The following is a 112,832-nucleotide window of genomic DNA, read 5'->3' as shown; positions in this document are numbered from 1 at the left end:
TGGCGCTGCCCGGCAGCGCTGTGTGCCGGTCGGCGGCGATCAGCTTCGCGTGCAGGACACCCGAGGAACCGGCCCGATGCCAGACATGTACTTGGCCGGGAAGGCGCCCCATGCCCCATGCGTCACTTGGGGCCGTCAGTTGTGCTCCCGTAGCGCGGCAGGCCCTGTGTGGAGATCGTCCAGTCGCCGATGGTGACGTCCTCGTCGTAGACGAAGTCCTTGCGGGCCGCGTAGCGGGGGCCGTCGGGGGTGGGATGGATGTCGGACAGTACGGCGCCCTCGCCCGTGTGTGGATCGAAGATCGCGTAGACAGGGATGCCGATGAGGGGGTAGTCGCGCATCTTGCTCACCCAGTCGTTGTCCGGGTTGGAGCGGGAGACGACCTCGATGGCGGCGATCAGGGCGCGAGGGTCGAAGGAGCCCGGCACGTCCATGTCCGTCCAGGCGATCACCATCAGGTCGGGTCGGCGCATGATGCCCTCGACCTCGTCCTCGACGTCGGGCTCGCCGGTGTGGGCCACCAGCTCTTCCGGCATCACCTTTTCGAGGCGCTTCCGGAGGTGCGCGGTGGTCAGCTCGTGCGGACCGACGGGCGCCATCATGTCGTGAACGATCCCTTCCCGGGTGACTTCGAACTTCCCGGGCACCGTGTCGTCCGTGGACCGAACGAAGTCGCGCATGGCCCGGTACCGGTGGGAGGCGCCCTGCTGCGCGTTCTCCGAGGCGATGGTCATGGCGTTCGCTCCTCGTCTGGGCCCAGGGGCAAGGATCGTCGCCTTCATGCTATGTGCCCCCCGGGTCATCGGACCGGCAGTCGCGGCAGCGGCCGGGGGCTGGGGCGCGGAAGGGGCGGTCGCAGCCGTCGCAGGTCTGGAAGGGGTGCCTGGGTTCCGGGAGCGGCGGGGCCGGGGGCCGGTACGGGGGCAGGGGCGGTAGCTGTGCGGTCAGGCGGTGGGCCAGGAAGGCGGCCGGGCGGATCAGGGGTTCCAGGGGCAGGTCATCGGACAGGGCACGGCTCACTGCTGCGGGGGTGAGGTCGCGTTCCAGCCAGGCGGCGACACCGGGGGCGAGGTGTTCGGCGTCGGTGGCGGAGAGGAGAAGGCGGGGGTCGCGGCGGCGGAGGCCGGCGAGGACGTCGACGGCCGCCTGGAGGAGGCCGGGGGCGGTGCACGCGGGCTGGGGTACGGCGGGGAGGCGCTTGCGTGGAGGTGGCTTGTCCGGGGCTGGGCGTCGGGCGGGCCTGGGGGAGGCGTCGGTCCCGGTGGTCCGGTGTCCGGGCCTGTTGCAGGAGACCGTGCGGGTGACGACCCGGCCGGTGGGGAGGCGTTCACGGCTGCGGCGCAGGTAGCCGTGGGTTTCGAGTTCGCGCAGGGCGGCGGCGATACGGGTGGGGCCCTCGGGGAAGCGGTTGGCGAGGGTCTTGATGTCGACGGCGGTGCCCGGTCGCACGGACTGGATGTAGCAACCGAGCCCGATGGCGAGCAGCGACAGGTGCTCGTGCTGGGCGAGGTGGTTGCCGATCACCGTGAAGTTCTCGGTGTGGCGGGCGTTGTCGTGGACCACGCCGGAAACAGGCCGCGCGTGAGGGTGGTTCTTGCCCGGGAAACGGGACTCGGCGGGCGCGGGCGCGCTAGGGTTTTGGGTATCCATCCGGAAGGGTTCGCTTCCTCGGTGGTCAGGCCCTCGCAGGGATCGCTACTCCCGGCGGGGGCCGTCGCATGTCTGGGGTCGTGCTCTGTCGCGCTGAGCGTAAGGCAAGCAACCGGTGCCGAATCCAGTCCAGTTGGGCATATTCACTCGGCGGAGTGAGTTTGCCCGGCCGGGAGGGAGGGGTGGGGCTTGGTGGGGTTGTTTCTCCCCAGTGGTCCTTACTTAGGGAGCGCAGGTCGGACCGGGTTACGGGCCGTCAGGCTTCGGTGATCCCGTGCAGAAAAAGCGAGTTCGGCCGAGAGCGCGTGGGGACGGGCCGGATGTGCTTACCGTGGAGAGTGACGGCTCTGTTGCTCACGGTGACTTCGGCCGGAACCAGGCGGCGGGACTACGAAGGGGCGCGCATGTCGGTCGACGGCGAGGTACGGCGGCTCAGGACCGAGGCGGACGAGCCGGGGTGGGAGGTGGATCCGGACGACGAGTGGGGCGTGGCCGTCGTCGCCACCGTGGGACGGCAGTTGAAGCTGCGGCGCGAGGCGAAGGGGATGCGGGCCGCGGACTTCGGGGACGCGGTGGGGTACGGCGAGGACCTGGTCTACAAGATCGAGAGCGGGCAACGGATCCCCAGGCCCGAGTATCTCGACAAGGCGGACGTGGTCTTGGACGCGGGCGGGCTGCTCTCGGCGATGAAGGCGGACGTGGAGAAGGTCCGATACCCGAAGAAGGTACGGGCCTTGGCGGAGATGGAGGCCAAGGCGGTCGAGATCGGGGTGTACGAGTGCAACATCATCGCCGGGTTGTTGCAGACGCCGGGCCACGCGCGATCCGTGATCGCGGCGGCGCAACCGCCGTACTCGCCGGACGATGTGGAGCGCATGGTGGCGGCACGCGTGTCCCGGCAGTCTGTCTTCGAACGCGATCCGGCACCGGCGCTCAGCTTCGTCCTGGAAGAAGCAGCGCTACGGCGTCCCATCGGAGGCACAATGGTGTGGCACCGCCAGCTCGAACGGCTGCTGGAGGTAGCCCGGTTGCACAACGTCGTGCTCCAGGTGATGCCGATGAACTGTGACACCCATTCAGGTCTGGACGGGCGCATCGAACTGCTGAAGTTCGCGGACGGTACGGCGGTGGGCCGCTCCGACGGTGCGTTCAACGGTCGGCCGACCCACGATCCCAAGCGCCTGCGCATCCTTGAGTTGCGGTATGGCACTATCCGGGCTCAGGCACTCTCGCCCCGGGAGTCACTGGCCTTCATCGAGCAGCTGCTGGGAGAAACATGATCCGCAAGAGCCCTGTCGGGGACGCCTCCGAACTGGCGTGGTTCAAGAGCAGTCACAGCGGCGGCAACGACGGCAACTCCTGCGTCGAGATCGCCGCTTCCCCCGCCACTGTCCACGTCCGTGACTCCAAGTACCGGCACGCCGGCCCCCGCCTCGCGATGGGGCCGCGGGCGTGGGCCGACTTCGTGGCGTATGCGTCGGCTAGTCCAGGCGGGGAAACAGGATCGCGCCCTTGGTGATCGGTGTGCCGGCGGGGAGGCGGCCCCAGGTGGCTGCCTCCTGGACGCGTTGCTCGGAGAGTGCGCCGAGGGCTGCCTCGGCTCCCAGGGAGTCCCAGAGCTTCCGGGAGGTGTCCGGCATGACCGGGTGGAGGAGGACGGCGATCGCGCGGAGCGACTCCGCCGCCGTGTAGAGGATCGTGGCGAGGCGGGCCCGGCCCTCGGGCGACTCGTCCTTCGCGATCTTCCACGGCTGCTGTTCCGAGAGGTAGCCGTTGACCTGCCTGACGAAGTCGAAGACGGTCAGGATGCCGCCCTGGAAGTCGAGATCGCCGCCGATGCGGCGGTCGGCCTCGGTGACCGTCCGGGCCAGGGAGGCGTGCAGGGCCTTCTCGGCGGGGCCGTCGGCCGTGGACGGGGGCAGGACGCCGTCGAAGTACTTGCCGACCATGGCCGCCACCCGGGAGGCGAGGTTGCCGTAGCCGTTGGCGAGCTCGCTGGTGTAGCGGGCGGAGAAGTCCTCCCAGGAGAACGAGCCGTCCTGGCCGAAGGCGATCGCGCGCAGGAAGTACCAGCGGTAGGCGTCCACGCCGAAGTGCGAGGTCAGGTCCTGCGGCTTGATGCCGGTCAGGTTGGACTTCGACATCTTCTCGCCGCCGACCATCAGCCAGCCGTTCGCGGCGATCCTCCTGGGCAGCGGCAGCCCCTGCGCCATCAGCATCGCGGGCCAGATCACCGCGTGGAAGCGGAGGATGTCCTTGCCGACCAGGTGCACGTCGGCGGGGAACGTCGCCTCGAACTTCTCCCGGTTCTCGTTGTAGCCGACCGCCGTGGCGTAGTTCAGCAGCGCGTCCACCCACACGTAGATCACGTGCTTCGGGTCCCAGGGCACCGGGACGCCCCAGTCGAAGGTCGAGCGGGAGATCGAGAGGTCCTGGAGCCCTTGCCGGACGAAGTTCACGACCTCGTTGCGCGCGGACTCGGGCTGGATGAAGCCGGGGTCTGCCTCGTAGTGCGCGAGGAGCCGCTCCCCGTACTCGCTCAGCTTGAAGAAGTAGTTCTCCTCGCTGAGGATCTCGACGGGCCTGCGGTGGATCGGGCAGAGCTGCTGACCGGCGAACTCGCCTTCGCCGTCGAGGAGTTCGCCGGGGAGTTTGTACTCCTCGCAGCCGACGCAGTACGGCCCCTCGTAGCCGCCTTTGTAGATCTCGCCCCGGTCGTACAGGTCCTGCACGAACTCCTGGACGCGGTCGGTGTGCCGCTGCTGCGTGGTGCGGATGAAGTCGTCGTTCGCGATCTCCAGGTGCTCCCACAGGGGGCGCCAGGACTCGTCGACGAGCTTGTCCGCCCACTGCCGCGGGCTGACGCCGTTCGCCTCGGCGGTGCGCAGGATCTTCTGGCCGTGCTCGTCCGTGCCGGTCAGGAACCACACCCGCTCGCCGCGCTGGCGGTGCCAGCGGGCGAGCACGTCACCGGCGACGGTGGTGTAGGCGTGGCCGAGGTGCGGGGCGTCGTTGACGTAGTAGATCGGGGTGGTGACGTAGTACGTCCTGGACGCGCGGGCCGGCGTCCCCGGCCCGGACTCGTGGCGCGCCCCCGACTCCGTCATGCCTCCTGGCCTCCGAAGCGCTCCTTGTACGCGTCGAGGTCGTCGTCCGTGAGCTTGGCGAAGAGGACCGGCGGGACCGTGAAGGGCGTGCCGGCCGGGACGGAGGCGAGGGCACGGGCCTCGTCCGCGGTGACCCAGGTCGCCGTGTCGTCGGCCAGCGCGAACGCCTGGCGCATGGCGGCCGACGTGGACGGGATGAACGGCTCGGAGACCACCGCGTAGAGGTGGATCAAGTTCATCGCCGTGCGCAGGGTGAGGGCCGCGCCGTCCTGGTCGGTCTTGATCTCCAGCCAGGGGGCCTTCTCCTCCAGGTAGGAGTTGCCCGCGGACCACAGCGCGCGCAGGGCGGCGGCGGCCTTGCGGAACTGGAGGGCCTCCATCTGGGACTCGTACTCGGCGAGGAGTTCGGCGATCTGCGTGCCGAGCTTCGCCTCCGCCTCGCCCGCCTCGCGGCCCGCCGGGACCTCGTCCCCGAAGCGCTTCTTCGAGAAGGACAGGACGCGGTTGACGAAGTTGCCGAGGGTGTCGGCCAGGTCCTTGTTCACCGTGGCCGTGAAGTGCTCCCAGGTGAAGGAGGAGTCGTCCGACTCGGGGGCGTTGGCGATGAGGAAGTAACGCCAGTAGTCGGCCGGGAGGATCTCCAGGGCCTGGTCGGTGAAGACGCCGCGCTTCTGGGAGGTGGAGAACTTCCCGCCGTAGTACGTCAGCCAGTTGAAGGCCTTGACGTAGTCGACCTTCTTCCACGGCTCGCGCACGCCCAGCTCGGTGGCGGGGAACATCACCGTGTGGAAGGGGACGTTGTCCTTCGCCATGAACTCCGTGTAGCGGACGGGGTTCTCGCCGGCGTCCGCCTCGTACCACCACGACTTCCAGTCGCGGACCTCGCCGTCGGGGGCCTGGTCCGCCCACTCCTTCGTCGCGCCGATGTACTCGATCGGGGCGTCGAACCAGACGTAGAAGACCTTGCCCTCGGCCGCGAGCTCCGGCCAGGTGTCGGCCGGGACCGGGACGCCCCAGTCCAGGTCACGGGTGATCGCACGGTCGTGCAGGCCCTCGTTCAGCCACTTGCGGGCGATGGAGGAGGCCAGCTGCGGCCAGTCGTCCTCGTGGCGGGAGACCCACTCCTCGACCTCGTGCTGGAGCTTCGACTGGAGCAGGAACAGGTGCTTGGTCTCGCGGACCTCCAGGTCCGTCGAGCCCGAGATCGCCGAGCGCGGGTCGAGGAGGTCCGTCGGGTCGAGGACCCGGGTGCAGTTCTCGCACTGGTCGCCGCGGGCCTTGTCGTAGCCGCAGTGGGGGCAGGTGCCCTCGACGTAGCGGTCCGGGAGGAAACGGCCGTCCGTCGGGCTGTACACCTGGCGGATCGCCCGCTCCTCGATGAAGCCGTTCTCCTGGAGGCGGCGGGCGAAGTGCTGGGTGATCTCGACGTTCTGCGGGGAGGAGCTCCGGCCGAAGTAGTCGAACGCGAGTGCGAAACCGTCGTAGACGGCCTTCTGGGCGTCGTGCGCCTGCGCGCAGAACTCGTCCACCGGCAGGCCCTGCTCCTTGGCCGCGAGCTCGGCGGGGGTGCCGTGCTCGTCCGTCGCGCAGATGTAGAGGACGTCGTGGCCGCGCTGGCGGAGGTACCGGGAGTACACGTCCGCCGGGAGCATGGACCCCACCATGTTGCCCAGGTGCTTGATCCCGTTGATGTACGGAAGGGCGCTGGTGATGAGGTGTCGAGCCATCTCGGGCTGCTCCCAGGTTGCTATGTACGGAACCTTGAAATCGTAGCCGACATGGGTGTGCCGCCCGCTTCTTGTTTTACGCATTGAGAGGTGCGCGGTGAGAAGCGGGCGGCGGGGTGGGGTTGTGCGCGGTGGGTGCGCGGTGGGTCAGGGGCGCCAGGTGGCCAGTACGCCCTCGTAGAGCTCGGTGTCCGTGAGCTCCAGGGGGGTGGGGCCGGCGTGGAAGAACGACGTGTTGTCGGTCTTCAGCTTGCGGAGGTAGTCGAAGGCCTTGTTGTCGTGCTCGCCGAAGGCGACGAAGGAGAAGAAGAGGGTGGGGTGGTTCTTCGCGGCGTCGGTGAGGGACTGGGTGGCGGGGGTCTTGGCGTCGGGGGCGCCGTCGGTCTGGAAGACGACGAGGGCGGGGACGCCGGTGGGCTTGCCGTGCTTCTCGTGGTGGGCCACGACGGCTTCGACGGCGGCGTGGTAGCTGGTACGGCCCATGCGGCCGAGGCCGGCGTGGAGGTCGTCGACCTTGTTCTCGGGGTCGGTGAGGGTGAGGTCGGCGGTGCCGTCGAGCTCGGTGGAGAAGAAGACGACGTGGACGGACTTGCCTTCGGCGAGGTGGGCTGCGAGGGCGAGGGTCTGGTCGGCCAGGGCCTGTACTGAGCCGTCCTTGTAATACGCGCGCATGGACGCGGAGCGGTCCAGGACGAGGTAGATGTCGGCGCGGGTGTCGGAGAGGTTCAGTTTCTCGAGGGTGGCTGTGGCTGCGGTGTGGGCGGTGGTGAGGTGGGCTGGGATGGACGTCTGCACGTCCTCGTCTTCGGCCGATGTGTTCCCACCCGCACCGCCCGTGCGGGTTGCGTTGTCGGGTGCGGGCGCCTCGGCGGCGGGCTTGGGCGGGGTTGCGGCCTCGGCGGTCGCCTTGGCGGCGGGCTTGGGCGGCGTTGCGGCCTCGGCGGGCGCCTTGGCGGCGGGCTTGGGCGGGGTTGCGGCCTCGGCGGTCGCCTTGGCGGCGGGCTTGGGCGGCGTTGCGGCCTCGGCTTCGCCTTCGGCCGAGTCGTTCCCACCCGCACCACCCGTGCGGGATTCGTTGTCGGGTGCGGGTGGCCCCTGTGGGGCCGGCTCGCCGTCGGCGTCCGCGGGTGCGGGCGTCTCAGCGGCGGGCGCGGTGGCCTCGGCTGCCGGTTCCGTCTCGGGCTCCGGTTCCGGGGTCGCCGTCTCGGCGGTGGTCGGCTCGGGCTCGGGCTCCACAGCCGTCGGCTCGGGCACCTCCGCAGCTGCGGGCTCGGACGCCTCGACCGTCGTCGCCTCAGCCTCAGCCTCAGCCGCCTCCGGCTCAGGATCTGCCGTCACCGGCTCAGCCTCGGCCCCAGCCGGCTCGGTCACCTCTGCCGTCGCCGTCGGTTCGTCGGTCGTCGTCGGCTCGGGCGCCTCCGCTGCCGCCGGCTCAGCTTCTGCCGTCGCCGGCTCGGGCACCTCCGCCGTCACCGGCTCAGAGACCTCCGCCGCCTTCGGCTCGGACTCCTTCGCAGCCACCGGCTCAACCTCAGCCGTCACCGGCTCAGAGACCTCCGCCGCCTTCGGCTCGGACTCCTTCGCAGCCACCGGCTCAACCTCAGCCGTCACCGGCTCAGGCACCTCGGCCGCCGTCGGCTCGGGCGCCTCCGCAACTGCGGGCTCGGACGCCTCGTCGGTCGTCGACTCAGGCTCCTTCGCAGCCACCGGCTCAGCCTCGGCCGCCGCCGACTCGGGTGCCTTCGCCGTCACCGGCTCGGCCTCCGCCGCCACCGGCTCAGCCTGCGCAGCCGCCAGCTCCGCTTCCGCCGTCGCCGGCTCAGCCTGCGCAGCCCCCGGCTCCTCGGCCGACGGCGTCGGGGAGTCCGCCTGCTTCGGGACTGTCACGTTGTTGAAGGCTGCTGCGACCAGGTCGTGTTCGTCCGTCGTCGGGGTGCGGGGTTCGGGGACCTGAGCCGCGGGTGTGGGGGTGGGTGTGGGCTCCGTGAGGGGTTCTTGCGTCGGTGCTCCTTGTGAAGGAATCCGTTCCGCACCCTCTGCCTCGGCGGCACGTTCCTTGCGTGACCGGCCGAACGCGTTCCGCAGGAGGTTGAGAATGCCCATATGCGCAACCCTTCACTGAGTTGAAGCCCGTCAATCCCTGGCCAGGACGGACACGTAAGGTTAGCGGCCCCTGGTGGTGATCTTGGGTAGGGGTGAGCAGGCGCGGAGCGGGCGTGTCAATGCCGCCTCGGCTTCGTCTCAACACCTCTGCGGATTCCGGGGATTCACCTTTCGTTCACCCAGCGTCAGCGCTTCCGCACGGACGCACCCCTACCGTCACGCTCACACCACGGGCACGCAAGGGGAGAGTAAAGGTGCGCAAGCTGCTGCCGCTGATCGGAACGCCGTCCCATTCGCACAACGGCGGACGTTCCGCCATGACCTGCCGTTTCCGGTGTGGTGACGCCTGCTTCCAGGAGGTGCCCAACACCAGCGGCAACGAGTACGTCGGCGACGTCATCGCGGGGGCGCTGAGCCGTCGGTCGATGATGCGCGCCGCCGCCGTCGTCACCGTCGCGGGCGCCGCCGGTGCCGCGGGCGTCGCGGGGGCGCCGTCCGCCGATGCCGCCGTCGCCGAGGGCAAGGAGAAGGAGAAGAAACCCAAATCCGGGAAAGCTGCTCGCGGGCTTCGCTACAGCTCCGTCGCGCCGAACACCGTCGACGCCGTCGTCGTCCCGGACGGGTACCGGCAGAACGTCGTGATCCGCTGGGGTGAGCCCATCCTGCGCGGTGCGCCCGCCTTCGACTCGGAGAAGCAGACCGCGACGGCGCAGGCCGGGCAGTTCGGGTACAACTGCGACTTCCTCGCGCTGCTGCCGCTGCACGGTGAGCGGGGCCGGCAACTGCTCGTCGCCAACCACGAGTACACCGACGAGATCCTCATGTTCCGCGGCTACGACGCCGCGAACCCGACCCGTGAGCAGGTCGAGATCGCCTGGGCCGCCCACGGGCTGTCCGCCGTCGTGGTCGAGGAGGACCGGTGCACCGGCCGGCTCGCCGCCGTCCCCCGGCACCCGCTCAACCGCCGCGTCACCGCCACCACCGAGTTCCGGATCACCGGCCCCGCCGCCGGGTCCGCGCTGCTGAAGACCTCCGCCGACCCGACGGGCACCAAGGCCCTCGGCACGCTCAACAACTGCTCCGGCGGCACCACGCCCTGGGGCACCACGCTCCACGGCGAGGAGAACTTCAACCAGTACTTCGCCAACAGCAGCCGCGCCACCGACAAGCGGTACGGCATCGGCACCGGGGCCACCGAGCGCAAGTGGGAACGGTTCGACAAGCGCTTCGACGTCGCCCAGGAGCCGAACGAGGTCCACCGGTTCGGCTACGTGGTCGAGTTCGACCCGTACGACCCGTCCTCGACGCCCCGCAAGCACACCGCGCTCGGCCGCTTCAAGCACGAGGCCGCGACGATCCGGCTCACGGACGACCAGCGGCCCGTCGTGTACTCCGGGGACGACGAACGGTTCGACTACTTCTACAAGTTCGTCAGCAGCAAGCGGATGCGCAAGGGCGGCTCGCGCGCCGTGCGCGAGCACAACCTGTCGCTGCTCGACGAGGGGACGCTGTACGTCGCCAGGCTGACCGGCGACTCCCCCGCGATCGAGATCGACGGCACGGGGAAGCTGCCGGCCGACGGGGAGTTCGACGGCAGCGGCGAGTGGATCCCGCTGGCCACCGCGACCGCCGAGGGCGCCGTCTCGCACGTGGACGGGATGACGGCGGAGGAGGTCTTCGTCTTCACCCGGCTCGCCGGGGACAAGGTGGGCGCGACGAAGATGGACCGGCCCGAGGACATCGAGCCGAGCCCGGTGAGCGGCAAGGTGTACGTCGCGCTGACCAACAACAGCAACCGCGGCGTCGGGGCCAACGCCAAGGCGGACGAGGCCAATCCGCGCAACGCCAACAAGCACGGGCACGTGCTGGAGCTGACCGAGCGGCGCAACCGCGCGGAGTCCACGCGGTTCGCCTGGTCACTGTTCCTCGTCGCCGGCGACCCGGAGGACCCGGCCACGTACTTCGCCGGGTTCCCGAAGGACGCCGTCAGCCCGATCTCCTGCCCGGACAACGTCGCCTTCGACCCGCACGGCAACCTGTGGATCTCCACGGACGGGGCGCAGTTGGGGTCGCACGACGGGCTGTTCGGGGTCGCGACCAAGGGCTCGCGGCGGGGGGAGCTGAAGCAGTTCCTGACCGTGCCGAACGGGGCCGAGACATGCGGGCCGATCATTCAGGAGCGGCGGGTCGTGGTGGCCGTGCAGCACCCCGGTGAGCTGGACGGGGCGTCGGTCGAGAACCCCAAGAGCGTCTGGCCGGACGGGGCGGGGAAGATCGTGCGGCCGTCGGTGGTGGCGGTCTGGCGGGCGGACGGGGAGGACGTGGGCGTGTAGGGGGCGCTCACCGGCTAGCGGCGGGCGTGCAGGGTCACGTCCGCCAGGAGGGCTCTGTGGTCCGTGTCCGGGAGGTCCAGGAAGCGGGTGCGGGCGGCGGAGAAGTGGGGGGAGAGGAGGACGTGGTCGATCTGGGTGCCCAGGACGGGGGTGGTCGAGGTCGGCCAGGAGGGCTCCCGTGAGGCGCCGGTCAGGCGGGTCGCGTCGCGCAGGCCGGTGTCGAGGACGCGGCGGAAGGCCGCGTGGTCCTGGGAGGCGTTGAAGTCGCCGGCCAGGATGAGCGGGCCGTCGTCGACGTGGGCGGCGGCGAAGTCGCGGAGGCGGTCCAGTTCGCGTTTCCAGTCCCGTACCCGGACGGTCGTCGGCGGCATGGGGTGCGCCAGTTGGAGGCGTACGGGCCGGCCGCCGACGTCGGCCACGGCGCTGGGCATGCCCATGGTGGCGGGCACGCCGGGGGCGGCCGTCAGGGGGTAGCGGCTGAGGATGACCGAGCCGGTGGAGGAGCCGCCCTCCACGGCCTCGCGGTACGGGTGGCTGTCGCCCAGTTCCCGTTTCACCGCCGCTTGGCAGACGTACTCGCACTCCGCCACGAACACCACGTCCGGCTTCTCGTGGCGGACGGCGGCGATCAGCGGCTCGGTCGCCCAGCCGAACTCGACGTTGGACGTCAGCACCCGCAGCCGCGCCACCGCCGGCCCGTCGGGGTCCCCGCTTCCGCCGCCCTCGCCGTACGGCTGGACGAACCAGGCGAGCAGGCCCAGCAGGACCGTGCCCCACACCAGCCCCGCCCACCAGCGGGCGAGGAGGGTCAGCAGCAGGGCCGCGCCGGTGGGCACGAGCAGCCACGGCAGGAAGGCGAGCAGTTGCGGCACGGGGGTGATCGCGTCGGTGTCGGCGGCCCGGCAGCCGACGACCACGCTCACCCCGGCGAGCAGCAGCCCCGCCGCCCAGTGGGCCGACAGCCGTATCCGGAGCCTTCGTCGGGACGTCTCGGCGGTGCTGTCGGGCGGACTCGTCGTCGGTCGCCGGACGGACTGGTCGGTCACGGCGTCGAGCCTACGAGCCGACGGCGTCCCCCCGCACCTGTGCCGGCTGCTGCCGGGGCGGCGGCGCGGGGGGCGTCCGGCGCCGGCGGGTGCGCTGGGCGAGCCAGGTGGCCGCCGCCGCTGTCAGACCCAGCGTCAGGAGCAGCCAGGACGCCGTGCGCAGGGTGGCGGTGAGGGCGTCGTAGACGGCGGCCGCGGCGGGGCGGTGGGCATGGTCGGGGAGGTCGGCGAGGGTGAGGTGGCGGCCGATGAGGACCGCGAGGCCGAGGAAGGCCCCGCCCAGGGCCGTGCCGAGGGCGGTCGCCGTGAGCGCGCGGCGGCGGCAGGCGGCCAGGGCGATGCCGGCGGCGGCGAGGACGACGGCCGACAGCGGCAGCCAGAAGGCGGCGACGTCGAGCACGTGGTAGCCCTTCCGCAGCGTGACCAGCTCATGTGCCGGGAGCAGTGCCACCCGGGCGTGCGTGACGGGGATCCGGTCGGCGAACGGGGCCCGCTCGGCGGCCAGTTGGCGTTTGATGCCGACGACCACGGGGGCCAGGTCGACGGTGACGTCGTCGGCGCGGTCGTCGCGCAGCGCCGCCATGACGGCCTGGTGCGCGGCCTCGTTGCCCGCGTCCCACGCGGTGGAGAAGGCGCGGGTGTGGGTGAAGGAGCGCACGGCGTCGTGCACGAAGGGCTTCACCTCGGGGTGCAGCGGGCTGCGGCCGAGGGCCGCCTCGCGCAGGATGCCGTCGCCGACCGTCTCCGCGACCGCGTCGCGGACGGCCGGGTCCGAGGCCAGGGGCGCCATGGTGGTGACGTAGCGCCGGGTGTCGGTGAGGTCGTGGGCGGCCCAGACGGCCAGCGCGCCGCAGGGCAGCAGGAGGCAGGACAGGGCGATCAGGACGGCCGAGGCGGCGGTCCGCAGGCGGCGGGCCACGGCGTCGGCGCGGGTGCGAGCGCCGGCGGCGCCGGTGCCGTTTCCGGTGCCCGAGCCCCTGCCCGTGCCGGTTCCGGTGATGGTCGAGGCCACGATTCCACCCCCGTTTCCAGGCGGTTCCGGTAGGTCTCCGGAGCTTTCCGGCGGATGCCCGGAGCTTCCGGTAGGTCTCCAGGCAAGAGCGCGCGAGCGCGGGGCGCGAGCGGGGTACGGCCACCTGGGTGGCGGGCGGTGGCGGGCGGTGGCGGGCGGTGGCGGTGCGGCCGTCGGGGCTTCCGGTGGAGGGTTCACCCGAACGGGTGTCTCATGGATCTGGGGGGATCCGGGGGCGAAGCCTCGTCGGGCGGCGGGAGCGGATCCTGCCCGTCCGGTGAGTGGAGGGATGAGGGAACGCGTGGGCCCCGGCGGAACCCGCCGGGGCCCACGTGCGTGTCAGCCGATGTGGTGGCCCTCCGCGTCCTCGTGCGTGTAGTAGCGGTAGAACAGCACCGCGAAGAAGCCCGCCGCGACCGCGAGCGAGACGCCCGCGGAGTACAGCACGCTGCAACCGGCCTGGTTGACCAGGAAGCCCATCGCGCAGCCGGCGAACGCCGCCCACAGCAGCGCGTGCACCTCGCGCCGCATGCGCGAGGCGAGAGCGCGGACGCCGGCGTACAGCGCGATGAACACGATGGCCGTCACGAAGCCGAACAGGATGTTCCAGCCGGTGATCGGCCCGCCGCTGCGCTGGTTGGCGGCGGCCCAGTAGCCGTAGACGAGCCCGATCGAGACGGGCACCGCCCACTTGGCGATCAGATGGGTGCGCGCGCCGAAGACGTCGGGCAGGGCGGTGGTGCCGGTGCCGGTCCCGGGCCCGATGGGCGTGCGGGGCATGCCCGACGCGGGTGCCGCATGAGCCATGAGAGCTCTCCTCTCTCTCCGCCCCCGGTTTCCAGGGCACACCTGGGTGGGGTGCGGTGGCAAGTCGGCTGCGCGGGAAGGGCTTCGGGCGGGTGCCCGGATGCGAGCGGGTCCGGCGCGTGTTTCGCTGAAGCGGTGAGCGACCGCGGGCCTCAGGGGCCGCTCGATGGCGGCCCGCGGGCCCGGCGTCGGGATCTCCTCCAGCGCCACCAGTTGCTGCGGATCCGGGGACGCAGCGTGACCTGGCTCGTGCCGCTGCTCACCCTCGTCGTCATCGCCTTCGTCGACTACAACACCACCGGCGAGTTCCGGATCGTCTCCTGGTGCGTGTTCGTCGCCGCGATCGCCGCCGCGCTGTGCGGGGTGTGGACGACGGCGCTGTTCGCGGTGCTCGCGCTGCTCACCTACCTCGGCGCGGACGCCGCCTGGCCGGGGCAGTACCGGGCGGGGCCGGCCGACTTCGTGCTCGTCCTCGTCGGCGGCGTCCTGTCCGTGCTCGCCGCCTCGGTGCGGGTGCGCGGGGAGCGGCGGATGCTGCACATGCGGCACATCGCCGAGACCACCCGCCGCACGGTGCTGCGGCCCCTGCCGCCCGGCTGGGGCGGCCTCGACCACGCCGAGGTCTATCTCGCCGCCGACGCCGACGCCCGCGTGGGCGGCGACTTCTACGACATCCAGCCCGGCCCGCACGGCACCCGCGTCCTCCTCGGCGACGTGCAGGGCAAGGGGCTGGGCGCGGTGGAGGCGGCGGCCGCGCTGCTGGGGACGTTCCGGGAGGCCGGGTACCACGAGCCGGAACTCGCGACCGTCGCCGACCGGCTGGAGACCCGGATGCGGCGTCATCGCGGCCACACCGTCGCCCTCGGCCGCGACGACGGCGACCGCTTCGCCACCGCCGTGCTGCTGGGCTTCCCCGAGGGCGAGGAGGGGGTCGTGGACGTCGTCGACTTCGGGCACGAGCCGCCGCTCGCGGTCGGGCCGGGCGGGGTGCGGATCCTGCCGCTGGCGGAGGGGCTTCCGCTCGGCCTCGCCGAGCTGACCGCGGACGGGCCGCCGCCGGTGCTGCGCACCGCGCTCGCGCCCGAGGAGACGCTGCTGCTGGTCACGGACGGGGTCACCGAGGCCCGGGACGGGGGCGGCGCGTTCTATCCGCTCGCCGAGGATCTCGCCGGCGCGCTCGCCCGCGATCCGCGCACCGCGGATCCCGGCCGCCTGGTCGCCCTCGTCCGGGACCGGACGCTGCGCCACTGCAAGGGGAGGCTCGCCGACGACACGACGGTGTTCGCGGTGCGGCGGGGGTGGGGGCGGGGGAGGGAGTAGTCGGTGGTGGGGTGGGGGCGGTGGTGGGCTGGGGATGGGTGGGGGTCGGTGGGGGCGACGAACGCCCCGTACGGGGACGTTTGCTGTCCTGAGGCCCTTCTTTGCAGGCGCAGCGGTTACCGTGCTGACGTACGTGATCGACAGGGGAGGGACCATGCCCGGAGCCGTGCTGCTGCTCGCGGCCTCGCCGGTGGGCAAGGGGCGTCTGGTGGACGCGGCCTCCGTGCTTCCCGTGCTCGCGGCCGTGCCGCCGGCCGTGCTGGCCGGCACCGAGACCGCGAACGTCGTCGAGCTCGCCGATCCGCTGGAGCCGCAGGCCGTCCTCACCCGGCTGCGGGCGGCGGCGGCCTCGCCGGGGCCGTTGACGCTGTTCCTCACCGGGCAGCTCCAGCTCGACCGGCGTCAGCGGCTGCCCCATCTCGCGCTGGCCCGGACGACGCCGGCGACCGTGCGGTACACGGCGTTCCCCTGGCACTGGTTCCGTGAGGAGCTGCGGCTGCGGGCGGCCGGGACGACGACGGTCGTGCTCGATCTGCACGCGGACGCGGAGAGCTGGGCGTGGCTGCGGGGCAACGCGCTGGACTGCGGGCCGGCGGTCGCCGTGCACGGGCGGGTGGCCCCGCCGCCCGGCCGACGGAGGGTGGCCGTGCCGTCGTACATGAGGGCGGTGGCCACGGTGTTGCGGAGCGGGGAGCGGCCGGCGTTGGAGCGGCTGCACCAGATGGCGCTGGCCCGGATCGCGGGGGAGGGGGAGGTGGGGGATCTCGTGCTGTCCGGGGTTTCGGGCGTCTCCGGTGCCTTCGGTGTTTCTGGTGTCTCCGGTGTTTCTGGTGTCTCCGGTGTTTCTGGTGTCTCCGGGGTTTCTGGTGTCTCCGGGGTTTCTGGTGTCCCTGGGGTTCCGGGCGTCTCCGGGGCCTCTGGTGTCGCCGGGGTTCCGGGCGTCTCCGGGGCCTCTGGTGTCGCCGGGGTTCCGGGCGTCTCCGGGGCCTCTGGTGTCCCCGGGGTTCCGGGCGTCTCCGGGGTTTCCGGCGTCCCCGGGGTTCCGGGCGTCTCCAAGGTTTCCGGTGTCCCCGGGGTTTCGGGCATCTCCGGTGTCGCCCGTGTCCCCGGGGTCTCCGGTGTCGCCAAGGGTGGGTTCGCCCCCGCCGCCCTCACCCTTCCCGTCCCCGGGGGCTACCGCCCCCAGGCCCCCGCTGCTCCGGTCCCCGAGCCGCGGGGGCTGGACGCGGATCCGCACATCGCCATCGCCGACGCCGTCCAGTCGGGGCGGCACGCGGACGCGGACGCGCTCGCCGCCCGCTGGGAGCAGGCCGCCGCGGTCGCGCACGGGGCGGGGTCGGAGGAGGCGCTGCACTGGACCGAGGTGCGGGCCGATCTGGCGATGTTCGCGGGGGACGCGGAGCGCAGCTGCCGTGCGTGGATGGCGGTGGCCGGCGCACGGCTCGCCGCCGGGCAGGCGCCGGACGCGCCCCCGGTGGAGGCGGCCGTGGACCGGGCGCACCACCAGTGGGGACGCATCCCCGACATGGCCCGCGCCCGCGAACTGGGCCCGCCGCTGGCAGACCTGCGCACCCGGGTCCCGGGCCGCCGCGAGGGCGCCCTGAACCACGTCCACCGACAACTGAGACAGCTGCAACTCCAGACCCAGGGGTGAGCCGGCGGCGCAGGGGCCGCGGGAGGGGTGCGCGACCCGGCGTCGACGGAGTGCCGCGGCGTCCGCCCTTTCGAACACACCCGCACGCTCGGCTTCGCTCAGCGGAGGCGGGGGGCGGGGGCGGGGGCTCCATCGCCCCGGCGGCATGTGTGCCCGCGGCTCGTAGCCAAGGGTCAGTCGACCGCGTTTCCAGACGCAGGGGTGAGGCGCGGGTGGGGTGTGCGGCCCGGCCCCGACGGGGCTCCATCGCGGCGGCGGCATGCGTGCTTGCGGGGCTCGATGTCGAGGGTCAGTCGGTTGTGTGTTGCGGGGTCGGGATGGTGAGGTGGGGTGGGTGGGGTTCCGCTGCTCTGGTGGGGCCCGCGTTGGCTGCCAGGATCAGGGTCGTCACCGCTATCACCGCGGCGGCGAGGCCCCTGGTGAAACGCCCGGTGGTGTTGGTGCGTTCGAGCACGGCGACCTCGCAGGAGCGGCGGGAGCTACAAGAGCGGGGAGAGTGTTAAGCGTCGTCCGTACGGATGCTTAACCCGCCGTTTAACCTAGGCGTTGGAGGAGCCGAACGGCAAGAGGCGGCAGGGGAGTTGGGCGATGTCGGACCGCGACGATCCCGGTGTCATCGGGCGCAGGGTGCAGCAGCTCCGGGTCGAACGCGGGCTGACGCAGAAGCAGTTGGCGGAGCCGGCGTACACGCCCGCCTACATCTCCACGCTGGAGTCCGGCCGCGTGCGGCCCTCCGACGATGCGCTCAGGCATCTCGCCGAGCGGCTCGGCGTCGGCTTCGACGAGCTCGCGACGGGGCGTTCGGCCCGCCTGGTGACCGAGTTGCGGCTGCGCCTCACGGGCGCGCAGCGCACCCTCGCCACGGGCGCGACCGACTCCGCCACCGACGCCGCCGCCGAGGCGTTCGCGTCGGTGCTGGCCGAGGCGGAGGAGAACGGGCTGACGGCGGAACAGGCCGCCGCCCTCCTCGGACTCGGCGAGTGCGGCCTCGTCACGGGTGAACTGGAGCTCGGGCGGCGGTACTTCGAGCGCGCCGAGCGGGCCCTCGCCGACGCGCCGCTGCCCGCCCGCGTCCCCGCCCTCCGCGGGCGCGCCGTCTCCCACTACCTGGGCGGTGAACTCCGTTACGCCGTCTACCTGTTGGAGTCCACCCTCGACGAGCTCAACCGGGGCGGACTGCACGACCCCGACGCCCTGCTCCTCCTCTACGCCAGCGTCATCGGCCCCTACATGGACATGGGCGCCCAGGCCCGCGCCGCCCAGGCCGCCGAGCTGGCCCTCGCGCTCGCCCCGCAGGCCGGCGATCCGGAGCTGGTCGCCCGTATGCACCGCTCCGTCGCCCGTACGCTCCTCGCCGAGGGCCGCGTCGCCGAGGCCGACGCCTCCCTCGCCAAGGCGGCCGAGCTGTACCGGCAGCTCCAGATCCGCACCGAGCTCGCCAACTGCCACTGGATGCGCGGCTATGTGTGCGCGCAGAACGGCGAACTGGAGCGCGCGGAGAGCGAGTTGAGGCTCGCCCTCGACATGCTCGCCGCCAAGCGGGCCGCCCTCTACTCCAGTCAGGTCGCCGTCGAGCTGGCCGACGTGCTGCACCGGCGCGGCAAGTCGGAGGAGGCCGCCTCGCTGCTGCACGGCGTGCTCAGCGACTTCACCGCCGAACGCGGCGCCCTGCACTCGGCCGCCGCCCACCGCCTGCTCGGCATCATCGCCGAGGACGCCCGCGACACCGACGCCGCCGAGGAGCACTACGTCCGCGCCCTCAGCCTCCTGGAACGCGCCGGCGCGGCCGGCGACCTCGCCGACCTGTGCCGGCTCCTCGGCGATCTGCTGCGGCGCACGGGACGGGTCGAGGCAGCGCTCGACGCCTACCGCACGGGACTGGGCCACCGTACGGCCCCGGGCACCACGACCCTCGGCCCCGCGCCCGCCCAGCCACCCCTCTAGACCACGCCCACGAAACGGCACGCCTTAGCAGACCTCGCCCGGTCACAGGTTCCTCTCCGGTGAAGCCGGGCCGGCGCACAGCCGTCGTCACTAGCGTCCGTCCGGACGACGGAAAACGGGCGGGACGTGCGCGTGCAGAACCAACGGACAGTGGCCGACGGCCTCCGCGTCGCCGTGCGCGCGCTCGTGTACGCCGTTCTCGGCGGCGCGGCGCTCGTCGCCGTGGCGACCGTCGTCTCCGTGCTCGGCCCGACGCTCGCGCTCGACCTCTACACCCCGGCCGTGGCCGCCTGGTGGACGGTGTTCACCGCCATCTCCGTCCAGGCGGTGCCCTTCCTGCTGCTCGGCACGGTCGTCTCGGCGGCGATCGGCGCGTTCGTGCCGGAGCGGGCGCTGCGCCGGATGCTGCCGCGCAGCCCGGCGCTCGCCGTGCCCGTCGCGGGGGTCGCCGGCGTCGTGCTGCCGGGCTGCGAGTGCGCGTCGGTGCCGGTCGCCGGGAGCCTGATGCGGCGCGGGGTCGCACCGGCCGCCGCCCTCGCCTTCCTCCTCTCCGCGCCCGCGATCAACCCCGTCGTGCTCGTCGCGACCTCCATCGCGTTCCCCGGCCAGCCGCAGATGGTCGTGGGCCGGCTGCTCGCCTCCCTCGGCACCGCCGTGGTCATGGGCTGGCTGTGGGCGAGGTTCGGCAAGGAGGAGTGGCTGCGCCTGCCCCGCCGGGCGGCCCCGCACACGACGGGCGCCCGCGCCTTCCTGACCGGCCTCCAGCACGACTTCCTGCACGCCGGCGGCTTCCTCGTGCTCGGCGCGGCGGCCGCGGCGACGTTCAACATCGTCGTCCCGCGGTCCGTGCTGGACGTGTTCACCGGCTCGCCCTGGCTGTCGGTGCTGCTGCTGGCCCTGCTGGCGGTGGTGCTGTGCGTGTGCAGCGAGGCCGACGCCTTCGTCGCCGCCTCCCTGAGCGCCTTCCCGGCGACCGCGCGGCTGGCGTTCATGGTGGTCGGGCCGATGGTCGACCTGAAGCTGATCGCGCTCCAGGCGGGCACCTTCGGCCGCGCCTTCGCGCTGCGCTTCTCGTCCGTGACCTGGGTGGTGGCCGTGACCGCCAGCGTGCTCGTGGGGTGGTGGCTGCTGTGAGGCGGTACGGACCGGCGCTCCTGCTCCTGCTGACCGGCGGGGCGGTCCTGCGCGTCACCCTCTTCGGCGACCTGTACCTGCGGTACGTCCAGGCGGGCCTGCGGCCGTACCTGATCGTGTCCGGGGCGCTGCTGGTCGTCCTCGCCGTCGCGACGGCCGTCCTGCGGCGGACTGCGGCGGAACAGGACGACGAGCACGAGCACGGCCACGGCCACGAGCACGGGCATGAGCACGAGCGGGAGAACGGGAGTGAGGACGACGGTCATGGGCACGTCCATCACCCCGCCGGCCCTCGCGTCGCCTGGCTGCTCGCGCTGCCCGCGCTCGCGCTGCTCCTCTTCCCGCCTCCCGCTCTCGGCTCCTACAGCGCCGACCGGGAGGCCGCCCGGCGGGCCGCGCAGGGCGTCGGCGCCTTCCCCGCGCTGCCGGCGGGGGACCCCGTCGAGCTGAGCGTCGCCGAGTTCAGCTCGCGGGCGGTCTACGACAGCGGGCGCTCCCTGACGGGACGTACGGTCCGGATGACCGGGTTCGTCACCCGCGGCGACGGCGCGCTCTGGTACGTCACCCGGCTCGCCGTCTCCTGCTGCGCCGCCGACGCCGTCACCGGCAAGGTCGAGATCCGGGGCGCGGACGCGCTGCCCGTCGACACCTGGGTCACCGTCACCGGCGTGTGGCGTCCCGAGGGCGCGCTCGGCTCCGACGCGGCCTGGCCGCCGGTGCTCGACGCGGCGACGGTCACGCGGGTGGCGCAGCCTGCGGATCCGTACGAGAAGCCGTAGGCGGGAGCCCCGGTTCGGCACCGCCGGTTTCCGCCGTGGGCGGGGGGTACCCGGCCGACGACGGAGACGCGTGACGCGGTCCGTGCGCCGGAGGTGGTGGTCGCCGTGCGCGATCGGGAACGGGAACGGGAACGGATCGCCGAGGTGATCGCCCAGGAGGTGCGGGGCGTCGAGCCCGGCGAGGTGCCCGAGCGGCTGTGCGCCGCCGCGGTGCGGCTGCTGCCGGTGAGCGGGGCGAGCGTGTCGCTGCGCGGCGACGGGATGCCCCTGCCGTTGAGCGCGAGCAGCGAGCGGGCCGCGCATCTCATGGAGGTGCAGGCCACCCTCGGCGACGGGCCCTGTCTGCGGGCCGCGGAGACCGGCGCCCCCGTCTTCGCCCGCGACCTCACCGCCGGCCGGGACGCCTCCCGCTGGCCGGTGTTCGCCCAGCAGGCCGCGGCGGCGGGCGTACGGGCGGTGTACGCGCTGCCGTTGGGCGACCGTTCGGTGTGCGTGGGCACCCTCGACCTCTACCGGGACGTGCCCGGCGACCTCGCCGCCGACGAGGTGCGCACGGCGCGGGTGGTGGCGGACGTCCTGACGGTGGCCCTGATGGCGCTGCCGCGCGGCGAGGAGGCGGGCCGGCGCGGCGACGGGCTGTGGCTGAGCCCGCTGGCAACGGACCACGACGAGGTGTACCAGGCGGTGGGCATGGTGATGGCCCAGCGGGGCGTCGCCTCCGACGAGGCGCTGGCCCTGCTGCGCGCGCACGCGTTCGTGGCGGGCCGCACGGTGCTGGACGTGGCCCATGAGGTGGTCACGCGGCAGATCCGCTTCGACTCCGAATGACGCTCCGCCGGCTGCGCCGCGACCCTTGCCGGTGCAGCCGGACCGCGGCTGATCCTGACCCGTCACACCTGTACTCGGCCCTGCTTTCTGACCTCCGTCAGGCGTTGTACGCCGAGTTGTACGGCGGCCTGGGTGGCCTCGTTCGGTACGTCGTCCATGCAGCCGTTGGTGAGGATGAACGTGTCAGCGCCGGCGCGGACGGCGGCCACGTCGAGGGAGAGGACGACCGGGTCGCCGTCGGCGCCCCAGTTCGTGAGCGTCACCCGCAGGCCCTGGCGGACGTCGCCGACCTCCGGCAGCGCCTGCTCGGCGACGGTCACGTCCAGGACGGTGTCGTCCGGGGCGCGGGCGGTGAAGCGGGCGCATCTGTCGGGCAGCGTCCGCATCCAGTCCAGACCGCGGTCGGCGTCGCGGGGGCGCAGGTCGGTGAGCTGGTAGCGCAGTTGGGCGCCGGTGTCGGCGTCGTCGAGCGCGACGACCGCGCGGGCGGCCTGGCCGAGCAGCTCGTCGGCGTACAGGCCGTCGAGCAGCTTCTGGCAGTCGGCGGTCGGGGTCGTGGACTTGAGCATGCCGTCCCGCCAGGTGGCCGCACCCCGGGTGGGGGTCCAGGGCGCGCCGAGATCGGTGTCGGTGATGAGCGCGGCCTGCGCCTGCGCGTCGGTGAGCACGGACGAGGCGACCGGCGCGGACGGCTTCGCCGACGACTGCCGCACCGTCGGCTCGGGCGGCCGTGCGGTGGGCGGGTGCTCCAGTCCGAGCGTGGCGCAGGCGCCGGCGCCGAGGAGGATCCCGATGGCGGAGAGGGCGCAGGCGAGGAGGGCACGGCGGGTCATCGGGAGGTTCCTCCTGGTGCGACCGAGGGGGACACGAGGCGCTGCCTCCTCCCACGGCACCATCCCGGCCGCCCGCGGACGAGCGGGATGGTCCATCCGGGGGACGGGAACGGGGACGGGGACGGGGGCGGCAGCGGGCCAAGGCGGGGGCCCGGGGGAAAAGCGGTCGCCGCTCGTTCGTCGCCGTTGCTACGGTCGCCGTATGCAGCGCGCCCGTATGTCTTCCACGACGACGCCGGAGAGTGTCCCGGCGCGCTGATCACTGGACCACTGGTTGTCCGAAGCCCCGGGGCGAGTGCCCCGGGGCTTCGCCGTGCGGGCACTCGCCTCTCCCCGAGAGGAACCCACCGTGGAGCAGCACCGACACGACCACCGCCGTCTCGGCCGTGAGCTGAACCTCTTCGACACCGACCCGCTCATGGGCGCCGGCCTGCCGTACTGGCTGCCCGACGGCGCGATCGTCCGCCACACCCTGGAGGAGTACGTCCGCGAGGCCGAACGCGCCGCCGGCTACCGGCACGTGTACTCGCCGGTCCTCGGCAAACGCGAGCTCTACGAGATCTCGGGCCACTGGGACCACTACCGCGACGACATGTTCCCGCCGATGGCGCTGGGCGCGGAGGAGGTCGTGCTGCGGCCCAGCCTGTGCCCCCACCACGCGCTGATCTACCGCTCCCGCTCCCGCAGCTACCGCGAACTCCCGCTCCGCATCGCCGAGTTGGGCGGCATGTACCGCTCGGAGCCGTCCGGCGTCCTCGGCGGGCTCACCCGGGTGCGGGCGATCCAGCTCAACGACGCGCACGTCTTCTGCACCCTGGAGCAGGCGGTGGGGGAGGCCCGTTCCGCCCTGGAGCTCATCGCCCGCGCCTACGCCGATCTCGGCGTCCGCGCCTCCCGGTACCGGCTCTCCCTCCCCGGCGAGGGCGGCAAGTACGTCGCCGACCCGCAGCTGTGGCGCCGGGCCACCGCGCTGCTGCGGGAGGTGCTCGACGGCTCCGGCATCGCCTACGAGGCGGTGGCGGGCGAGGCCGCCTTCTACGGCCCCAAGATCGACGTGCAGATCGCCGATCCCGCGGGCCGGGAGGCGACCCTGTCCACCGTCCAGATCGACTTCCACCAGCCCGAGCGCTTCGACCTGCGCTACATCGGCGCCGACGGCGCGAGGCACCGGCCGGTGATGGTGCACCGCAGCGTCATCGGGAGCGTCGAGCGGGCCGTCGCCCATCTGCTGGAGCAGCACGGCGGGGCTTTCCCGGCCTGGCTCGCGCCGGTGCAGCTGGCGGTGCTGCCGGTGGGGGAGGCGCAGGAGGAGCGTGCGCACGAGGTCGTGCGCCGGGCGGCGGCACGGGGATTGCGCGCGGAGGTCCGCGGGCCCGGCCAGGGCGGCACCCTCGGCGCCCGGATCCGGGCGGCGCGGCTGGTGCCGTACGTGGCGGTGATCGGGGAGCGGGAGGCCGACGGCGGGCTGGTCGCCGTACGGCTGCGGGACGGGCGGCGTCCCGGCGCGGTGCCGGCGGCGGAGCTGCTCGACCGGATCGCCGAGCGGGTCGCCGGTCGTGGCCACGAACTGTGGCCGGCTGCGTAAGGTCGCACCCGGAGACCCGTACCCGCCCGGACCCCGTACCCGCCCGCACGCAAACGCGTACCCGTCCCTGGAAAGGGGAGCCCGCCGTGACCGGTCAGCCCATCCCGGTGATCATCGACTGCGACACGGGCGTCGACGACGCCCTGGCCCTGCTGTTCGCCGTCCGGCATCCCGGTCTCGACGTGCGCGCCGTGACCTGTGTCGCCGGCAACACGGACGTGGACGGCGTCGTCCGCAACACGCTGACCGTGCTGGAGCAGGCCGGCGCCGGTGACATCCCCGTCGCGCGCGGCGCGGCCCGCCCGCTGATCGAGCCGTTGCGCACCGCCCGGCACGTGCACGGGGCGGACGGGATGGGCGACCTCGGGCTGCCCGCGCCGACCCGCGTCCCGGTCGACGTCGACGCGGTGACGCTGCTGCGGCGCGAGATCCTCGCCTCGCCGCGCCCGGTCACGCTGATCCCTACCGCGCCGCTCACCAACATCGCCCTGCTGCTGCGGACGCACCCCGAGGTGGTCCGCAACATCGAGCGGATCGTGTTCATGGGCGGCGCGGTGGCGACCGGGAACGCCACCCCGGTCGCGGAGTTCAACGTCTGGCACGACCCGGAGGCGGCGGCGGTCCTGCTGACGGCCGGGGTGCCGATCACGATGTACGGGCTGGACGTGTTCAAGCGGGTGCTGGTGCCGGCGGCGGACGTGCAGCGCCTGCGCGCGAGTTCGGAGCCGCGGCTGCGGCTGGCCGGCGAACTCCTCGCCCACCGTGACCCGGCGACCTCCGGCGACCCGACGCCGACGGGCGGTCTGGGCGACGCGGGCGCGGTGTGCGCGGTGGTCGACCCGGCGGGCCTGACCACCGAACTGCTCCCGGTGGAGGTCTCCCTGGCCCCCGGCCCGACCCGGGGCCAGACGATCGTCGACCGCCGCCCGCACCCCGGCGAGTCCGAGATCCACGAGGGCGCCCGCGAACAGACGCTGGTGGACGTGTCGCTGGACGTGGACGTCGAGCGATACGTCAGCCTCTGGCTGACGACGGTGGAGAAGCCGTAGCGGAACCGGGGGGGGGGGGGGGGGGGGGGGGGGGGGGGGCGGCGGCGCGCCCGGGGGCGGGCGGGGGGGGGCGGGGGGGGGGGGGCGGGCGCCGGGGGCGCGCGGGGGGGGGCGCGGCCCGGCCGGCGCGCGCGCGGCGGGGGGGGGGCCCCCCCCGGGCCGCCCCCCGCCCTCCCCCCCCCCCCCCGCCCCCCCCCCCCCCCCCCCCCCCCCCCCCCCCCCCCCGGCGCTCGGTCGGGCGGCTGCCTCAGCGGGAGGCCCGGCGTCGGCGGGTGGCCACGAAGATGGCCCCGCCGGCCGCCACGAGGGCCGCCGCTCCGGCCGCGAGGATGCCGGTGTTGCCGTCGGCGCCGGTCTTCGCGAGGTCGCCGCCGCCGTTGGGGGTGGGGGCGGGGGCCGGGGTCGACTCCGAGGCGCTCGGGGCCGGGGTGGACGTGGACGGCGACGGCGACGGGGACTCCGTGCTCGTCGACGGGCTGGGGGAGGGGCTGTCGCCGGCGGGGGGCTGCGAGGCCGGGGCCGACGGGGAGGCGGGGGTGCTCGGCGGGTTGGCCGGGGTGCTGGCCGGCGGGCTCGACGGGGGCTGCTCGGTGACCGTGCAGTCCTTCGTGCCGCCGTTCCAGGCCGCGATCAGCTTGTCCTTGATGACCGGGCGGTCCGGACCCTTGGGCAGCTCACCGTGCTCGAAGCCGTCCTTCGCGTCGAGCTTGCCGTCGAACTTCACCGCGCCCCGGTAGAGGTCGATCTGCGCGTAGCAGCCCGCGTCCGGCACGGCGATGTCGAGCGAGTCGGTCTGGCCGGGCTTGACCGTCACGGTGTCGAAGTCGAGGAAGACCTGGAGACCGGAGGTGCGGAAGGTCGCGCCGTGGGCGAGGTAGGACGCCAGCGAGGCGGTGCAGGACGCGGCGTCGCCGGCGGTGCGCACCGTGACGTGGACCTTGCCGTCCTCGCCGGGCTTGAGGTTCTGGTCGTCGACCCGGACGGAGTCGAAGAAGCGCGTACCGTCGAGCGAGAACTGGCAGCGGTCGGTCTGCGTCTCCGTGCCCGCGCCCGTGCCCGGCTGGTACTGGCCGCCGGACTTCCAGCCGTCGCCGCCCGGCGCCCCGGTGCCGGCGAAGGCGCCGGACGCGGCGGCGACGGACGCGGTGCACAGGGCGAGCGAAGCGGCGCCCGCCCCCAGCAGGCGGCGCGCGGAAACACGTCTCGCTATGGACATGCGATTCCCATCTGGGCGAGTGCCCGTCACGGCATGGCGAAGCAGCCCGGGGTGACGGGACGGATCGAAGGAACACCGGGCCCATTGGTCACATGCGCCACAGCGTGCGCACATCGTGGGTCGCCCGGCGGACGGCTGTCAACCTGGCCCTATGGAAGGGGAGTTCAAGAATCCGTCACGACTTCACCATGTGAGGAATGACCCGATCCGGAAAGTGCGCACGTTCGCTTTCCCGGCAAAGTGGACAGGCTCCCGTACGTGACCGACTTCGAGAGCGACCACGCGGACGGCCCCGTGACCGACCTGTCCTCCCGCAACCCCGACTGGTGGCGTCAGGCCGTCGTCTACCAGGTGTACCCGCGCAGCTTCGCCGACGCCGACGGCGACGGTCTCGGCGACCTGCGGGGCGTCACCGAACGGCTGCCCCACCTCGCCGCGCTCGGCGTCGACGCGCTCTGGCTCAGCCCCTTCTACCCGTCCGAACTCGCCGACGGCGGCTACGACGTCGTCGACCACCGCGACGTCGACCCGCGCCTGGGCGGCCTGGACGACTTCGACGCGCTGGTCGCCGAGGCCCACCGCCTCGGCCTGAAGGTGGTCGTCGACCTCGTCCCCAACCACACCTCGCACCTGCACGCCTGGTTTCAGGAGGCGCTGGCCGCAGGGCCCGGCTCCCCCGCCCGCGACCGCTACGTCTTCCGCGACGGACGCGGCGCGCACGGCGAACTCCCGCCCTCCGACTGGCAGTCCGTCTTCGGCGGCAGCGCCTGGCAGCGGGTCCCGGACGGCCAGTGGTACCTGCACCTCTTCGCCCGCGAGCAGCCCGACCTGAACTGGGACCACGAGGAGGTGCGCGAGGACTTCCGCACCACCCTGCGCTTCTGGTCCGACCGGGGCGTCGACGGCTTCCGCGTGGACGTGGCGCACGCGCTGGTCAAGGATCTGCGCGAGCCGCTGCGCGACCTCGGCTCCGCGGACGCGGCCGGCGAGGCGGCCCTGGCCGCGGCGGCGCCGGGCACCCACCCCTTCTACGACCGCGACGAGGTCCACGACGTCTACCGCGACTGGCGGCGCGTCCTCGACGCCTACTCCCCGCCCCGCACGGCGGTCGCCGAGGCCTGGGTGCCGGGCGCCCGGCGCGCGCTGTACGCCCGCCCCGACGAACTGAACCAGGCCTTCAACTTCGAGTATCTGCAAGCGCCTTGGGACGCGGAGGCCCTCCGCGAGGTGATCACGTCGTCGCTGGCCGCCGCGCGGGCCGTCGGCGCCTCCGCCACCTGGGTGCTCTCCAACCACGACGTCCTGCGCCACGCCTCCCGGCTGACGCTGCCTCCGGACGCCGACGACAACGCCTGGCTGCTGTCCGGCGGCCGTGCCCCGCGCCTCGACGAGGAGGCCGGCCTGCGCCGCGCCCGCGCGGCCACCCTGCTGATGCTGGCGCTGCCCGGCTCGTCGTACGTCTACCAGGGCGAGGAACTGGGGCTGCCCGAGGTCGCCGACCTGCCCTTCGAGGTCCTCCAGGACCCCGTGTGGGAGCAGACCGGGCACGTCCGCAAGGGCCGCGACGGCTGCCGGGTGCCGCTGCCGTGGACGACGACGGGACCCTCGTACGGCTTCGGCGCGGGCGGCGCGTGGCTGCCGCAGCCGGAGTACTTCGCGCGGTACGCCGTCGAGGCGCAGGACGGCGTGGAGGGCTCCACCCTGGAGCTCTACCGCACGGCCCTGCGCCTGCGCCGCAAACTGCTGGAGGGCGAGGAGCTCACCTGGGCGGACGACGGCCCGCCCGGTGTGCTGGCCTTCGCCCGCGCCGACGGCTGGCGATGCGTCGCCAACCTGTCGTCAGGACCGGTGCCCCTGCCGCCCGGCGAGGTGCTCCTGACCAGCGCGCCGCTCGAGGAGGGCGGCGCGCTCGGACCGGACACCACGGTGTGGCTGGCGTAGGGCGGCCGGCTTACTGCTGCGGCGCCGTGGGGGCCGGCGCCGGGGCCACTCCGCCGACCACGGACGCGGCGTCGATGTCCACCGGCGTGGACGTGGCGGTGGGCGGCGGGGTGAGCACGACCATCGGCTGGCCGGCGGCCGGCGGCGGCGGGGTCATGTCCGTCGCGGGCAGCTTCGGCGGCGTCGTCTGGTTGAAGAGCGTCTGGTCGAAGTCGACCATGCCGGTCTTCTCCATCACCGTGATGTGGTCCAGCACGGTGTCGTTGGCCTGGTCGGCCAGCGCCCGCACGAGGGTGTTCTTGGTGGTGGAGCGGATCTTCGCCACGGTGTTGAAGATGGAACCGTGCGTCATGCGCAGGATGTTGGCGAACTCGATGTCGAACTGCTGCCCCTGGGCGGCCTGAAGGGTGCTGACGAACCCGAGCTGCTGCGGGCTGGCCACGTTGGGGATCGTGACGTTCAGCATGGGCGCGATCTTGCGGCAGGTGGTGTCCAGGGCCGCGTGCCCGTCGATCAAGTGCTCACTGGCGGTCTTCACCGCCGGGCTCTGACCCTTCTGGAGGCCGATGAAGCCGACCGGGTACTCCCACAGCCCCGCCGCCCGCACCGCCACCACGAAGTTGCGGTCGCTCTCGGTGAGCGGACCCCACTGGGTGTTGGCGATGACCCGGTCGCCTGAGGTGGAGACGGTCTCCAGGCCCAGCATCGACGGGTAGGCGAGTGCCGCCAAGGTCAGAGTCAGGGCACCGCCCACAAAGGCAGTTCCCATCACGTTCCGCGAAAGACGCACCGTTCCTCCTGCCCCCCTAGGGGATACCGCCTGTGCTCGGCGGGGTCGGACACACAGGAGTACGGACGCGGGGGCGCGAAGATTCATCGGCATACGCAAAAAGTTGGTGAGGATACGGCGCGGGGTGGACGCGCCCCGGTGCGGCGCAGGTCAGACGGGTGAACGGGCGCCGGGTTCGGCGCCGGACTTCTCGGCGGTGACCCGGCCGCCGGGGTGGCGCACGGCGCACAGACCGCCGATGCCCAGCGCGACGGCCATGCCGTAGAACACCCACTGGTTGGCCTCGGCGAACTCCATCCGCACCGCCGACATCGTCTCCCGCATGGAGGTGGCCGCCCGGCCGTCGCCCGTCGGCATCCGGGTGTCGCCGCTGCCGGTGACGGCCTGGGCGATGTGCCCGGCGACCTCGCGGGCCTCCTCCTCGGGCAGCCCGGGACTCGAGCGTGCTCGTCACCCGGTCGGCGGTGACATGCGTGAGGATCGTGCCGTAGACGGCCAGGCCCACGCTCGCCGCGTAGTTGCGCACGGTCTGGGTGATGCCGGTGACCTCGCCGTACGACGCACCGATGGCCCGGTTGACGGCGTCCGTGGAGGCCAGGGCCAGGATGAAGCCGATGCCCGCGCCGGCCAGCGCCGCGTACGGCCACTGGTCGTGCATCGACAGATCGGCGCCGCGCCCAGGCCCTGGGCCGCCCGGAACACGATCAGCCAGGTCTGCGCGACGGTCCCCTCGGGGACGCAGCCGCACAGCACCGACGAGATCACGGCGGACAGTCCCAGCTCGTGCACGATGCCGGGGGCCGCGATGGCGACGATGGTCTGGGTCGATGAACGTCATCGCCACCGCGAACAGCATCGCGGCGAGCGCCAGTGTCTGCCGCGGCGCCTCCCCGGCGGGGGGTGCGGCCGCGTCACGTCCTGAACGCGTGGCCTTCACCCGACCAGTCTGCGTCGGGTGGCACGGGGGCGCATCCACGCGCGGGCGCGTCCGCGGGGGTGTGACCGGGCGCGTTCGCTCTCAGTACCGCACCGCCCTGCCCAACTGCGCCTTCACGTCGCCGGTCAGGCTGCGCGAGCTGCGGGCCATCGCGGTGCCGGTGCCGCCGGCGGTGACGTCGGGGACGGTGATGAGGACGGTGTCGAGCCAGGTGCCGTCGGTGTTGAGGAAGTTGACCTGGACGGCGAAGGACTTCGTCGCGTCGTCCGGGTTGGTGACGGTGACCTGGGCCTTGGCGCGGCCGTCGGAGTCCTTGCTCGGCGCGCCCAGCTTCACGTCCTTCTTCGCGTCCACGCCGCCCTTGATGCCGTCGAGCTGGTGGCCGATCTCGGCGGTGGCCGAGGCGATGGCCTCCGTGGCCTGCGCGGCGAGGGAGGACGCGGCCGACGTGGCCCGCTGCTCCAGCGACTCGGCGGCGGAGGCGGCCCTGCTGGTCACGGCGGAGGGACTCTCGCCGTCGGAGCAGCCGGCGAGGGGGAGCAGGGCGAGGGGGACGGCGGCGATCAGCGCGACCGCGCGCGCCCTCGTCGTGGGGGTGCGGTGGGGTGCCATGTCGCCAGTGAAGGTCCGGCCGCGCGCGCCCGCGAGCCCTGACGTGCCGTGTCCCGCGGTGTCACCCGTTCGGAGCAGTTCCCGTGGTGGTGGCGCGGGCCCCGGCGGATGGTCATGGAGAAGCAGCCGCTCGAACGGCACAGCTCGAACGCGACAGCTCGAACGGCACAGCGCGAAGCAACAGCTCGAACGGAACGGTTCGCACGGAGCAGAGAGACCGGGTACGGCCATGACCGACGCGTCGCACTCCCAAACGCCCCAGGGTTCCCCTGTCTGGGACCCCTCCCACCAGGGGACCGGCCGCCCGTCGGGCTCGCCCAGCTGGTCCTCCCACCCCTCCGCGGAGAGCGGCTGGGCCGCGGGCGGGGCCACCTTCGCCGGGGTGCTGATGATGGTCAACGGCATCCTCGCCGTCTTCCAGGGCATCGCCGCGATCGCCGAGGACGACGTGTACGCGCGGATCGGCGACTACGTGTACGAGATCAACCTCACCGGCTGGGGCTGGATCCTGATGATCCTCGGCGTGATCGCCGCCGTCGCCGGCTGGGGCATCCTCAAGGGCGCGGCCTGGGCCCGCGTCACCGGCATCGTGCTGGCCTCGCTGAGCCTGGTCCTCCAGTTCCTGTTCCTGCCGTACGCGCCGGTCTGGTCGATCATCCTGATCGCGATCGACGTCTTCGTGATCTGGGCGCTGGCGGTGTACCGGCCGACGGGGAGCGGGACGCGGCCGGCGTGAGCGAGGAGGGTGACGGGCCCGCGGCCGCGGCAGCGCGGTTCGCGGGCCCGCGTCGTCCGGTGCCGGCGGAGAGTTCGGTGCTCAGCGCTTCAGTTTCCTGTACGTGCGCATGAGTTCGACGATGCGGTCCTGGTCGGCGGGGCCGTTCAGCTCGGCCAGCAGCTCGTCCGGGCAGAGTTCGTAGAAGTCGCCCCAGTAGCGGCGCCCCCGGTTGTCCCATATGCGGTAGCCGCCGGGCACGCCCCGGGCGACGTAACGCCGCTTGCTCACTCCAAGGCCTCCCCCTGCTCGCGGAAATCGGGCGGACAGGCGCACAGTGTGCGGGACGGGGGAGGCGGGCGCACCCGGATTTACCGTGCGTCAGTCCGTCACGTCGCGTCAGTCCGGCACGTCCGTGCGTCAGTCCGTCACGTCCACCTCCTTGCGGCGCAGCCAGGGCAGGGGCGACACCGCCGAGCCCATGTACGGGGTGACCCTGACCTCGAAGTGCAGATGGGGCCCGGTGACGTTGCCGGTCGCGCCGGACAGGCCGAGGCGCTGGCCCGCGGCGACCCGCCGGCCCGTGCGGACGTCGATGCGGGACAGGTGGGCGTACTGCGTGAAGTAGCCGTCGGGGTGGCGCACGACGACCTGGCGGCCGAAGCCGTCGCCGCAGGTGGTGACCCGGACGGTGCCGGGTCCGACGGAGTACACGGGGGTGCCCGTGGGCACGGCGAAGTCCTGCCCGGTGTGACGGTGGGCCCAGCGCGCGCCGCGGTCGGCGTAGCCGGCGGTGAGCCAGTAGTCGCGGGTCGGGGCGGTCCAGGACGGGCCGGGGCGCTCGGGCGGGCGGCTGCGGTCGCGGGCGGCGCAGCGTCCGGCGTGTCCGGACGGATCGACGGCGACCGGGTCGCCGGACGCCTTCGCCGCCGCCCACAGCCGGTCCCACAACGCGGCGCGCAGCGCCTTGCGGCGGCGTTCGGCGGCCTTGATCTCCGAGGGGTGGGCGTCCTCCGCGCGGAGCCGCTCGACGTGCCGGCGGGCCTGCTCATGGGCCCGCACCGACCGGGCGGTCGCCTTGCGGAACCCGTCCTCGCCCCCGGCGTCCCCGGCGGCGCCCGCGGCTGCCGCGGCTGCCGCGGCTGCCGCGGCGAGCGTGAGCAGGAGGACGACGACCCCGGTCACGGCACCGAGGCGCGTGAGCGGCAGGCGCGCATGGTGTTCTCGTCGCATCCTGGGATCATCGGACCACCGGGGACACGCCCCCCGGCGACGCTCCGCCCGTTCCCCCGAACGGCGCTCGCCCCGCTGCGGGTTCTCCTCCGCCCCGCTACCCGGCCTCCTCCGTCACCTCCCGGTACACCTTCGACGAGCGGGGGTTGGCGCGGCAGCGCCACACGCCGTGGGGGCAGTAGTCGCTGATGGTCTGGTAGAGGGGGCGGTGGCGGGTGAACCAGTCGAGCATGCCGCGCATGTAGGCCGGGTTGTCGCCGTTGTGCCACAGGCCCCACTCGGGGTACGAGACCGGCTTGCCGTGCTCCTCGGCGAACCGTACGTGCGCCGCGAGCCCGTACGGTTCGGCGACCTGTTCCTCGAAGGGCATGCCCTCGGGCTGGTCGTAGGCGTCCATGCCGATGACGTCGACGTACCCGTCGCCGGGGTAGCACTCGGTCCACGGGACGGCGTCCCGCCCCCGGTTGGGCGTGAACTCGAACCGGAACCGCTGCCCCGGCACGGACCGCATCGCGGTCACGATCCGCGTCCAGTACCGCTTCCAGGCCGCCGGGTCGGGGCCGCAGCGGTGGCTGTAGGTGATGCCGTTCATCTCCCAGCCGACGACGAGCACGGTGTCGGGCACCCCCAGCACGACCAGCCGGCGGGCGAGCGCCCGGAAGTGCGCGTCGTACTCGCCCCGCGCCCCCCGGCCCAACTCCGCCCGCACCGTGGCGTCGTCGAGCCGTGCCTCGGTCCGCTCCAGCATCGGCACGTTGAGCACGAACATGCGGTCCGGGCGCGCCTTGCGCCACCGCGCCCAGTGCTCCAGATAGCCGGGCGCCCCCTCGATGTTGCTCCACCGGTCCCCGGGCAGATACGCCCGTCCGACCCGGGGCGTGGCCGCCCCCACCCAGCCGTCGAGCCCGGCGATCCGCCGCACCCCCTCGGAGTCGTACCCGACGTACGCCCCGAAGGCGGGCGGACCGCCGGACGGCGGGGAGCGGCGGTCGCCCTCCAGGGGGGCGCAGGCCGCCCCGGAGAGGAGGGCGAGGGCGGCGACGGCTGCGAGGAGCGAGCGAAGGGGCTGCGGCACCGGCTCATGATGCCGACGGCCAATCCACCCGTACGGGTGAATCGCTCGCGCACCACCCGGACGGGGACGGCGGGTCGGACGCCAGTTCGGGCGTCTGTGCGGGCGGACGGGTGTTCACCTGGGCGTCCGTCCCGGCGGGCGGCCGTTCGGCCGTACGTCAGTTCGCCGCCGCGCCGGCCGTCGGCTCCCGCACCAGGAACACGTCCACGGCGTCCTGCCGTTCGAGCACGAACCCGTGCCGTTCGTAGAGACGCCGGGCCTTGCTGCCCTGGAGGACGTTGAGGCGGACGCGGAGACCTGCGCGGTCGGTGTCGCGCAGGAGACGGGCGAGGACTGCGGAGCCGATGCCGCGGCCCTGGGCGGCCGGGGCGAGGTAGAAGTGCTCCAGCCAGTGGGCGTCGGCCGCGGGACGCAGCGCGACGCTGCCGGCGAGCGCGCCGGCGACCTCGATCACGCGGGTGTGCGCCGGGACGAAGCCGTCGCGCAGCCGCCGCCGCACGCCGTGCTCGTCGTAGCGGCCGAGGCGTTCGAGATCGGCGCGGAGCACGACGGCCCGTAGCTCCGCCACGGCGTCGACGTCGGCCGGTGTGGCCGCCCGCAGGCTCCAGTCCGTCACGCCGGGATGCTACGACGCCCCGCCCGCGGCCCGGCCGCCCCGCCCACCTGCCGGACGCCGAGCGACGGATCGCCCGGCGACGGATCGCCCCCGCGACGGACCGATGCGGCACGGACAACGGACAGCCGCGGGACGGCAACCCGCACCGCCCCGGCGGCGACCAGGAGACGTCCTATCCGTGAATCCCGTTCCCCACACGAGGAGTTCACCCCATGCGCAGGCATCTCGCACGGATCTTCACCGTGCTGGCGGCCCTGGCCGCCATCCTCCACACGACCGGGACGGCGGCCCCCCGCGCCGAGGCCGCCGCCGAGTGGAACCCGCCCTCCAACCTGGTCCAGCCGCTCAACGAGGTCTGGAACCATGTCTCGACGACCTATCCGGACCTCTACGGCTTCCGCAACTACGGCTGGGACCAGGTCATGGCCAACCGCGGCAGCATCAACTACTGCGTCCGCTGGGAGTCGGACGCCCCGGTCAGCACGGCGCTGCGGGACCGGATCCACACGGCGCTGAAGAAGCAGTTCGGCAAGTGGATGGCGGCCCAGGTGGAGAACGGCCGCGGCTACAACGACTGGCCGTACACCACCGTCCCGGTCAACATCGTCGGCTGGGCGGTCAAGAACCGCTCCACGCTCCAGTGGACCGACAACTCCGTCGACGTCTACACCAACGTCCTCGACGGCGCCGGCGCCCCGCAGTGCGCCCCCGACTGCGGCCGCTTCTTCCACCAGGACGGCAACTACTCCAGGTGTCCCGGCGGCACGGCCCGCCACTACGACCAGTCCCTCTGGCTCACCAAGGGCATGCAGGGCGGCGCGGGCGGCGACTGGGGCCAGCGCGTGGGCCAGGAGTACTTCACCTCCGCCCTCTCCCAGGAGAACATCCACATCTACCTCCACGAGGTCGGCCACACCTTCGGCCTGGACGACTTCTACGACTGGTCCCCGACCGGCCAGTGCTGCTTCCTCATGAAGGCGGGCAGCGCGGCCCAGATCACCGACTTCGACAAGTGGATGTTCCGAGACTTCTGGCGCCACCTGAAGCCCCGCTACGGCCTCTGACGGTTCGGTGCGGGCCGAAGTGTCGCGTGGCTAGCGTCTCCGCATGAGTACTTCAGCGGACGAGGCCGTGGTCGGTCGGCGGCATGTGTCCATTTCTCCGAGCATTCTCTACTTCGGGACTCCCGTCGCTCTGTTGGCGACCGTGAACGAGGACGGGACGGCCAATCTCGCGCCTGTCTCGTCGGCTTGGGCGCTCGGGTGGAGTGTGGTGCTCGGGGTCGGGTGCGGGAGTCGTACCGTCGAGAACCTGGCCGAGAGGCCGGAGGTGGTGGTCAACCTGCCCGGGCCGGAGCTGTGGCGGCAGGTGGAGGCTTTGGCTCCGCTCACCGGGGCGCGGCCGGTGCCCGAGGGGAAGCGGGGGGTCTACCGGCACGAGCCGGACAAGTTCCGCGCCGCCGGGCTCACCCCGCAGGCCTCCGAGACCGTGCGGCCGCCGCGCGTCGCCGAGTGCCCGCTGCAACTGGAGGCCGTGGTGCGGTCGATGAGGCCGGGTGGGGCCGAGGGGGATTTCCGGATCGTCGAGTGCGAGGTGGTGCGGGTCCATGCCGATGACTCCGTCGTGGTTCCCGGGACGCAGCATGTCGATCCCTCGGCGTGGAGTTCGTTGATCTACAACTTCCGGCACTACTACGGGCTTTCGGCCGAGTTGGGGTTCGGGTTCCGTTCTGAGACCGCGGCGGGGAGCGCGGCGCGGGGCGGGTGAATGTCGGTGGCGGCAGGCAACCCCGGGAGCGGATTTACCTCTCTCACAGGGTGCCCACAGACACGGCCGGGGCGCGTGGGGTGCGTCCGTTCGAGGGCTGGGTCCGCGGGCTGTCCAGTCCGATGCCATCGACCATGGCACTCGCAGACGAGGAACCGATGACCAGTCAGAAAGAGAGCAAGAGGCTCCAGCGGACGGCGTTCGCCGCGGGAGCCGCGCTCGTCGTCGTCGCCGTCGCCGGGGCCGCGCCCGGCGCCGGCGCGGCGCCGAAGGCCACGCCCGGCACACCGCAGCTCAAACTGATCGCCGCGTCGAAGTCCATCACGCTCGACCGGTGGGAGTGGGACGGACAGGCCGGCGTCAGCCTGGACCTGGGCACCTACGTGTCCGTCGACAACGCGCCGCTCGAGTTCAAGGTGACCCGCAAGTCCTACAAGGACCCCGTCGTCGCCCAGCAGATCCTGCGCGACGGGAAGAAGGTGACGACGAAGACGCTGCCCGCCGGGCTCGTCAGCGACTTCGGCGGGCTGTCCGGCTTCCTGGAGGTGTCGATCAAGAACAAGGCCGGCGCCCAAGTGCTCGCCACCAAGGGGAACTTCTGCCCCAACAACGCCTCCGGCCGCCTGCGGCCCGACGCGCCGGCCACCTCGCACTATCCGCAGAGCTGCCCCACCAACCCCTTCACCCTGGGCTCGGTGTGGGGCGTGGAGAAGGGCTGGGCGGCCAACACCAGCACCGGTGACCGCGACAAGCCGACCGACCTGCCGGTGGGCGAGTACACCGCCAAGGTGTCGGTCGCCAAGAAGTACCGGGACTACTTCGGCATGGCCGACACCCCGCAGACCGTCAAGGTGACGGTGCGCCAGTCCCCCGAGGACGGCGAGGGCGCCGCCGGGCGGAGCTCCTCCGCCGCCCACGGCATGCACGGCAGCAAGGCGGACCACGGTGCGCACGGGGCGCAGAACGCCCACGGCACCGGCCACCACTACGGCACCCGCGGCGCGGACGAGCCCACCCCGCCCGCGCTCTCCCACGCCCTGGAGGCCCGCGGCCTCGCCCACCACCTGGGCGACGGCAGGGGACACACCGACGGCTCCCGTATCGCCCCCGCCCTGAAGGCCAACGCCCAGCGGCCCACCGGCAGGGCGAGCGTCCCGGCCAACGTGCCCAAGCCCGACCTGCGTTCCCTGCCGGCCTGGGGCTTCGAGATCACCGACGGCGAGGACGGCGACGTACCCGGCAAGGACTACCTCGCCTTCAGCGCCAACGTCTGGAACGCGGGCCCGGCCCCCCTCGTCGTGGACGGCTTCCGCAGCCCCGGCAAGGACCTGATGGACGCCTACCAGTACTTCTACGACGCGAACGGCAAGCAGGTCGGCTACACCCCCACCGGCACCATGGAGTGGGACCCGCGCGTCGGCCACGAGCACTGGCACTTCACCGACTTCGCCAGCTACCGCCTGCTGAGCGCGGACAAGAAGAAGGAAGTGCGCAGCGGCAAGGAGGCGTTCTGCCTCGCCAACACCGACGCCGTCGACTACACGGTGAAGAACGCCAACTGGCACCCGTACAACACGGACCTGTCCACGGCGTGCGGCGAGCAGAACTCGATCTCCGTGCGTGAGGTCCTCGACGTCGGCTCCGGCGACACCTACACGCAGTACCGGCCCGGCCAGTCCTTCGACATCACCGGACTGCCCAACGGCACGTACTACGTCGAGGTCCTCGCCAACCCGGCCAAGCGCCTCAAGGAGACGAACCTCAACAACAACACCTCCCTGCGCAAGGTCGTCCTCGGCGGCAAGGAAGGGGCCCGTACGGTGTCGGTCCCGCCGTACGACCTGATCAACGCTCCCTGATCGACGAGCGCTGATCATCGAGCAGTGATCAACACGCGCTGACCGACGATCACTCGGTCCGGGCGTCCGTCGTGTCGCGGCGGGCGTCCGGAACGGTCGGTCTCCGGAACATCACGGTCAGTCATGTGACGTACCAGAAACGGGAATTGGGGCAACCTGAACCCGGTCCTCGGGAGTCTGGTGAGACAGCTGTGCTTTGCGGACGTATTCCTGCCTGCGTGTAGGGTTCCGACGGCCGACGGCGACCGACGCCGATGATCCGAGCACGGTGTACGGGGTGGCGACACAGGCCGAGCGGAGGGCAACGCCGATGAGCGGGAGCAGAGGGCGTCGGCGTACTCCGGCGGGCCGGGCCGGCGGCCGCGGTCAGACCAGGCTGACGCGGCGGGGGCGGGTGCTGGCGTGGAGCGCCGGCGTCACCGCGGTGGTGGTCCTCGGGGCCGGCGGCGCGGGCGCCTGGATCTACCAGGACCTCAACAACAACATCAGCTCCGCGGACGTCGACGACAAGCTCGGCGGCGACCGCCCGGAGAACCTCAGCCCCGGCTCGAAGAACATCCTCGTCGTCGGCTCCGACAGCCGCGACGGCGCGAACGCGAAGTACGGCGGCAACGACCTCACCACCATGCAGTCGGACACCCTGATGGTGCTGCACATCCCGGCCAACCGGGAGTGGGCCGCGGTGGTGTCGTTCCCGCGTGACTCCTGGGTGCAGATACCCGCCTGCGACAAGGGCGACGGCAAGATGTCCGCCCCGCACAAGGCCAAGATCAACGAGGCGTTCGCGATCGGCGGCAGCAGCGGCGAGGTGGCCGGGGCCGCCGCGTGCAGCATCAAGACCGTCGAGGCCCACACCGGCCTGCGCATCGACAACTTCATGTCCATCGACTTCTCCGGCTTCAAGGGCATGGTCGACGCCCTGGACGGCATCGAGGTCTGCCCGAAGCAGAAGATCGTCTCCGACAAGGCGAAGCTGAACATGAAGGCCGGCTGCCAGACCGTCGACGGCGAGACCGCCCTCGGCTACGTCCGGGTCCGCTACGGCGTCGGCGACGGCTCCGACATCGGGCGCATCGGCCGCCAGCAGGAGTTCATGAACGCCCTCATGAAGAAGGCGAAGGAGAAGCTGACCAGCCCCGACTCGCTGTACGGCGTCCTCCAGTCCGGCACCAAGTCCCTCACCACCGACCCCGCCATGGCCGGCATCAAGCCGATCTACGCCCTCGCCAACCAGCTCAAGGGCATCCCCAGCGAGCGGCTGGCCTTCCTCACGGTGCCCAACTACCCGCGCGAGGCCGACTTCCCGAAGGACCTCGCCAACGTCGTCTGGCAGTACCCGCAGGCCACCGACGTGTTCACGGCCCTGGCCAACGACAAGGAGATGACGAAGGCCCAGTTGCAGGCCTCCGTCAAGAACCTCGTATACGCCTCGCAGGTGCGGGTCCAGGTCCTCAACGGCACCGGCGTGTCCGGGCGGGCCGCGGACGTCGCGGAGAAGCTGCGCGCCGCCGGCTACACCGTCGTCGGGACCGGCAACGCGCCGCAGACGGTCGCCAAGTCGGCGATCACCTTCCCGGCGGGCCTGGAGAAGCAGGCCGCCGTCCTCGCCTCGCGCTTCCCCGGGGCCGCGTCGACGGCGTCCGCGGACGCCGCGGCGGGGCTCGTGACGCTCGTCGTCGGGCCGGACCTGAAGCTGGAGAAGCTCGAATGACGGTGGTTCGGCGCCCGCCGGCGATGGTGTAGTATTGATCTTGAGCTGGTCGCCACAACGACGGTGAACCGGTTCTGCGTTGGTGGTCCAAGGAAAGACGCCCCACTTCCTGTGGGGAGATGCAGGTGCAAGGCCTGCCCGGCGCTCTCACCGCGAGGCCCATCCCGTTCAGACGGGGTGGGCCTCGCGTCGTTTCCGGGAGTCGTGCACCGGGACGGGCGGGGCCGGGACGGGTGAGGGCGGCCCCCTTCGGGACCGCCCTCGGTGTTCGTGTCCGGTCCGGTCAGGTGCTGTTCGCGTTCGACCGGCCGAAGAACTCGATCTCGGCGATCGCCACCTGCTTGTTCCCGGAGGCCGCGTACGCCGACTCGATCGTGAAGCGCACCTTGGTGACCTCGCCGACCCGGAACGCGCGCCGCTGGGCGCCCGCGCCCTGGTCGAGGACGAGGTCCCGGGTCATGGTCGAGCCGTCGTTCTTCGTGATCAGCACCTTCACCCGGTGGGGCCGCGCCGACTCCTGGAGCTGGTCGCCGCGGGTCGAGACGCCCGGGGTGATGATCAGGTCCAGCAGCCGGGTCGGCTCGGCGAAGCGGGCCTCGATCCACTCGCCCTTGCCCGACTGCGACACGCCGGGACCCCACCAGCTGTTGTTGAGCGCGTCGAAGGCCAGCTCGGGCTTGTGGCCCGGGTAGGAGCGGGATGCGGCGACCTGGTCCGGGGCGATCAGGGCGCGCTTGGCGAAGTGGTCGCGGGTCGCCTGGATCCACTCCGGGGTGTTGACCCCGACCCAGACCACCAGGCTCAGCGTGGCCGCGACCATCACCCAGGTCACGATGCGGTCGAAGGTGCGCCGCAGCCGGGGGCGGTCGCCGGCCCACGGGGTCTCGCCGTTGCGGAAGCCCAGGATGCGACGCCACCACGGGCGACGCCCCGGCGCGTCGTCGACGAGGGTCATCGGCATCGCGCAGCGCACGCAGTAGTGGCGGTCGGGGTTGTTCGGGGTGGCGCACCAGGGGCAGGGCACGCCGTTCATCTCGCCCTGCTGGGGGCCAGGGGCCCGCACCTGGGGCCGGTCCACGACCGGCCGGCCCGGCAGCACCGGGGCCACCGCGGGCTGCGGGGCCGGCTGCGGCTGCGGTTCGGCGACGGGGACGAGGAGGGAGCGGGCGCGCGCGGTCATGGTGTCGTCGGGCGCGGGAGCCGGCGAGGGGATCGCGGCGGCGGGCTGAGCGGGAGCGGGATGGGCGGGAGCGGGGGCGGGAGCGGGATGGGTGACGGGCTGGGTGGGGGCGGTGTGGTCGGGAGCGGGGACCGGCGCGGGCGCGGGAGCGGGCGGGGGTACGTGTGCCGGTGCCGGTGCCGGTGCCGGTGCCGGTGCCGGTGCCGGTGCCGGTGCCGGGGCGGGGGCGGGGTGCGTGGCCGCCGGAGCCTGCGGTGCCGCCGGGGCCGCAGCCCCGCCCGCCGGGGCCGCCGTGCCGTGCTCGTCCGGCGGGAGGGGCGGCAGCGGGGTCTCCGCGGTGTCCTCGTCGTCCGAGGTGACGTGATCGTCCGCGGGGGCGGCGGCCGGGGCGGGGGCAGGCGGCTGTGCCGGGGCCGGCGCCGCCGGTGCGTGGGCAGCAGGGCTCGCCGCCGGCGCACCGGCACCCGCCGCGCCGACGGTCGCGCCCGCAGCCGCCGTACCGGCAGCCGGGCCCGTCGCAGGCGCACCGGCAGCCGCCGTACCGGTCGGCGCACCCGCCGCCGGACCGGCCGCCGCCGCGCCCGCGCCCCCCGCCGCCGTCCCGCCCGTCCCGCTCGTCCTGCGGGGCGACGGGCGGTCCGTCCAGCTCAGTACGGCTCCGCAGGCGTCGCAGAAGGACTGGCCCGGCTCCGCCCGGGTGCCGCACTCGGCGCAGTTCTGGGTGGTCATCTCTCCGGGGTCCTTTCGGCGGCGGTCGCGGCGGACACCGTGACCGTGTACGGCATGTGGGCGGGGCGGGCGGCGGCCACGAGGGCGTCCAGCCGGTGTTCGTCGGCCGGGCCCGGGTCGGGCAGGCGGAGCGTGACGTGCAGATGGGGGCGAGGCTCGCCGGGGACCGGGCCGAGCGGGCGGGCGCTCCAGGCGGCCCCGCCGCTCTCGGATATCTCCGGCTCCACGCCGAACGCGAGCCGCACCGCCTCCGAGAGGCCCCGCCGGGTGCCGCGGACCCGGTGCAGATACGCGGCGGCGGCGACGGCGGCCCGCAGCCGGGGCTCCGGTTCGGTGCCGTCGGTCTCCGCGCCGACCCAGTCGGCCAGCCAGCGGGTGAAGTCGGCCGGGGCGAGCGCCGGGTCGAAGTAGGCGGGCAGACAGTCCAGGACGTTGAGGATCGGCGCCATCACCTCGTCGAGCCCGCCGACGAACCGCCCCGCGAGGTCGTCGTCGGCGAACACGGCGGGCAGCATCGCGCCGATGGGCGCGGACGAGCCGAGCCCGTCGATCGAGCCCCTCACGAGCCGTCCCCGATCACCCGGACGCGGTGGTCGTAGGAGAACACCAGGGACGGGGCGGAGAGGTCGATGCGGTCCGTGGCCTCGCCGCGCTTGCCGGTGAGGGGGTCGGCCGGGTGCAGAGTGACCTGGTCGACGAGTTCGACGCCGGGCACGCGTTGCAGCACGGCGAAGACCTCCCCGGACTGCACGGGCCGCCCGAACGGCCAGCCGCGGCCGTCCGCGCCGCCGGTCAGCGGGTCGAGATGGCGGTAGAGGGCGTCATGGGCCTGCCGGCGCACCCGGTCGGTGTCCACGCCGCGGAAGGCGTGCACGGTGGCGACCACGGTGACGCCCTGGTAGTAGGGCGGGCCGACCGCCAACCGGGTGCCGATCAGGCGCCGTTCGTCGAGATGACGGGTGATGCGGTCCAACAGCGCGTCACCGGGCACGAGTTGCTCGAAGCGGAGTCGTCCTCCCGGGTCGGGCACGGCCTGCGGCACCACCAACACCCGTACCGCGTAGGCCCCGTGGTCGTCGGGCTCGCCTTCGAGGCAGGTGATGCGGGCGGTCTCGGGGGCGGCGCGGCGGGCCAGTTCCTCGTAGTCGCGCAGGGTGACGGCCCGTTCCTGGGCGCGCAGGGTGATGGGGGCGCGGACCTTCGCCTCCGCGACCGTCTCCCCGTCGACCCCGCCGCGCGCGGCCTCGCGGTTGACGACCTCGGAGACGTACGGCACGGAGGTGCGCAGCACCTGGACGGCGCCGCGGGCCACGTTGCCGGCGCGACCGCCGCCGGTGCGGTAGCGGCGGGCGCGGATCACCGAGCCCTTGGGGGCGACGGCGCCGTACTGGCGCAGGGCGCCGTCGGGTTCACGGACGGACGGGCCGAAGGCGATCTCGCCGGTCGCGGCGTCCAGGGTGACATGCCGGTCGTCGGGGCGGGAGGCGGCGAAGTGCGGGACGACCCGCCAGTCGACCCAGCCCTCGTGCTCGGCGGTCTGGAGCAGGAGCGGCGGGTCGTCGCCGACGACGGGCGCGTTCTCGAGGCGCAGCCGCTGGCCGGGGAGGCCGGTGGACTCGCCGAGCGCCTCGTCGTAGACGGTCTCGGCGTGGATCGTGGGGGCGGTGCCGCCGATGGTGAACGCGTCGGCGGAGCGGACCGTCGGGGAGGTGGTGTAGAAGGGCTGGCCGGCCAGCGGCTCGGTGACGCGGCAGCGCAGCCAGCCGGCCTCCTGGCCGCCGGAGCGGGACAGGACGTGGCCGCCGGGGATGTGCAGGACGGCCTCGCCGGGGCGGTTGAGGCCGCCGGTGCCGTCGCGGTCGACCTCGCAGGCCTGCCAGCCGTCCTCGGTCCACGCCTCCCAGACCAGCGGGGGCTGGCGCGGGTCGACGCCGACGCCGTCCACGCGGCTGTCGAGTTCGAGGGCGACCGCGCAGTGCGGGACGGCCGCGGTCAGGCCGAACAGCATGCAGTCGCCGGGCCGGGGGGCCTCCGCGAAGCACATCACGTCCTTGCCCTCGGTGAGGTCGTCGGTCCGGTCGCTCACCGGCTCGCCCTGCCGCTGCACGACGAGGTGCCGCAACTCGCACGGCACGACGGCGAGTTCGCGTTCCGTGGCGAAGACGACGGCCTCCTCGCTCTCGGTGCGCACGGTCGCCACCTCGGTGCCGACGGGCAGCAGCACCGTGTCGTCCTGCGGCGCCGACAGCCAGAAGGTGACGTCGGTGCGGGCCGCCGAGGGCGGGAAGAGGTGGATGCCGACCAGGTCGAGGAAGGCGAGGTGGTTCTTCTCCGGGACCCGGTTGAGCCGGTACACGATCTGGTCGGCCATGTGGGCCACCGTCTCGACGAGGGTGACGCCCGGGTCGGAGACGTTGTGGTCGGTCCACTCCGGCGCGCGCTGCTGGATGTAGCGCTTGGCGTCGTCGACGAACTGCTGGAAGCGGCGGTCGTCCAGGTTGGGGGAGGGCAGGGCCATCAGCGGTCGCTTTCGGAAGCCGTACCGGAGGAGCTCGGGGAGTCCGGCTCGTCGTGGGACGGGATGACGTAGAAGGGGAAGACGAGGCTGCGCGGGTTGTTCGTGCCGCGGATCGAGTAGCGGACGTCGATGAACAGCACGCCCTGCTCGGCGCCGGCGGTGACCTCGACGTCGTGGACCTCGATGCGCGGCTCCCAGCGGTCCAGGCTGGTGTACACCTCGTGCTGGATGCGGCCCGCGGTCGCCTCGTTGACCGGGGCGAACACCAGGTCGTGGATGGCGCAGCCGAACTCCGGGCGCATCGGGCGCTCGCCCGGCGCGGTCGCGAGGACCAGCCGGATCGCCTCCTCGATCTCCCGCTCGCCGCTGACCAGGGCGATGCCTCCGGTGGGGCCGATGCGGAGCGGGAACGCCCAGCCGGATCCGACGAATTGCTCGGCCATCAGTGGGCCACCTGCCTTTTCCTTCTCCTGACGCGCTGCTTCGTCGTCACGGCAGCGGGTACGGCTTGCTGTTGACCAGCACGGCGCCCTGAAGCATGAGGGTGACGGCCCGGATGCCCACGTTCGCGATGGAGTTGACCTGGAGGGTGCCGCCCGAGCTGATCATCGTGGCGCCGACGGCCTTGAGGTTGAGGGCGCCCATCGCGTCCACCGTCACCGCGCCGCCGAGCGACTTGAGGTTGACCAGGCCGCGGCCCTGCATGGTGAGCGTGCCGCCGCTCTTGACGGTCAGGTTGCGGCGCGCGCTCAGCGTGAGGTCGGTGCCCGCCTCCACCGTCACCGACCGGCCGCCCTTGATGCTGACGGCGCCCTTGCTGTCGACGGTGATCTCGGTCTGCGCCCGGTCCAGGTTGATGACGAGTTTGTCGTCGCCGCTGGTCAGCCGTACGCCCTGCTTGCCGCCGGTGCGCTGGCTGAGCAGGTCGACCCGGTTGCCGTCCCGGTCGGAGAGGGTGTGCCGGGCGGCGCGGTTGCGGGCCCCGTCGTGCAGCGGCACGTCGCGGACAGGCGTCGGCTTGTCCCGGCCGTTGTAGAGGCCGCCGATGACGTACGGGTGGTCCAGCGCGCCCCGGTCGAAGGCGACGAGCACCTCGTCGTCGACGTCCAGCGGGAAGATCGAGCCGCCGTCCTTGCCGCCCCACTGCGCGACCCGCGTCCAGTCGCTGACGTAGGCGTCGTCCAGCCAGGGGAACCGGAGCTTGACCCGGCCCTGCTTGAGCGGGTCCTGGACGTCGGTGACCAGGGCGTTGGCGATGCCGGGCAGTTGGAGGCCGTTGGCCGAGCCGCCGCCGCCCGAGGACAGCCCGTACAGGGAGCGCCACTGCCGGCCGCTGACGGTGACCCAGGCCTCGTAGTGCTTGCCGTCGCCGAAGACGTGCCGCACGGACGTCGCCGTGTACTTGCCCTCGAAGGGGTACCCGACGTCGGCGAGCGTGACGGGCAGCCCGGGACGCAGCTTGGGGGTGCCGCGCGCGACGACCTCCAGTTCGGCGAACGAGCCGGTGACCTCGTCGGCGAGGGCCTCCGCCGCGAACTTCACCTCCGACTGCCGGTCGTACGGCGTCTGCGCGTCGACCAGTTTGGCCGGCTTGAACTTCACGGCGGCCTCGGCGGGCGTCGTGCCGATGCTGATGCCCGGGTTGTCGGTGGCCGGCACGGTCGCGGTGAGCGTCTTCTTCGTCGTCACGTCCCAGCCGCGCGCCTCGACGGTGCCGACCTGTTCGGCGGAGGTGACGGCGGCGCGCAGCCGGAGGATGTCGGTGCCCGCCTCCATCACGAAGGGGCTCTTCTCGCCGGGGGTGGACACGGGCGGCGCCCCGGAGGCGGGGTCGGGCCGGACGAACTGGAACTTGCCCTTGGCGTCGACGGACATGACCATCTCGTTCTCGTCGGCGAGACGGGCGAGGAAGTCCCAGTCGGTGACGTTGGCCTGGCTGATGAACTCGTACACCGTCTTCGTCGACTGGATCCGCCCGACCGGGACGCCGTCCTGCGCGGCGAGTCTGCGGGCGATGTCGGAGGCGCTCTGGTTGCGGTAGGCGGCGATCCGGCGCTGGCGCATCAGCCGGTGGCCGTGGTCGTAGCCACGGACGACGGTGAAGGAGCCGGTGCCGTCGTAGTCGGCCTCCAGTCCGGACACCTCGCCGGTCAGCAGCGGGTCGGCGGCGCCCTGACCGTCGGCGACGGGGGCGATGACGACCGGCGTCCCGAACCGCACGCCGAGTTTGCGCAGGACCTGCCGGTGGGGGTCGCGGAACGTCAGCCGGAAGGCGGCCGGGACGCCGAGGCCCTGGTCGACCCAGCCCTCCACGAGGAGCGGCGCGAAGTCGGCGGGCAGGGGCCGGCCGCCCAGGGTGACCTGGACGACGCTGGAGTAGGCGGACTGCACCATCAGTGACGCACCTCCTCCGCCGCGGGCAGCACCAGTTCGACGCCGTTGGGCAGCCGGGCGGGGTCGTCGATGTCGTTGGCCTCGGCGATGGCCCGCCAGGCCGCCGTGTCGCCGTACTCGCGCCAGGCCAGCGACTGGAGCGAGTCCCCGGCGACGACGCGGTGCACGCGCTGCGCGGTGAGGGCGCCCGAGGTCGGGTTCTGCCCCTTGGTCTTGCTGGGGATCTCGTGCAACCGCACCTGGCAGGTCGCGCGGATGGGGACGCCGGTCGTGCCGAAGAGGGAGTAGCCGACGTCGACGCTGCTGACGTAGGCGGTGAAGCGGGCCGTGGAGAAGGAGCCCCACTGGAAGACCACCCACGGCGGCGAGGGCTGCTTGGCGGCGATGCTCTTCGCGGTGACCTCGCAGCATTCGAGCAGCGACTCGACCTTCTTCAGCACGGTGTTGCCGCCCGGCTGGTCGGAGGAGTCCAGGAAGATCTCCAACGTCATCTCGCGCGGCTCGGGGCCCATGAACTCCGGTACGGAGCCGTCGCGGACGGCGGCCGTCGGCGTCACCTTCCACTGGGCGCGGCGGCCGAGCTGCAACTGCGCCGGGTTGAAGTCGAACGCGAAGGACTTGATCAGCCCGCCCGGTGTGGTGCTGGACCCGACGGGCGGTTCGTGGATCGCGAGCGTGGCGCGCACCAGGCTCTTGCCCGCGCCGCCCTTGCTTCCCTTGGCCATGTCTGTGCTCCCCGTTCCGTCCTAGTCCGTGAAACCGTGGTGGGTGATCTCCAGGACCTCCGTCGCGACCCCCGGGTTCGCGGGGTCCAGGGACGGCCCCTGCCAGCGGACCGGCAGCACGTCGATCAGCCCCCAGCGGGCCACCTCCGAGCCGTCGGCGCGCAGCGCGGCGATCTGGGCGGTCGGGCGGGTCACCCCCGTGGTGACCGACGAGATCCACTTGGCGACCTTGGTGGTGTCCGGGGTGAGGGGACGCGTCAGGCGGATCGTGGAGAAGGTGACGCGGGAGGGCAGCTGCCATACGAAGCCGTTGTTGCCGCCCTCCTGCCGGTGCTCGATCTCCACCTCGGAGGACAGGCCCTCGCACCCGTTGAAGTAACCGAGGCTCTCGCCGTCGATGGTCAGGGTGAAGAAGATGGTGGAGCCCGGGTCGAGATCGCGGGACATCGGGGGGCGGCCTTTCTGGCGTGCGGTGGTCGGGCGGGCGGCTGGTGGGCTCAGGTGGGCGGGGCTCAGGTGCGGGGGTCGCGGAGGCGGCCGATGCGTTCGCGGTCCAGGCGCAGTTCGGTGCGCAGGAGACGGGTGATGCGGCCGGTCAGCCGGTGGGTGAGTTCGTCGAGCTGGAAGTCGGTGAGGCTGCGGGGGTCGAAGGCGGCGGGGGTGGCGGGCGCCGAGGAGTGCTGCGAGTCGGAGCCTTCGGAGCGCGGTGTCCGACCGCCGCTGCGCGGCTTCTTCACCGGGGTCGCTGGCGGCGTGCTGGTGGCGGCGTGGGCGGACGGGGCGCGCTGGATCACCGGGGGGAGGTGCGGGGCGGGGAAGGGGAGCGGCGGGGGCGCTGCGACGGGGGTGGCGGCCGGGGGCGCGGCCGGGGGCGCGGTCGGCAGGGGGGCGCGCTGGACGGGCGGGGCGGGCGGCGGCGTCGTCGGTGCGGTCTGCCGGGGCGCGGGGGCCGGGCGGGGCTGGACGACGGGGAGGGGTGCGGTGCCGGGCGCGGTTCGGCGCAGGGGGGCGACGGGTGGGGCGGGGTGGCGCTGGATGGTCGGCTGGGGGTGGGGCTGGGGCTGAATGGGGTTGGTGCTCAAGGGAGTTGTGGTGAAGGTGGCGGGGGTGACGGGGGCTGTCGGGGCCGTGGCGGTGGCGGTGGCGGTCGCGGTGGGCGCGGGGCTTTGGAGGGCCGTGCGCTGGATCGCGGGGAGGGGGCTCGGGGAGGCGACGGAGGGAGTGGGGGGTGTGGGGCTGACTGTGGTGGCCAAGGGCTGCTTGGGGAAGGGGACTTGGGCCGCAGGGGTCGGAGTGGGCGCCGGGTGGGCGGGGGTGCGCTGTACGGCGGGTGCGGGTGCGGGTGCTGGTGCGGGTGCCGGTGCGTCGAGCGGCTTGGCGTCCGAGGGGCGCGTGGGCAGCGGGGCGCCGAGGAGGGGGCGGGCTCGTCCTGCGGTGGGGGCGGGTCCGGCCGACGGGAGTGCGGTGGCGCGTTGTACCGGGGGGAGTTGGGCCTCGGTGGGCGAACTCGCGGCAGGAACAGCGGACTTGGCGGTGCGAGGGGCCGCCGTGGGGGCGGCGGGGGTGTGCGTGGGCGGTGCGGGAGGGTCTGCGGGAGTGGACGGGCGCGGGGTCGGCGTCGGGGCGATGGGTGCGCCCTGATTGCCGCCGGGAAGGGCCGCGTTGCCGCGCGCGGGTGCGCCCAGGCCGGGGCGACGGGGGGCGGAGGAGGTGACGCTCCGCTGGATGCCGTGCGGGACAGGGGTGTTGGTGGTGCGGGCGTTGGTGGCGGGGCGGGCAGCTGCCGTCGGTGCCTGGGGTACGTCCGGTGCCGGCACGCCGGGGCGGGGTGCGGTCGGCGCACTCGCCGACGGTCCGGTGGCGGCGGGGGAGGACGGGGTCGTCGTACGACCGAGGCCGGCGCGCTGCACGTTCACCGGGCCACCCGAGGAGGGTGAGGGCACCGAGGGGTGGCCCGCCGGACCGGACGCGGAGCCGTACGACGGACGTGCCGCGGGCCCATCGGCGGGGCTCGACGTGGCCCGTGATGCCGGGCTGGACGCCGTAGCGCCTGCGGGGCTGGAGGCGCGCTGGATCGCGGGACCTGGGGTGGGCTCGCCTGCCGGGCCGGGAGCGGTGCGGGTCACCGGGCTCGTCGGACCGGGTGTGGGTCCACTTGCGGGACGTGACGTGTGCTCGCCGGTGGGGCTCGGCGGGGCCTGTGACGCGAGGCTGGACGCGGTGCCGCCTGCGGGGCTCGCGGTGCGCTGGATCGCCGTGCCTGGGGCGGGTCGCACGCCTGTGGGGCGGCGCGTGGGGTCACCGGCCGGGCTCGACGCGGCCCGAACCGCCGGGGCGGACGTGGTGCCGCCCGCTGGAGTCGTGGTGCGCTGGACAGCCGTGCCTGCGGCGGGTCGCACGCCTGCGGGACCTGGCGTGGGGTCACCGGCCGGGCTCGACGTGGCCCGTGATGCCGGGCTGGACGCCGTAGCGCCTGCGGGGCTGGCGGCGCGCTGGATCGCGGTAGCCGAGGTGGACTCGCCTGCCGGGCCGGGAGCGGTGCGGGTCACCGGACTCGTCGGACTGGACGTGGGACCACTCGCGGGACGTGACGTGTGCCCGTCGGCGGGGCGCGATGCGGGCCGGATTGCCGGGGTGGACGCGGTGTCGCCTGCCGGGCTTGCGGTGCGCTGGACAGCCGGGCTTTGCGTGGGCTCGGCGGCGGGGCGCGATGCGGGCCGGATTGCCGGGGTGGACGTGGTGCTGCCTGCCGGGCTCGTGGTGCGCTGGACAGCCGGGCTTTGCGTGGGCTCGGCGGCGGGGCGCGATGCGGGCCGGATCGCCGGGGTGGACGCGGTGTCGCCTGCCGGGCGCGCGGTGCGCTGGACAGCCGGGCCTTGCGCGGGCTCGCCGGCCGGGCTCGACGCGGGCCGGACCGCCGGGGCGGGCGCGGTGTCGCCTGCCGGGCGCGCGGTGCGCTGGACAGCCGGGCCTTGCGTGGGCTCGCCGGCCGGGCTCGATGCGGGCCGGACCGCCGTGGCTGAAGCGGGCGTACTCGCCGGGCCCGACGCGGCGCGGGTCACCGGGGCTGCCGTGTGCCGGCTCGCCGAATGGGATGCCGTGCCTTGCGCGGGCGCACTGGTGGGGCTCGACGCGGCCGGCAGCGCCGGGCCGGACGCCGTAGCGCCTGCCGGGCTCGCGGCGCGCTGGACCGCCGGGCCCGCCGAGGCGGACGTCGAGCCGCTCGCCGGACCTGCCGGGCTCGATGCCGTGCGCTGGATCGCCGTACCCGAGGCAGGCGCGTCGGCCGGGGCGGACGCCGGACGGGCCGCCGGGCCCGCTGGGGTGCCCCTCGACGCTGCCGTGTGCTGGACCGCCGGGGCCGACCCTCCGTCGCCGGACGCCGTCTGCGCGCCGGCCGTCGGCCTCACGGCCGTAGCGCTGTCACCCGCCCCGCTCACGGCACGCTGCACCGCAGGCACATCAGGAAGCGGCGGGGTCGCAGCCGGGGCCGGGCTCGGTGTCACGGTCGGGATCGGAGGTGCCGTCGCCCGCCCGGGGCCCGGCGCAGGCTCCTTCGCGGACGTCGGGCTTCCGCCCCCGGTGTTCGCGCTCGTGCCCCCGCCCGAGCCGCCCCCCGGCGCGCCCGACGAGGCAGGCGAAGCGGCAGGCGAGGCGGGGGTCGGGATCCGTGCGGGCAGTGTGCGGCGCTGTACCGGCGGTGTCGTCGACCTGGTCAGCGGCGCGGAGGCCGACGGCGTAGCGGCCGACGGCGTGGACGGCGTCCGTGCGGGCAGCGTCCGCCGCTGCACCGGAGCGGTGGCGGCCGGCGGAGCCGGAAGCGTGTGGACGCCCCGCGCCGCGACGACGGGGCCGGGAGCCACCGGCGGCGTCGGCGCGGACGGCGCCGGAACCGGTGCGGGCGTGACGGGAGCGGGCACCGACGGCGAGGCCGGTGCGGCGGGCGTCGGCGGTGCGGTGGACGCGGACGGGTGCGCGGGCCTGGACGGCAGGGTGGTCATCCGGTCGCCCCGGGTCCCGTCGAGGACGGAAGGCGAACGCGTGCCGGTGAAGGACGGGTTCTGCCAGGTGGCCAGCCGACCGCCGAACCCGGCGTCGGCGACCCCCGCCGGACCCCGTGCCGCGGCACGCTGGACCGGCGGCAGCGCCGACCACCCGGCGGTACGCGGACGCACCGCGCCGCCGCCCGAGCCGGACGGCCCGCCGCCGGCGGAACCCCCACCCGAACCGGCGCCGGCACGCGCGCCCGCGTCAGCCGAGGCCCCGGCGCCCGCGCTCACACCCGACCCGCCGGCGGGGGAAACGCCCCCCGCACGCGACCCGCCCGAAGCCCCGGCCCCGGCGACCCCGCTCGACCCGCCCGCGGGGGAAACGCCCCCCGCACCCGATCCGCCCGAAGCCCCGGCCCCGGTCCCGCTCCCCGTCGCCCCCCTCGCCTCACGCCCGACCCCGCGCAGCCTGTCCAGGAACCCCATGCGTCCTCAGCCCCCCGCCCCTGCCGTAGCCCCCGCCACCAGGGACGCGATGCGGTCCGTGTAGCGGCGGCGGTCGTGGTGTTCGAGGTCCAGGATCTCCTCGTGGCTCCAGTGGAAGTGGAAGGCGACGTACGCGATCTCCTCGTGCAGCCGGTCGGTCGCGTACGTCACGATTCCCCCAGGCGGCTCCCGCCGAGTTCGACCTCGAAGGGTTCCGCGCAGTGCGGGCACTCCACGGTCGCGCGGGTGTGGCCCTCCGCGTTGATCTGGCGGTAGAAGTCCTGGAGGAACGCCAGGTCGGAGGCGAACATGTTCTCCACGACGCCGTCGTGGACGAGCGGCAGCGTGCCGAGACGGGTGATGACCCGGCCGAGCAGCACCACCGACAGGTACGCCGGGTTCTCCTGGACGCGGATGTCGCGCAGCGGGACGAGTTCGTCCCGTGCGGTGGACAGCCGCATCACGCCGTCGCGGTGGACGGTGCCCGCCTCGTCGACGTAGCCGCGCGGCAGCTCGAAGGGGAACTCGGTCTGGAGCCGCTGCCGCACCGGAGCCGGCGCGGGCGCGGACGCAGGCGCGGGGGCCGGGAGCGGCGTCTGAGCCTGCTCCCCGCCCGTCGGCGCCGACCCGGGGGCCGGCGCCGGCACGGCCCCCTGCATCGGCGCCCGCACAGCCGTACGACGCATTACTCGATGACCAGTTCTTCGAACGTGATGGTCACCGTCTCCGTCAGCGCGGAGGCCTCGCCCGCCTTCACCGTGCTGGTGTCGATCTTGCTGCACCAGGCGTTGCGCATGTTGTACCGCTTGACCGGGTTGTTCTGGTAGTCCATCACCATGATCGTGGCGTTCTTGCGGGCGGTGCCCATCACGCCGTTGATCGACTCGGTGATCCACTGGTTGAAGGCCGCGGACTGGGTCATGCCGCGGACGACCGTGCAGGTGCCCGCCTTCTTCACGCCCGGCAGCTTCTTGGTGATCGGCTTGCCCTGCGCGGAGACCTGCTGGTACTCGATGACGTCCTGTTCGAGGCTGAGGCCGCTGACCTCGGCGAGGTACTCGACCATGACGCCGTCGATCTGGAGGCCGAAATTGTGCGAAGTGAGGGCGTCACCCGGCTGGAGACTCATCTGGCTTTCCTTCTAAGGGAGTTGACGACAGAGGGCTGGGGAGCGATGCGCGGCTACTCCTCCAGCTCCCCGCTGCCGCTGGAGAACTGGGCCAGTCGGAAGATCACGAACTCGGCGGGCTTGACCGGCGCGATGCCGATCTCGCACACCACCCGGCCGACGTCGACCGACTCCGCCGGGTTGGTCTCCTCGTCACACTTGACGTAGAAGGCCTCCTCGGGGCGCGCGCCGAAGAGCGCGCCGGCCCGCCACTCGTTGACCAGGAACGCCGAGACGTTGCGCCGGATCCGGGCCCACAGCGCGTGGTCGTTCGGCTCGAACACCACCCACTGGGTGCCGATCAGGATCGACTCCTCCAGGTAGTTGAAGTACCGGCGGACGTTCAGGTAGCGCCAGGCCGGGTCGGAGGCGAGGGTGCGCGCGCCCCAGACGCGGATGCCGCGGCCCGGGAACGCCCGGATGCAGTTGACGCCGATCGGGTTGAGCAGGTCCTGCTCGCCGCGGGTGATCTGGATCTCCAGGTCGACCGCGCCGCGCACGACCTCGTTCGCCGGGGCCTTGTGCACACCGCGCTCGAAGTCGTTGCGCGCCCACACGCCGGCCACGTGACCGCTCGGCGGGACCAGCCGGGCCTGGCCGGTGGCCGGGTCGAAGGCCTTGATCCACGGGTAGTACAGCGCCGCGTACTTGCTGTCGTAGCCGGCGGTCTCCTGCCGCCAGACCCGGATCTGACGGGCGTTCAGGCCGGGCGGCGGGTCGATGACGGCGACGCGGTCGCCCATCAGCTCGCAGTGCGCGATCAGGCCGAGCTGGACCGCCTTGACGGCCTCCAGGTCGATCGCCCCGCGCTGGTAGGCGGACATCAGGTCGGGCACCGCGACCATGGACACCTCGTCGATGGCCTCCAGGCCGCCGAAACCGGTGCGGTCGGCGCTGTCGCCGAGGTACTGGGCGGGGCCGACGGTCCCGTCCTCCCGCGCCGGGGCGGCGGGGGTGACGGACGCGGGCGGCGCGGCCAGCGTCACCGTCTGGTTGTCCGGGCGGACCAGCTGCGCGGACGGCGCGGCCTCGGCCACGGTGATGAGCTTGGAGCGCTCCTTGACCTGGGTGACGACGTAGGAGCGGTTGCCCTTCTTCGCCGTCACGTCGAACGTCTCGACGGCCTTGTCGCCGTCCTTGACGATCAGCCGGAAGCGCTCGGCGGGGCCCTCGCCCTCCGGGTCGGCGACCTCCACGCTCAGCGGGGCGCCGTTCTGGCCGGTCGCGGTCGCGGTCACCGAGAAGGTGCCGAGCTGCTTGGGCTCGCCCACGGGCAGCGCGGCCGGGGCCTGCGAATTGCCCACCGCGGCGGGCGACTTGGCGTCGCCGGCAGCGCCGGCGGAGGTGCCGCCGACCCGGACGACGTAGGCGGCCGAGCCGCCGTTGTTGAAGAAGCCGTAGACGGAGTGCGCCAGGTAGTACCCGTCGGTGAAGTCACCGAACGCCGCGACGTACTGGGTCCAGTTGGTCACCAGCGTCGGCTCGTTCAGGGGACCGGTCGGCGCGAGTCCGACGAAGGCCGCGACGGAGGTGCCCACCCCCTCGATCGGGCGGGAGCCGCTGGCCACCTCCTCGACGTATACGCCGGGCGACAGGTAGGACGGCATGCTGTGCTCTCCTCGGGGTACGCGTCAGGACATCTCTCACGTTCACGCGCGAAGCGCGTCGGTCGAAACGTCCTGCGGTGCCGAACCGGGGGCAGCCTCCTTGCCCGGAAGGGCAACGCCCGCCGGTCGCGCCCTCCCGCTCTGCCCCCGAGTCCCTTGCCCCGCGCCGGAGTTCTCGGCCAGGCTGATGAGCTGACGTGGCTTCTTCACCGTCGAGGGGAGCGCTCGTGCGCGCGCAGGACAAGGGCACTTCAGCGAAGGAAGGGACGCCCGGTCACCGGCCCGTCGCCCGTCCGGCCGGCGCTCCGGGGTGGGCGGCCGGGGTGCTCGGCCTCCAGCGGCTCGCCGGCAACGCGGCGGTCTCCCGCGCGGTCGAGGCGGAGCGGCACCAGCACTCCGCCGGCTGCGGACACGAGCAGCAGCCCGCGGTGCAGCGCAGCTCCCTGGTCCACCAGGTCCTGAACTCGCCCGGCCGTGCGCTGGAGGGGTCGCTCGCCGGGGAGATGTCGTCCCGGTTCGGCGGCGTCGACTTCAGCTCCGTGCGGGTGCACACCGACGCCGTCGCCCAGCGTTCGGCCGCCGAGATCGGCGCGACGGCGTACACCTCGCGCGACCACGTCGTGTGGGACGGCCGGGACAAGCACACCCTCGCCCATGAGCTCACCCATGTCGTCCAGCAGCGCCAGGGTCCGGTCTCCGGCGCGGACAACGGCAGCGGGCTGCGGGTCAGCGACCCGGGCGACAGCTACGAGCGCGCCGCCGAGGCCAACGCGCACCGCGTGATGTCGGGACCGGCGCCGGTGCAGCGCGCGGTCGAGTCGCCCGCAGGGCACGCCGCCGGTCACGAGCACGCCGCGGGCCACGACCACGCCGGCCACGACTCCCCGGCGACGGCGCAGGCAGGCGACCCGGGCGCCTTCGTGCAGCGGCGGGCCGCGACCCCGGCGAGGGTCGGCTTCGAGTTCCAGCAGCTGAACAGCCAGGTCGATGTCACACAGGGCGCCGGGTCCGACTCGGAGGCCAGCGTCTACGAGACCAAGGCCAAGTACTACGGCAAGGGCAAAGGCCAGTGGTACGTCGTCAAGGACGGCAAGAACCTGGAGTTCGTCACCCAGCCCTTCGAGACCATGGACGAACTCGCCCAGGTCATGGGCGAGATCAAGCGGGTGGCGAAGATGCTGGACGTGGTGACCAGGCGGGACCAGGAGGGGAGCGACTCCGACGGGTCGCCGGAGTTCGAGATCGGCGACAGCTACGTCACCGTCTACGCCCCCGACAGCTCCGGGCAGCCCCAGGTGAACCCCGACGTGCCCCTGGACTCCCTGCCCGGCCTGTACCAGAAGGCGGGCGAAGACGAGGAGCACTTCCAGGACTTCCACGGCGCCAACCAGAAGTTCTGGCGGGCGGACAAGACCAAGAAGGAAATGGCCGACAACGCGCGGGTCGCCCAGGGTGCTCTCGCCGTGGACGCCGCCGACCTGGCCAAGGCCTTCCGCATGGAGGGCGAGCCGTCCGCCGCCCAACTCGGCAGTGTTCGCGGCCTGCTCCAGGTGCTCGCCTCGGCCGCCGTGCACAAGGCGTGGTACCCGACCAAGCTGTCCAAGGACCAGCCGGTCCTGCTCAAGAACCACATGGGCAAGCTGTGGCAGAGCCTGGTCGCGAGCGAGGTGATCGGCGGTGGCGTCGACGCGAACGACGTGGTGACGCTGATAGGCACACTGCATCCCGAGCTGGCGGAGGAGGACGACTTCACCGCGGGGATCGTCAAGGACGTGATGCGCGGGAAGGACCCGGTCTGGGGCAGCGACATGGAGCCGGTCGACATCGGCGCCCCGGCGCAGGAGGGCGGCCCGGCGACGGGTGATCGGAAGCAGATCCTGGTCGAGCTGCGGCGCGTGCCGATCCTGGCCATCGACCAGTGGCCGGACTTCGCGGTGAAGTCCTTCGCCCACTTCATCGAAGACTCCGCCGACCGCTACCACCAGGACCTCTGACGCGCGGCCCTGCCCGAACGGGCACACCCCCCTGCCCCTGGGCCTCATGACGCTCCGACGGGGCCGGACGTAGCCTCGCCGGGGTGACCCTGTGGACCTCCCTCGAACCTGCCTCCGTCACCGTCGACCCCGGCAGCCGGGCGACCGTCCGGCTGCGGGTGCGCAACACCGGTGACGTCGTCGACGAGTACCGCTTCGAGCCCGTCGGCCCCGCCGCCCCCTGGATGACGGTGGAGCCGCCCACGCTGCGGCTCTACCCCGGTACGACGGGCGCGGTGGAGCTGACCTTCGCCCCGCCGCGCACCCCGGACGCGACCGCCGGCGCGAACCCGTACGCGGTGCGGATCACGCCGACCGAGCATCCGGACGCGGTCACCGTCCCGGAGGGGAATCTCACGCTCACGGCGTTCTCCGAGGTCCGGGCGGAGCTGGTGCCGCCGACCGTGAAGGGCCGACTGCGGGGGCGGCCCCGGCTCGCGATCGACAACCTCGGCAACACCCGCGTCACCGCCTCGCTCAGCGGCGGCGACACGGGCGACCGGCTGTCGTACGAGTTGCAGCCGTCGAACGTGCAGATCGAGCCGGGCCGGGCGGCGTTCGTCGACGCGACGCTGAAGCCCCGGGACATCATCTGGTTCGGGTCCAAGGAGGAGCATCCCTACTCGCTGGCGCTACGCCGCTCCGGCGCCCAGTCCGAGGCCGTGGACGGCACGTTCGTGCAGCGCGGGTTCCTGCCGCGCTGGCTGGCGACCGCGCTGAGCATCTTCCTCGCGCTGGCGATCGCGTTCGTGATGATCTGGATCACCTACAAGCCGCCGTTGCGCAGCCTCGCCGAGGAGCGGCTCGCGCAGGCCGGCGTCAGCACGCTCCCGCCGCCGAGCCCGAGCCTCAGCGCCGCGCCGGTCGCGCCGCCGTCGCCCAGCGTCCCCGTGCCCGCGAAGGAGCCCGAGGCCCCGGCCACCACGCAGGCCGCGGGCTCGGGCGGTTCCGGCGGCGACAGCGGCAGCGGCGGCGGGGGCGGGGGCGGGGGCGGCGGCGCGAGCAAGCCGGCGAAGCCGCCGGTGGAGACCGCCGCCACGGCCGTGAAGCAGCTCGCCGCCCGCAGCGAGGGCCGCCACATCTGCTACCGCGCCTATGTGGCCGACCGGGGCTGGCAGAAGCCGGTGTGCGACGGCGCCGAGGCCGGGACGACGGGCAAGGGACTGCCGATCAAGGCCCTCAACATCGCGGTGGCCGGCACCGGCGGCGTCAGCGGCAACGGCGCGCACGTGGTCGAGGACTGGCTGACCGGCGACAAGTGGTCGAGCGCCGCCGACGGCAAGGACATGTACATCGGCAGCACCAAGGAGGCGGTCTCGCCGCTCCAGGGCTACACCATCAAGGTCAACGACGGCTCCGTCTGCCAGAACGCGAACATCAAGGACGGCGGCTGGATGGGGCTGGGCTGCACCAAGCCCGGCGACTGGAGGTACGGCGGCAGCAACATGGACCAGGGACTCCAGCTGGAGGCGGTCGAGTTCACCGTCTGAGACGGCCCACGGCGGCTTGAGGCTGCCCGTGGCCGCCCGAGGCGAAAGGGCAGGGCAGGTCGTCCCCTTCGGGCACCGGTCCTGCCCCGCCGCTTCCTGACGGACCGTCGCATTCCCCCTTAGCGTCGACAGGTGACTCTGTGGACTTCTCTGGAACCGGCGGCCGCGACCGTGGACCCCGGCGGCAGCACGACCGTCCGGCTGCGGGTGCGCAACACCGGTGACGTCGTCGACGAGTACCGCTTCGAACCGGTGGGCAGCGTCGCGCCCTGGACCCGGGTGGAGCCGCCGACGCTGCGGCTCTACCCCGGTACGACGGGCACCGTCGAGCTGACCTTCTCCCCGCCGCGCACCCCGGACGCGACGGCGGGCCCCAGCCCGTACGCGGTGCGCATCACCCCCACGGAGCATCCGGACGCGGTCACGGTCCCCGAGGGGAACCTGACGGTCACCCCGTTCACGGAGATGCGGGCCGAGCTGGTCCCGCCGACGGTGAAGGGCCGCTTCCGGGGACGGCCCCGGCTCGCCATCGACAACCTCGGCAACACCCGGCTCACCGCCTCCGTCGCCGGCTCCGACAACGGCGACTCCCTGTCGTACGAGATCCGGCCGGGCAACGTGCAGATCGAGCCGGGGCGGGCCGCGTTCGTCGACGCGACGCTGCGGCCCCGGGACATCATCTGGTTCGGGTCCAAGGAGCAGCGGCCCTACGCGCTCACCGTGCAGCGCTCGGGCGCCCAACCCCTCGCGGTGGACGGGACGTTCGTGCAGCGCGGGTTCCTGCCGCGGTGGCTGGCGACGGCGTTCAGCATCACGGTGGCGCTGGCCATCGCGTTCGTGATGATCTGGCTGACGTACAAGCCGAACGTCACCAGCGGCGCCGAGGAGAGGCTCGCCGAGGCCGGCAGCACCGCGCTGCCCAGCCCGGTCGCCTCCGCGCCGGTCGCGCCGAAGACCGACGCCTCCGCCGCGCCCCTGCCCACCCCCGAGGCGCCGTCGTCCGCGCCCCCGCCCGCGCAGGACACCGGCACGACCGGCTCGACGGGGTCCGGTTCCTCGGGGTCGGGGTCCGGCGGCGGGGGGAACACGGACACCGGCTCGACGCCGAAGGCCCAGCCGAAGCCGAAGCCGAAGCCGAAACCGAAGCCGGTGCCCGGCCAGCTGATCATCGGGCGGGGCTCCAACCACTGCGTCGACGTCACCGGCCTGTCGGACGGCAAGGCCAAGGACGGCACCCCGCTCCAGCTGTGGGAGTGCGCCGGGACCCCCAACCAGAAGTGGGTGTTCCACGGCGACGGCACCGTCCGCTCGATGGGCATGTGCATGGACGTCGCCTGGGGATCCCGCGAGGACGGCGCCGTCATCCAGCTCGTGCGGTGCAGCGGCAACCCCGCCCAGCAGTTCGTGCTGAGCGTCCAGGGCGACCTGGTCAACCCGCAGGCCGACAAGTGCGTCGACGTCAAGGACAACGGCACCGGCAACGGCGCCAGGCTCCAGCTGTGGACGTGCTCGGGCACGCCGAACCAGAAGTGGCGTGTGCAGTAGGCCACTCGGCGCGGCCGGCTACCAGCCGGCCTCGCCCGGCACCAGGCGGCCCGCCTTGCGGTACTCGCGGCGGGCCCCCTCCAGCAGGTCCCCGTCGCCGACCGGCTCGTCCCGGCCGGCGGCCAGGTAGGCGGCGGTGACGACCGCGCTGCGGATGGAGCCGCCGGCCAGCTCGAACTGGCCGGCCAGCGGCGTGGGATCGATGCCGTCGGCGCACGGCACGTGGGACAGCCCGTGCCGCCACAGCGCGAGCCGCTGGCCGGGATCCGGGAACGGGAAGTCCACGACCAGGTCGAGACGGCGGGTGAACGCCTCGTCGATGTTGGCGCGCAGGTTGGTGGTGAGCAGCGCGATCCCGTCGAACGACTCCAGCCGCTGGAGCAGGTAGGCGCTCTCCATGTTGGCGTACCGGTCGTGCGCGTCCTTCACCTCCGACCGCTTGCCGAACACCGCGTCCGCCTCGTCGAAGAGGAGCACGGCGTCGGTGCGGTCGGCCTCGGTGAAGATGCGCTCCAGGTTCTTCTCGGTCTCGCCGACGTACTTGTCCACGACCGACGACAGCTGCACCACGTACAGGTCGAGCCCGAGCTCGGCGGCGACGACCTCCGCGGAGAGGGTCTTGCCGGTGCCGGACTCGCCGGCGAACAGCCCGAGCACGCCCCGGCCCCGGCCGCCGCCCGCGCTGAGCCGCCAGTCGCCGAGGACGCGATCGCGGTGGCGGGCGCGCAGGGCGAGTTCGCGCAGCTGGGTCAGCGGGCGGTCGGGCAGGACGAGGTCCTGCCAGCCGACCGCGGGCCGGATCCGGCGGGCGTGCCGCTCCAGGCCGGACGCCGACTGCTGGCGGGCGGCGAGGCGCACGTGCGCGGCGGTGAGCGGGCCGCCCTCGAAGGCGGCGAGTTCGCGGGCGGCGCGGGCGGCGCGGGCCACCCGTTCGCCGCCGAGCCGGTACGGCGCGACCGCGGTCGCCAGGTCGAAGCCGTCGGCTTCCGGTCCGAGCGCCGCCGCCCAGGCCGCCGTGCCGCCCGCCCGGCGGCGCGGGGCGTCCAGGACCAGCGGGTCGCGGGCCGTCCAGTGCGGGTCGTAGGGGCGGGGGTCGGTCAGCAGCACGGTGACGTCCGTCGCCGACGTCAACGCCTCGACCAGCGGGCCGGGTTGCTCGGGCAGACCGGACAGCACGACGGCCCGGCCGCTGAGCCGGGCCTCGCGCAGCAGCTCGGGCACCCGGTCCTCGGGGCCGGTGAAGCGCAGCGCGCCGAGGCCGGCCGTCTCCAGGGCGGCGGCGATCCCGGCCAGCCCGTCGCCCTCGCGGTGTTCGCGCAGGTAGGCGGTGAGGGGGCCGCCGCTCAGCAGGGCGGCGAGCCGGGCGGTGAAGTGCTCGTCGTCGCCGGGGAGCGGCTCGGGGAGGGGGTGCAGCCGGCCGTGCAGGGCGGCGTCCGGGGTGTCGTCGCCGAGGAGATGGCCGAGCAGCCGGTCCGGGACGCGCAACGAGCGGGAGAGGAAGGGGCGTTCGGGTTCCTCGACGTCCAGCAGGCCGAGCGCGCGCAGGGGCGCGGAGGCGTGCAGGCGGGCCCGGGCGGCGGCGAGGTGGGCGGGCACGGCGCACAGGTCGAGGGCCAGTCCGGCGGTGGCCCGGCGGCGGCTGACGTCGTCGTTGAGGTAGCCGTAGAGCGGCTCGAAGCCCCGGTCCAGGTCGGGTGCGAGGGCGATGAGCAGGATCGCCGTGTCGAGGTCGGTGAGGCGGAGGCGGGCGGCGAGGGCGGTGAGGGGGTCCTGCGGGACGTTCGGCGGCGGTGCCGCTGCCGCCGCTGCCGCGGTCTCTCCGGTCGCCGGGGCCGTCGTCTGCTCCGTCGTCGCCGGGGCGGTCAGCAGGTGGCGTACCGCCTCCTCCGACAGGTAGAGGCCGCGCAGGGGGTCGTCGGCCGTGGGATCGGCGGCCGAGCGGCGGTCGACGAGGTCGGCGACGCGTGCGCGGAGGTGGGCGAGCCGGGCGAGGAGGGGGGCGCCGGGGGCGTCGGCCTCGGCGGGGGCGCGGTCGGCGGTGGTCGCCGTGCCGGCGGCCCCGGTGCGCAGGTCGGCGGTCATCGGGGGCCCCGGTTCTCGCCGGTGGCGCGGTTCTCGCCCGCGGCGTGGGCCTCGCGGGCGGCGCGGGCCGCCGCCACCTGGTGCGGGCGGTGGGCGCGTTCGCCGGACTCCGGCGGTTCGCCGTCCATGCCGCGCACGCGCACCGCCGCGCCCTCGGTGACGGGCGGCCCGGCGTCGTACTCGGGGTAGGCCGGGAAGGGCGCGGTCACCACCAGGTCCAGGGACGGCTTGAGTTCGCCGCCGAGCGCGGACCAGATCTCGGCGAGGGAACGGGACTCGGTGTGCAGACCGGCCACGGTCAGCGGCACGGCGAGACCCAAAGCGCCGAGTGCGCCAGGGAGTTCGTCGGCGGGGAGCAGCTCGCGCGGGATGAGCGTGGACAACACGGCCGACAGCAGGCGGTGTTCGTCCTGCGGGGTCTTCGTCCAAGCCGTCACCAGGTACGACAGGCGGAACCAGCGCGGGGGTTGGCGGCGGCGTACGACGACGTCCCGCGAGTCCCGCACCGGTATCTGGCCGCGCTGCCGCCGGGCGACGTCCTCGCGGATGTCGTACAAGTAGGCGTTGACCACAGGGGCGTTGCGGCGGGCAGCCCAGTCGCGGGTGGGCGCCTCGAAGGAGACCTCGATGCCGGAGCCCGCCAACGCGCCTCCGCCGAGCAGGCCCTTGAGGACCTCGTCCACCTCGTGGATCACGTCGTGCTCCCCAACTGCCTTGCCGTGCGGGCGGACTTGCCCTGCCGTCGATCGTGCCCCGAACGCCGTACGGGCTGCACGCGCGGCGGGGTCGGCGGACGGGCAGGGGTCCTGCCCGCGTGTCCGCCTTCGATTGCCCGTTCGGTCAGATGTAGCCTTCCCGGAGGGCATATGCCACGGCGTGCGCCCTGTTGCGCAGATGCAGTCGTGTCGTGAGCCCGTGCATCACGTTCTTGACGGTTCGTTCCGAGTAGGACAGCTTGCTGGCGATCTCTCCGGTGTCGAGGCCCTCGGCGACCAGCCGCAGGACGTCCACCTCTCGGGGCGCGAGCCCCAGCGAGGGGGCGCCCGCGCGGTTCGCCGCGCCCCGGTGCAGGGTGCCCACCTGGCTGATCAGCCGGCCCAGCAGATCGGCCGGCAGGTCGCCGTCGCCGCGCGCGGCGGCCTGGACCGCCTGCACCAGCCGGTGCGCGGTGGCCTCACGCCGCCAGACGATGGCCCCGACGCCGCACTCGATGACGTCCAGCAGCTCGTTCTCGCGGATCGTGCCCACGACCAGCACGGCCCGCCCGCCCTCGCTGCGCACGATCCGGCGCAGCCGGGCGAGCGACGTCTCGTCGAGGATGTCCTCGACCAGCAGGGCGACCGTGCCGGCGCCGGTCTCGTCGCGGATCTCTATCTCGGGGCGGGCGCGCAGCTGGCTTACGGCGCCCTCGTGGGAGATGGGGTCCGAGGCCTGCACGACGACGGGCGTCCGCCGCGGGGCGCGGGCGGCGACCGGATCCGCCGCGCGCTCTGGCGCACGGTCCGCTGTCCAGGCGGACGTCCTCTCGGGCATCCTGCTCTCGGGCATCCTGACCGACGACCGGTCCGGTGGCCGGGCCGTCGGGTGGTCTGGCGTCCGGGGCGCGCTGAGCAACCGATTCCCCCCTGTTCACGGACCCGCCGACCGGTACGGACCGGTGACGGGAGATCGTGCTCCACATTTCTTCGACGGCCGCGGCGGGCGCAATCGTGGAGCACCACGAGGCGGACCACGAGAGCAAGGGCCGGACCGCCACCACGAGAGGCGTCCGGAACGCGTATCGCCGCAGGTCAGCGCGGGTCACCCGGTCCCTCGTGACCCCGCGTGGACCGTCCCGCGCCCCGCCGTGAGCCTCGCCACAACCGCTGTGCGCACCGCCCCCGACCGTCACCACCTACCCGCCGCCGACGTCTACCACGCCGTACGCGCCACCCCGATCACGAGCACAGGAGGCAGGGATGACCATGACCGCACCGCTCCGTGAGCGCGAGGAAGCGCACGCGCTGCTCGGGTCCGAGACCGAACGCGTCCTGGCCGGCAGCGGCCGGCTCGTCCTGCTGCGCGGAGCCACCGGAACGGGCCGTTCCGCCGTGCTGGAGGCCGCCGCGGCCCACGCGGCGCGGCGCGGGCTGCGCGTGCTGCGCGTCCGCTGCTCCCCCGAGGACACCGGGGTGCCGTTCTCCGCGGTGCTGCATCTCCTCGGCCCCGTACCGGAGTTCGCGGACATGGCGCCCGGTCTGGACGACCGCGGCAGCGCGGCCCGGCTGTGGCGGCTGCTGCGCTCGTACGCGGCCGAGTCGCCGCTGCTGGTGGCGGTGGACGACGTCCATCTCGCCGACGGCGCGTCGCGCCGCTGGCTGGTGGAGGCGGCCCGGCGCATCGACCGATTACCGGTGCTGGTGGTGGCCACCGAACGCAGCCAGTACGACATCGATCCGCAGCCCAGCGGTCTGACCCACGCGCTCTCCCCGTCCCTCGTCCGCACCCACACGCTCGCCCCGCTCTCCGACCCCGGGTCGGCGGAGCTGGTCGGGGCCGCCTTCCCGACGGCCCCGGCGGAGTGGACGGCGGACTGCGTACGAGCCGGCGCCGGCAGCCCGCTGCTTCTGCACGCCCTCCTGGAGGACCTCCACGGCGCTCCGCCCCCGACGGCGGTCCCGGACACCTGCGCCGCCCTGTACCCCGGCGCGTACCCGGCGGCGGTCGACTGGTGGCTGGACAACGCGGGCCCGGAAACGGCGAAGGTGGCCCGCACCCTGGCGGCCCTGGAACTGACGGAGCCCCGCCCGCTGTCCCGGCGTTGGGGGGCCGCGCCCGGCCCGACGAGCGCGACGCTCGCGCCGGGGCACGGGCGGGTCCGCCCCGGCGACGACGCCACGGGCGGCTCAGGCATGCCCGAGGGACCGGCCTCCGCGCCGGGATACCTCGCGCCGGGACACCTCGCTTCGGGGCACTCCGCGCCGGGGCACTCCGCGCCGGGGCACTCCGCGCCGGGGCACTCCGCGCCGGGGCACTCCGCGCCGGGATACCTCGCGCCGGGATACCTCGCTTCGGGGCACTCCGCTTCGGGGCACCCCGCGTCGGGATACCTCGCGCCGGGGCACCCCGCGCCGGGGCACCTCGCTCCTGGCCATCCCGGGTCGGGACATCCCGCGCCCACGGGTTCCGCGTCCGCGTGGGGGCAACCGGGGGGCCCGCAGGCTGCTCCCGGCTCCGGCTCCGGCTCCGGCTCCGGCCCCGGTCCCGCGTCCGCGTGGGGGCAACTGGGGGATCCACAGGCCGCCCCCGGTTCCGGTTCCGGTTCCGGTTCGGCGTCCGCATGGGGGCAGCCGGGGGATCCACAGGCCGTCCCCGGCTCCGGTTCCGCGTCCGCGCGGGGGCAATTGGGGGATCCACAGGACGCCCTCGGCTCCGGTTCCGGTTCGGCGTCCGCGTGGGGGTGGCCGGGGAACCCGCATGCCGCTCCCGGCTCCGGTTCCGCTCCCGCTCCCGGCTCCGGTTCCGACGGGCTCGTCGCCCCGCCGGGCCACGCCGGCGCCGCACCGGCCCCCGGCCACCCGTACGCCCCCGCCCCGGGGCACACCGCCGCGGAGCCCTCCGCCCACCTGGACTCCGAACCCGCCTGGGGACAGCCCGGCGTCGGCTCGGCCCGCGTCGCCGGGATGCTCCGCCCACCCACCGCCCCGCCCGTCGGCCCGCCGACCACCCCGCCGACCGCCCTGCCAGCCGCCCCACCCCCCGCCCCGCCCGGAGCCGCCGCTCACCTGTCCGCAACGCCCCCGCCCCCGGCCCCCGCCCCACCGCCGGAGGCCCTCGCCGCGCTGCTCGCCGACGCCACCGGGTGTGATCCGGCGCGGGTGGCCGGGTGGCTCACGGCGATGGTGCGGCTGGGGCTGCTGCGGGCGGACGCCGACGGGCGGCCCCGGTACGCGCACCCCCTGCTGCGGGACGCCGTCCTCGCCGGCTGGTCCACCGCCCGCCGACAGGAGGCCCACCAGGCGGTGGCCGAGGCGATGCTGCGGCGCGGCGACCGCGTCGAGGAGGTCGCCCGGCAGCTCCTGGACGGCGGGGCCGTCGGTCTGCCCTGGGCGCTGCGCGTCCTGCGCGACGCCGTCACCGTCGCCGAGCGCGAGGCCCGTCCCGAAGACGCCGTCGTCTACCTCCGCCGGGCGCTGCTGGAACCGCTCGCCGACGATCTCAGGCAGCGTCTGCTGACCGAACTCGGCTCGCTGGAGTACGCCTCGGCGGACGCCCCCGCCGGCATCCCGCGCCTCGCCGAGGCGCTGGACATCGAGGCCGAACCCCGTGACCAGGTCCGTACCGCCATCGCGCTCGGCACCGCCCTCGCGGGCCGCGGCGAGGTCCGTACGGCGATGGAGGTGATGCGCAGGCTGGAGGAACGGCTCGCCGACCACCCCGAGCTGGCCGGCACCGCGCGGACCGCCTCCGCGCTCCTGTCCGACCAGGACCAGACGGTCCGCAGGGAGGCGTACCGCCGGCTGTCCCACACCGCCGAACGCTCCCCGGAACTCGTCGGCGCGACCGGCCAGGCCCTGCTGGTGCGCTACGCGGCGACCGCGGGGGCCACCTCGGCACAGGCGGCGATGAGCCGGCTGCGCACTCTGCTCACCGAGCCCGCCGACCCCCTCGCCGAACCCTTCCTGCTGGGCACGGCCGCCGCCGTCGCCCAGTGGGCGGACGAACTCGACGAGGCGGAACGGCTGGTCGAACGCGGTCTGGCCGGCCAGCGCACGTTCCTGCTGCACCCGATGCAGCGGGCCCTGCACGACGTGGTCCTGGACCTGGCGGCGGCCCGGGGCGAGTACCACCGCCTCCTCCCCCCGCACCCCCACCGAGCGGCGGCCGATGACGCAGCCCGCCCCGGGGCCCCCGCCGACGCCCACTCCCCCGCCCCCGCCAACGCCGGGGCCCCCTCCAACGCCGACGCCCACGCCCTCCTCGCCCTCGTCGAGACGGGCCGCACGCAGGAGGCGCGCCGGCTCGCGGACGGCTTCGACCTGCGGGAGGCGCCGGACTCCTGGGAGCTGAACCGCTTCCTGTACGCGCGGGGCGCCCTGCGCCTGGCCGAGGGGGACGCGACCGGCGCCCTGCACGACTTCCTGGAGTGCGGTCGCCGCCAGTCGGCCCGCACGGTGCTCAGCCCGGTCGTCACGCCCTGGCGCACGGCGGCCGCCGCGTGCCGGCTGGCGCTGGGCGGCAGACGGGAGGCCTTGGCGCTCGCGCAGGAGGAACTGCGGCTGGCCCGGGTCTGGAACACCCCGCGCACGACCGGCCGCGCCCTGCGCGTCCTGGCGCGGGCGACCGGCGGCCGGCGCGGGCTGGAACTGGCCGACGAGGCGGTCACCGTCCTGCGCCACACCCCGGCCGCCGCCGAACTGACCGCCGCCCTCCTCACCCAGGGCCGGCTGATCACCACGGCCGGGGACCGCTCACGGGGGCGCGACGTGCTGCGCGAGGCCGCCGAGCACGCCGAACGCCTGGGCGCGGTACGCCTGCGCACCCGCGTCGAGGAAGCCCTCCGCGCCGGCGGAGCCCGCCGCACCACCACCGCCCACACCGGCTCCGGCGCCCTCACCGACAGCGAACGCCGCATCGCCGAACTGGCCGCCGACGGCCGCACCAACACGGAGATAGCCGACCTCCTCCACGTGGCCCGCCGCACCGTGGAAACCCACCTGACCAGCACCTACCGCAAACTCGCCATCCGCCGCCGGGGCGAACTGCGGGCGGCGCTGGACGGAGGGAACGCGAGCCGGTGAACGTCAGAGCGGCAGGTCGTCCGGCAACACTCGGAACGCCTTGTGGCGGCCCAGAGGGCGCACGGCTCGGAAGTCGCGCCGGTCCAGGGTGAGGATCGCGTCGGTGTCGTAGTCGGCGGCGAGCGCCACGTTCACCGCGTCAGCGAGATCCAGATCGAGCGCGCGGTAGCGGACGCGGACGGCTTGTGCCGCGCCCAGGTGATCGTCCGTGATCTCGGGCCCGAGTTCGCGGGTGGCGACATGATCGAGCTCGGACAGCAGGAGAGGCGACACGATCAGCAGGCCGGCCGCCATGATCGCCTCGTTGGCCCACACGTGTTCCGGGTGAGCCGAGTCCAGGGCAGCCAGCAGCCCCGAGGTGTCGGCGAGGACGATGATCACGAGGCGGGTCCGTGAAGCGGGCCGGGGCCGGTCTCCCGGCGGACCGCGTCCGTGACGGCGTCACGCACCTCCGCCTTGGCCGGCGTACGCCCCGCCCCCTCGAACGTGCGCGAGAACCGTACACCGAAGCCCGCGTAGCCTTGATGGTGACAAAATATGCCAGAACGCTTCGTCGAAGTGATCGTGTTCGGCGGTGGAACGGATGGCGACCATGAGCGCAACACCCCTCGCCGCGCCGGGCGCCCCGCGCGCGGAGACGACGTCGGCCGGTGCGGCGGCCGAGCGCGCCGTCGCACGCAACGCCGTGACCCTGGACGTGTTCGGAGCGCGCGTCGAACTGCCCCCGCCCGACCAGCTGGCCTTCATCGCGGGCGTCGGCGTGCTGGCCGCCGTGGAGATCATCGAATGGCCGGTGGCCCTGGTCCTGGCGCTCGGCCACCAACTCGCCCACAACCACCACAGCCGACTCCTCCGAGAGTTCGGCGAGGCCCTGGAAGAGGCCTGACGCGTGTGCCGTCGTACGGGGCCGTAGGGCGCCGGCCGTCTTCATGGCCGGAAACAGTGCCGGGGATGACCGGGGGAGACAGCATTTCGTAGCCTCAACTGGCCTACGCTGTCGCAGATTTGATCATTTCTCCCGCACTGTTCGAAGGGTGGTACTGCGCATGCCCCGCACCCCGTCCAGACGTAATGTCCTGCGTGGACTCACGGTCGCCGGCGGAGCCGCGGTGATCGGGTTCGACACCGTCGCCCGCAGCTGGGCCGCCGACACGGCGGAGGCCGGCGCCGCGCTGGCCGGGACACCCCGGCTGGACGGGACGCTCGTCACGGACGCCGCCTCGCTCACCGCCGCCGCCGACGACTTCGGGCACATCGTGCACCGCGGCCCCCGCGCCGTCCTGCGCCCCGGCTCGGTCCGCGACGTCGTCGCCATGGTCCGGTTCTGCAACACGCACTGCGTGCCGGTCGCCCCCCGCGGCCAGGGCCACGCCACCTTCGGCCAGGCGCAGGTCGAGGACGGCCTGGTCGTCGAGACCACGCCGCTCGCGGCCATCGGCCCCGTCGGACCGGACAGCACCACCGTCACCGTCGGCGCGGGCGCCCGCTGGAGCGAGGTCGCCCGGGCCACCCTCGCACACGGCCTCACCCCGCCCGTCTTCACCGACTACCTCGAACTCTCCGTCGGCGGCACCCTCTCCGTCGGCGGCCTGGGCGGGCAGACCCACCGTCACGGCGCGCAGGTCGACAACGTCACCGAGCTCCGCGTCGTCACCGGCGCCGGCGAACTCGTCCGCTGCTCCCCGACCCGCCGCGCGGACCTCTTCCACGCCGTCCTCGCCGGCCTCGGCCAGTGCGGGATCATCGTCGAGGCCACGCTGCGCCTGGTCCCCGCGCCCGAGACCGTGCGCCACTACCACCTGACCTACTCCGACCTGGCGACCTTCCTCGACGACCAGCGTCTCCTCGTCGACGAGGCCCGCTTCGACTACGTCGAGGGCCAGGTCTCCGCGAACGCCGACGGCGACTTCCGCGTCTACACCCTGGAAGCCGTGGCCTACGGCGCGCCCGTCGGCCCCGCCCCGGACGACGCGGCCCTCCTGCGCGGCCTGTGCCACGACGCCGCCCAGGTCCGCTACGAGGACAAGCCCTACTTCGACTTCCTCGACCGGCTCGCCCCCTGGGCCGCCGCGCTGAAGGCCGCCGGCGTCTGGACGTTCGCCCACCCGTGGCTCAACCTCATGGTGCCCGGCACCCGCGCGGCCGCCCTCAGCGCACCGCTCCTGGACGCCCTCACCCCGCAAGCCCTCGGCCCCGGCGGCGTCGTCCTCTTCTACCCGCTGCTCCGCGACCGCCTCACCACCCCGCTGCTGCGCGCCTCCGACGAGCCGACGTCGTACCTCTTCGACATCCTGAGCGCCGTCCCGCCCGGCGACACCGCCGCCGTCGACCGCGCCCTCGCCGTCAACCGCTCCGCCTACGAGAGCGTCGCCGCGGCCGGCGGCACCCAGTACCCCGTCGGCAGCATCCCCTTCACCCCGGCCGACTGGCGCACCCACTTCGGCCCGGCCTGGCCGGCGCTGGAAGCGGCGAAGCGGACCTACGACCCGCGTGGCATCCTCGTCCCCGGCCAGCACGTCTTCTGAGGCGTCCGCGACCGCCGTACGAGCGAACCCCGGGAGGAACATGCCGAGCACGTCGACCGCGGCGCGCACGACGTCCCGGGGTGACGCGGTACGCCGTTACGCGGCGGGGGCGTGGGTCAACCTGCTGATCGGGGTGCCGACCGCCGCCGCCGTCGCGTGCGCGCGGTGGTACGCCGCGCACGGCCACTGCGGCGGCGTCGACGACACGGCGGCCCTGGAGTTGGGCGGCTGCACCTACGACCAGATCGAGAACAGCCCGTTCGCCGTCCTCGGCCTGGTGCTGTCCGGCGGGCTGGCGGCGCTGCTGGTCCTGCTGTTCGACGTGCTCGGGCCGAGGTCCAGGCGCCACTCCCTCGCGCCCCGCCTGCTCACCCTTCCGGTGATCTTCCTGCCGTACGCGCTGCTCACGGCGGCGGCGCGATAATCGGACGATGATCTATCACGTCGTACCCGAGGAGGAGTGGGACGCCCGTCCCGACCTCCCCTACGCCCCCGCCTCCCTCGGCGAGGACGGCTTCGTGCACTGTTCGCCGGACGAGGCGACCACGCTCGCCGTCGTGAACGCGTTCTACCGCACCGCGCCCAGGCCGCTGCTCGCGCTGTCGCTGGACGAGGAGCGGCTCGGCGTGCGGTGCGAGTGGGAGGCGGCGGCGCCCGCTCCGCCGCCCGGGGTCGCTGAGGACGTCCTGTTCCCGCACGTCTTCGGCCCGCTCGACCGCGACGCGGTGGTGGGCGTCTCGGAGGTGCGCTGGGACGAGGAGGGCCGGGCGACGGGCCTGACGGAGCGCCGCTGACGGAGGCCCGGGTTCAGCACCAGTCCGACGACCGCGCGCGGTCCGCGGTGACACCGACCGAGTACCGGCCGTCCCGCGGCTCGTCCACGGAGAGGTACGCCGTCGTGCCGCCCGCCTCCTTTGTGAAGCAGCCGGGGACGGAGTGCGCCCGCCAGCCGTCGGCGAGGGCGGCCCGCCGGTAGTGGCCGAGGACGTCGGTGGGCGACGGGGATCCCGAACTCACCGCGGTCAGCCGGTAGTCGGAGCCCGCCGTCACGAACAGATCGTCGTCGTCGCAGGTCCGGTACGACTCCTCCCGCACCGCGCCCGCCGGTGCCGTGACGAGCACCGCCTCGTCCGCCAGCGCCGAGCCGAGCCGGTCCTCCGCGTCGCCGCAGCCGTAGCCGGTCAGGAAGTACACGGCGGGCGCCCCGCACGCCACCAGTCCCGCCGCCAGCACCCCCGCCACGGCCGCCCACGCGGGCCTGTCCACCCCAAGTCGCCTCACGACGGCGGACGCTAGCGCACCGCCGGTGACGGGCACACCTCAGCGGTCGTCGGGATCGTCACGCGGTACGAGGGTGACGCGGTGCAGGTTGCAGTGCGCGGTGGCGGACGCCGTGGAGGGGCCGGTGTCGGGCGGGGCAGTCAGATGGGCCTTGAGAGCGACGCTCACCAGGCTCATCAGCAGGTCGACGTCCGTGTCGCAGTCGAGGTGGACGGTGACCCAGCGGGAGCCCGGCACCACCCGTACGGCGGTGGACGCGCGCAGGTCGCGGTGGATCCGCTGGATGGCCGGGACGGTGAGATGCAGGTCCACATCGTGGTCGGAGTGGAAGTGGAGTATCTCGCTGTGGACGGAGCGCAGCGCCCGCCCTGCGCCGCAACTGGCCCGGCCCCGGCTCAGGTCGGGCCAGACCTCCAGTCGCTCCAGGGCGCGTTGGGCCAGAGTCATGCGCCCATCGTCGCCTGATCACCGCCCGGCAACCAGAGGTTGAGCGAAACGTAACCGGGGCGTGAGGCGCCGCGCGGGGCGTCCCGGGGCCGGGGAACGCGCACGGCGACGCCCCGGCCACAGCGAGCAGCGGCCGACGGCCGGAGGTCAGCCCTGCTTGGGACCCGTCTGCTGGACCACCTCGAAGGACCACAGCGTCGCGCCCGTCGCCGCGGGCTTCGGCCGCTCGCCGCCCTCCTCGGCGGAGCCGCCCGCGCCCGGACCGCCCGCACCAGGACCGCCCGCACCAGGACCGCCGGCACCGGGACCGCCCGCACCGGACGCGCCGGCGTGCGCCGCCTGGCCGCGCCCGGACATCCACGTCTGGAAGTCCTCCTCGCTGCGCCAGCGCGTGTAGACGAGGTAGGTGTCGGTGCCCTCGACGGGGCGGAGCAGCTCGAACCACTCGAAGCCGTCCGAGTTCTCCACCGTGCCCGCACGGGCGGCGAACCGCTTCTCCAGCGTCTCGCGCTGCTCTTCGGGGACCGTGAGTACGTTGATCTTGACGATGCTCATGGGCTCATTGTCGCCCCGCAGGGACACCCCGGCTCGCCCCCGGCTAGGAGCCGTCCGCCCGGACCGCGTACACGTACCGCGTCCCGTCGTACTCGCTCAGGTTCCAGATCACGGACTCCGAGAACGCCCACCCGGACGCCCCGCTGCTGTGGAAGCTCAGGTCCTCGCAGCCGATGGCCAGGTCGCAGACGGTGGTCGCGGTGTTCGCACCGGAGTTGAAGGTGCGCAGCGCGCCCTTGCGGCTGCGGCCGTCGCTCACCGCGAGGTAGTGCTTGCTCTTCTGGGAGACGACGCCCTGGATCGACTTCTGGTTGACGCTGACGGCCTCGGACGCGGTCGTCGACAAGGGGTGCCGGGTGGTGTAGTCGAGGTCCCAGCGGACCACCTTGGGCGCGGTGACGCTGCCCGGCCCGGTGCCGATGTAGGCGTCCTCGGAGTAGGAGACGACGCCGGCCTCGGAGTACTCGCTGATCACGAAGCTGTCGGGGCTGCTCGCCCGGTCCAGACCGATCGTCGAGTAGCGCAGGTAGGTGCCGGCGTTGTCGTAGGCGTGGCTCTGCGGCAGGACGTACTGGTAGCCGAAGCCGTAGTACTCGCCGTCGGTGTGCAGGCCGCAGACGTCGCCCTCGGCGGTGGCGACCTTGAAGAAGTTCCGCAGGTCGAACACCCGCACGCCCTTGTACGTGTCGACGACGTACAGCAGGTCCCCGTACCAGAGGATGCCGCCGGCGTGCCGCTGGACGGGCTTGTAGGAGTAGGCCCCCGAGCTGGTCTTGACCGGCTCGACCAGCAGCACGTGCCGGTAGGTGGGCGCGGCGGCGTTGCGGTAGTCGACGAAGCTCAGCCGGATGCCCTTGTCGAGCGGGTACTCCAGCTCGTCGTCGGTGTCGGTGTTGGTCTCGAAGTACCAGGAGACGATGAGGGCCTTGTTGCTGCCGTTCGCCGGGTAGAGGCCGTTTCCGTAGGCGTCGGCGCTGGTGGTGATGCCCTGCGGGATCCAGTAGTCGACCGTGTTGTCCCCGCTCTCCCAGGCGAAGCCGGTCTGGAACGCCTCGACGGTGCCGGGGGCGGAGGTGAGGCGCTGGGCGCTGCGGTTGGTGTCGGCGAGGACGGCGCTCGCGTCCACCTTGGGCAGGACGGCCGCCAGTCCGGCCGCCAGGTCGGCGAACTCGCCGTGGCTGTTGCGGGAGCGGCTGGTGAGGCGGAACTGGCCGGCGTCTACGGTGGCCGCGTGTGCGGTGGCGGGCGCCAGGAGGCCGGCCCCGGCCGCGATCACGGGTGCTGCGGCCATGCTCTTCAGGATTGCCCTGCGGGTCGTGGTCATGACGCGCAAAAGTAGGCGCAATCGATCACGAGGCACAAGCGCGGTCCTGGCCGTCGCCTTTCTTCAAGGCGGGGCCCCACCGCCCCGACTACCGTGGTGACCTCGCGGAACGTCGGGAACTTCAGGGACGTCAGCAACGAGAGGCAGGACAGGACATGGAGCCCGCAGCCGTGATGACCAGGGCCTCGGAAGCGGCCGTCGGCATCGTGAGCGGCATCGCGCCGGAGGACCTGGACCGGCCCACGCCGTGCCCCGAGCTGACCGTCCGGGGCCTGGTGAATCACCTGATCCTCTGGACCGGCGTCCGGGGGCGCGCCGTCGCGCTCAAGCAGACCCCGGAGGGCGTGGCGGACGGCCACGACTTCACCGCCGAGGCGGACTGGGCGCGGACGTACGCCGTCCGCTCGGCGGCGACGGCCGCCGCGTGGAGCGACCCGCGGGCCTGGGAGGGCGAGACGTCCCTCACCGGCGGCGGGAGCATGCCGGCGCCGTTCGTCGGCGGGATCGTGCTGTGCGAGTGGCTGCTGCACGGCTGGGACCTGGCGGTCGCGACCGATCAGAAGCTCACCGTGGACGGCGAACTCGCCGAGATTCTCTACGCGGACACGGCGGGCAGGGCCGGGACGGCCCGCCGGTACGGCGCCTTCGGCCCCGAGGTGCCCGTGCCCGCGTCGGCGCCGCTGTTCGACCGGGCGCTGGGCCTGTCGGGCCGCGACCCGGCCTGGAGACGGCCGGCGTGACTGAGATCGATCAGCCGGCCGAGCTGAGCACCACGGGCGGACCGGCGAGCACCCCGCCGTCGATCACGAACTCGCTCCCCGTGGAGAAGGTCGCCTCGGCGACGATGAAGAGCACCATGCGCGCGACCTCCTCGGGCTGCCCGAAGCGGGGGAGGGGCTGCCCGGCGACGTAGGAGTCGTCGAAGGAGGCCGTCATGCTGGTGCGAATGGCCCCCGGGTGGACGGAGCACACGCGCACCCCGTCCGGGGCCAGCTCCAGCGCGGCGGACTTCGTCAGCCCCCGCAGCCCCCACTTGCCCGCCACATACGCGCCGACGCCGGCGTACGCGGTCAGCCCGGCCAGTGAGGACATGTTCACGATCACCCCGCCGCCGGCCCGCCGCAGCGAGGGCGCCGCCGCCCGCATCCCGAGCCACGCGCCCTGGAGGTTGACGTCGACGACGTGCCGGAAGGAGGCGAGGCTCTGCTCCTCCATCGCCCCCCAGGCGACGACCCCGGCGTTGTTCACCAGCACGGAGACCGGCCCCAGCTCCCGCTCGGTCTCCGCCACCGCCGCGGCCCAGTCCTCCTCGCCGCGCACGTCCAGCCGCACGAAGCGGGACGGCGCGCCGAGCTCGGCCGCCACCCGCTCCCCTTCGTCCTCCAGGACGTCGGCGACCATCACGCCGGCGCCCTCGGCCGCGAGGGCCCGCGCCACCGCCGCCCCGATGCCCCTGGCTCCGCCGGTGACGACCGCCACCCGCCCGCTGAGACGCCCGTCCATTCCGACCTCCTGAACCACCCGACCACGACCCGACGGCCTGCTCCTCAGCATCGACCGGGACCGGCCGGGCCGCACGCGGACGCGGAGCGCGGGGCGCGACCGGCGGACCCCGTCACCCTGGCCGGGGGCCGTCAGGGTGACGGGGCGGCGGAGTACGGTGAAGGAGCCGGGGGTTTCCCGCGCACCGGCTGTCACGCCGCTGCCGTTCCCGGAGACCGACTACGCCGGGCCGGATCCGTCCGTGTCCGGAGCAGGGCTCGTCCCATGACCCTGAATGTGCCCGACCGGCCGACCGCCCCGGAGTCGCCGACCGCCCCGGAGCTCGCGGGCTCCGTCGAGGCCCCGCGGCGGACCAGGCGGGAGAGAGGCCCCTCGCCGTGGGAGGCCGACCGCGTCCGCCCGCTGACCCGGAGTCAGGTCGAGGACCGGCTGGCGGAGTTGGGCGACCTCTACGCCGACACCGCGGGCGGCGACCCGTGGGCGTGGAACCGGGACCGTGACGACTTCCTCCGCGGGCTGGCCGCCGACCTGCGGATGCCGGGGTTCGCTCTGCTGGTCGCGGAGACGACCGTGCTGACGGGGTGCGCCTACGGCTTCCCGGTGGACGACCGCGGGCCCTGGTGGCGGTGCCGGGGCCTCGGCGGGCGACTGCCGGGGAACGTGCTCCGCCTGGCCGCCTCCGGGCAGCTCTTCGCGGTCTCCCGGATCGTTGTGCAGCCCGGCGTGCGCACGAGCCATCAGACCCGTGACTGGAACCTCGCCCGGCGCCTCCAGAGGCGGCTGCTCGCCGACCACGACGCCGCGGCCGGCGTCACGCTGGTGCACCGCGCCGACGCCGGGACGCTCGCCGCGCTGCGGGCCTGGGGGTGGCGGCGCGTCGGGGCGGACGCCCTGGAAGTGTCGCTGCCCGCCTCCCCGTGGCATGTCCTGGTGCTCGGCCCCTGAGCCGGGTCACCAGTAGTGGCGTCGTCCGGCCACGGCGTGTCCCATCGCTCCGAGGATCCACAGGACCGCGCCGACGGCCAGCAGGATGACTCCGATGGTCCACAGGATGGACAGGCCGGTGACGAGGCCGATGACGAGCAGGATGACACCGAGGATGATCATGACGCGCCCCTTCGGGGAGTCGGTTGTGCCCAGTTGTGCTCGGTTGTGCCGTCTCCGCCGTGACCAGCGGAGCCGACGTGAACTGCTGATCTCAGGGGACGGGGATCACCTCACGCGGCCCTCGTCCGGTGCGGGCTCGTCCTCCTCGTCGGGAAGGCGGACGTCACCGACGGCGACGTTCACCTCGACGACCTCCAGGCCCGTCATCCGCTCTATCGCGCCGATGACGTTGGAGCGCACGTCACCGGCCACCTCGACGATGGAGACGCCGTACTCGACCACGACGTCCAGGTCGACGGCGGCCTGCCGCTCCCCGACCTCGACCTTCACCCCGCGGGTGACCCCGCTGCCCCCGCCGGGGACGCGTTCCCGCACGGCGCCGAACGCGCGGGCCATGCCCCCGCCCAGGTTGTGGATGCCCGGCACCTCACGGGCCGCCATGCCCGCGATCTTGGCCACCACGCCGTCCGCGATGGTGGTCCGCCCACGGGTCTGCGCCGGAGCCCCCGCCCCGGTACGGCCCTTCAGCCTGCTCACGTCGGCTCCGGCCCGGTTGCCCGAGCCGATGCCGGTGCTGTTGTCCGTCATGGCCGTCGCCTCGCCTCGGTCGCGGTGGACCTCCGAGTACCCTCCGCCACGCCTCCCGAACGGGATCCGCGTGATCGATCGAACACCCCGGCACGAGGACGGCTCGCCCCTCCGCAGGTCACGGAGGGGCGAGCCGGGGGTCGGGCGGGCGGTGCTGCCGCCCTCACACGTCCTGGGGAGCGGGGCCCTCGTCCGACGGGCCCGAGGTGTTCCAGAACGGATCGGGGGCGAACAGGGGCGCGGCGGGCGTGGCCTCGGGGCCGGCGTGGCAGGTGAAGCCGAGCCGGGTCATCGCCCGGACGACCTCGCCGCTGCTGAAGTCACGGCGGTCCTGCCGGGTGACCACCTCGCCGACCTGCTTGACGGGGTAGCGGCGGCGTCCGATGGTCACGGACTCGGCCGTGATGGTCTCGGGCGTGACGCCCTTCATGGACTCCAGCACCCCGGCCTTGGTCAGGTCGAACGGGTACCGGGCGATGACACAGCGCATGTTGCCTCACAGGGGCTGGGGGATGGACCGACCGGGACAGCGGGAGAACCGGGACAGCGGGAGAACCGGGACTGCGGGGGACCAGCGGGGACAGCGGGTCTCAGGCCGCCTCGCGGGCCGGCCGGCCCCCGCCAGGACGACGGCGACGGCCGCGGGACGCGGCGGACGTGCTCCGGGACTCGCCGCGGGCCGAGGCCGCCCCGCCCCGGGTACCGGTCGCCCCGCCCCGGGACGCGGTGGACGCGCCGCCCGATGCGGCGGGCTTGCCCCGGCGGGGAGCCGACGTGGCGGACTTGGCGCGGCGGGGCGTCTGGGCCTCCGGCGTGGGCGTAGGGATGACGACCGGGACGCCGGACGGGGTGCGGGCGCCGGTGATGCGGTTCAGCTCCGCCTCGCCGGAACGCACGGGCGTGACGCGGGGGGTGATGCCGGCGGCGCTCGCCAGCCGGCTCATGTCGCGCCGCTGGTCGGGCGTCACCAGGGTGACCACGCTGCCGGACTCGCCGGCCCGCGCGGTACGGCCGCCGCGGTGCAGGTAGTCCTTGGGGTCGGTCGGCGGATCGACGTTGACGACGAGGTCGAGGCTGTCGACGTGGATGCCCCGCGCGGCGACGTTCGTCGCGACCAGCACCGTGACCTGGCCGCTCTTGAACTGGGCCAGGGTGCGCGTGCGCTGCGGCTGGGACCGGCCCCCGTGCAGGGCGGCGGCCCGGACACCGCTGTTCAGCAGGTGCTTGGTCAGCCGGTTCACCGCGTGCTTGGTGTCCAGGAACATGATGACGCGGCCGTCGCGCGCCGCGATCTCGGTGGTGGTGCGCTGCTTGTCGTCCTGCTCCACGTGCAGGATGTGGTGCTCCATCGTGGTGACCGCGCCCGCGGACGGGTCGACGGAGTGCACGACCGGGTCGGACAGATAGCGGCGGACCAGCCGGTCGACGTTGCGGTCCAGGGTGGCCGAGAACAGCATCCGCTGCCCGTCCGGGCGCACCTGGTCGAGCAGGGCGGTGACCTGCGGCAGGAAGCCCATGTCGGTCATCTGGTCGGCCTCGTCGAGGACGGTGACGCGGACCTCGTCCAGCACGCAGTCGCCCCGGTCGATGAGGTCCTTCAGCCGGCCGGGCGTGGCGACGACGACCTCGGCGCCGCCGCGCAGCGCACTCGCCTGCCGGCCGATCGACATGCCGCCGACGACGGTGGCCAGGCGCAGCTTCAGCGGCCGGGCGTAGGGCGTGAGCGCGTCGGTGACCTGCTGGGCCAGCTCGCGGGTGGGAACGAGGACCAGGGCGAGCGGCTGCCGGGGCTCGGCCCGCAGGCCCGCCGTACGGGCGAGCAGCGCGAGGCCGAACGCGAGGGTCTTTCCCGAGCCGGTGCGGCCGCGGCCGAGCACGTCACGGCCGGCCAGGGAGTTCGGCAGGGTCGCCCCCTGGATGGGGAACGGCGTGGTCACGCCCTCGCGGACCAGCGCGGCCGACAGCGGCTCGGGCAGGGCGAGTTCGGCGAACGTCTCGACGGCGGGCAGCGCCGGCGTGACCGTCTTCGGCAGCGCGAACTCGCCCTGGGGCGCGCTCTGCCGGCGTCCGGAGCCCTGCGAACGGCGGGGCTCGGAGGACCGCTTGGGGGTGGAACGCTTGGTCGAGGAGCGCTTCGGCCTGGAGGCTGGGTCTCCTGTGTGTCCGTCGGCGCGGGTGCCGGAACGGGCGCGGGTCATGCGGGAACCTTCCTTGACGCGGCGCGTGTCAAGGAATTCCCGGAGCGCGTGCGATGCGCGAAGAATTGCGAGAACGAGCCGAGGTTGATGGGGCCTGAACGGGGCAGGGAAAAACGCGTCACCGGGTGAAAATTTCGGTGAGCCCGTGCGGCGCCCGGAAATACGGCGAGCCGGGGCCCGCACCCCTCGGTGCGGGTCCCGGCTGCGAAGTACGCGTCAGGCCGATGATCAGGCGGGAACGATGTTCTCCGCCGTCGGGCCCTTCTGGCCCTGCGCGATGTCGAAGGTCACCTTCTGGCCTTCCTGAAGCTCACGGAAGCCCTGGGTGGCGATGTTCGAGTAGTGGGCGAAGACGTCGGGGCCGCCGCCGTCCTGCTCGATGAAGCCGAAGCCCTTTTCGGCGTTGAACCACTTCACGGTGCCACTGGCCATTTTGTTCTCCCTCGGGACGGTGTTCGGAGTCACTTTGTGCGACTCCGGTCGCCGTGATGATCACCCCGCAGGAAAAACCTTCTGGCAACCACAACTGCAACTGGCATCGACAGTAGCACGATGAGTTCGGCGGAGATTTCTACCGCTCTAGGGCCTGTCCGGCGGATCAGGTCGCAGGAAACCGACGGTGGCTCATCAGCACGGGTGAGCGTGCCAGGCCCCGCGTCTGCGGCATGATCCGCCGGACAGGCCCTAGAGGCCGAACTCCTGCGGCGACAGGCCGAGCACCGAGCACGCCTCGCGCAGGACCTGCTCCTCCGCCGGCGCGACATAGCCGTCCGCGCCCGCGACCACGAAGCCGGTCTGGACGACGGCCCTGGCCTCGGTCGGCTTCTTCGCGGCCTTGGCGATCTCCTGGAGCGCCTCGTTCTTGCCCTGCGGGAAGTCGAAGGCCAGCTGGTCGACATGCTTGTTGAACCGCTGGCGCAGCTGCTCGGAGGGGAAGTTCTGAAGGACGTCGTTGTGCAGGATCAGCGACTCCACGTGCTGCCGCTCGGCCGGGTCGACATGCCCGTCGGCCGCCGCGACCAGGGCGCACATGGCCATGCTGGCGTCCCGGTAGGCGCCGCTCTTCAGCTCCGTCTTGAGCGAGGTCAGCTGGGACTTCAGCGTGTTCACCAGCTGGGCGCGTGAGGCGCTCGAACCGCCCGAGGAGCCCGCGCCCGGCCGTCCGTGCCCGTGTCCGCCCTGGCCCCGCGCGCCCTGAGCCTGCTGCTGCAACCCCTTGGCCTGGTCCTTGATCCGATCCCACATCGCCACGCGTGCCACCTCGGCTTCAGCCCATGTCATTACGGTCGTCCGCGCGCGTCGCACGCGTCGTCCGTTCCAACGCCCGGCGGCCCCGCGAAGTTCCCCACAGCCACCACCGCTCACGCTCCGCTCAGGCGGCGCTCAGGCGGCGCTCACGCCCGGGAGGGGTCGTCCGGCTGTGTGTCGGCGAACTCCCACCAGGCGAGCGGCAGCCAGTCCCCGTTCACGAAGCCGTCCACGGACGCTCCGTTGCCCCGGATGGCGACCTGGGTCCCCTCCGGGTAACTGGTGCCGGACAGCCCGCACACCGGGACGAGCAGCACACCGTGACGTCGCGACAAGGTTCCTGGTCCTTTCTGAACGGCTCTGAACGAGATCGGCTCTGATCGGCAGTCCCTGGATGCAAATCATCTCATCATGCACGAATCTGGAATATGAGGAATTCCACACTGGGGCAGTCGAGCTGACTGGAGGTGCTCGACGATGAGGGCTGTCGTGTACAAGGGACCGTTCGAGGTAGCGGTCGAGCAAGTGGAGGATCCGAGGATCCAGCACCCGAACGACGTGATCGTACGAGTCACGTCGACCGCCATCTGCGGCTCCGACCTGCACATGTACGAGGGTCGCACCGCCGCCGAGCCGGGGATCGTCTTCGGCCACGAGAACCTCGGGGTCGTCGAGGACACCGGCGAGGGCGTGACGACGCTCAGCCGCGGGGACCGGGTCGTCATGCCGTTCAACGTGGCCTGCGGCTTCTGCAAGAACTGCACCGCGGGGTTCACCGGCTTCTGCCTGACCGTGAACCCGGGCTTCGCCGGCGGCGCCTACGGCTATGTGGCCATGGGCCCCTATACGGGCGGACAGGCGGAGTACGTACGCGTGCCCTACGCCGACTTCAACTGTCTGAAACTCCCCGAGGGCACCGACAAGGAGACCGACTTCGTCCTGCTCGCCGACATCTTCCCCACCGGCTACCACGGCAACGAGCTGGCCGACGTACGCCCCGGCGAGAGCGTCGCCGTCTACGGCGGCGGTCCGGTCGGGCTGATGGCCGCCTACTCGGCGATGCTGCGCGGGGCCAGCAAGGTGTTCGTGGTCGACCGGGTGGCCGAGCGGCTCCAGAAGGCCGAGGAGATCGGCGCGATGCCGGTGAACTTCACCGAGGGCAACCCGGTTGACCAGATCAAGGAGCACACCGACGGGCAGGGCGCGGACAAGGGCATCGACGCCGTCGGCTACCAGGCGCAGGCTCGCGGCGAGGACCGCGAGGAGCCGGCGACGGTGCTGAACTCGCTGGTGGAGTCGGTCCGGCCGACGGGCGCGCTGGGCGTGCCGGGCCTGTACGTCCCGCGTGACCCGGGCGGCCCGGACGAGCAGGCCAAGCAGGGCATGCTGATGGTCGCCGTCGGACGCCTCTTCGAGAAAGGGCTGCGCATGGGCACGGGGCAGTGCAACGTCAAGCGCTACAACCGCCACCTGCGCGACATGATCATCGCGGACCGGGCCCGGCCGAGCTTCGTCGTGTCGCACGAACTCCCCCTCGACCAGGCGCCGTCGGCGTACGAGAAGTTCGACAAGCGGATCGAGGGCTACACCAAGGTCGTGCTCCACCCGCACGCGTGAGAGAGCGCCGGCGCGCACCGGCCGCCCCGTCTACAGCGAACCCCCGGACCCGTGATCCGGGGGTTCCGCCGTACCCCCGCGCTGCCGTCGCCGCCGTGCGCCGGACGCAACCTCGGACGCCTGTTCGCCGTCAGGCAGGATGAGCGAGCCGAGGTGAACGAGCCGAGGCGAACGGCCGTACGGATGGCATGGGGTGGGGCGCGGTGGACAGGCGGATCAGGGGGACGGCACTGGCCTGTCTCCTGCTCGCGACGGGCATGACGACGGGCTGCTCGACCGATTCCTCGGCGCGGTCCTCCGAGGACCCGTCCCCCAGCGCGTCGCGCGCCTCCGCGAGCTCCGAACAGAGCGCCGGTGGCACAGGCGGCGCGGGCGGCGCCGGGAGCGAGGCGGACGCGCGGGCGGCCACCGAGGCGGCCTACCGCAAGTACGGCATCGAGCCGCTGGCGGCCCCGCCCGTCCCGCCCGCGACCAAGCCGTCGCCGTCCTCCGAGGCCGGCGGCGGGGTGCCGGTGATCAGTGAGATACCCACCGACGAGAAGATCGTCTTCCTCACCATCGACGACGGGGCCGAGAAGGACCCCGGGTTCGTGACGATGATGCGGGAGCTGAAGATCCCCTTCACGATGTTCCTGACGGACTCCGCCATCCGCACCGACTACAACTACTTCAAGCCGCTCCAGGAGTTCGGCGAGGGCGTCCAGAACCACACCCTGACCCATCCCGATCTGCGCACCCTGGGCGCGGACGCGCAGAAGCGGGAGATCTGCGGCCAGCAGGAGAAGCTGAAGGACCGCTACGGCGCGACGCCCCGGCTGTTCCGCCCGCCCTACGGCAACTGGAACGAGGACACCCGGGCCGCCGCCGCGTCCTGCGGCGTCGAGGCGATCGTCCTGTGGCGCGAGTCCATGCAGATCACGAACATGCAGTACCAGCGCGGCGACAAGAAGCTGCACCCCGGCGACATCATCCTGGCCCACTTCCGCGGCCCGTCCGACCTCAAGGGCACGACGATGACCGAGATGACGGCGAACCTCCTGCGCCACATCAAGGAACAGGGCTTCACGGTCGCCCGCCTGGAGGACTACCTGTAGGACTCGCGGGCTCAGTCCGTCCCCGTCCCCTTCTCCGTTCCCGTTCCCGTCTCCGGCCCCTCCGCGTCGAACAGCCGCGCCGAGGCGTCCACATGGGCCAGGCGGCGCATGGCGCTGAGCATCGCCTCGCCCAGTACGGTCCCGACCACCACGCCCTCCACCATGTCCTCGACCGCCACCCGCCGCTCCACGTAGGCGAGGTCGGCGCGGGCGACCTGCTCGGCGGCGTCCGCGTACGCGTCGAGCACCTCGACGAACGCCCCGTGACCCAGCCGGGACATGGCGGCCAGCGTCCGGGACAGGTCGGCGGCGGCCGGGTTCGACTCGTGCGTGCGCCAGCCCCGCCGGGAGATGAGCCCGGCGACGACGCTCCGGGCGGCCGCCGACTCGGCGTCGTCCTGCTCCACGTCCGCGCCGCCGAGCCGGTCCGCGGCGACGCCGAGCACCTTGTGCAGCGGACGCTCCGGGGCGTCCAGGGCCTCCAGCACGTCCGCGATCTCGGCCACCTTCATGCCGCCCACGTCGAGCAGGGCGCGGATCAGCCGCAGCCGGCGCTCGTGCGCCTCGCCGTAGGCCGCCTGGTTCGGGCTCGTCAACTCGCCTGACGGCAGCAGGCCTTCACGGACGTAGTACTTGATCGTCGGTACCGGCACTCCGGTTCTGCGGCTCAACTCTCCGATGCGCACTGCCGGTTCACTCCTCGGCCTTCACCCTGTTCCATCGCGCCGGCCGTTGCCGTCACACCCCCATCATAGATAGCCGGGCTATCGGATAGTGGATAGTACCGCTATCTTTATCTCCCATGTCCTCCTTACGTTCGTCGCCCCCCTTACGTTCGTTCTCCCGGCCGCACTGGCACCGCCCGCTGGTGCTGTTCTCGGCGGTGATGGCGGTGACCGCGGCCGGCTCCGCGGTGGGGCTCGTCGTCGACGACCGCGTCCTGGCGGGCGCGCCGATCTGGGCCAAGCCGTTCAAGTTCTCGGTCTCGTTCGTGGCCTACTGCCTCTCCCTGGCCTGGATGCTGTCCCTCCTCCCAGGCGGCCGGCGCTCGGGCGGGCCGCGCGCCGGCTGGTGGGCGGGGACGGTCGTCGCGGTGGCGAGCCTGGTCGAGATGGTGATCATCATCGGCCAGGCGATGCGCGGGAAACGCAGCCACTTCAACCGTGAAACCCCCTTCGACGGGGCGCTGTTCGACGTGATGGCCGTGACGGTCGTCATCCTGTGGCTGGGTACGCTCGCCGTCGCCGTCCTGCTGCTGCGTGCCCGCGTCGCCGACCGCGCGTCCGCCTGGGCGGTGCGCGGCGGTCTCGTCCTGGCGCTGACCGGGGCCGCCGTCGGGTTCCTGATGACCCGGCCCGCGCCGGGGCAGCGGCGCGGTGTCTCCGAGGTGGTCGGCGCGCACAGCGTGGGCGTGCCGGACGGCGGCCCCTCGATGCCGCTGACCGGCTGGTCGACGACCGGCGGCGATCTGCGCGTCCCGCACTTCTTCGGCATGCACGCGCTGCAACTCCTGCCCCTGCTGGTCATGGCGCTGACCGTGCTCGCACCCCGTTTCCGCCGCCTCGCCGACGAGCGGGTGCGGGTGCGGCTGGTGCTCCTCGCCTCGGGCGCGTACGCCGCCGTCTTCGCCCTGCTCCTGTGGCAGGCGCTGCGCGGCCGGTCGCTGATCCACCCGGACGGCCCGACGCTGGGCGCGGCCGGCCTCGTCCTGGCGGCAGTCGTGCTGGGCGCGTACGGATCGCTGTCTCTTCCCGCTCGAACTCCTCATCCACCCGGGGCGACCGACGTCGTGGACGCCCCCGCAGCGAAGGACCAGGACCTCACGTCATGACCGGATTCCTCTTCGACCTCGCCTTCTGGCTGGCCGCACCCGTCTGGCTGCTCATGATCTTCGCGCCGGCGTGGGGCCCGACCGCCCGTCTCGCCGCCTCGCCGTGGACCGTGACGCCCGTGCTGCTCGTCTACCTCGCGCTCGCCGTTCCGGTGTTCCCCGAGCTCTGGGCCGCGGTCAGCAGCCCGGACCTGGACGGATTCCGGGAGCTGACGGCCCTCGCGGGCGGCGCGGGGGCCGTCTGGGCCCAGGTCATCGCCTGGGATCTGCTGATCGGGCAGTGGATGTACCTGGAGGCCAGACGGCTGGGGATCTCCCCTCTGCTGATGGGGCCGCTGCTGCTCTTCACGATCCTGCTGTCCCCGTTGGGGCTGCTGGTGTTCCTGCCGCTGCGCGCGGCGAGGTCACGTCGCCTCACGTCCCGTGCCGACGCCCCCGCCGCGGCCATGGCCGACGGAACGGCGTAGTCAGGAGGACGGTCCCCGCCCGCCGGGCGCGCGGAAGGCGACCTGGCGGCGGGCGGCCTCGTCGACGTCGTCGAGGGTGAGGAGGGGCGTGGCGCGGGTCCGCAGGCCGCCGCTGGCTTTGACGGCGAGGCTGACGGCGGCCATGGCGACCGGGTCGGGGAAGTCGAGGATGAGGACGACGTCGTCCTCCCCGAAGGCGAAGTACATGGCCTCGACGCTGCCGCCGAGGCCGGTGACGACCTGCTCGACGGCGGCCCGCCGCCCGCTCGCGCCCTCCTCGATCAGGCCGGTGGCGCCCTCGGGTGTGTAGGTCGCCTGGATGAGGAACTTCGGCATCGGGGACACTCCCTGCCCGTCGCTGGTCCGGTACGCGGTGTGCCTTTCCCGCTGCCGGCCCGGCTGCCACCCGACGCCCGCTCTGTTCACCCGTTCGAAGAGGTCAGGCGTCGGGAAGCGAGGCCGCCAGGTGCTCCCACGCCGTGTGCCGACGGCCCCGAGGGGCTCCCGCCCGAGCCCTGGCGGGCCATCGTGCGGTGCGACTCGGTCGTCGTCGATCCGCACAAGCACGGACTCCAGCCCTACGGCTGCGGCGCGGTCCTCTTCCGCGACCCGGAGGTCGGCCGCTTCTACCTGCACGACTCGCCCTACACCTACTTCACCTCCGCCGAACTCCACCTGGGCGAGATCAGCCTGGAGTGCTCGCGCGCCGGGGCCTCGGCCGCCGCCCGCTGGCTCACCTTCCGGCTCCTGCCGCCCACGCCGGAGGGGCTCGGCCAGGTCCTGGCGGCCGGCCGGCGGGCGGCGCTCAGGTGGGCGGACCTGATCGAGGCGTCCGACGTCCTGGAGGTCTGCCAGCGCCCCGAGCTGGACATCGTCAGTTACTTCCCCGCCGTCGACCCGGCCGCCCTGACCGGCGTCGACGCGGCGTCCGCCCGCGTCCTCACCGCCGGCATGACCGGCCCCGACCCGGTGTTCCTGAGCACCGTCAGGGCCGGCCGCGAGGCGTTCACCGCGCGCCGCCCCGGGATCACCGCGGACGCGGACGGCGCACGGATCCTGCGGAGCGTGCTGACGAAGCCGGAGTCCGAGCACCACGTGGAGCATCTGCACCACAGGGTCGAGGAGTTGGCCCGCGCCGGCTGACCTCCCGAGGGCGTCCCTTCAGGCGGAAATCGCACGAGAAATCATCGAACATCCGTGCATCCACGGCGACGTCAGGTGCGTCATACAGGGAAATCCCGTGCACACAGGGCAAGTTCACCGCCTTCTGGGGGACCCGATGCACCGACGTCTCGTCATCTCGACCATCGCCGCCACCGCCCTCTGCGGCACCGCACTGGCCGGCGCCGCCACGTCCGCCTCCGCCGCACCGCTCGCCGTCGACTGCCGCAAGGTCAAGTGCGTGGCGCTCACCTTCGACGACGGGCCGATCGCCGACACCCGGCGGCTGCTGCGCGTCCTGAAGGACCGCAACGTCAAGGCGACCTTCTACGTCGTCGGCAAGAACGTCCAGAAGAACCCGTCGACGGTGCGCACCGCGGCGCTCGCCGGCCACCAGATAGGCAACCACGGCTGGGACCACGCCGATCTGACCAAGCTCAGCGCCGCGAAGGTCAGGTCGCAGCTCTCCCGCACGGACGCGGCGGTCAAGCAGGCGACCGGCAAGAACCCCACCACCCTCCGCGCCCCCTACGGCGCCCACAACGCCACGGTCCGCTCGGTCGCGGGCCGCCCCCTGGTCCACTGGAGCATCGACACCCTCGACTGGAAGCACCGCGACACCGCCCGGCTCATCCGGACCGTCAACGCGCAGACCAAGCCGGGCGACATAGTGCTCCTGCACGACATCCACCGCACGACGGTCGACGCGGTACCGGGCATCGTCAACGCCCTCAAGTCCCGCGGCTACCACTTCGTGACGGTCGACCAGCTCTTCGCCCCGGGCAAGCTGCCCGCGGGGAAGGTCACGTACCACAACCGCGCCGCGTACCGCCCGTGACGGCGGGCCGAGCCCCGCGGTGAGGCACTGCGGACAGCACCGGCGCACAGCGAAACCCCAGGTCGCCGACCTGGGGTTTCAGCCGGGGGGTGGCTCAGTGGTCGTCGGTGATGCTGGTCGCGATGCCGTTGCTGATCACGACCTCGGCGGAGAAGCCCTTCTTGGCCGCCGTCTCCAGCTGGGCCTCGGTGCACTCGACGCCGCCCTCGCCGCCCGGCCCGGTGTTCACGGCGTCGCAGATGTCGTCGTACCCGAGGATCTTGGTGTCGTCGGCGACGAAGAACTGCTGCTCGACGCCCTTCATGTCGGAGACCGTGTACTTGCCCGGCGCCAGGTAGGAGACGTTGCCGAACCAGGTCCCGTTGACGCCCTTGCCCTCGTCGATGCCCTCGATCACGGTCTTGCCCGAGCCGGAGCTGCCGGAGCTGCCGGAACTGCCCGAGCCCGAGCTGCCGGAGCCCGAACCGGATCCGGATCCGGAGCCCGAACCCGAGTCGGAGCCACCGGAGTTGGAGCCGGAGCCGGAACCAGAGCCCGCGCTGCCCTGCTGTGCCGCGCGCCGCTCGGTCACCTGGGTCGCGACGCCGTCCTTCATCTCCACGTCGGCGCCCACCGCGCCCTTCTTGGCCGCCGCCTCCAGCTGGTCCAGTGTGCACGGAGCGTCCACCTTGGACCCCGCCTCGCCGCAGATCGTGCCGGCGCCGTAGACCTTCGTGTCGTCGGCGACCAGGAACTGCTGGTCGTCCTTGCCCGACACGGCCACGATGTACTTGCCCGGGGCGAGATAGGTGACCTTGCCGTTCGTGAACGAGCCGCTGACGCCCTTCGAGTCCTTGGCCCCCGACGCCGTCCCCGCGACCGCGGACGCGTCCGTTCCGCTCTTGCCGGACGAGCTGTCGTCGGAGCTCTGGCACGCCGCCATCAGCAGCCCGGCGGTGAGCGCGGCGGTGACGACGACGGCGCGGCGCAGGTGGCGGTTCATTACGGGAGGTTCCTTCCGGAGTGGGGGCGGTGAGAGCCGGCGGCGGTGCCGTCGGCTCCCCGCTCTGTGCTCATGATGAGGGGTTTCGGAGCCCTCGGGCCACGGCGGTCTCCCCTTCAGAACACCGCCGTGGCACAGCCGTGACACAGCAACACATCGACGACGTAAGGCAGTTCGTCGACGCGTCGCCGGGACTCCTACCAGGCGAGGGCGTCCGCCGGGTTGTCCTGCCAGTAGGTGACGACGGCGGAGCCGTTGAAGAAGACGCCGCCGTTCGGCAGCTTCAGGGTCTTCTCCTGGGCAGTCCCGTTGCCCTTCTTGTCGACGAAGATCACCCCGAGGGTCTTCTCGGTGCTGCCCCCTTCGCCGTCGGGGGAGTTCGTCGTGATGCCCGCGTAGGCCGACTGGCCGGGCTCGAGCGTCACCACGGACTGCGGCGTGGTCTCGTCGGCCCACGCCACCGGGGCCTGGGCGTCGGCGCCGGCCCTCAGGAGGGGGGCGCTGTAGGCGAAGCAGGGCTTGGTGCCGGTGTTGGTGGCCTTGAGCAGCAGGTGGTTGATCGGGCGGGGCACGTCGGTGACGGTCAGCGCGGTGTTCGCCGCGGTGCAGGTGACGACGGAAGCGGCCTTCGGCGTGGCGGCGGAGGCGGTCTGCCCGGCGGCCTGGAAGCCGACCAGGGCGAGGGCGGCCGCGGCGACCATGGAGGAGGCGGCGGCCTTGCGGGAGGCGGAACGAGTGGTGCTGCGCATGGGAGGACTGCTTTCTCTGAGTGATCCGAGTATTCGGAAGATGATCTTCCAGATGAGGATCGGGCGCGCCGGAAGCGCGATCCGTGGAAGGGGGGCCGAGCGGGGCCGGTCGCCGTTCGCGGCGAGGCGTCCCGCTTGCTTGATCCAAGCCTGTGCCACGCTCCGTCCCAGCCGCCATTCCATCGGGAATTCTGGAACGCTGGGATGCGGGAACCGCCTCTGACCAGCGCAAACGCGATGCGCCTGGAACGCCGGACGGAACAGGGGCGAGCCCGGGGGCCCCGGGGCCGGTGGGTCCTGCCGGGTCCGTCGGCAAGCGGAGGCCCGCCTGCGAGCTCTGTACATCCCGCACTCGAATGTCTGTTCGCGTTCCATCATCGCGAGGCCAGAGAACCGAACCCCGGGGGACCATCCGAGCCGTCATGCCGCAGGTGGCGCACCGGGCTTGAGGAAGGATGACGCCCCGTATGGGCACACCCGTTCCCCCGCGTTCCCGTACCGGAGCGCGTTCCCGTGCCGGAGCGCGATCCCGGGTCCGTGCGACCCGCCGGCTGCTGTGGCCCGTCGCCGCCGCCACGGGAGCCGCGCTCGTCGCCGGCACCGTCCAGACCCCGCCTCAGGGCCCGTCCCGGGCCCGCTCGGTCGCGACGCCGGACGCCGTGCCGGTCGCGTCCGTGAGCTGCGCGGCCGGGGTGTGGAAGGCCGGACGAGCTGACCTCGACCCTGCCCGGCACCGCCGAGTCCTACCTGGACGGTGCCGCCCCGGCCGGCGTCACCTCCTACTACCAGGTGCAGGTCTACGGCCAGGACGGGGACACGCCCGGACAGATGGGCTACGGAGCCGTCCCGGGCACCCGCCCGGCCGCGCCAGCCTCGGAGTAGGAGGCGCGGCCCGCGCGGGAGCACGGTGCGGCCCGCGCGGGAGCGCACGGAGCGGCCCGCGCGGGACGCGGCTCAGGCGGGATCGGGCTGCGGCTCCGGCTGCCGTGCCGGCGGGACCTGCGGTTCCCAGAGCCTGGTGGTCCCGGCGTAGCCGTAGATCACCGAGCCCATCGCCAGCATGAGAAGCGGTCCGAAGAGCCACGGATGCGCGGCCATCTGCATCGGCAGATAGCGGTAGCACAGCAGGAGCGCGGCGAAGACGGCCGTGCCGTAGGCGACCAGCCGGATCCCCGGCCGGTCCCAGCCGCGTACCTGCGAGCGCAGTGCCGCCTCGATCGTGAGCGCGAAGACCACGCCGGCCACGAGGTCCACGCCGTAGTGATAGCCGAAGCCCAGCGTCGCGCCGAGCGTGGCGACCAGCCAGAACGTCCCGGCGTACCGCAGGAGGCGCGGGCCCTTGCGGGAATGGATGAAGATCACGACGGCCCACGCCGTGTGCAGGCTGGGCATGCAGTTGCGGGGCGTGAGCGCGTCGTACGGCATCGTGTGCGGGGTGCTGATCGGCGGCGGTGTGTGGGGCCACAGATTGAGCAGCGCCCATTCCGCGCCGCCGGTGCCGGAGGCGCCAGGGCCGTAGGCGAAGACCGGCCCGACCACCGGGAAGACCATGTAGACGGCCGGTCCGAGGAGGCCGATCGTCAGGAAGGTGCGCACCAGGTGATGGCGCGGGAAGCGGCGCTCGGCCGCCACATGGCGCAGCTGGTAGAGCGCGACGACGACCGCGGCCACTGCGAGCTGGGCGTAGACCAACTGGAGGACGTAGTCGCCGACGGGGCGGGTGGCCTCGAGGATCCGGCCCGCCAGCCATGACGGGTTGCCCAGGGCATGGTCGGCGACCGCGAGGTACGGGTCGAGCACCGCGGGGCGGGTCTTCGCCGTGACGAGCAGCCAGGTGTCGCCGGTCTTGCGGCCGACCACGAGCAGCATGCCCAGCCCGACGCCCTTCAGCAGCAGGACGCGTTCCTCGCCGGTGCGGCGCGTGACGGCGACGACCGCGGCGCCCAGCATCACCCACAGCGCGCCGCTGCCGAGGAAGTAGCCGTTGTTCACCTTGGCGTCGACCGCCCACCGCGCCAGGGCGAGGACGACGTCGATGCCCACCGCGACACCGGCCGCGAGGAACCGCTGCCGCCAGCTGAGCACCACCGTCATCAGCGCCATGCCGGCGTACAGCGGTCCCGGCTTGGGCGCGAACACCAAGTCCGTCGCCAGATTGGCCATCGGCCCCGGCACGCCGCCGTAGCGGCGCGAGGCGATCTCCAGCGCGACGAGCAGGACGAACGCCGCCACACCCGCCGTGGCCCACAGGATCGCCCGTGGTTTTGATGTAGGTATCAACTTTTGGCCGCTTTGAGTTGTCCGGGGGCTTCGGTGGGTCTTCGGTGGTTCTTCACCGGGACGTCGGTGGGACGTCGTTGAGTCGTCGGAAGGTCGTTGGCCCGAACATGTTATCGGGGCGGTGAGGAGGTATCCGCGTGTCGCGTCGCACCGCCGGTGCCCCCGCCCGCATCGGTGTCGGTGTCAGCGTCGGTGTCAGTGCCAGTGCCCGCGCCCGTGTCGCTGCCGAGCTTGCGCCACCGCGTGGCCGCGACCCCCGCGAGCACGACGGCCGCGCCCATGACGACGCGCAGGCCGACCTCCTCGTCGAGGACGACCGCCCCCAGCGCCACCGAGACCACCGGCAGGAGGTACCCGACCGTGGCCGCGCTGGTCGCCCCCTCGTCCGCGATGAGCCGGTAGCTGAGGTAGAAGGTGATCCCGGTGCTGAGGACCCCGAGGACGGTGACGGCGAGCACGGCCCGCAGATCGACGTCGACGTGCGTCACGCCCTCGGCCGACGCGGCCGGAGCGGAGAGCACCGCCGCGGCGACGAGCTGGGCCGCCGCGAGGGCCAGCGGATCGCTGCCCCGGCCGGTCAGCCGGCTCCCCATGTACGCGAACCCGACGGCGTAGCTCGCCGACGCCCCCAGCAGGGCGAGCGCGCCCGCGCTCAGGAGTCCGGACTTCTCCCAGGGGGCGAGGATGACCACAGTCCCGGCGAAGCCGAGCAGCAGCCCGCCCAGGCGGACCGGGTGCGTCCCGCGCTCGGTGCCGACGGCGAAGCCGATCAGCACGGACCACAGCGGGGTCGTCGCGTGCAGCACCCCGGCCAGCCCGGAGTCGACGGTCTTCTCGCCGACGGCGAAGAGGAGGAACGGCAGCGCGTTGCAGAAGAGGGCGGCCACGACGAGATGCGCCCACGTCCGGCGGTCCCGCGGCAGCGACTGACCGGCGGCGCGCGCCAGGACGAGCAGCACGGCCGCGCCGAGGGCGGAGCGGAGGAAGGCGATCTGGAAGGGCGTGAGCCCGCTGTCCAGAGCCAGCTTGATCCACAGGAAGGCCGACCCCCACAGCAGGGCGAGGACGCCCATCCGTACGAGCGAGCCACTTCGGCCGTCGGTCATTCGCTCCGCCTCCCCGTGCGATCGATCGAATTCGCATGCTGCCGGGGAACTTCACTACAGGACAAGCGAAAAGTTCTGCACAACCTTTAAGCTCTGCTACATGCTCGATGTTCGACGTATGCAGGTCCTCCGTGCGGTCGTCACCAGCGGGTCGGTCACGGCGGCGGCCACCAATCTCGGGTACACCCCGTCCGCGGTCAGTCAGCAGGTGGCGGCGCTGGAGAAGCAGGCCGGGATTGAGCTGCTGGAGCGGGTCGGGCGGGGCGTCCGGCCGACGGAGGCCGGCCAGTTGCTCAGCGAGCACGCGGCCGTCATCAGCCGGCAGGTGTCGGACGCGGAGACGGCGCTTGCCGACCTGCGGGCCCGCGCCACGGGCCTGCTGTCGATCCGCTACTTCGCCACGGCCGGCGCGACCCTCGTCGCGCCCGCGCTCGCCGGGCTCCGGCGGGAGCACCCCGGCCTGCGGGTCGACCTGCGGATGACGGACCCCCAGGACCCGCTGACCGAGGTGAGGGAGGGCGGGGCCGACCTCGCCGTGGTGGTCCGGCCGCGCGGCCGGCCGCACGAAGGCGTTCACCTCGTCCCGCTGCTCGACGACCCCTACCGCGCCGTCCTCCCCGCGGGGCACCCCCTCGCCGCGAAACGGGTGCTGGATCTGACCGACCTCGCCGACGAGCCCTGGATCCGCGGCGACGGACCCGGCCCCTGTCTGGACCCCGTGATCGAGGGCTGCGCGGCGGCCGGCTTCAGCCCGAACTTCGTGCTGGAGAGCGACGACCACGCCACGACCCAGGGGTTCGTCGCCGCCGGCCTCGGGATCGGCCTCATCCCGGCCCTGGGACTGACACACCGTCACCCCGAGGTCGTCGTACGCAAGGTGCGAGGGCCGGAGCCGGTCAGGGTCATCCAGGCGGCGGTGCGGGAGGCGTCGTCGGGCCGCCCCGCGCTCCAGGCGCTGCTCGCGGCGCTCCGGGACGTGGCATCGCGCTGATCGGCCCGCCTGTGCTCGGGTCGCGCGGGTCTGGACTGCTGCCGCGCCATCGACCATGCTGACGCAGCCATGACAATGCTGTCTCCTGGATGGTGACCGTGCGCGGATCCTTCGTCAGAGCCACGCTGGCCGCCGTGTTCTTCCTGGTGGCCCTGACACCCGCCCCCGGGGCCGCCGCTCCCTCGCAGAAGGCCGCCGTGACGGACTGGACGGCGCCGCTCAGCACGCGGGGCCGCTGGATCGTGGACGCGGACGGAGACCGCTTCAAGCTGCGGTCCGGCAACTGGCACGGAGCCAGCGGCACGTGGAACGGCTCGGGAAGCACGGACGAGGACGCCGACCACCACGCGGGCGAGAACTCCGGCCGGATACCGCTCGGCCTGGACCGCGCCCCCATGGCCGAGATCATCGCCGGATTCCGGGAGATCGGGATCAACAGCGTCCGGCTGCCCTTCTCCAACGAGATGATCCACGACAGCGTCCCCGTCACGGACGACGCCGTCGCCGCCAACCCCGCCCTGCGCGGCAGGACCCCGCTCCAGGTGTACGACGTCGTCGTCCGCGAACTCACCGCCGCCGGCCTCGCCGTGATCCTCAACAACCACACCAACACCACCCGTTGGTGCTGCGGAATCGACGGCAACGAACGCTGGAACGCGAGCCGCTCCACCCGGGCCTGGGAGGACGACTGGCTCCTCATGGCCCGCCGCTACAAGGACAACGAGCGGGTCGTCGGCGCGGACCTCTACAACGAGGTGCGCCGCGACATCTGGGACGACCCCAACTGGGGACTCGGCGACGACCACGACTGGTTCGCCGCCTCGCAGCGCGTGGGCGACCGCATCCTGACGGAGGCCGACCCCGATCTGCTGATCATCGTCGAGGGCATCAACTGGACCGGCATCCCCGTCGACGGCCTGCGGCACGAGCGGCCCACCCTGGAACCCGTGCGCACCCTCTCGCACACGCTCGTCGACTCGGGCAAGCTCGTCTACTCCGCCCACTTCTACGACTACACGGGCCCGAACCACACCGGCGCCACCGGAACGGGCGAGACCACCGACCCCCGCTACCGCGACCTGACCCCCACCGAACTGATCGACGTCCTGAACCGCCAGGCGTTCTACGTCACCGCCGAACAGGACCGGCACTTCACCGCCCCCGTCTGGATCAGCGAGTTCGGCGTCGGCGGCCGCGAGGAGACCGGCGCGAGGCAGCGCGCCTGGTTCGAGAACTTCGTCGACCACCTGATCCGCACCGACGCCGACTTCGCGTACTGGCCGCTCGTCGGCTGGCACGAGAACCGCACCGGCAACGGCTGGGCCCTGCTCCACTGGGACGCGGCGGGCAACCGGATGGGCCCGTACGACGGTGACGACTGGCGTGCCGCCGCCTGGACCCGCCTCATCGCCGCCCAGGGCCGCGCCGGACGCGTCGACCCGGTGACGGACTGGTCGATGCTCAGCCCCGACCACGGCGACTTCATCGCCTCGCGGCGGATGCGCGCCCTGCCCGACTGGGACTCCGGAGCCCGCAAGGCCGTCTGCCCGGACGGCAGTCGCCTTCTCGGCCTGAGCCACACCGGCAACCGCGGCCTGTGCTCGGACGTGTCCGCCGGCCCCGTGTGGGACCCGGCCGCCGGACACAAGGTGGTCACCGACGAGCGGTACGTCCCGCCGGGCCGGGACTGGGCGACCGGATACACCAAACTCCACTGCCCCGACGGCCACTTCCTGACCGGCTACAGCGTCCGGGGCGCCGCGGTCTCCGCCGCCCTGTGCGTGGCCGCCTCGCCCGGCTCGCCCGTCGGCACGACGGGCCGCACTGTCTGGTTCGACCGTGGCGACGACAGGGGCGCGTCCCCGGAGGGCGGTGACTTCGCGTACGGCCGCTACAAGGGCCAGTGCGAGAACGACGAGTACGCGGCCGGGATCGCCTTCACGGGCCGGGTGGGCTCGTCCCGCACCCCCGACGCGTTGTACTGCGTACGGCGGAGCTGAACCACTGCTGTCGGTACGGGAGGGAGGGTGGACGGTGGGCGGTGACGCTCGGTGCGGCGTCAGGCCCACGCGCCCGACAGCCGTCGCGTCACGACGGCGCTGAGCGTGCGTACGCCGTGCGCCGAACCCGGGTCGATGCCGGTGAGTTCGGCGACCCGGCGCAGGCGGTAGTCCAGGGTGCGCGGATGGACGTTGAGGGCGGCTGCCGCCGCGCCGCGGTTCATGTCGTGGCGGTAGTAGGCGTCGAGCGTGGTGACGAGGTCCGGGCCCGGTGCGAGCCTGCGGTCCACCGTGCGGAGCCAAGCGTCGACGAACGGCACGTCCGCGACGGCGAGTTCGACGAAGACGTCCGCCATGGTGCACGGCCGTAATCGGCGGGACGGTTTCCCCAGCGGCGCGGACCTGCTGATCCTGCGGGCCCGTTCGAGGGCTTCGGGGAGTTCGTCGAGCGGCGCGGTGGCGGTGCCGGCGGCGCAGGGGCGGCCGAGCGTCTCCGCGAAGTCCCCGACGAGGTCCGCCACGGCGTCGGGCGCGGTGTCCGGTGCGGCGTCGGGCGCGGAGGGCAGCGGTATCGCCTCGTCGGCGCACGGGACGACGGCGATCAGCTCGCCGCCCCTCGTCCCGGTCTCCGGGTGCCAGACGACCGGCGCCCGGTGCGTCTTCACGAGCGTCTCGATCTCGCCGTCCAGATCACGGTCGCCCAAGGGGCTGTCCGGCACGCGGATCACCGTGACGGCGCAGAACTCGGGGAGTTCCAGCTCGAGGGCGGCGGCGAGGTCCGTGGCCAGGGGGTCGCCGGTCAGCAGCGATCTGGCCAGCAGGGCGACCTGTTCGACGTACGGCAGCCGGCGGCGCAGCACCGTCACGAATCCCTGCCGGTAGGCGACGATGCCGCGGTCGCCCTGCGGGGCGAACCAGGTCATCACCTGCATGAGTTCCTCGACATTGCCGCCGCGCAGGCTCTCGGCCGCCTCCTGGATGTCGCGCAGCATCAGCGTGGTGTGCAGCCGCAGCACCCGTTGCCGCGAGTCGGAGGACATTCCGGCGCCGGCCCGTATCTCGCCGATGGCCGCGATGTAGCGGAGGTCGTCGGCGGACAGTTCGCTGTTGTCCGGGGACAGCTCGATGGTGCGGCGGCGCAGCCACACCGAGTAGTCCATCGTCTCGGACCGGGCGCGGGGGTTCGTCTCCCACGAACGGAACTCCGGGATCTCGCGCCCGTACAGCTCCACCTCCCGGCGGGCGTTGGCCGGCGACTGCCGGTCCAGTTCGGCGAAGAGGCTCCCCATGGGCGGGAGCCTGCCATCGCGGGTGAACGGGTCGCCAGACGAAATCCGGACGTGATTTTGTCACTTCGCGTGAATCGACGTCCATTGCTTCGCCCCGATATTTGTCATGGTGCGCAAACTTCCCTGATCGAGGCGGTGTTGTGCCTCGAGACGGTTGTGGAGCTGCGGTGAAGGCGGATAGACAGGAGTCGCTGATACGCCGGAATTCGCATGCGCAGAGATTCGCGTCGCGTGTGCAATTTCCTTCGATGGCATTCGATCGAACGGGAGGAGAACGCTGATGAAAGCAGGAATCAGAAAGAGACTCGCGGCGGCGGCCGCGGTCCTGTCCGTTTCCGCGGCACTGCTGGTGAGCGCGCCCGGCAGCGGTTCGGCCGCCGGCACCGCCACGCCCAGCCTGCGGGCCTTCGGGCTCACCGGTGACGGCACCCTGATGGCCACCTTCACCACCGACCGGCCGAACGTGCTCGACTGGGTCCGGGCCGTCACCGGCCTGACCGGCGACACCAAGCTGATCGCCCTCGACCACCGCGTCCAGAACGGCCTCATGTACGGCCTCGGCGAGAAGGGCGGCATCTACACGATCAAGACCCCGCCGCAGACCTCCGACGTGGTGGTCACCAAGGTCTCCCAGCTCAAAGTGGCGCTGTACGGCACGAACTTCGGCTTCGACTTCAACCCGGCGGCCGACCGGCTCCGGGTGGTCAGCGACAACGGCCAGAACCTGCGGCACAACCTCAACGATCACACCACGGTCGAGGACACCACCCTGACCACCCCGCCCCTCACCGGGCCGGCCCGGGGCGTCACCGCGTCCGGCTACACGAACAACGACCTGGTCGCGTCCACCGGGACGCTGCTGTACGGCATCGACACCACGACGGACACCCTCGCCCTCCAGGCCCCGGCCAACAACGGCACCCTGACCACGGTCGGCTCCCTCGGCTTCGACGCCCAGCCCAACGCGGGCCTGGACATCTTCAGCGTCCTGACGAACGGCAAGACGACCTCGGTCGCCGCCTTCGCCTCCCTCACCCCGTACGGCGCAAGCACCCCGACGCTCTACAACATCAACCTGGTCACCGGCGAACCCACGCCGATCGCCCAGTTCCCCCTGAACATCACATCCCTGGCAATAACCCTCACCGGAACCTACTGACCCCTCGCCCCGGCCCGGCACCCCGTCGGACGACTGCACGTCCGGCGGGCAGCCGGCGCAGGGGCTGCGCGGCCGGGCGGCGACAAGCTGCGAGCTCGGGGGGCGTTGTCAGCAACTGCCGTGGCTCAGAAGAGCTCCCCGAGCCACGTCGGTCCGGGGACTCATGAAGTCCCCGGACCGGCTTCCTCGTTCGTGCGGGGTGGGTGCCTGCGCTCGCCGCTACAAGCCGCGCAGTGCCTCATGCAGATCGTCGTAGGTCACCCAGCAGTCAATGCTGCCGTCGTCGTACAGGCTGCCCATGTACCAGTCGTCGTCATGGAGGGGCTTCACGAGGCACAGGCTGTGGAATCCGAGGACGATCTCCGGGTGCAGCACTTCGTCGGGGGTTCCGGGGGTGCCTACCCACTTCACCGTCCGGTTTCGGTTGAGGGCGACAGCCTCTTGGTCCCCGGACACGGCGCGGATCTGCTGAAGAGACCATCCCGGGGGGAGCTGCGCGTCTGCCACCCGTGGATGATCTCATCCACCGGGTATGGGGCACCGCTGACTTCCCGCTCTTGCCTCGCGGTGCGCTGGCCACCCGCTATGCCATCGTGTGCTTGATCTGGCGCCGCCGCAGATAGCGACGGTTGCGGCGCGACGAATAGGCTTTATCGCCGCCGAGGTGATCGGGCCGAGTACGCGGGTGTCCGCCGGCGGGCCGCGGAACCCGGATCTGTTCCAGTACGGGGATCAACTGCGGGGCATCGCCCCACTGGCGGGAGTGAGCACCAGCAGCGTGCTGGTGGGCCCGGCAGGAGGTGGAGTCCACGCTGACCATGCTCCAGTCGATCAGTCCCTCGGCATCGGCGTCGGCCTGGACGGCCCGCAGGATCCTCTCCCACGTGCCGTCTGCTGACCACCTGCGATGACGGTCATGAACCGTCTTCCACTTCCCGAAACGGGACGGCAAAGCCCGCCGCGGTAGGCCAGTCCGCTGCCGGAACAGAATCCCGTTGATCACCCGGCGGTGGCACTGCCACCGCCCACCTCGACCCGCACTCCTCGGCAGATGTGGTTCCAGCCGAGTCCATTCCTCATCCGAAAGATCACCCCGCCTCACGACGACCGAAACGATCCACCAAGGGGCCGGTCATGCGACCCATCGGACACGGCCTAGCCATCCTCCCGGCCGGGAAGTGGTGCGCCATGGAGGAACGCTCGATAGGCGTCCGCGGCGTCAGCCTCCACGGTCGGTACTTCTGGTCCGTACCGTGTGTCGCTCCGGTCGCGTTTCGGTCCGGAGATCCAGAAAGCCTCGTCGGTCTCGGTGTCGTAGAAGTTCGCGTCGAACAAGCCGAGACCTGTGGCGCGTCGCAGGGTCCGTCCTTGGAAGCGGGCGGTCTTCCAGCTCTTGGAGAAGTCCACCCATCCGATCCATGAGGGTCCGCGGTCGGTGTCGTAACCCGTCTTGAGCTGCACGAACATGATTCGGCGTGGCATGGTCCCAGCTTGGCCGGTCGTGCTGCGCCAGCAAACCGAGTTTTGTGAATCGATCCGACAGCCCAAGTTCCAGCCTGGCAAGTCAACCTATCAGGAGGCGAGTTGAACGACTCAGATGCAAAAACCCTGTGCGCGTACTCCGTGTTGACGCCTCGACCGCGAGGATCCCGCTCACCGAAGCGCCGGTGCCGAAGGTGCGCGACCGGCAGGCCGGTGAGATCGCCAAGGACGCCGTGAGCGGTGAGGCGTTGATGACCATCGGCTTCGTCTGCATCGACGAGGGCCAGTCGTCGTTGATCCACGTGATTTCGAGGCGGCTTCCACCGACGGCGCTTGCGCGGCCATAGGGCAGCTGAACCGGGCAGATTCGTTGTCAGGCGGCAGGTGTGAGGGACTGGTTGCACCGTTGTTGACCGCGGTTGTCCGCTCTGAAGGGCACGCTATGGGCACGACGCAGTGATGGGGGAGATCAGGGCCTCCGGTTGGCTGCCAGAGACCGGGAGTGGCTCCGACTCGAACGGCAGCCGAGTGAGGCCGTCGCGACTGCACACATGGCGTCTCCCGGATGCACTGGCGCGCATCAAGCATCCTGCTGCGAGTGGAGGACTCCTTGGGCCTCGATGCGCACGAGGCCGATGCGCACGAGGCCGATGCGCACGAGGCCGATGCGCACGAGGCTGATGCGCACGAGGGCGAGGGCGCGCCCCGCGCCGTGCGGAGCGCCGGCGCCTTCGGGCCGGAGGCCGCCGCCGTGAGGCACCCCTCCGGGCCGCCCACCATCCCGTCCGTCCCGCGCCCGCCGGCCCCCTCGCGCCCGGCCACGGCGACGATCTCCCCCGCACCGCCCGCTCCCGCTCCCGCTCCCGCTCCCGCTCCCGCTCCCGCTCCGAACGGTTCCGCGGCCACGAACGCCGCACCCACCCCGCCCGATCGCCCGCCCGCCCCGTCGGCGTCGCCTTCCGCCGGACCCGCCGGACCCCCGCCGGACCCGCCCGTCCGGCGGCCCCCGAGCCGTCGGGGCCGCCCGACGCGCCCGCGCCCAGCGACTCCGCCTCCCTCGGGGGTGCCGGCGGGGGAGGGTCGGGAGCGGCCCGGCCGACCGGCCGACCCCTCCGGCTCGCCGTCCTCCACGAGCCCGGTGAAGCCCGCTCGTACTAAAACGGCAACAGAGGAGGAGCCCGCCGAGGAGCCGGACGAGGGGGTCGAGGCGGTACCCAAGACGGACGCCCCGGCCGCCGAGGCACTCGCCCGCGGAGCTGTCGGTGGCCGCTCACCGGACCGGCGCCGAGGCCCCCCTCGACCTCTCCGACCGGCGGATTCCCGTGTTCACACTGGGCGTGGGGCTGGCTCTGGCGGGCCTCGGCATCGGCTTCCTCGGGGTGCGGATGCGCCGCCGCTGAGCGGCTCGCGACGGCCCAGGTCCCCCTTGAGTAGGACCTCCGGCGTCCGCCTCAGGACGCTTGTCCACGCGGACTTACTCGGTATACATACTCGGTATGTCCATCCGCCACGGGCTTCTCGCCCTCCTCGAACACGGCCCGCGCTACGGCTCACAGCTCCGTACGGAGTTCGAGTCCCGCACCGGCTCCACCTGGCCGCTCAACGTGGGTCAGGTGTACACGACGCTCAGCCGGCTCGAACGCGACGGCATGGTCGTGCAGGACGGCGAGGACGAGGCCGGCCACCCGCTCTACGCGATCACCGACAGCGGTCGCGTCGAACTGCGCAGCTGGTTCGAGAACCCCGTCGACCGCACCAGCCCGGCCCGTGACGAGCTGGCCATCAAGCTGGCCATGGCCGTCGGGGCGCCCGGTGTCGACATTCGTGACGTCATCCAGTCCCAGCGCCGGCACACCGTGAAGGCCATGCAGGACTACACCCGGCTGAAGGCGCAGGCCCTCACCGCCGTGGAGAAGAACGGGGTCCGGGAGCGGGACGACATCGCCTGGCTCCTCGTCCTGGAGCAGCTGATCTTCCAGACCGAGGCCGAGGCGCGCTGGCTCGACCACTGCGAGTCCCGGCTGATCCGTCTCTCGTCGACCGCCCCGGCGGCGGGGCCGGAGCCGGCCTCGCCGGGGGCGGCAGCGGGAGCGGCGGGGACGGGGACGCGGGCGGGGGCCGGGGCAGAGGGGGCCGCACGCCACCGCCCGTGATGTCCGCCCTTCCCGACCGGCCTTGAGCACCCGAACGACCGGATCCACAGGGCCGACCGGATCCACAGGGCCGACCGAGTCCACCGGCTCCACCCGACCCACCCGTAGCACCTGAAGACTCCGAACCACCCGACCAGACCCATACCGTACGCACGGCGCCGCTGACGACCGTCCGTCGTACCGACGTCCGGCCGTTCGCCGGCGTACGCCCGAGGGGGAACCATGTCCACACAGCAGCCCGTGCTGCGTCTGCAGAACCTGACCCGCGTCCACGGCTCCGGCGCCACCGAGGTGCACGCCCTGCGCGGCATCGACCTCGACGTCCACCCCGGTGAACTCGTCGCCGTCATGGGCCCGTCGGGCTCCGGCAAGTCCACCCTGCTCACCATTGCCGGCGGCCTCGACACCCCCACCTCCGGGCAGGTCTTCGTCGAGGGCACCGACGTCACCGCCCTCGGCGTCAAGGGGCTCGCCGCCCTGCGCCGCCGCAGCATCGGCTACGTCTTCCAGGACTACAACCTCATCCCGGCCCTCACCGCCGCCGAGAACGTGGCCCTGCCCCGCGAACTCGACGGCATATCGGCCCGCAAGGCCCGCACCGAGGCCCTCGCCGCCCTCGGCGAGATGGACCTCGGCCATCTCGCCGACCGGTTCCCCGACGAGATGTCCGGCGGCCAGCAGCAGCGCGTGGCCATCGCCCGCGCCCTCGTCGGCGACCGCCGGCTCGTCCTCGCCGACGAGCCCACCGGCGCCCTCGACTCCGAGACCGGCGAGTCCGTGCTGGCCCTGCTGCGCTCCCGCTGCGACGCCGGAGCCGCCGGCGTCATGGTCACCCACGAGCCGCGGTTCGCCGCCTGGGCCGACCGGGTCGTCTTCCTGCGGGACGGCGCCGTCGTCGACCAGACCGTACGCAGCGACGCCGAGTCGCTCCTGACCGGCCGGGCGGCCCAGCGGTGACGACCTGGTTCCACTCCTGGCGGGTCGCGGTCCGCATCGCCCGCCGTGACGCCTGGCGGTCCAAGGGCCGCAGCTTCCTCGTCCTCGCCATGATCGCGCTGCCGATCCTGGGCGTGAGCGCCCTGGACCTGACCGTGCGCAGCGCCGAACTCACCCCCGCGCAGCGGATGGAGCGCACCCTGGGTGCCGCCGACGCTCGCTTCTCCGACGCCGGTGCGGCCGGCGTGGCCATCCTGCAGGATCCCGACGGCGAGCAGCACACCCCGGCCGGGGACTACGACTCGCCGGGCAAGTCCTGGCCCGACGGCCCGACCGATGTCACCAAGGCCATCCCGGCCGGTTCGACGGTGCTGACCGACAGCAGGGGCAGCGCCAAGCTGACCACCAGGCACGGTCTGCTCCAGGCCGAGGTCCGTGAGCTGGCCGCCGCCGATCCCGTCGCCCGGGGCATCATGCGGCTGCAGGAGGGCCGCTTCCCCGAGCAGAACGACGAGATCGCCGCGACCACCCGGTTCCTGGAGAGCAGCGGGCTGTCCGTCGGCTCCACCCTCACCGCCCGCGGCTTCGACCGCACTTATGTGATCAGCGGCTCGTACGAGCTGCCCAGCGACCTCACGGCACAGCAGGTCAACGCCCTGCCGGGGGCCTTCCTCGCGCCGTACGCCAAGGCGGTCGAGAAGGCCGGACTGCCGAAGCCCGACGTCTCCACCACCTACCTGGTGAAGAAGTCCGGTGGTTTCACGTGGAACACGGTCCAGGCGATCAACGCTAAGGGTGTCCTGGTCACCTCGCGCGCCGTGGCCCTCGACCCGCCCGCCGAATCCGAGGTGCCGCTCTACCAGAAGGAAGGCTGGGCCAACTACGAGAGCAGCGGGGCCGCCGCCGCCGCCGATCTCGCCGCCGTGGGCACGGTCGTCGGTCTGGCGATGCTGGAGATCTGCCTGCTCGCCGGTCCCGCCTTCGCCGTCGGTGCCCGTCGTTCCCGCCGCCAGCTGGGCCTCGTCGGCGCCAACGGCGGTGCCCGCAGCCACATCCGGGCCATCATGCTGAGCGGCGGCCTCGTCATCGGCGTCGCGGCGGCCCTGGTCGGCACGGTCCTCGCCCTGATCCTGACCTTCGCCCTCCGGCCGCTCCTCGAGGACTACATGGGGCAGCGGTTCGGCGGCTTCACCGTCAAGCCGCTGGAACTGCTCGCCATCGCCGCGCTCGCCGTCCTCACCGGCCTGCTCTCCGCGATCGTCCCGGCCGTCACCGCCTCCCGGCAGACCGTCCTGGCCTCCCTCACCGGCCGTCGCGGCGTGCGCCGCAGCAACCGCGTGCTGCCGCTGATCGGCCTCGGCGCCTTCCTGCTCGGCGCGGCCATCGCCCTGTACGGCTCGGTCGTCTCCGACCAGTTCATCCTGGTCGCGGGTGGCTCGGCCATCGCCGAGCTGGGTGTGGTCGCCATGACGCCCGCCCTGGTCGGCCTGTTCGGCCGGGCCGGCCGCTGGCTGCCGCTCTCGCCGCGCCTCGCCCTGCGGGACGCCGTCCGCAACCGGGGCCGTACGGCACCCGCTGTCGCCGCCGTCCTGGCCGCCGTCGCGGGCACCGTCGCCGTCTCGACGTACGCCGCGAGCCGCGACGCCCAGAGTCTGGCCGAGTACCGGGCCAGCCTGCCGTACGGGGCCGTCGCCGCGCTCGTCACCGAGGAGGGCGGCCGGGACGTCCCCGAGGTCCGCGACGCCGTGCAGCGGACGCTGCCCGTCGACGTCCGCGCCGACGTGTTCCGGATCGCCGTCGGCAAGCCCGGCTGCGCCCCGTATGGCGAGGGCGAGGGCTGTGGCCGCTTCGAGGTCGTCACCCCGCCGGCCAACGAGTGCCCGCTGTGGGTCAGCACCCCCGACGGCTCCGACCCGGCGGAGAAGTACACCAAGGAGCAGCGGCGCGCGCTCGCCAAGGACTGGCGCTGCCTCTCGCGCGACGGCCACGGCATCTACGTCGAGGGCGGTCTCCTCATCGCCGACGCCCCGCTCCTGAAGGTCCTCGGCATCGACGACCCGGGCGCGGCCAAGGCCCTCGCCGACGGAAAGCTCCTCAGCTTCCACAAGCCCCAGGTCGACAGGAACGGCACCGTCGGCATCAAGCTGATCACCGACCTGAAGGCCGCCGACCGCGCCGCCGAGCAGAACAAGCCGGTGCCGGGCGAGCTGAAGTCCTTCCCCGCCTACCAGGTGGCCGGCTCGCCCGACTCCTACGGACTGCAGAGCGTGCTCAGCCCCGCCGCCGCCAAGGCCGCCGGGCTGACCACCGTCCCCCTCGGCGCCTACTTCAGCACCGACCGGGTGCCCAACACCGAGGAGCGGCAGAAGCTCGACGCCGAGATCGCCAAGCTCGGCAGCAACGTCGAGCTGACCGTGGAGCAGGGCTGGGTCGACGAGAACGGGCTCATCCTGCTCGCGCTGACCGTCTTCGCCGGCCTGGTCACCATCGGTGCGGCCGGCATCGCCACCGGTCTCGCCCAGGCCGACGCGGAGGCCGATCTCAAGACGCTCGCAGCGGTCGGCGCCCCGCCCCGGGTGCGCCGCACGCTCAGCGGCTTCCAGTGCGGTGTGGTCGCCGCGATGGGTGTGGTCCTCGGCTCGGCTGCCGGTGTCCTGCCCGCAGTCGGGCTGCGGCTCACCGAGGAGCGCGAGCAGACGCGCTTCTACCAGGAGGCTCTCGACAATGGCTGGGGCGGTGCCGGTGACGCCCCGCCGTACGTGCCGATCGTCGTCCCCTGGGAGACACTCGCCGCCCTCCTGGTGGCCGTGCCCCTCGGCGCCGCCCTGCTGGCCGCGCTGGTGACCCGCTCGCGCGGGGCGCTGGCCCGCCGCGCCGCGCACTGAGCCTCCGTTGCCGGACCGTGCCCCTGGACGAGGGTGGATCACCCTCGCCCAGGGGCACACTGTGTGGGCAGGTCGCAGGAGAGCCCCCAGGTCCTCATCCTGGGCCAGGACGGGATGGCGCTCGGCGGCACTGACTAGGGATCACCTTCCGTCCGGGCCGTACTCCTTGGTCGGTCTGCACGCTGTCGCGAACCAGGTAGGGCGACAGGGCACGCCACGTGGTGGTGACGAGGTAGTCCCCGTCCGGAGGGAAGCTGCTCGAAGCCGGCCAGCGCTTCCGGGCATCTCTACCTCTGGGCGCGACGACCGTTGCGCGGCGCCCAATCTGGGGGTGCGGGAGTACTCGCAAACCGCAGCAACGACACCCCTATGAAACAAGCCCCGGGTCGCTGACCTGGGGCTTGAAGAAGAGCGGGTGAATGCGCTTCGGTCATCGCGGCTCGCGCCGCCTCGGGGGGCGTGTCCGGTGGGACCACGAGCAGGGAGAAGGGTCCTGGTCCCCTCGGGTCACGGCGCGGTTTCGTCGCCCACGGAGAAGACGTCGATGCGCACCACACGGTCGTCGACGGTCACCCGCGTCGGTATTTCGTCCCAGGCCGCGGAGTCCGGGCCGATCCGTGTGATCGGCCCGAGGCGCTCGGTCAGTGCGCTGATCAGGCCGGGCAGTTCGGAGGCGAGACTCCTGGAACGGGGCCACCACGCACCGTCGAGGATGCTCCGGCGTTCGTGAGTGGTGATGAGCCTGGTGATGAGCCGCAGAAGCGCCGTTCCGGGACGCATGGATTCGTTTGCACCGTCCGCCAGCAAACCGCCGGAGGCGGGGAATCGGGATCCGGCATCGTGCTCACCGGCCTTTTCGGGGCGGTCCTCGCGTCCAAGCTCCCCCCGGCGGGTCAGACGCGGTCGCCGAGCATGGCGGTCATGAGTGGTTCGGCCGCCTCCTCGGTGGTGTCGGGCGGGACGACCAGCAGGTCCCAGCGGCCGTGGCCGGGGGCGAGCAGGACGACGGTGCCCGGGGCGTGCGCTGCGACCGTCTTCCGCAGTCGTACGACCTGGTTGGCGACGAGCATCCGGCCAGGTGCCGCGGACCAGGCCGCTCCGTTCACCGTGACGCCGGCGATGTGTCCCCATGCGCGCGGCAGTGCGGCGAGCAGCTGCGGAAGCTCCGCCAGGAGGTCGTACGAACGTGGCCACCACACGCCGTCGAGGCGACGTGGCAGCGCGCTGTGGGGCGCGAGCCGCAGGCGGACGAGAGGGCGGATGGACGGTGCGGGAGGTGCGGGCGGTGCCGGTGGCGCTGTGGTGATCATGGCGTTTCCTTCGACGGATCGTAGAACGGTGGGTTCGGGTCAGGCCCGGCGGGCGGCGAGCCGGTCCGACGTGGGCCAGCGCACGTCGTGCACCCAGCCGAGCCGTTCGAGGAGTCGGATGACGGCGGCCGAGGGGTCGATCTGGCCCCGGTCAACGCCGTGCAGGGCGCTGGTGGGGTCGGCGTGGTGCAGGTTGGGGGTTCATGGTCGCGGTTCCTGTCCTCGGGCGGCCGTCCTACGACTGCCGGTGCTGGGCCGGCGTCAGCCAGGCTCGTCGGTGTGGGCGCGTCGTGCCTGGGTGTGGCTGGTGGCCAGCCAGGGCGACTGGGCAAAGGTCTCTTCACCGACATGCCCGGTGTCGACGGTGAGATGGAGCAGGGTGCCCTGCCCGTCGGGGCCCGCGGGGTAGCTGCGGGGCTCGTCGCAGCGGAGGTTCCGGCGCAGTGACTGCGCCACTCGTTGGGCGACGTCGGGGCTGGCGGCGATGATGCGGACCTCCGCGAGGTCGCCCACGGGGAGATCGCCGTCGGCGGTCTCGTACGCCGACGGATCTTCGCTTGTGCCGTGACTGCTGACGGGGCCGGTGCCTTGGCTGCGGCTTCGGCGGAGCGGCGCGGGCATGGACGTGACCTTTGTTCTGTCGGCCATCTCGGCCTCAACGCCCCGCGGTGTTGCGCGTGTTGTGCGTCGTCCGTTCCCTGTGGCGGCGCGGTCGGAAGCGCCCCCGTCCGCCGTCGCGATGGTCGCGACGGTCGAGCGCGGCGGACGGGGTGGAGTGCGATGGGGGCGGCGGGATGGTACCGGCGGCTCGTTCGGCGGCGGCTTGGGGGCCGGGAAGGAAGCGGCTGGAAGAACGCAAGGCGATCCTTTCGCTGTGTGCGGAGTCGAGCCGGTGGATCACGTACGCTCCGGCGGCGATGAGCACGAGGAGCGCGGCGATGCCGAGGTCGATGCCCATGGCGGTCACGACCTGACGGTCGGTCAAACATGAGAAGGGCTTGGGAGAAGGGGGCCTGCCGTGCCTCGGGCGCGTGGTGGTGCATGGGTGCCGATGGTGCCGCTCGAGCTCGTGGCGGCGGTGGTGAAGAGCTCCAGTACGGCCCTGCGCGGGTCGGACACCGGCCACGCGTCGGCGGCGGGGGAGGAATCGAAGGCCGGGGCCATCGTGCTGACCTGTCTTCGGAAGCTCCTGCGCTGCGCGGGACTTCCGGCGAAGTGTCTCGCCGAGGACGAGACCAGCGCGGAAGCCGGTGTGCGACATGCCCTCGGTACCTCCACCGTACTCCCGTGCGCCCCCGACTGTCGGGAAGCGGACGGAACCGCCGTATCCGCCTCGGCGTTCTCGTCCACCGGCGGTCCCGAAGGGGGACGCGGCCGCGGGAGTACGGTTGAAGACACCGAGGGCGTCGCGCGCCGACTCCGACACCGGTGCCGCTCTCGGCGACCGACGACGCCGGGCCGGCTCCGTCCGTGCCCGAAGCAGGGCTTGCCTCATGACCGTGAGCGTGTCGGCTGCGCCGACGACCACAGAACTCCTCGGGCGTCCCGCCGGTTCGCACCCGCCCGCGACGCGGAAGCCCGGCCCGAGGCCGGAACGGGGCTCCTCGCCCCGGGAAGGGCAACGCGTCCGTCCGTTGACCCGGCGTCAGATCGAGGACCACATGCAGGAACTGGGCGATCTGTACGCGGAGACGTCCGGCGGCGGACCCTGGGCGTGGAACCAGGCCCGCAGCGCCTTCCTGCGGCGGCTCGCGGCCGACGCACGGCGACCGGGATTCGAGCTGCTGATCGCGGAGACCACCGCGCTGACCGGTTGCGCCCACGGTTTCCCCGTGGGCGGCGACGGCCCCTGGTGGGAGGGCTTCGACGGATACCTTCCGGGGCGGCTGCTCCGGCTTGCCGCCTCCGGACGCCTCTTCGTGATCTCCGGGATCCACGTTCCCTCCCGGGTACGCAGGCAGAACCAGGACCGTGCCTGGAACCTCGCCCGGCGCCTGCAAAAACGCCTGCTCACCGACCACGGCGCCGCCGTCGCCGTCACGTTGGTGAAGCATTCCGACCTCAGGACCGTCGAGGCGCTGCGGTCCTGGGGATGGCGGTACATCGAAGGCGACACACCGAGGGCGGCCCCGCTCGGCCCGTTCCGCGTCCTGGTCCTCGACACATGAGCCCCTGGGGCCCGCCTCACCGCGGTCACCGCCTTCAGGGCGACGGCAGACGCAGGGCGAGGAGGGCCACGTCGTCGGTGCTGCCGGGCGGCATGCGGGCGGGCAGTTGGTCGCACAGCGTGTCCAGCGGTTCATGGGCGAGAGCGAGGGCGTGGCGGCGCAGACGGGCGAGGCCGGTGTCCAGGTCGCTGCCGGGGATCTCGATCAGGCCGTCGGTGTAGAGCAGGAGAGTCGAACCCGGTGGAAGGGACCGAGCGGCGCTCGGCCGGCTGCCGCCGGTGCCCGGAGGGACACCGAGGACGACTCCCTGTCCCGCTTCGAGGTACTGCGCCTGTCCGTCCCGGGTCAGCAGCAGAGGCGGCGGGTGCCCCGCGCTGGTCCACCGCAGTGTCCAGGGACCGGCGTACGGGTCGCCTTCGAGCAGGGCGAGGACGAGGGTGGCCATGGGGACGGTGGTGATGGCGAGCATGGCGTCGTCGAGGCGGTCGACGACGGCACCGGGCGGGCCGATGTGGTCCCAGGCCAGTGAGCGCAGGATGCCGTGCAGTTGCGCCATGCCGGCCGCCGCGGTCAGGTCGTGGCCCACGACGTCGCCGATGACCAGCGCGAGCGTGCCGTCCTTCCGCTCGAACGCGTCGTACCAGTCGCCGCCCACCTGGGAGCCGGCCGGGGCGGGCTGGTAGCGGGCGGCCAACCGCAGGCGGCCGGGCTGGGGCAGCGGGGCGAGCAGGTTGCGCTGCATGGCCTCGGCGACGGCGCGCTGGCGGCCGAACCGCCGTGCGTTGTCGATGACCAGGCCGACCCGGCGGCCGATGTCGCTCACGACGTCCAGGTCGTCGCTGTCGAAGGGGTGCTCCGGGTCCGTGCGCACCACCGTCAGGGCGCCGGTGATCTGCCCTCGGGGGCCGAGCGGCACCGTGATGGCCGACGTCGAGCCCACCGTCCGCAGGAAGTCGTCGTGGACGGCGGCCAGGGGAGAGGCGGGCGGTGCGGCCGGATCCGCCTCCTGCTGCAGTACGGGATCAGCGCCGTTGAGCACTTGGACGAGCGGTGAGTGATCTCCCTCCACGGCCTCGGTAAGACGCTGGCGCCCGCCCTCCAGTCCGGCCTCCCGGCCCGCGGGACCGGTCACCGCCACCCGGTGGACCTCCCCGGAAGCGACCCGGAGATCCACCGCCGCCCAGTCGGCGAGGCGGGGAACCAGCAGGCGGCCCAGCCGGACGAGGGCCTCATCGGTCTCCAGGGTCTGGCCGAGTACGTCGGTGATCTCCGCGACCAGCGTCAGCCGCTCGGTGAGGTCCTCCAGAGCACGTGTGTAGGCCGCACGCTCCCGACGCGCGCTGCGCTCGCCGGCGGTGTCGGTGAACAGCACGGCCATGCCGATGAAGGCGCCGTCGTCCGTCACGGGAGAAGCGGACCAGGAGATCGGGATCAGGCGACCGTCACCGCGCAGACAGACGTCGCTCTCCTCGCGTGCCTCGGACCTCTCGGCCACGGCCCGCAGCAGCGGGCACTGCTCCCTGGGGATCCTGCCGCCGTGCGCATCCCGGTGCAGCAGGTCGTGTGCGTCCTCCCCGTGCATCGCCGGGGCGGCGCGGCCGAGCAGCCGCTCGGCCGCCGGATTGACCGCGAGGATCCGTCCGGCGGGATCCACCACGACCAGGGCCGTGCCCAGTTGCCCGACGACCAGTTGCCAGAATCCCTTCTCGGCCGGCGGCCGGCTCCCCTCGTCTCCCGCATCCTTCACCATGCCACCCCCTCCGTCAGGGAAACCCTCGCCGAAGCCCGCGGGCGCATCGGGGGACCGACACACCAGTGGATCGATATTCCCCGACTCGGCACGGATCAGCTCGGCGACGTCGTGTGGCCATGTAGTTCCCCCGGCGCGAGACGCTGCGACCACCCTGCTGCGGCACGGGCTCAGGCTGCCGGAACAACTCCCCTCGTGGAAGCGGCTTCGGCTTGAGCGGGTGAGGGTGACGGGTGAGGGTGACGGGTGAGGGTGACGGGTGACGGGAATCGAACTCGCCCTCCCAGCTTGAAAAGTACCGGCGCTTGGGCAGGGGCAGGGGTCCTGACCGGCGCCTACGCGGTCCGGACCAGAGGGCGACAGCCCGGATCGCACCGGCTCTGGCCGCGTCGGATCGAATCTGGCGACCATTTCCCACCCGCCGACGACCGGAGCCGATGACCGGCTCCCCTCGCTCTCTCCGCGTCTGTCGCTCGCTCCCATCGGCACCGCACCGGCTACGGCCGCACCGGGATCCCTGTCGCGGGACCGGCTCCGTCGGCTCGGCGAAGGGCCCGCGGCAGGGCGCCGACGAGCGGCACCCGCCGCCCCGACCGCCCCGGGCTCGGCGCACGCGGACGACTCCGCCCCCGCGCCCGTGAAGGAGCGAGCCCCACCCTTCCGCCAGGCTCGCCCGGCCCGTCACCCGACGGGCGGAACCGACCGCACCGACAGCACAACCCGCGATCCGGGGCCCCGGCCGCAGCCGCGCACACAACAGGCCGGGGCCCACCCGCGTCCGGTGTCCGCAGGCCGGGTCAGCCGGCCTCCGCGCAACAAAACGGCCCAGGTCTCCTGACCTGGGCCTTAGTCATGGAGCGGGTGACGAGAATTGAACTCGCGCTCTCAGCTTGGGAAGCGACGGCGCCTGGGCGGGCTCCAAGTCTCTGACCTGGGCGGATGTCCTCTCCTCGGCGGGGTCGTGAGGGTCGGTTCGCACCGCTGTCGACCGTGGTTGTGTGCCCTTACGGGCCCGCTGTGGCCACGGGCGCGAAGACCGGTGGGCAGAGCGCGTGCGCGAACGGGCACTGTGCTCGGCTGTGCTCGGTGGGATTCCAGTGGGGAATGGCGTCGCGGGCGCACCGAACTCGGGTGAAGCCTGCTTTGCGCTGCAAGGCCGGTGGTCGCGGCTTCCTCGGAACGGCCGGCACTCGCTCTCGGTCTGTTCGCGGACCTCCTGTACCTGCCAGGCGCGGTCGTAGGCGCGGTCGTCAACCGGCACCCGGCCGACGAGCAGGCACATGTCCTCGCCGCCTTGCGCGCGATCACAACAGGCCGAGGTCCCGGGCACGGAGCGCCGCCTGGGTGCGGTCGCGCAGGGCGAGGCGGCCCAGGATGCGGGAGACGTGGTTCTTGACCGTGCCCTCGCTGAGGTACAGCCGCGCGGCGATCTCCCGATTGGTGTGCCCCTGTGCCACGAGCCGCAGGATGTCCGTCTCGCGCGGGCTGAGGGAGACGGCGGGAGCCTTGGCAGCGGGGCCGGAACGCGGCAGGAAGGCGGTCAGATGGCGGGCGACGGACGAGTCGAGCTGGGTGACGCCCGCATGCGCCAGACGGACCGCGTGTGCGAGTTCCTCGGCCGGCAGATCCTTGAGGAGATAGCCGTGCGCTCCGGCCCGCAGTGCCTGCACGACGTACTCCTCGTCGTCGAACGTCGTCAGCATCACCACCCGGCACTCCGGCGCCCGGTCGCGCAGGACGGCGACCGCCTCGACACCGTCCATCTCCGGCATCCGGACGTCCATGAGCACGACATCCGGCCCGAGTTGCAGAGTCTTCGCCACGGCGTCCCGGCCGTCCACGGCGGTGCCGACCACTTCGATGCCCGGCCGGATGGACAGCAGGGAGGCGATGCCGTCCCGGATGAGCCGCTGGTCGTCCACCACCAGCACCCGCACGGGCGGCGTCTGCTCCGGCTCCTCGTCGTTCATGTCACTGCCTCCCCGTCCACCCGGACTTCGCCGTCGCCCCGCGCGGGACCGTGACCGTCACCCGGGTGCCGGCGCCCGGGCTGCTGTCGATGTCGACGCTCCCCGCCACCAGATGTACCCGCTCCTTCATGCCGAGCAGCCCGAATCCGGCGGCGTCCGTGTCCGGTGCGAAGCCGCGGCCGTCGTCCGTCACCTCCAGCCGCGCGGCGTCCCCGGCCAACTGGACCACAACGGTCACCTGTGCGGCCCGCGCATGGCGGCGCGCGTTGGTGACGGCCTCCTGCGCGGCCCGGTACAGCGCGGTCAGCTCGACCGTGCCCCAGCCGTCCTCGTCGCCGCTCACCTCGACAGCGACCCGCGGTCGTGCCGCGCCGTCCTGCGCCAGCGCGGTGAGCGCCGCCGACAGAGTGGGGCGCGTCGGCTCGTCCCGCAGGGCGCGCACCGACTGCCGTACATCGCCGAGCGCGAGCCGCACCGATCGCCGTGCCTCGTCCAGCGCACGCCGGGCCGCGTCGGGGTCCAGGCTTCTGAAGTCCGAGACCATCTCCAACTGCACGGACATCGCGGTGAGATGGTGACCGAGGCTGTCGTGGATGTCCCGCGCCAGCCGGTTGCGCTCGGCTGTGGCGGACAGTTCGGCGACCCGCGCGGCATACGCCTGAAGTTCGAGCCGTGCGCGCTGCTCGCCGACAGCCACCGCCGCCATCGAGATCGCCAGCACCAGCCCGA

102 protein-coding genes and 5 pseudogenes (1 of these 107 running past the window's edge) are annotated in these 112,832 nt (G+C 73.0%); 43 read left to right on the top strand and 64 right to left on the bottom strand.

The window, feature by feature from the left end; all coding sequences use genetic code 11:
• Window positions 1-122 precede the first annotated feature (122 nt).
• Window positions 123-734 carry a Uma2 family endonuclease gene (locus ACFYX4_RS18950; protein WP_389333937.1) on the bottom strand — a complete coding sequence of 204 codons (612 nt, stop codon included), beginning with the start codon at window positions 732-734 and terminating at the stop codon, window positions 123-125.
• A 49-nt stretch (window positions 735-783) separates the two neighbouring features.
• Window positions 784-1,650 carry a helix-turn-helix domain-containing protein gene (locus ACFYX4_RS18945; protein WP_389333934.1) on the bottom strand — a complete coding sequence of 289 codons (867 nt, stop codon included), beginning with the start codon at window positions 1,648-1,650 and terminating at the stop codon, window positions 784-786.
• A 404-nt stretch (window positions 1,651-2,054) separates the two neighbouring features.
• On the opposite strand from ACFYX4_RS18945, the gene ACFYX4_RS18940 reads away from it, so the two are divergent.
• The gene (locus tag ACFYX4_RS18940; RefSeq protein ID WP_389333931.1) at window positions 2,055-2,930 is read left to right on the top strand and encodes a helix-turn-helix transcriptional regulator; all 876 of its coding nucleotides are present in this window, start codon (window positions 2,055-2,057) and stop codon (window positions 2,928-2,930) included.
• Complete coding sequence (locus ACFYX4_RS18935) at window positions 2,927-3,169, top strand: DUF397 domain-containing protein (RefSeq protein WP_389333929.1); 243 nt, start codon at window positions 2,927-2,929, stop codon at window positions 3,167-3,169. The genes ACFYX4_RS18940 and ACFYX4_RS18935 overlap by 4 nt, the downstream gene beginning before the upstream one ends.
• Here ACFYX4_RS18935 and metG (ACFYX4_RS18930) read toward each other — a convergent pair.
• From metG (ACFYX4_RS18930) to ACFYX4_RS18920, 3 genes are all read right to left on the bottom strand, one after another.
• Window positions 3,132-4,757: a methionine--tRNA ligase gene (gene metG, locus ACFYX4_RS18930; RefSeq protein WP_389333926.1), complete on the bottom strand. Its 1,626-nt coding sequence runs from the start codon at window positions 4,755-4,757 to the stop codon at window positions 3,132-3,134. The two genes, ACFYX4_RS18935 and metG (ACFYX4_RS18930), sit on opposite strands and share 38 nt — an antisense overlap.
• Entirely contained in the window at window positions 4,754-6,484 is a 1,731-nt protein-coding gene (gene metG / locus ACFYX4_RS18925; RefSeq protein WP_389333923.1) for a methionine--tRNA ligase, read from the bottom strand. The genes metG (ACFYX4_RS18930) and metG (ACFYX4_RS18925) overlap by 4 nt, the downstream gene beginning before the upstream one ends.
• Window positions 6,485-6,631: 147 nt before the next feature.
• Window positions 6,632-8,371, bottom strand: coding sequence for a VWA domain-containing protein (locus ACFYX4_RS18920; RefSeq protein WP_389333920.1), 1,740 nt, complete (start codon window positions 8,369-8,371; stop codon window positions 6,632-6,634).
• 470 nt (window positions 8,372-8,841) lie between these two features.
• Between ACFYX4_RS18920 and ACFYX4_RS18915 the strand changes: the two genes are divergently transcribed.
• Window positions 8,842-10,920 carry a PhoX family protein gene (locus tag ACFYX4_RS18915; protein ID WP_389333917.1) on the top strand — a complete coding sequence of 693 codons (2,079 nt, stop codon included), beginning with the start codon at window positions 8,842-8,844 and terminating at the stop codon, window positions 10,918-10,920.
• Between the two features lie 14 nt (window positions 10,921-10,934).
• Here ACFYX4_RS18915 and ACFYX4_RS18910 read toward each other — a convergent pair whose 3' ends face one another.
• From ACFYX4_RS18910 to ACFYX4_RS18900, 3 genes are all read right to left on the bottom strand, one after another.
• Complete coding sequence (locus tag ACFYX4_RS18910) at window positions 10,935-11,966, bottom strand: endonuclease/exonuclease/phosphatase family protein (protein ID WP_389333914.1); 1,032 nt, start codon at window positions 11,964-11,966, stop codon at window positions 10,935-10,937.
• Window positions 11,967-11,976: 10 nt separating this feature from the next.
• Complete coding sequence (locus tag ACFYX4_RS18905; protein WP_389334220.1) at window positions 11,977-12,885, bottom strand: hypothetical protein; 909 nt, start codon at window positions 12,883-12,885, stop codon at window positions 11,977-11,979.
• 432 nt (window positions 12,886-13,317) lie between these two features.
• On the bottom strand, window positions 13,318-13,785 hold the full coding sequence (locus ACFYX4_RS18900) for a hypothetical protein (RefSeq protein ID WP_389333911.1): 468 nt from the start codon (window positions 13,783-13,785) through the stop codon (window positions 13,318-13,320).
• A 135-nt stretch (window positions 13,786-13,920) separates the two neighbouring features.
• Between ACFYX4_RS18900 and ACFYX4_RS18895 the strand changes: the two genes are divergently transcribed.
• The 6 genes from ACFYX4_RS18895 to ACFYX4_RS18870 all read left to right on the top strand — a co-directional run bounded on the left by ACFYX4_RS18895 (window position 13,921) and on the right by ACFYX4_RS18870 (window position 21,444).
• A complete protein-coding gene (locus tag ACFYX4_RS18895) occupies window positions 13,921-15,105 on the top strand; it encodes a PP2C family protein-serine/threonine phosphatase (RefSeq protein ID WP_389333908.1) in 1,185 nt (394 codons plus the stop codon).
• Window positions 15,106-15,259: 154 nt separating this feature from the next.
• The gene (locus tag ACFYX4_RS18890) at window positions 15,260-16,759 is read left to right on the top strand and encodes a hypothetical protein (protein WP_389333905.1); all 1,500 of its coding nucleotides are present in this window, start codon (window positions 15,260-15,262) and stop codon (window positions 16,757-16,759) included.
• A 588-nt stretch (window positions 16,760-17,347) separates the two neighbouring features.
• A complete protein-coding gene (locus ACFYX4_RS18885; RefSeq protein WP_389333902.1) occupies window positions 17,348-18,703 on the top strand; it encodes a helix-turn-helix domain-containing protein in 1,356 nt (451 codons plus the stop codon).
• Between the two features lie 132 nt (window positions 18,704-18,835).
• Complete coding sequence (locus ACFYX4_RS18880) at window positions 18,836-19,837, top strand: permease (protein WP_389333899.1); 1,002 nt, start codon at window positions 18,836-18,838, stop codon at window positions 19,835-19,837.
• Window positions 19,834-20,616 carry a TIGR03943 family putative permease subunit gene (locus tag ACFYX4_RS18875; RefSeq protein ID WP_389333896.1) on the top strand — a complete coding sequence of 261 codons (783 nt, stop codon included), beginning with the start codon at window positions 19,834-19,836 and terminating at the stop codon, window positions 20,614-20,616. The genes ACFYX4_RS18880 and ACFYX4_RS18875 overlap by 4 nt, the downstream gene beginning before the upstream one ends.
• A gap of 105 nt (window positions 20,617-20,721) precedes the next feature.
• Window positions 20,722-21,444 (top strand): GAF and ANTAR domain-containing protein, encoded by a 723-nt coding sequence (locus ACFYX4_RS18870; protein ID WP_389333893.1) that lies wholly within the window; start codon window positions 20,722-20,724, stop codon window positions 21,442-21,444.
• A 62-nt stretch (window positions 21,445-21,506) separates the two neighbouring features.
• Here ACFYX4_RS18870 and ACFYX4_RS18865 read toward each other — a convergent pair whose 3' ends face one another.
• A complete protein-coding gene (locus ACFYX4_RS18865; protein ID WP_389333890.1) occupies window positions 21,507-22,277 on the bottom strand; it encodes a hypothetical protein in 771 nt (256 codons plus the stop codon).
• Window positions 22,278-22,626: 349 nt separating this feature from the next.
• Between ACFYX4_RS18865 and thrS the strand changes: the two genes are divergently transcribed.
• Together thrS and ACFYX4_RS18855 are read left to right on the top strand one after the other, a co-directional pair.
• A complete protein-coding gene (thrS, locus tag ACFYX4_RS18860; protein WP_389333887.1) occupies window positions 22,627-23,862 on the top strand; it encodes a threonine--tRNA ligase in 1,236 nt (411 codons plus the stop codon).
• A gap of 86 nt (window positions 23,863-23,948) precedes the next feature.
• Window positions 23,949-24,911 carry a nucleoside hydrolase gene (locus ACFYX4_RS18855; RefSeq protein WP_389333884.1) on the top strand — a complete coding sequence of 321 codons (963 nt, stop codon included), beginning with the start codon at window positions 23,949-23,951 and terminating at the stop codon, window positions 24,909-24,911.
• A gap of 247 nt (window positions 24,912-25,158) precedes the next feature.
• On the opposite strand, the gene ACFYX4_RS18850 is transcribed toward ACFYX4_RS18855, so the two are convergent.
• A complete protein-coding gene (locus ACFYX4_RS18850) occupies window positions 25,159-26,127 on the bottom strand; it encodes an LAETG motif-containing sortase-dependent surface protein (protein ID WP_389333881.1) in 969 nt (322 codons plus the stop codon).
• A 258-nt stretch (window positions 26,128-26,385) separates the two neighbouring features.
• Here ACFYX4_RS18850 and ACFYX4_RS18845 point away from each other — a divergent pair, with 258 nt between their 5' ends.
• On the top strand, window positions 26,386-28,068 hold the full coding sequence (locus tag ACFYX4_RS18845) for a glycoside hydrolase family 13 protein (protein ID WP_389333878.1): 1,683 nt from the start codon (window positions 26,386-26,388) through the stop codon (window positions 28,066-28,068).
• A gap of 10 nt (window positions 28,069-28,078) precedes the next feature.
• Here ACFYX4_RS18845 and ACFYX4_RS18840 read toward each other — a convergent pair whose 3' ends face one another.
• From ACFYX4_RS18840 to ACFYX4_RS18830, 3 genes and pseudogenes are all read right to left on the bottom strand, one after another.
• On the bottom strand, window positions 28,079-28,837 hold the full coding sequence (locus tag ACFYX4_RS18840; protein WP_389333875.1) for a DUF4142 domain-containing protein: 759 nt from the start codon (window positions 28,835-28,837) through the stop codon (window positions 28,079-28,081).
• A 171-nt stretch (window positions 28,838-29,008) separates the two neighbouring features.
• Window positions 29,009-29,534: pseudogene (locus ACFYX4_RS18835) on the bottom strand (MFS transporter); the annotation flags it as partial.
• 342 nt (window positions 29,535-29,876) lie between these two features.
• Entirely contained in the window at window positions 29,877-30,407 is a 531-nt protein-coding gene (locus ACFYX4_RS18830) for a hypothetical protein (RefSeq protein ID WP_389333872.1), read from the bottom strand.
• Window positions 30,408-30,636: 229 nt separating this feature from the next.
• On the opposite strand from ACFYX4_RS18830, the gene ACFYX4_RS18825 reads away from it, so the two are divergent.
• Window positions 30,637-31,143, top strand: coding sequence for a hypothetical protein (locus ACFYX4_RS18825; RefSeq protein WP_389333869.1), 507 nt, complete (start codon window positions 30,637-30,639; stop codon window positions 31,141-31,143).
• Window positions 31,144-31,224: 81 nt separating this feature from the next.
• Here ACFYX4_RS18825 and ACFYX4_RS18820 read toward each other — a convergent pair whose 3' ends face one another.
• From ACFYX4_RS18820 to ACFYX4_RS18805, 4 genes are all read right to left on the bottom strand, one after another.
• Entirely contained in the window at window positions 31,225-31,413 is a 189-nt protein-coding gene (locus ACFYX4_RS18820; protein WP_389333866.1) for a hypothetical protein, read from the bottom strand.
• Between the two features lie 129 nt (window positions 31,414-31,542).
• Window positions 31,543-32,355 (bottom strand): M23 family metallopeptidase, encoded by an 813-nt coding sequence (locus tag ACFYX4_RS18815; protein WP_389333863.1) that lies wholly within the window; start codon window positions 32,353-32,355, stop codon window positions 31,543-31,545.
• A 97-nt stretch (window positions 32,356-32,452) separates the two neighbouring features.
• Complete coding sequence (locus ACFYX4_RS18810) at window positions 32,453-33,430, bottom strand: glycoside hydrolase family 26 protein (RefSeq protein WP_389333860.1); 978 nt, start codon at window positions 33,428-33,430, stop codon at window positions 32,453-32,455.
• A gap of 157 nt (window positions 33,431-33,587) precedes the next feature.
• The gene (locus ACFYX4_RS18805; protein ID WP_389333857.1) at window positions 33,588-34,046 is read right to left on the bottom strand and encodes a GNAT family N-acetyltransferase; all 459 of its coding nucleotides are present in this window, start codon (window positions 34,044-34,046) and stop codon (window positions 33,588-33,590) included.
• Between the two features lie 212 nt (window positions 34,047-34,258).
• Between ACFYX4_RS18805 and ACFYX4_RS18800 the strand changes: the two genes are divergently transcribed.
• From ACFYX4_RS18800 to ACFYX4_RS18785, 4 genes are all read left to right on the top strand, one after another.
• Window positions 34,259-35,110, top strand: a complete 852-nt coding sequence (locus tag ACFYX4_RS18800; RefSeq protein ID WP_389333854.1) for a hypothetical protein — start codon at window positions 34,259-34,261, stop codon at window positions 35,108-35,110.
• Window positions 35,111-35,153: 43 nt separating this feature from the next.
• Complete coding sequence (locus ACFYX4_RS18795) at window positions 35,154-35,813, top strand: flavin reductase family protein (RefSeq protein WP_389333851.1); 660 nt, start codon at window positions 35,154-35,156, stop codon at window positions 35,811-35,813.
• Window positions 35,814-35,971: 158 nt separating this feature from the next.
• On the top strand, window positions 35,972-37,672 hold the full coding sequence (locus ACFYX4_RS18790; RefSeq protein ID WP_389333848.1) for a lysyl oxidase family protein: 1,701 nt from the start codon (window positions 35,972-35,974) through the stop codon (window positions 37,670-37,672).
• A 310-nt stretch (window positions 37,673-37,982) separates the two neighbouring features.
• Window positions 37,983-39,383, top strand: coding sequence for an LCP family protein (locus ACFYX4_RS18785; RefSeq protein WP_389333845.1), 1,401 nt, complete (start codon window positions 37,983-37,985; stop codon window positions 39,381-39,383).
• Window positions 39,384-39,666: 283 nt separating this feature from the next.
• Here the strand turns inward: ACFYX4_RS18785 and ACFYX4_RS18780 are convergent, their stop codons facing one another.
• The 8 genes from ACFYX4_RS18780 to ACFYX4_RS18745 all read right to left on the bottom strand — a co-directional run bounded on the left by ACFYX4_RS18780 (window position 39,667) and on the right by ACFYX4_RS18745 (window position 48,845).
• Window positions 39,667-41,292, bottom strand: a complete 1,626-nt coding sequence (locus ACFYX4_RS18780) for an NADase-type glycan-binding domain-containing protein (RefSeq protein WP_389333842.1) — start codon at window positions 41,290-41,292, stop codon at window positions 39,667-39,669.
• On the bottom strand, window positions 41,289-41,855 hold the full coding sequence (locus ACFYX4_RS18775; RefSeq protein ID WP_389333839.1) for a phage tail protein: 567 nt from the start codon (window positions 41,853-41,855) through the stop codon (window positions 41,289-41,291). Before ACFYX4_RS18775 ends, ACFYX4_RS18780 begins: the two co-directional genes overlap by 4 nt.
• Complete coding sequence (locus tag ACFYX4_RS18770; RefSeq protein ID WP_389333836.1) at window positions 41,852-43,810, bottom strand: putative baseplate assembly protein; 1,959 nt, start codon at window positions 43,808-43,810, stop codon at window positions 41,852-41,854. The genes ACFYX4_RS18775 and ACFYX4_RS18770 overlap by 4 nt, the downstream gene beginning before the upstream one ends.
• A complete protein-coding gene (locus ACFYX4_RS18765; RefSeq protein WP_389333833.1) occupies window positions 43,810-44,253 on the bottom strand; it encodes a GPW/gp25 family protein in 444 nt (147 codons plus the stop codon). The genes ACFYX4_RS18770 and ACFYX4_RS18765 overlap by 1 nt, the downstream gene beginning before the upstream one ends.
• Window positions 44,254-44,299: 46 nt before the next feature.
• On the bottom strand, window positions 44,300-46,204 hold the full coding sequence (locus ACFYX4_RS18760; protein WP_389333830.1) for a VgrG-related protein: 1,905 nt from the start codon (window positions 46,202-46,204) through the stop codon (window positions 44,300-44,302).
• On the bottom strand, window positions 46,204-46,929 hold the full coding sequence (locus ACFYX4_RS18755; RefSeq protein ID WP_389333827.1) for a peptidase M23: 726 nt from the start codon (window positions 46,927-46,929) through the stop codon (window positions 46,204-46,206). Before ACFYX4_RS18755 ends, ACFYX4_RS18760 begins: the two co-directional genes overlap by 1 nt.
• 21 nt (window positions 46,930-46,950) lie before the next feature.
• Entirely contained in the window at window positions 46,951-47,376 is a 426-nt protein-coding gene (locus ACFYX4_RS18750) for a phage tail protein (protein WP_389333824.1), read from the bottom strand.
• Window positions 47,377-47,441: 65 nt separating this feature from the next.
• Entirely contained in the window at window positions 47,442-48,845 is a 1,404-nt protein-coding gene (locus tag ACFYX4_RS18745) for a hypothetical protein (protein WP_389333821.1), read from the bottom strand.
• 1,099 nt (window positions 48,846-49,944) lie between these two features.
• Between ACFYX4_RS18745 and ACFYX4_RS18740 the strand changes: the two genes are divergently transcribed.
• Window positions 49,945-51,468, top strand: a complete 1,524-nt coding sequence (locus ACFYX4_RS18740; RefSeq protein WP_389333818.1) for a hypothetical protein — start codon at window positions 49,945-49,947, stop codon at window positions 51,466-51,468.
• Here the strand turns inward: ACFYX4_RS18740 and ACFYX4_RS18735 are convergent.
• Genes ACFYX4_RS18735 through ACFYX4_RS18720 form a run of 4 tightly spaced genes read right to left on the bottom strand, consistent with a single transcriptional unit; the run spans window position 51,411 to window position 54,179 of the window.
• Window positions 51,411-51,575 (bottom strand): DUF6760 family protein, encoded by a 165-nt coding sequence (locus ACFYX4_RS18735; protein WP_389333815.1) that lies wholly within the window; start codon window positions 51,573-51,575, stop codon window positions 51,411-51,413. The genes ACFYX4_RS18740 and ACFYX4_RS18735 overlap by 58 nt on opposite strands.
• The gene (locus ACFYX4_RS18730; protein WP_389333812.1) at window positions 51,572-52,090 is read right to left on the bottom strand and encodes a hypothetical protein; all 519 of its coding nucleotides are present in this window, start codon (window positions 52,088-52,090) and stop codon (window positions 51,572-51,574) included. Before ACFYX4_RS18730 ends, ACFYX4_RS18735 begins: the two co-directional genes overlap by 4 nt.
• Window positions 52,090-52,533: a phage tail protein gene (locus ACFYX4_RS18725; protein ID WP_389333809.1), complete on the bottom strand. Its 444-nt coding sequence runs from the start codon at window positions 52,531-52,533 to the stop codon at window positions 52,090-52,092. Before ACFYX4_RS18725 ends, ACFYX4_RS18730 begins: the two co-directional genes overlap by 1 nt.
• A gap of 53 nt (window positions 52,534-52,586) precedes the next feature.
• Window positions 52,587-54,179 carry a phage tail sheath family protein gene (locus tag ACFYX4_RS18720; protein WP_389333806.1) on the bottom strand — a complete coding sequence of 531 codons (1,593 nt, stop codon included), beginning with the start codon at window positions 54,177-54,179 and terminating at the stop codon, window positions 52,587-52,589.
• A 227-nt stretch (window positions 54,180-54,406) separates the two neighbouring features.
• Between ACFYX4_RS18720 and ACFYX4_RS18715 the strand changes: the two genes are divergently transcribed.
• From ACFYX4_RS18715 to ACFYX4_RS18705, 3 genes are all read left to right on the top strand, one after another.
• Window positions 54,407-56,173 (top strand): DUF4157 domain-containing protein, encoded by a 1,767-nt coding sequence (locus ACFYX4_RS18715; RefSeq protein WP_389333803.1) that lies wholly within the window; start codon window positions 54,407-54,409, stop codon window positions 56,171-56,173.
• 83 nt (window positions 56,174-56,256) lie between these two features.
• On the top strand, window positions 56,257-57,702 hold the full coding sequence (locus tag ACFYX4_RS18710) for a hydrolase (RefSeq protein ID WP_389333800.1): 1,446 nt from the start codon (window positions 56,257-56,259) through the stop codon (window positions 57,700-57,702).
• Window positions 57,703-57,834: 132 nt separating this feature from the next.
• Entirely contained in the window at window positions 57,835-59,247 is a 1,413-nt protein-coding gene (locus ACFYX4_RS18705; protein WP_389333797.1) for a ricin-type beta-trefoil lectin domain protein, read from the top strand.
• Window positions 59,248-59,265: 18 nt separating this feature from the next.
• Here ACFYX4_RS18705 and ACFYX4_RS18700 read toward each other — a convergent pair whose 3' ends face one another.
• From ACFYX4_RS18700 to ACFYX4_RS18690, 3 genes are all read right to left on the bottom strand, one after another.
• Window positions 59,266-61,329, bottom strand: a complete 2,064-nt coding sequence (locus ACFYX4_RS18700; RefSeq protein WP_389333794.1) for an ATP-binding protein — start codon at window positions 61,327-61,329, stop codon at window positions 59,266-59,268.
• Window positions 61,326-62,024: a DUF4255 domain-containing protein gene (locus tag ACFYX4_RS18695; RefSeq protein ID WP_389333791.1), complete on the bottom strand. Its 699-nt coding sequence runs from the start codon at window positions 62,022-62,024 to the stop codon at window positions 61,326-61,328. The genes ACFYX4_RS18700 and ACFYX4_RS18695 overlap by 4 nt, the downstream gene beginning before the upstream one ends.
• A 145-nt stretch (window positions 62,025-62,169) precedes the next feature.
• Window positions 62,170-62,862, bottom strand: a complete 693-nt coding sequence (locus ACFYX4_RS18690) for a LuxR C-terminal-related transcriptional regulator (protein ID WP_389333788.1) — start codon at window positions 62,860-62,862, stop codon at window positions 62,170-62,172.
• A 431-nt stretch (window positions 62,863-63,293) separates the two neighbouring features.
• Between ACFYX4_RS18690 and ACFYX4_RS18685 the strand changes: the two genes are divergently transcribed.
• Window positions 63,294-67,109: an AAA family ATPase gene (locus tag ACFYX4_RS18685; RefSeq protein ID WP_389334217.1), complete on the top strand. Its 3,816-nt coding sequence runs from the start codon at window positions 63,294-63,296 to the stop codon at window positions 67,107-67,109.
• A gap of 3 nt (window positions 67,110-67,112) precedes the next feature.
• On the opposite strand, the gene ACFYX4_RS18680 is transcribed toward ACFYX4_RS18685, so the two are convergent.
• Window positions 67,113-67,490 (bottom strand): VapC toxin family PIN domain ribonuclease, encoded by a 378-nt coding sequence (locus tag ACFYX4_RS18680; protein WP_389333785.1) that lies wholly within the window; start codon window positions 67,488-67,490, stop codon window positions 67,113-67,115.
• Between the two features lie 211 nt (window positions 67,491-67,701).
• On the opposite strand from ACFYX4_RS18680, the gene ACFYX4_RS18675 reads away from it, so the two are divergent.
• From ACFYX4_RS18675 to ACFYX4_RS18660, 4 genes are all read left to right on the top strand, one after another.
• Window positions 67,702-67,995 carry a hypothetical protein gene (locus ACFYX4_RS18675; protein WP_389333782.1) on the top strand — a complete coding sequence of 98 codons (294 nt, stop codon included), beginning with the start codon at window positions 67,702-67,704 and terminating at the stop codon, window positions 67,993-67,995.
• 160 nt (window positions 67,996-68,155) lie between these two features.
• The gene (locus ACFYX4_RS18670) at window positions 68,156-69,634 is read left to right on the top strand and encodes an FAD-binding protein (protein ID WP_389333779.1); all 1,479 of its coding nucleotides are present in this window, start codon (window positions 68,156-68,158) and stop codon (window positions 69,632-69,634) included.
• A 40-nt stretch (window positions 69,635-69,674) separates the two neighbouring features.
• A complete protein-coding gene (locus ACFYX4_RS18665; protein WP_389333776.1) occupies window positions 69,675-70,058 on the top strand; it encodes a hypothetical protein in 384 nt (127 codons plus the stop codon).
• Window positions 70,059-70,065: 7 nt separating this feature from the next.
• Window positions 70,066-70,428, top strand: a complete 363-nt coding sequence (locus ACFYX4_RS18660; RefSeq protein ID WP_389333773.1) for a DUF952 domain-containing protein — start codon at window positions 70,066-70,068, stop codon at window positions 70,426-70,428.
• 13 nt (window positions 70,429-70,441) lie between these two features.
• Here ACFYX4_RS18660 and ACFYX4_RS18655 read toward each other — a convergent pair whose 3' ends face one another.
• The 4 genes from ACFYX4_RS18655 to ACFYX4_RS18640 all read right to left on the bottom strand — a co-directional run bounded on the left by ACFYX4_RS18655 (window position 70,442) and on the right by ACFYX4_RS18640 (window position 73,208).
• Window positions 70,442-70,900, bottom strand: coding sequence for a hypothetical protein (locus ACFYX4_RS18655; protein WP_389333770.1), 459 nt, complete (start codon window positions 70,898-70,900; stop codon window positions 70,442-70,444).
• 54 nt (window positions 70,901-70,954) lie between these two features.
• Window positions 70,955-71,362, bottom strand: a complete 408-nt coding sequence (locus ACFYX4_RS18650; RefSeq protein WP_389333767.1) for a luciferase family protein — start codon at window positions 71,360-71,362, stop codon at window positions 70,955-70,957.
• A 147-nt stretch (window positions 71,363-71,509) separates the two neighbouring features.
• The gene (locus ACFYX4_RS18645) at window positions 71,510-71,917 is read right to left on the bottom strand and encodes an antibiotic biosynthesis monooxygenase family protein (protein WP_389333764.1); all 408 of its coding nucleotides are present in this window, start codon (window positions 71,915-71,917) and stop codon (window positions 71,510-71,512) included.
• 43 nt (window positions 71,918-71,960) lie between these two features.
• Entirely contained in the window at window positions 71,961-73,208 is a 1,248-nt protein-coding gene (locus tag ACFYX4_RS18640; RefSeq protein WP_389333761.1) for a hypothetical protein, read from the bottom strand.
• Window positions 73,209-73,396: 188 nt separating this feature from the next.
• Here ACFYX4_RS18640 and ACFYX4_RS18635 point away from each other — a divergent pair, with 188 nt between their 5' ends.
• Window positions 73,397-73,981, top strand: coding sequence for a TIGR03086 family metal-binding protein (locus ACFYX4_RS18635; RefSeq protein ID WP_389333758.1), 585 nt, complete (start codon window positions 73,397-73,399; stop codon window positions 73,979-73,981).
• 10 nt (window positions 73,982-73,991) lie between these two features.
• Here ACFYX4_RS18635 and ACFYX4_RS18630 read toward each other — a convergent pair whose 3' ends face one another.
• Window positions 73,992-74,744 (bottom strand): SDR family oxidoreductase, encoded by a 753-nt coding sequence (locus ACFYX4_RS18630; RefSeq protein WP_389333755.1) that lies wholly within the window; start codon window positions 74,742-74,744, stop codon window positions 73,992-73,994.
• 264 nt (window positions 74,745-75,008) lie between these two features.
• On the opposite strand from ACFYX4_RS18630, the gene ACFYX4_RS18625 reads away from it, so the two are divergent.
• Window positions 75,009-75,689: a hypothetical protein gene (locus ACFYX4_RS18625; protein ID WP_389333752.1), complete on the top strand. Its 681-nt coding sequence runs from the start codon at window positions 75,009-75,011 to the stop codon at window positions 75,687-75,689.
• Window positions 75,690-75,695: 6 nt separating this feature from the next.
• Here the strand turns inward: ACFYX4_RS18625 and ACFYX4_RS18620 are convergent, their stop codons facing one another.
• From ACFYX4_RS18620 to ACFYX4_RS18590, 7 genes are all read right to left on the bottom strand, one after another.
• Window positions 75,696-75,851: a DUF6131 family protein gene (locus ACFYX4_RS18620; RefSeq protein WP_389333749.1), complete on the bottom strand. Its 156-nt coding sequence runs from the start codon at window positions 75,849-75,851 to the stop codon at window positions 75,696-75,698.
• A gap of 105 nt (window positions 75,852-75,956) precedes the next feature.
• A complete protein-coding gene (locus ACFYX4_RS18615; protein ID WP_389333746.1) occupies window positions 75,957-76,439 on the bottom strand; it encodes an Asp23/Gls24 family envelope stress response protein in 483 nt (160 codons plus the stop codon).
• 163 nt (window positions 76,440-76,602) lie between these two features.
• Window positions 76,603-76,929, bottom strand: a complete 327-nt coding sequence (locus tag ACFYX4_RS18610) for an SCO5918 family protein (protein WP_389333743.1) — start codon at window positions 76,927-76,929, stop codon at window positions 76,603-76,605.
• A 100-nt stretch (window positions 76,930-77,029) separates the two neighbouring features.
• A complete protein-coding gene (locus ACFYX4_RS18605; RefSeq protein ID WP_389333740.1) occupies window positions 77,030-78,637 on the bottom strand; it encodes a DEAD/DEAH box helicase in 1,608 nt (535 codons plus the stop codon).
• 228 nt (window positions 78,638-78,865) lie between these two features.
• Window positions 78,866-79,069, bottom strand: coding sequence for a cold-shock protein (locus ACFYX4_RS18600; RefSeq protein ID WP_319261919.1), 204 nt, complete (start codon window positions 79,067-79,069; stop codon window positions 78,866-78,868).
• 252 nt (window positions 79,070-79,321) lie between these two features.
• Complete coding sequence (locus tag ACFYX4_RS18595; RefSeq protein ID WP_389333735.1) at window positions 79,322-79,888, bottom strand: tellurite resistance TerB family protein; 567 nt, start codon at window positions 79,886-79,888, stop codon at window positions 79,322-79,324.
• A gap of 143 nt (window positions 79,889-80,031) precedes the next feature.
• Complete coding sequence (locus ACFYX4_RS18590) at window positions 80,032-80,220, bottom strand: hypothetical protein (RefSeq protein ID WP_389333732.1); 189 nt, start codon at window positions 80,218-80,220, stop codon at window positions 80,032-80,034.
• 142 nt (window positions 80,221-80,362) lie between these two features.
• Here ACFYX4_RS18590 and ACFYX4_RS18585 point away from each other — a divergent pair, with 142 nt between their 5' ends.
• Together ACFYX4_RS18585 and ACFYX4_RS18580 are read left to right on the top strand one after the other, a co-directional pair.
• A complete protein-coding gene (locus tag ACFYX4_RS18585) occupies window positions 80,363-81,502 on the top strand; it encodes a glutathione-independent formaldehyde dehydrogenase (protein ID WP_389333729.1) in 1,140 nt (379 codons plus the stop codon).
• Window positions 81,503-81,705: 203 nt separating this feature from the next.
• Entirely contained in the window at window positions 81,706-82,596 is an 891-nt protein-coding gene (locus ACFYX4_RS18580; protein ID WP_389333726.1) for a polysaccharide deacetylase family protein, read from the top strand.
• An 11-nt stretch (window positions 82,597-82,607) separates the two neighbouring features.
• Here the strand turns inward: ACFYX4_RS18580 and ACFYX4_RS18575 are convergent, their stop codons facing one another.
• On the bottom strand, window positions 82,608-83,282 hold the full coding sequence (locus ACFYX4_RS18575; RefSeq protein ID WP_389333723.1) for a MerR family transcriptional regulator: 675 nt from the start codon (window positions 83,280-83,282) through the stop codon (window positions 82,608-82,610).
• Between the two features lie 200 nt (window positions 83,283-83,482).
• Between ACFYX4_RS18575 and ACFYX4_RS18570 the strand changes: the two genes are divergently transcribed.
• Together ACFYX4_RS18570 and ACFYX4_RS18565 are read left to right on the top strand one after the other, a co-directional pair.
• Window positions 83,483-84,427: a hypothetical protein gene (locus ACFYX4_RS18570; RefSeq protein ID WP_389334214.1), complete on the top strand. Its 945-nt coding sequence runs from the start codon at window positions 83,483-83,485 to the stop codon at window positions 84,425-84,427.
• Window positions 84,424-84,894 carry an ABA4-like family protein gene (locus ACFYX4_RS18565; protein WP_389333720.1) on the top strand — a complete coding sequence of 157 codons (471 nt, stop codon included), beginning with the start codon at window positions 84,424-84,426 and terminating at the stop codon, window positions 84,892-84,894. The genes ACFYX4_RS18570 and ACFYX4_RS18565 overlap by 4 nt, the downstream gene beginning before the upstream one ends.
• On the opposite strand, the gene ACFYX4_RS18560 is transcribed toward ACFYX4_RS18565, so the two are convergent.
• Entirely contained in the window at window positions 84,895-85,230 is a 336-nt protein-coding gene (locus tag ACFYX4_RS18560; RefSeq protein WP_389333717.1) for a GYD domain-containing protein, read from the bottom strand.
• Window positions 85,231-85,377: 147 nt separating this feature from the next.
• Here ACFYX4_RS18560 and ACFYX4_RS18555 point away from each other — a divergent pair.
• Window positions 85,378-86,037, top strand: a pseudogene (locus ACFYX4_RS18555) (aspartate aminotransferase family protein); the annotation flags it as partial.
• A 136-nt stretch (window positions 86,038-86,173) separates the two neighbouring features.
• On the top strand, window positions 86,174-86,893 hold the full coding sequence (locus ACFYX4_RS18550; RefSeq protein ID WP_389333714.1) for a polysaccharide deacetylase family protein: 720 nt from the start codon (window positions 86,174-86,176) through the stop codon (window positions 86,891-86,893).
• Window positions 86,894-86,987: 94 nt separating this feature from the next.
• On the opposite strand, the gene ACFYX4_RS18545 is transcribed toward ACFYX4_RS18550, so the two are convergent.
• The 4 genes from ACFYX4_RS18545 to ACFYX4_RS18530 all read right to left on the bottom strand — a co-directional run bounded on the left by ACFYX4_RS18545 (window position 86,988) and on the right by ACFYX4_RS18530 (window position 92,010).
• The gene (locus ACFYX4_RS18545) at window positions 86,988-87,875 is read right to left on the bottom strand and encodes a hypothetical protein (protein ID WP_389333711.1); all 888 of its coding nucleotides are present in this window, start codon (window positions 87,873-87,875) and stop codon (window positions 86,988-86,990) included.
• A gap of 197 nt (window positions 87,876-88,072) precedes the next feature.
• Window positions 88,073-88,624, bottom strand: a complete 552-nt coding sequence (locus ACFYX4_RS18540) for a DUF4232 domain-containing protein (protein ID WP_389333708.1) — start codon at window positions 88,622-88,624, stop codon at window positions 88,073-88,075.
• Between the two features lie 954 nt (window positions 88,625-89,578).
• Window positions 89,579-90,877: a phosphatase PAP2 family protein gene (locus ACFYX4_RS18535; protein ID WP_389334211.1), complete on the bottom strand. Its 1,299-nt coding sequence runs from the start codon at window positions 90,875-90,877 to the stop codon at window positions 89,579-89,581.
• Between the two features lie 137 nt (window positions 90,878-91,014).
• Window positions 91,015-92,010 (bottom strand): DMT family transporter, encoded by a 996-nt coding sequence (locus ACFYX4_RS18530; RefSeq protein ID WP_389333705.1) that lies wholly within the window; start codon window positions 92,008-92,010, stop codon window positions 91,015-91,017.
• Window positions 92,011-92,110: 100 nt separating this feature from the next.
• On the opposite strand from ACFYX4_RS18530, the gene ACFYX4_RS18525 reads away from it, so the two are divergent.
• Together ACFYX4_RS18525 and ACFYX4_RS18520 are read left to right on the top strand one after the other, a co-directional pair.
• Complete coding sequence (locus ACFYX4_RS18525; protein WP_389333702.1) at window positions 92,111-93,001, top strand: LysR family transcriptional regulator; 891 nt, start codon at window positions 92,111-92,113, stop codon at window positions 92,999-93,001.
• An 89-nt stretch (window positions 93,002-93,090) separates the two neighbouring features.
• The gene (locus tag ACFYX4_RS18520; RefSeq protein WP_389333699.1) at window positions 93,091-95,001 is read left to right on the top strand and encodes a glycoside hydrolase family 5 protein; all 1,911 of its coding nucleotides are present in this window, start codon (window positions 93,091-93,093) and stop codon (window positions 94,999-95,001) included.
• A 59-nt stretch (window positions 95,002-95,060) separates the two neighbouring features.
• Here ACFYX4_RS18520 and ACFYX4_RS18515 read toward each other — a convergent pair whose 3' ends face one another.
• Entirely contained in the window at window positions 95,061-96,290 is a 1,230-nt protein-coding gene (locus ACFYX4_RS18515) for a PucR family transcriptional regulator (RefSeq protein ID WP_389333696.1), read from the bottom strand.
• A gap of 280 nt (window positions 96,291-96,570) precedes the next feature.
• On the opposite strand from ACFYX4_RS18515, the gene ACFYX4_RS18510 reads away from it, so the two are divergent.
• Window positions 96,571-97,449 (top strand): DUF4394 domain-containing protein, encoded by an 879-nt coding sequence (locus ACFYX4_RS18510; RefSeq protein WP_389333693.1) that lies wholly within the window; start codon window positions 96,571-96,573, stop codon window positions 97,447-97,449.
• A gap of 219 nt (window positions 97,450-97,668) precedes the next feature.
• On the opposite strand, the gene ACFYX4_RS18505 is transcribed toward ACFYX4_RS18510, so the two are convergent.
• The 3 genes and pseudogenes from ACFYX4_RS18505 to ACFYX4_RS18495 form a co-directional block, all read right to left on the bottom strand.
• On the bottom strand, window positions 97,669-97,956 hold the full coding sequence (locus ACFYX4_RS18505) for a hypothetical protein (RefSeq protein WP_389333689.1): 288 nt from the start codon (window positions 97,954-97,956) through the stop codon (window positions 97,669-97,671).
• Between the two features lie 82 nt (window positions 97,957-98,038).
• A pseudogene (locus tag ACFYX4_RS18500) lies at window positions 98,039-98,551 on the bottom strand (IS5 family transposase); the annotation flags it as partial.
• Between the two features lie 53 nt (window positions 98,552-98,604).
• Window positions 98,605-98,931 carry a hypothetical protein gene (locus ACFYX4_RS18495; protein WP_389333686.1) on the bottom strand — a complete coding sequence of 109 codons (327 nt, stop codon included), beginning with the start codon at window positions 98,929-98,931 and terminating at the stop codon, window positions 98,605-98,607.
• A 128-nt stretch (window positions 98,932-99,059) separates the two neighbouring features.
• Between ACFYX4_RS18495 and ACFYX4_RS18490 the strand changes: the two genes are divergently transcribed.
• From ACFYX4_RS18490 to ACFYX4_RS18470, 5 genes are all read left to right on the top strand, one after another.
• Window positions 99,060-99,278: a hypothetical protein gene (locus ACFYX4_RS18490; RefSeq protein ID WP_389334229.1), complete on the top strand. Its 219-nt coding sequence runs from the start codon at window positions 99,060-99,062 to the stop codon at window positions 99,276-99,278.
• A 915-nt stretch (window positions 99,279-100,193) separates the two neighbouring features.
• Window positions 100,194-100,331, top strand: coding sequence for a hypothetical protein (locus ACFYX4_RS18485; RefSeq protein WP_389333683.1), 138 nt, complete (start codon window positions 100,194-100,196; stop codon window positions 100,329-100,331).
• A gap of 96 nt (window positions 100,332-100,427) precedes the next feature.
• Window positions 100,428-101,084, top strand: coding sequence for a PadR family transcriptional regulator (locus tag ACFYX4_RS18480; RefSeq protein ID WP_286255235.1), 657 nt, complete (start codon window positions 100,428-100,430; stop codon window positions 101,082-101,084).
• 222 nt (window positions 101,085-101,306) lie between these two features.
• The gene (locus tag ACFYX4_RS18475; RefSeq protein WP_389333679.1) at window positions 101,307-102,041 is read left to right on the top strand and encodes an ABC transporter ATP-binding protein; all 735 of its coding nucleotides are present in this window, start codon (window positions 101,307-101,309) and stop codon (window positions 102,039-102,041) included.
• Entirely contained in the window at window positions 102,038-104,905 is a 2,868-nt protein-coding gene (locus ACFYX4_RS18470; RefSeq protein WP_389333676.1) for an FtsX-like permease family protein, read from the top strand. Before ACFYX4_RS18475 ends, ACFYX4_RS18470 begins: the two co-directional genes overlap by 4 nt.
• 507 nt (window positions 104,906-105,412) lie before the next feature.
• Here ACFYX4_RS18470 and ACFYX4_RS18465 read toward each other — a convergent pair.
• The 5 genes and pseudogenes from ACFYX4_RS18465 to ACFYX4_RS18445 form a co-directional block, all read right to left on the bottom strand.
• A complete protein-coding gene (locus ACFYX4_RS18465; protein ID WP_389333673.1) occupies window positions 105,413-105,685 on the bottom strand; it encodes a DUF5994 family protein in 273 nt (90 codons plus the stop codon).
• Window positions 105,686-105,798: 113 nt separating this feature from the next.
• Window positions 105,799-106,215 carry a DUF5994 family protein gene (locus tag ACFYX4_RS18460; RefSeq protein WP_389333670.1) on the bottom strand — a complete coding sequence of 139 codons (417 nt, stop codon included), beginning with the start codon at window positions 106,213-106,215 and terminating at the stop codon, window positions 105,799-105,801.
• Between the two features lie 39 nt (window positions 106,216-106,254).
• A pseudogene (locus tag ACFYX4_RS18455) lies at window positions 106,255-106,410 on the bottom strand (acyl-CoA desaturase); the annotation flags it as partial.
• Window positions 106,411-106,476: 66 nt separating this feature from the next.
• The gene (locus tag ACFYX4_RS18450) at window positions 106,477-106,836 is read right to left on the bottom strand and encodes a hypothetical protein (protein WP_389333667.1); all 360 of its coding nucleotides are present in this window, start codon (window positions 106,834-106,836) and stop codon (window positions 106,477-106,479) included.
• 34 nt (window positions 106,837-106,870) lie between these two features.
• Window positions 106,871-107,173: a hypothetical protein gene (locus tag ACFYX4_RS18445; RefSeq protein ID WP_389334208.1), complete on the bottom strand. Its 303-nt coding sequence runs from the start codon at window positions 107,171-107,173 to the stop codon at window positions 106,871-106,873.
• Between the two features lie 676 nt (window positions 107,174-107,849).
• On the opposite strand from ACFYX4_RS18445, the gene ACFYX4_RS18440 reads away from it, so the two are divergent.
• A complete protein-coding gene (locus ACFYX4_RS18440; protein ID WP_389333664.1) occupies window positions 107,850-108,383 on the top strand; it encodes a hypothetical protein in 534 nt (177 codons plus the stop codon).
• Between the two features lie 34 nt (window positions 108,384-108,417).
• Here ACFYX4_RS18440 and ACFYX4_RS18435 read toward each other — a convergent pair whose 3' ends face one another.
• From ACFYX4_RS18435 to ACFYX4_RS18420, 4 genes and pseudogenes are all read right to left on the bottom strand, one after another.
• The gene (locus ACFYX4_RS18435) at window positions 108,418-110,133 is read right to left on the bottom strand and encodes a SpoIIE family protein phosphatase (protein ID WP_389333661.1); all 1,716 of its coding nucleotides are present in this window, start codon (window positions 110,131-110,133) and stop codon (window positions 108,418-108,420) included.
• 1,213 nt (window positions 110,134-111,346) lie between these two features.
• Window positions 111,347-111,439: pseudogene (locus tag ACFYX4_RS18430) on the bottom strand (VapC toxin family PIN domain ribonuclease); the annotation flags it as partial.
• Window positions 111,438-112,103: a response regulator gene (locus ACFYX4_RS18425; protein WP_389333658.1), complete on the bottom strand. Its 666-nt coding sequence runs from the start codon at window positions 112,101-112,103 to the stop codon at window positions 111,438-111,440. The gene ACFYX4_RS18425 and the pseudogene ACFYX4_RS18430, both read right to left, overlap by 2 nt.
• A 1-nt stretch (window position 112,104) precedes the next feature.
• Window positions 112,105-112,832, bottom strand: the 3' portion of a protein-coding gene (locus ACFYX4_RS18420) for a sensor histidine kinase (RefSeq protein ID WP_389333655.1). It continues 433 nt past the right edge of the window; only the last 728 of its 1,161 coding nucleotides appear in the window; the start codon falls outside the window, past its right edge — the gene reads right to left on this strand; its stop codon occupies window positions 112,105-112,107.

It is taken from the genome of Streptomyces sp. NPDC002328 (assembly GCF_042890065.1).
Lineage (GTDB): Bacteria > Actinomycetota > Actinomycetes > Streptomycetales > Streptomycetaceae > Streptomyces.
Note: the sequence above shows the minus strand (reverse complement) of the source record. Positions and strands in the feature narration are given on the sequence as shown.

Coding starts and splice junctions, on each gene's coding strand:
- ACFYX4_RS18950 (WP_389333937.1), bottom strand. CDS start 734: ATGACCATCGCCTCGGAGAACGCGCAGCAGGGCGCCTCCCACCGGTAC.
- ACFYX4_RS18945 (WP_389333934.1), bottom strand. CDS start 1,650: ATGGATACCCAAAACCCTAGCGCGCCCGCGCCCGCCGAGTCCCGTTTC.
- ACFYX4_RS18940 (WP_389333931.1), top strand. CDS start 2,055: ATGTCGGTCGACGGCGAGGTACGGCGGCTCAGGACCGAGGCGGACGAG.
- ACFYX4_RS18935 (WP_389333929.1), top strand. CDS start 2,927: ATGATCCGCAAGAGCCCTGTCGGGGACGCCTCCGAACTGGCGTGGTTC.
- metG (WP_389333926.1), bottom strand. CDS start 4,757: ATGACGGAGTCGGGGGCGCGCCACGAGTCCGGGCCGGGGACGCCGGCC.
- metG (WP_389333923.1), bottom strand. CDS start 6,484: ATGGCTCGACACCTCATCACCAGCGCCCTTCCGTACATCAACGGGATC.
- ACFYX4_RS18900 (WP_389333911.1), bottom strand. CDS start 13,785: ATGGCTCATGCGGCACCCGCGTCGGGCATGCCCCGCACGCCCATCGGG.
- ACFYX4_RS18890 (WP_389333905.1), top strand. CDS start 15,260: ATGCCCGGAGCCGTGCTGCTGCTCGCGGCCTCGCCGGTGGGCAAGGGG.
- ACFYX4_RS18885 (WP_389333902.1), top strand. CDS start 17,348: ATGTCGGACCGCGACGATCCCGGTGTCATCGGGCGCAGGGTGCAGCAG.
- ACFYX4_RS18865 (WP_389333890.1), bottom strand. CDS start 22,277: ATGACCCGCCGTGCCCTCCTCGCCTGCGCCCTCTCCGCCATCGGGATC.
- ACFYX4_RS18850 (WP_389333881.1), bottom strand. CDS start 26,127: ATGTCCATAGCGAGACGTGTTTCCGCGCGCCGCCTGCTGGGGGCGGGC.
- ACFYX4_RS18840 (WP_389333875.1), bottom strand. CDS start 28,837: ATGGGAACTGCCTTTGTGGGCGGTGCCCTGACTCTGACCTTGGCGGCA.
- ACFYX4_RS18830 (WP_389333872.1), bottom strand. CDS start 30,407: ATGGCACCCCACCGCACCCCCACGACGAGGGCGCGCGCGGTCGCGCTG.
- ACFYX4_RS18825 (WP_389333869.1), top strand. CDS start 30,637: ATGACCGACGCGTCGCACTCCCAAACGCCCCAGGGTTCCCCTGTCTGG.
- ACFYX4_RS18815 (WP_389333863.1), bottom strand. CDS start 32,355: ATGCGACGAGAACACCATGCGCGCCTGCCGCTCACGCGCCTCGGTGCC.
- ACFYX4_RS18800 (WP_389333854.1), top strand. CDS start 34,259: ATGCGCAGGCATCTCGCACGGATCTTCACCGTGCTGGCGGCCCTGGCC.
- ACFYX4_RS18795 (WP_389333851.1), top strand. CDS start 35,154: ATGAGTACTTCAGCGGACGAGGCCGTGGTCGGTCGGCGGCATGTGTCC.
- ACFYX4_RS18790 (WP_389333848.1), top strand. CDS start 35,972: ATGACCAGTCAGAAAGAGAGCAAGAGGCTCCAGCGGACGGCGTTCGCC.
- ACFYX4_RS18785 (WP_389333845.1), top strand. CDS start 37,983: ATGAGCGGGAGCAGAGGGCGTCGGCGTACTCCGGCGGGCCGGGCCGGC.
- ACFYX4_RS18780 (WP_389333842.1), bottom strand. CDS start 41,292: ATGACCACCCAGAACTGCGCCGAGTGCGGCACCCGGGCGGAGCCGGGC.
- ACFYX4_RS18770 (WP_389333836.1), bottom strand. CDS start 43,810: ATGGCCCTGCCCTCCCCCAACCTGGACGACCGCCGCTTCCAGCAGTTC.
- ACFYX4_RS18765 (WP_389333833.1), bottom strand. CDS start 44,253: ATGGCCGAGCAATTCGTCGGATCCGGCTGGGCGTTCCCGCTCCGCATC.
- ACFYX4_RS18760 (WP_389333830.1), bottom strand. CDS start 46,204: ATGGTGCAGTCCGCCTACTCCAGCGTCGTCCAGGTCACCCTGGGCGGC.
- ACFYX4_RS18755 (WP_389333827.1), bottom strand. CDS start 46,929: ATGGCCAAGGGAAGCAAGGGCGGCGCGGGCAAGAGCCTGGTGCGCGCC.
- ACFYX4_RS18750 (WP_389333824.1), bottom strand. CDS start 47,376: ATGTCCCGCGATCTCGACCCGGGCTCCACCATCTTCTTCACCCTGACC.
- ACFYX4_RS18730 (WP_389333812.1), bottom strand. CDS start 52,090: ATGCGTCGTACGGCTGTGCGGGCGCCGATGCAGGGGGCCGTGCCGGCG.
- ACFYX4_RS18725 (WP_389333809.1), bottom strand. CDS start 52,533: ATGAGTCTCCAGCCGGGTGACGCCCTCACTTCGCACAATTTCGGCCTC.
- ACFYX4_RS18720 (WP_389333806.1), bottom strand. CDS start 54,179: ATGCCGTCCTACCTGTCGCCCGGCGTATACGTCGAGGAGGTGGCCAGC.
- ACFYX4_RS18700 (WP_389333794.1), bottom strand. CDS start 61,329: ATGACCGCCGACCTGCGCACCGGGGCCGCCGGCACGGCGACCACCGCC.
- ACFYX4_RS18690 (WP_389333788.1), bottom strand. CDS start 62,862: ATGCCCGAGAGGACGTCCGCCTGGACAGCGGACCGTGCGCCAGAGCGC.
- ACFYX4_RS18685 (WP_389334217.1), top strand. CDS start 63,294: ATGACCGCACCGCTCCGTGAGCGCGAGGAAGCGCACGCGCTGCTCGGG.
- ACFYX4_RS18675 (WP_389333782.1), top strand. CDS start 67,702: ATGAGCGCAACACCCCTCGCCGCGCCGGGCGCCCCGCGCGCGGAGACG.
- ACFYX4_RS18670 (WP_389333779.1), top strand. CDS start 68,156: ATGCCCCGCACCCCGTCCAGACGTAATGTCCTGCGTGGACTCACGGTC.
- ACFYX4_RS18665 (WP_389333776.1), top strand. CDS start 69,675: ATGCCGAGCACGTCGACCGCGGCGCGCACGACGTCCCGGGGTGACGCG.
- ACFYX4_RS18660 (WP_389333773.1), top strand. CDS start 70,066: ATGATCTATCACGTCGTACCCGAGGAGGAGTGGGACGCCCGTCCCGAC.
- ACFYX4_RS18650 (WP_389333767.1), bottom strand. CDS start 71,362: ATGACTCTGGCCCAACGCGCCCTGGAGCGACTGGAGGTCTGGCCCGAC.
- ACFYX4_RS18645 (WP_389333764.1), bottom strand. CDS start 71,917: ATGAGCATCGTCAAGATCAACGTACTCACGGTCCCCGAAGAGCAGCGC.
- ACFYX4_RS18640 (WP_389333761.1), bottom strand. CDS start 73,208: ATGGCCGCAGCACCCGTGATCGCGGCCGGGGCCGGCCTCCTGGCGCCC.
- ACFYX4_RS18635 (WP_389333758.1), top strand. CDS start 73,397: ATGGAGCCCGCAGCCGTGATGACCAGGGCCTCGGAAGCGGCCGTCGGC.
- ACFYX4_RS18630 (WP_389333755.1), bottom strand. CDS start 74,744: ATGGACGGGCGTCTCAGCGGGCGGGTGGCGGTCGTCACCGGCGGAGCC.
- ACFYX4_RS18625 (WP_389333752.1), top strand. CDS start 75,009: ATGACCCTGAATGTGCCCGACCGGCCGACCGCCCCGGAGTCGCCGACC.
- ACFYX4_RS18620 (WP_389333749.1), bottom strand. CDS start 75,851: ATGATCATCCTCGGTGTCATCCTGCTCGTCATCGGCCTCGTCACCGGC.
- ACFYX4_RS18615 (WP_389333746.1), bottom strand. CDS start 76,439: ATGACGGACAACAGCACCGGCATCGGCTCGGGCAACCGGGCCGGAGCC.
- ACFYX4_RS18610 (WP_389333743.1), bottom strand. CDS start 76,929: ATGCGCTGTGTCATCGCCCGGTACCCGTTCGACCTGACCAAGGCCGGG.
- ACFYX4_RS18605 (WP_389333740.1), bottom strand. CDS start 78,637: ATGACCCGCGCCCGTTCCGGCACCCGCGCCGACGGACACACAGGAGAC.
- ACFYX4_RS18600 (WP_319261919.1), bottom strand. CDS start 79,069: ATGGCCAGTGGCACCGTGAAGTGGTTCAACGCCGAAAAGGGCTTCGGC.
- ACFYX4_RS18585 (WP_389333729.1), top strand. CDS start 80,363: ATGAGGGCTGTCGTGTACAAGGGACCGTTCGAGGTAGCGGTCGAGCAA.
- ACFYX4_RS18570 (WP_389334214.1), top strand. CDS start 83,483: ATGGCGGTGACCGCGGCCGGCTCCGCGGTGGGGCTCGTCGTCGACGAC.
- ACFYX4_RS18565 (WP_389333720.1), top strand. CDS start 84,424: ATGACCGGATTCCTCTTCGACCTCGCCTTCTGGCTGGCCGCACCCGTC.
- ACFYX4_RS18560 (WP_389333717.1), bottom strand. CDS start 85,230: ATGCCGAAGTTCCTCATCCAGGCGACCTACACACCCGAGGGCGCCACC.
- ACFYX4_RS18550 (WP_389333714.1), top strand. CDS start 86,174: ATGCACCGACGTCTCGTCATCTCGACCATCGCCGCCACCGCCCTCTGC.
- ACFYX4_RS18545 (WP_389333711.1), bottom strand. CDS start 87,875: ATGAACCGCCACCTGCGCCGCGCCGTCGTCGTCACCGCCGCGCTCACC.
- ACFYX4_RS18540 (WP_389333708.1), bottom strand. CDS start 88,624: ATGCGCAGCACCACTCGTTCCGCCTCCCGCAAGGCCGCCGCCTCCTCC.
- ACFYX4_RS18530 (WP_389333705.1), bottom strand. CDS start 92,010: ATGACCGACGGCCGAAGTGGCTCGCTCGTACGGATGGGCGTCCTCGCC.
- ACFYX4_RS18525 (WP_389333702.1), top strand. CDS start 92,111: ATGCTCGATGTTCGACGTATGCAGGTCCTCCGTGCGGTCGTCACCAGC.
- ACFYX4_RS18520 (WP_389333699.1), top strand. CDS start 93,091: ATGGTGACCGTGCGCGGATCCTTCGTCAGAGCCACGCTGGCCGCCGTG.
- ACFYX4_RS18515 (WP_389333696.1), bottom strand. CDS start 96,290: ATGGGGAGCCTCTTCGCCGAACTGGACCGGCAGTCGCCGGCCAACGCC.
- ACFYX4_RS18510 (WP_389333693.1), top strand. CDS start 96,571: ATGAAAGCAGGAATCAGAAAGAGACTCGCGGCGGCGGCCGCGGTCCTG.
- ACFYX4_RS18495 (WP_389333686.1), bottom strand. CDS start 98,931: ATGCCACGCCGAATCATGTTCGTGCAGCTCAAGACGGGTTACGACACC.
- ACFYX4_RS18480 (WP_286255235.1), top strand. CDS start 100,428: ATGTCCATCCGCCACGGGCTTCTCGCCCTCCTCGAACACGGCCCGCGC.
- ACFYX4_RS18475 (WP_389333679.1), top strand. CDS start 101,307: ATGTCCACACAGCAGCCCGTGCTGCGTCTGCAGAACCTGACCCGCGTC.
- ACFYX4_RS18465 (WP_389333673.1), bottom strand. CDS start 105,685: ATGCGTCCCGGAACGGCGCTTCTGCGGCTCATCACCAGGCTCATCACC.
- ACFYX4_RS18460 (WP_389333670.1), bottom strand. CDS start 106,215: ATGATCACCACAGCGCCACCGGCACCGCCCGCACCTCCCGCACCGTCC.
- ACFYX4_RS18450 (WP_389333667.1), bottom strand. CDS start 106,836: ATGCCCGCGCCGCTCCGCCGAAGCCGCAGCCAAGGCACCGGCCCCGTC.
- ACFYX4_RS18445 (WP_389334208.1), bottom strand. CDS start 107,173: ATGGGCATCGACCTCGGCATCGCCGCGCTCCTCGTGCTCATCGCCGCC.
- ACFYX4_RS18435 (WP_389333661.1), bottom strand. CDS start 110,133: ATGGTGAAGGATGCGGGAGACGAGGGGAGCCGGCCGCCGGCCGAGAAG.
- ACFYX4_RS18425 (WP_389333658.1), bottom strand. CDS start 112,103: ATGAACGACGAGGAGCCGGAGCAGACGCCGCCCGTGCGGGTGCTGGTG.